Annotated in this window: 110 protein-coding genes (2 of these 110 cut by a window edge); 44 read left to right on the forward strand and 66 right to left on the reverse strand. The window is 66.8% G+C overall.

What is annotated here, in order from left to right; translation table 11 throughout:
• On the reverse strand, positions 1–795 hold the 5' portion of the coding sequence (locus M2299_RS04165; RefSeq protein WP_180831483.1) for an MFS transporter. It extends 567 nt beyond the left edge of the window; the window shows 795 of its 1362 coding nt (coding positions 1–795); it begins with the start codon at positions 793–795; its stop codon lies off the left edge, out of view.
• 88 nt (positions 796–883) lie between these two features.
• On the opposite strand from M2299_RS04165, the gene soxR reads away from it, so the two are divergent.
• The gene (soxR, locus tag M2299_RS04170; protein WP_032951587.1) at positions 884–1318 is read left to right on the forward strand and encodes a redox-sensitive transcriptional activator SoxR; all 435 of its coding nucleotides are present in this window, start codon (positions 884–886) and stop codon (positions 1316–1318) included.
• Positions 1319–1355: 37 nt separating this feature from the next.
• On the opposite strand, the gene M2299_RS04175 is transcribed toward soxR, so the two are convergent.
• Positions 1356–1958: a short chain dehydrogenase gene (locus tag M2299_RS04175; RefSeq protein WP_280883932.1), complete on the reverse strand. Its 603-nt coding sequence runs from the start codon at positions 1956–1958 to the stop codon at positions 1356–1358.
• A 98-nt stretch (positions 1959–2056) separates the two neighbouring features.
• Here M2299_RS04175 and M2299_RS04180 point away from each other — a divergent pair, with 98 nt between their 5' ends.
• On the forward strand, positions 2057–2932 hold the full coding sequence (locus tag M2299_RS04180; RefSeq protein WP_345782455.1) for a LysR family transcriptional regulator: 876 nt from the start codon (positions 2057–2059) through the stop codon (positions 2930–2932).
• A 54-nt stretch (positions 2933–2986) separates the two neighbouring features.
• Here M2299_RS04180 and proC read toward each other — a convergent pair whose 3' ends face one another.
• Both proC and M2299_RS04190 read right to left on the reverse strand, forming a co-directional pair.
• A complete protein-coding gene (gene proC / locus M2299_RS04185) occupies positions 2987–3808 on the reverse strand; it encodes a pyrroline-5-carboxylate reductase (RefSeq protein ID WP_280883934.1) in 822 nt (273 codons plus the stop codon).
• Positions 3809–3824: 16 nt separating this feature from the next.
• On the reverse strand, positions 3825–4502 hold the full coding sequence (locus M2299_RS04190; protein WP_280883935.1) for a YggS family pyridoxal phosphate-dependent enzyme: 678 nt from the start codon (positions 4500–4502) through the stop codon (positions 3825–3827).
• Positions 4503–4589: 87 nt separating this feature from the next.
• On the opposite strand from M2299_RS04190, the gene M2299_RS04195 reads away from it, so the two are divergent.
• From M2299_RS04195 to M2299_RS04205, 3 genes are all read left to right on the forward strand, one after another.
• A complete protein-coding gene (locus M2299_RS04195; protein ID WP_004147099.1) occupies positions 4590–5627 on the forward strand; it encodes a type IV pilus twitching motility protein PilT in 1038 nt (345 codons plus the stop codon).
• A 79-nt stretch (positions 5628–5706) separates the two neighbouring features.
• Complete coding sequence (locus M2299_RS04200; protein WP_049467229.1) at positions 5707–6870, forward strand: PilT/PilU family type 4a pilus ATPase; 1164 nt, start codon at positions 5707–5709, stop codon at positions 6868–6870.
• A 141-nt stretch (positions 6871–7011) separates the two neighbouring features.
• Entirely contained in the window at positions 7012–7995 is a 984-nt protein-coding gene (locus tag M2299_RS04205) for an aldo/keto reductase (RefSeq protein ID WP_280883936.1), read from the forward strand.
• Between the two features lie 129 nt (positions 7996–8124).
• Here M2299_RS04205 and M2299_RS04210 read toward each other — a convergent pair whose 3' ends face one another.
• Positions 8125–9024 carry a LysR family transcriptional regulator gene (locus M2299_RS04210; RefSeq protein ID WP_025874037.1) on the reverse strand — a complete coding sequence of 300 codons (900 nt, stop codon included), beginning with the start codon at positions 9022–9024 and terminating at the stop codon, positions 8125–8127.
• A gap of 277 nt (positions 9025–9301) precedes the next feature.
• Here M2299_RS04210 and M2299_RS04215 point away from each other — a divergent pair, with 277 nt between their 5' ends.
• Positions 9302–9514: a DUF4287 domain-containing protein gene (locus tag M2299_RS04215; RefSeq protein WP_025874036.1), complete on the forward strand. Its 213-nt coding sequence runs from the start codon at positions 9302–9304 to the stop codon at positions 9512–9514.
• Between the two features lie 404 nt (positions 9515–9918).
• Positions 9919–10626, forward strand: a complete 708-nt coding sequence (locus M2299_RS04220; protein ID WP_099783084.1) for a YitT family protein — start codon at positions 9919–9921, stop codon at positions 10624–10626.
• 74 nt (positions 10627–10700) lie between these two features.
• On the opposite strand, the gene M2299_RS04225 is transcribed toward M2299_RS04220, so the two are convergent.
• Both M2299_RS04225 and M2299_RS04230 read right to left on the reverse strand, forming a co-directional pair.
• A complete protein-coding gene (locus tag M2299_RS04225; RefSeq protein ID WP_025874034.1) occupies positions 10701–11246 on the reverse strand; it encodes a DNA-3-methyladenine glycosylase I in 546 nt (181 codons plus the stop codon).
• A complete protein-coding gene (locus tag M2299_RS04230) occupies positions 11243–13054 on the reverse strand; it encodes a DUF4153 domain-containing protein (RefSeq protein ID WP_280883937.1) in 1812 nt (603 codons plus the stop codon). The genes M2299_RS04225 and M2299_RS04230 overlap by 4 nt, the downstream gene beginning before the upstream one ends.
• 81 nt (positions 13055–13135) lie before the next feature.
• Between M2299_RS04230 and M2299_RS04235 the strand changes: the two genes are divergently transcribed.
• Genes M2299_RS04235 through M2299_RS04245 form a run of 3 tightly spaced genes read left to right on the forward strand, consistent with a single transcriptional unit; the run spans position 13136 to position 15129 of the window.
• Positions 13136–13702: a YqgE/AlgH family protein gene (locus M2299_RS04235; protein WP_059063289.1), complete on the forward strand. Its 567-nt coding sequence runs from the start codon at positions 13136–13138 to the stop codon at positions 13700–13702.
• Positions 13695–14162 carry a Holliday junction resolvase RuvX gene (gene ruvX / locus M2299_RS04240; RefSeq protein WP_280883938.1) on the forward strand — a complete coding sequence of 156 codons (468 nt, stop codon included), beginning with the start codon at positions 13695–13697 and terminating at the stop codon, positions 14160–14162. Before M2299_RS04235 ends, ruvX begins: the two co-directional genes overlap by 8 nt.
• Before the next feature lie 16 nt (positions 14163–14178).
• Positions 14179–15129, forward strand: a complete 951-nt coding sequence (locus tag M2299_RS04245; protein ID WP_099783090.1) for an aspartate carbamoyltransferase catalytic subunit — start codon at positions 14179–14181, stop codon at positions 15127–15129.
• A gap of 81 nt (positions 15130–15210) precedes the next feature.
• Here M2299_RS04245 and M2299_RS04250 read toward each other — a convergent pair whose 3' ends face one another.
• The 17 genes from M2299_RS04250 to M2299_RS04330 all read right to left on the reverse strand — a co-directional run bounded on the left by M2299_RS04250 (position 15211) and on the right by M2299_RS04330 (position 29144).
• Positions 15211–15702 (reverse strand): transposase, encoded by a 492-nt coding sequence (locus tag M2299_RS04250; RefSeq protein ID WP_223486285.1) that lies wholly within the window; start codon positions 15700–15702, stop codon positions 15211–15213.
• A gap of 132 nt (positions 15703–15834) precedes the next feature.
• Positions 15835–16632 carry a prolyl oligopeptidase family serine peptidase gene (locus tag M2299_RS04255; RefSeq protein ID WP_280883939.1) on the reverse strand — a complete coding sequence of 266 codons (798 nt, stop codon included), beginning with the start codon at positions 16630–16632 and terminating at the stop codon, positions 15835–15837.
• A 70-nt stretch (positions 16633–16702) separates the two neighbouring features.
• Positions 16703–16969: a hypothetical protein gene (locus M2299_RS04260; RefSeq protein ID WP_025874027.1), complete on the reverse strand. Its 267-nt coding sequence runs from the start codon at positions 16967–16969 to the stop codon at positions 16703–16705.
• Positions 16970–16980: 11 nt separating this feature from the next.
• Entirely contained in the window at positions 16981–18342 is a 1362-nt protein-coding gene (mgtE, locus tag M2299_RS04265) for a magnesium transporter (RefSeq protein WP_025874026.1), read from the reverse strand.
• Positions 18343–18560: 218 nt separating this feature from the next.
• Complete coding sequence (ptsP, locus tag M2299_RS04270; RefSeq protein WP_280883940.1) at positions 18561–20330, reverse strand: phosphoenolpyruvate--protein phosphotransferase; 1770 nt, start codon at positions 20328–20330, stop codon at positions 18561–18563.
• 2 nt (positions 20331–20332) lie between these two features.
• Positions 20333–20602, reverse strand: coding sequence for an HPr family phosphocarrier protein (locus M2299_RS04275; RefSeq protein ID WP_025874024.1), 270 nt, complete (start codon positions 20600–20602; stop codon positions 20333–20335).
• Positions 20595–20987 (reverse strand): PTS fructose IIA component family protein, encoded by a 393-nt coding sequence (locus tag M2299_RS04280; RefSeq protein WP_025874023.1) that lies wholly within the window; start codon positions 20985–20987, stop codon positions 20595–20597. Before M2299_RS04280 ends, M2299_RS04275 begins: the two co-directional genes overlap by 8 nt.
• Before the next feature lie 429 nt (positions 20988–21416).
• On the reverse strand, positions 21417–22301 hold the full coding sequence (rapZ, locus tag M2299_RS04285) for an RNase adapter RapZ (protein ID WP_032951584.1): 885 nt from the start codon (positions 22299–22301) through the stop codon (positions 21417–21419).
• A gap of 27 nt (positions 22302–22328) precedes the next feature.
• Positions 22329–23279, reverse strand: coding sequence for an HPr(Ser) kinase/phosphatase (hprK, locus tag M2299_RS04290; RefSeq protein ID WP_004147299.1), 951 nt, complete (start codon positions 23277–23279; stop codon positions 22329–22331).
• Positions 23276–23728: a PTS sugar transporter subunit IIA gene (locus M2299_RS04295; protein ID WP_032977285.1), complete on the reverse strand. Its 453-nt coding sequence runs from the start codon at positions 23726–23728 to the stop codon at positions 23276–23278. Before M2299_RS04295 ends, hprK begins: the two co-directional genes overlap by 4 nt.
• Before the next feature lie 21 nt (positions 23729–23749).
• Entirely contained in the window at positions 23750–24067 is a 318-nt protein-coding gene (gene raiA, locus M2299_RS04300; RefSeq protein WP_004147311.1) for a ribosome-associated translation inhibitor RaiA, read from the reverse strand.
• A 58-nt stretch (positions 24068–24125) separates the two neighbouring features.
• On the reverse strand, positions 24126–25565 hold the full coding sequence (locus tag M2299_RS04305) for an RNA polymerase factor sigma-54 (RefSeq protein ID WP_100435910.1): 1440 nt from the start codon (positions 25563–25565) through the stop codon (positions 24126–24128).
• A gap of 40 nt (positions 25566–25605) precedes the next feature.
• The gene (lptB, locus tag M2299_RS04310) at positions 25606–26325 is read right to left on the reverse strand and encodes an LPS export ABC transporter ATP-binding protein (protein ID WP_025874019.1); all 720 of its coding nucleotides are present in this window, start codon (positions 26323–26325) and stop codon (positions 25606–25608) included.
• On the reverse strand, positions 26325–26849 hold the full coding sequence (gene lptA, locus M2299_RS04315) for a lipopolysaccharide transport periplasmic protein LptA (protein WP_025874018.1): 525 nt from the start codon (positions 26847–26849) through the stop codon (positions 26325–26327). Before lptA ends, lptB begins: the two co-directional genes overlap by 1 nt.
• Before the next feature lie 106 nt (positions 26850–26955).
• Positions 26956–27531, reverse strand: a complete 576-nt coding sequence (gene lptC / locus M2299_RS04320) for an LPS export ABC transporter periplasmic protein LptC (RefSeq protein ID WP_025874017.1) — start codon at positions 27529–27531, stop codon at positions 26956–26958.
• Positions 27528–28076, reverse strand: a complete 549-nt coding sequence (locus M2299_RS04325) for an HAD hydrolase family protein (protein WP_033830524.1) — start codon at positions 28074–28076, stop codon at positions 27528–27530. Before M2299_RS04325 ends, lptC begins: the two co-directional genes overlap by 4 nt.
• 66 nt (positions 28077–28142) lie before the next feature.
• Entirely contained in the window at positions 28143–29144 is a 1002-nt protein-coding gene (locus M2299_RS04330; protein ID WP_025874015.1) for a KpsF/GutQ family sugar-phosphate isomerase, read from the reverse strand.
• Between the two features lie 54 nt (positions 29145–29198).
• Between M2299_RS04330 and M2299_RS04335 the strand changes: the two genes are divergently transcribed.
• The 3 genes from M2299_RS04335 to M2299_RS04345 are packed head-to-tail and all read left to right on the forward strand — an operon-like array spanning position 29199 to position 31036.
• Positions 29199–29429: a BolA family protein gene (locus M2299_RS04335; RefSeq protein WP_025874014.1), complete on the forward strand. Its 231-nt coding sequence runs from the start codon at positions 29199–29201 to the stop codon at positions 29427–29429.
• A 21-nt stretch (positions 29430–29450) separates the two neighbouring features.
• Positions 29451–30725: a UDP-N-acetylglucosamine 1-carboxyvinyltransferase gene (gene murA, locus M2299_RS04340; RefSeq protein WP_025874013.1), complete on the forward strand. Its 1275-nt coding sequence runs from the start codon at positions 29451–29453 to the stop codon at positions 30723–30725.
• Positions 30722–31036, forward strand: coding sequence for a hypothetical protein (locus M2299_RS04345; RefSeq protein WP_080149497.1), 315 nt, complete (start codon positions 30722–30724; stop codon positions 31034–31036). Before murA ends, M2299_RS04345 begins: the two co-directional genes overlap by 4 nt.
• 115 nt (positions 31037–31151) lie before the next feature.
• On the opposite strand, the gene M2299_RS04350 is transcribed toward M2299_RS04345, so the two are convergent.
• The 7 genes from M2299_RS04350 to purM form a co-directional block, all read right to left on the reverse strand.
• The gene (locus tag M2299_RS04350; RefSeq protein WP_032977526.1) at positions 31152–31835 is read right to left on the reverse strand and encodes a DUF3108 domain-containing protein; all 684 of its coding nucleotides are present in this window, start codon (positions 31833–31835) and stop codon (positions 31152–31154) included.
• 2 nt (positions 31836–31837) lie between these two features.
• The gene (locus M2299_RS04355; protein WP_025874010.1) at positions 31838–32635 is read right to left on the reverse strand and encodes a DUF3108 domain-containing protein; all 798 of its coding nucleotides are present in this window, start codon (positions 32633–32635) and stop codon (positions 31838–31840) included.
• A 68-nt stretch (positions 32636–32703) separates the two neighbouring features.
• Positions 32704–33360 carry a phosphoribosylglycinamide formyltransferase gene (gene purN, locus M2299_RS04360; protein ID WP_280883941.1) on the reverse strand — a complete coding sequence of 219 codons (657 nt, stop codon included), beginning with the start codon at positions 33358–33360 and terminating at the stop codon, positions 32704–32706.
• Positions 33357–33968: a DUF2238 domain-containing protein gene (locus tag M2299_RS04365; protein ID WP_170919604.1), complete on the reverse strand. Its 612-nt coding sequence runs from the start codon at positions 33966–33968 to the stop codon at positions 33357–33359. Before M2299_RS04365 ends, purN begins: the two co-directional genes overlap by 4 nt.
• A gap of 94 nt (positions 33969–34062) precedes the next feature.
• On the reverse strand, positions 34063–34485 hold the full coding sequence (locus M2299_RS04370; RefSeq protein ID WP_025874007.1) for a hypothetical protein: 423 nt from the start codon (positions 34483–34485) through the stop codon (positions 34063–34065).
• Positions 34482–34979, reverse strand: a complete 498-nt coding sequence (locus tag M2299_RS04375) for a hypothetical protein (protein WP_140224784.1) — start codon at positions 34977–34979, stop codon at positions 34482–34484. The genes M2299_RS04370 and M2299_RS04375 overlap by 4 nt, the downstream gene beginning before the upstream one ends.
• A gap of 22 nt (positions 34980–35001) precedes the next feature.
• Positions 35002–36060, reverse strand: coding sequence for a phosphoribosylformylglycinamidine cyclo-ligase (gene purM / locus M2299_RS04380; protein ID WP_032951578.1), 1059 nt, complete (start codon positions 36058–36060; stop codon positions 35002–35004).
• A gap of 112 nt (positions 36061–36172) precedes the next feature.
• Between purM and M2299_RS04385 the strand changes: the two genes are divergently transcribed.
• From M2299_RS04385 to hda, 3 genes are read left to right on the forward strand one after another with little or no spacing between them, the layout of a single operon-like run.
• A complete protein-coding gene (locus M2299_RS04385) occupies positions 36173–37300 on the forward strand; it encodes a DUF2066 domain-containing protein (RefSeq protein ID WP_223482051.1) in 1128 nt (375 codons plus the stop codon).
• A complete protein-coding gene (locus M2299_RS04390) occupies positions 37297–38469 on the forward strand; it encodes an AI-2E family transporter (protein ID WP_280883942.1) in 1173 nt (390 codons plus the stop codon). The genes M2299_RS04385 and M2299_RS04390 overlap by 4 nt, the downstream gene beginning before the upstream one ends.
• A complete protein-coding gene (gene hda, locus M2299_RS04395; RefSeq protein ID WP_032977533.1) occupies positions 38469–39176 on the forward strand; it encodes a DnaA regulatory inactivator Hda in 708 nt (235 codons plus the stop codon). The genes M2299_RS04390 and hda overlap by 1 nt, the downstream gene beginning before the upstream one ends.
• A gap of 730 nt (positions 39177–39906) precedes the next feature.
• Here the strand turns inward: hda and murU are convergent.
• The 4 genes from murU to M2299_RS04415 all read right to left on the reverse strand — a co-directional run bounded on the left by murU (position 39907) and on the right by M2299_RS04415 (position 43551).
• Positions 39907–40617, reverse strand: a complete 711-nt coding sequence (murU, locus tag M2299_RS04400) for an N-acetylmuramate alpha-1-phosphate uridylyltransferase MurU (protein ID WP_280883943.1) — start codon at positions 40615–40617, stop codon at positions 39907–39909.
• A gap of 11 nt (positions 40618–40628) precedes the next feature.
• Positions 40629–41654, reverse strand: coding sequence for a phosphotransferase (locus M2299_RS04405; RefSeq protein ID WP_032975827.1), 1026 nt, complete (start codon positions 41652–41654; stop codon positions 40629–40631).
• A 64-nt stretch (positions 41655–41718) separates the two neighbouring features.
• Entirely contained in the window at positions 41719–41988 is a 270-nt protein-coding gene (locus tag M2299_RS04410) for a GlsB/YeaQ/YmgE family stress response membrane protein (protein WP_025874000.1), read from the reverse strand.
• 69 nt (positions 41989–42057) lie between these two features.
• Entirely contained in the window at positions 42058–43551 is a 1494-nt protein-coding gene (locus M2299_RS04415) for a M20 family metallopeptidase (protein ID WP_080149492.1), read from the reverse strand.
• Positions 43552–43749: 198 nt separating this feature from the next.
• Here M2299_RS04415 and M2299_RS04420 point away from each other — a divergent pair, with 198 nt between their 5' ends.
• From M2299_RS04420 to M2299_RS04435, 4 genes are all read left to right on the forward strand, one after another.
• Positions 43750–44076, forward strand: coding sequence for a helix-hairpin-helix domain-containing protein (locus M2299_RS04420; RefSeq protein ID WP_223484817.1), 327 nt, complete (start codon positions 43750–43752; stop codon positions 44074–44076).
• Between the two features lie 337 nt (positions 44077–44413).
• Positions 44414–45481 (forward strand): L,D-transpeptidase, encoded by a 1068-nt coding sequence (locus tag M2299_RS04425; RefSeq protein ID WP_099785944.1) that lies wholly within the window; start codon positions 44414–44416, stop codon positions 45479–45481.
• 17 nt (positions 45482–45498) lie between these two features.
• A complete protein-coding gene (locus M2299_RS04430; protein WP_280883944.1) occupies positions 45499–46224 on the forward strand; it encodes a murein L,D-transpeptidase catalytic domain family protein in 726 nt (241 codons plus the stop codon).
• A gap of 34 nt (positions 46225–46258) precedes the next feature.
• A complete protein-coding gene (locus M2299_RS04435) occupies positions 46259–46867 on the forward strand; it encodes a HutD family protein (RefSeq protein ID WP_099842051.1) in 609 nt (202 codons plus the stop codon).
• A 402-nt stretch (positions 46868–47269) separates the two neighbouring features.
• Here the strand turns inward: M2299_RS04435 and M2299_RS04440 are convergent, their stop codons facing one another.
• The 13 genes from M2299_RS04440 to M2299_RS04500 form a co-directional block, all read right to left on the reverse strand.
• Complete coding sequence (locus M2299_RS04440; protein ID WP_280883945.1) at positions 47270–48874, reverse strand: sulfite reductase subunit alpha; 1605 nt, start codon at positions 48872–48874, stop codon at positions 47270–47272.
• The gene (locus tag M2299_RS04445) at positions 48871–49842 is read right to left on the reverse strand and encodes an FAD:protein FMN transferase (RefSeq protein ID WP_099844223.1); all 972 of its coding nucleotides are present in this window, start codon (positions 49840–49842) and stop codon (positions 48871–48873) included. Before M2299_RS04445 ends, M2299_RS04440 begins: the two co-directional genes overlap by 4 nt.
• Before the next feature lie 55 nt (positions 49843–49897).
• Positions 49898–50701, reverse strand: coding sequence for a DUF4198 domain-containing protein (locus M2299_RS04450; protein ID WP_025873992.1), 804 nt, complete (start codon positions 50699–50701; stop codon positions 49898–49900).
• Between the two features lie 125 nt (positions 50702–50826).
• Positions 50827–51345, reverse strand: coding sequence for a DUF2271 domain-containing protein (locus M2299_RS04455; protein WP_032975835.1), 519 nt, complete (start codon positions 51343–51345; stop codon positions 50827–50829).
• Positions 51346–51385: 40 nt separating this feature from the next.
• Positions 51386–52024, reverse strand: coding sequence for a PepSY-associated TM helix domain-containing protein (locus M2299_RS04460; RefSeq protein ID WP_032975837.1), 639 nt, complete (start codon positions 52022–52024; stop codon positions 51386–51388).
• A 160-nt stretch (positions 52025–52184) separates the two neighbouring features.
• On the reverse strand, positions 52185–54605 hold the full coding sequence (locus tag M2299_RS04465; protein ID WP_280883946.1) for a TonB-dependent receptor: 2421 nt from the start codon (positions 54603–54605) through the stop codon (positions 52185–52187).
• Positions 54606–54752: 147 nt separating this feature from the next.
• Positions 54753–55148, reverse strand: coding sequence for a hypothetical protein (locus tag M2299_RS04470; RefSeq protein WP_080149535.1), 396 nt, complete (start codon positions 55146–55148; stop codon positions 54753–54755).
• 172 nt (positions 55149–55320) lie between these two features.
• Positions 55321–55998 carry a Fe2+-dependent dioxygenase gene (locus tag M2299_RS04475; RefSeq protein WP_280883947.1) on the reverse strand — a complete coding sequence of 226 codons (678 nt, stop codon included), beginning with the start codon at positions 55996–55998 and terminating at the stop codon, positions 55321–55323.
• A 10-nt stretch (positions 55999–56008) separates the two neighbouring features.
• Positions 56009–56728, reverse strand: a complete 720-nt coding sequence (locus tag M2299_RS04480; protein WP_280883948.1) for a tetratricopeptide repeat protein — start codon at positions 56726–56728, stop codon at positions 56009–56011.
• Between the two features lie 70 nt (positions 56729–56798).
• Positions 56799–59081: a TonB-dependent siderophore receptor gene (locus tag M2299_RS04485; RefSeq protein WP_032975842.1), complete on the reverse strand. Its 2283-nt coding sequence runs from the start codon at positions 59079–59081 to the stop codon at positions 56799–56801.
• Positions 59082–59234: 153 nt separating this feature from the next.
• The gene (locus M2299_RS04490) at positions 59235–59639 is read right to left on the reverse strand and encodes a hypothetical protein (RefSeq protein ID WP_099783125.1); all 405 of its coding nucleotides are present in this window, start codon (positions 59637–59639) and stop codon (positions 59235–59237) included.
• Between the two features lie 161 nt (positions 59640–59800).
• Positions 59801–60133: a non-heme iron oxygenase ferredoxin subunit gene (locus tag M2299_RS04495; RefSeq protein ID WP_025873985.1), complete on the reverse strand. Its 333-nt coding sequence runs from the start codon at positions 60131–60133 to the stop codon at positions 59801–59803.
• A complete protein-coding gene (locus M2299_RS04500; protein WP_100435921.1) occupies positions 60130–60669 on the reverse strand; it encodes a GNAT family N-acetyltransferase in 540 nt (179 codons plus the stop codon). Before M2299_RS04500 ends, M2299_RS04495 begins: the two co-directional genes overlap by 4 nt.
• 166 nt (positions 60670–60835) lie before the next feature.
• Between M2299_RS04500 and M2299_RS04505 the strand changes: the two genes are divergently transcribed.
• Positions 60836–61147, forward strand: coding sequence for a hypothetical protein (locus tag M2299_RS04505; RefSeq protein ID WP_280883949.1), 312 nt, complete (start codon positions 60836–60838; stop codon positions 61145–61147).
• 166 nt (positions 61148–61313) lie between these two features.
• Complete coding sequence (locus M2299_RS04510; RefSeq protein WP_099842059.1) at positions 61314–61694, forward strand: hypothetical protein; 381 nt, start codon at positions 61314–61316, stop codon at positions 61692–61694.
• A 79-nt stretch (positions 61695–61773) separates the two neighbouring features.
• On the opposite strand, the gene M2299_RS04515 is transcribed toward M2299_RS04510, so the two are convergent.
• The 5 genes from M2299_RS04515 to M2299_RS04535 all read right to left on the reverse strand — a co-directional run bounded on the left by M2299_RS04515 (position 61774) and on the right by M2299_RS04535 (position 67077).
• Entirely contained in the window at positions 61774–63030 is a 1257-nt protein-coding gene (locus M2299_RS04515) for a cysteine desulfurase (protein WP_280883950.1), read from the reverse strand.
• Positions 63027–64289 (reverse strand): Fe-S cluster assembly protein SufD, encoded by a 1263-nt coding sequence (gene sufD, locus M2299_RS04520; RefSeq protein WP_025873981.1) that lies wholly within the window; start codon positions 64287–64289, stop codon positions 63027–63029. Before sufD ends, M2299_RS04515 begins: the two co-directional genes overlap by 4 nt.
• Positions 64289–65053 (reverse strand): Fe-S cluster assembly ATPase SufC, encoded by a 765-nt coding sequence (sufC, locus tag M2299_RS04525; protein ID WP_089239372.1) that lies wholly within the window; start codon positions 65051–65053, stop codon positions 64289–64291. The genes sufD and sufC overlap by 1 nt, the downstream gene beginning before the upstream one ends.
• Before the next feature lie 75 nt (positions 65054–65128).
• Positions 65129–66604, reverse strand: a complete 1476-nt coding sequence (gene sufB / locus M2299_RS04530) for a Fe-S cluster assembly protein SufB (protein WP_093817569.1) — start codon at positions 66602–66604, stop codon at positions 65129–65131.
• Positions 66605–66621: 17 nt separating this feature from the next.
• Positions 66622–67077 (reverse strand): SUF system Fe-S cluster assembly regulator, encoded by a 456-nt coding sequence (locus tag M2299_RS04535; protein WP_025873978.1) that lies wholly within the window; start codon positions 67075–67077, stop codon positions 66622–66624.
• Positions 67078–67287: 210 nt separating this feature from the next.
• Here M2299_RS04535 and M2299_RS04540 point away from each other — a divergent pair, with 210 nt between their 5' ends.
• Together M2299_RS04540 and M2299_RS04545 are read left to right on the forward strand one after the other, a co-directional pair.
• Complete coding sequence (locus M2299_RS04540) at positions 67288–67755, forward strand: SET domain-containing protein-lysine N-methyltransferase (protein WP_010483549.1); 468 nt, start codon at positions 67288–67290, stop codon at positions 67753–67755.
• Positions 67756–67927: 172 nt separating this feature from the next.
• Positions 67928–68470, forward strand: a complete 543-nt coding sequence (locus tag M2299_RS04545) for a type 1 glutamine amidotransferase domain-containing protein (protein WP_025873977.1) — start codon at positions 67928–67930, stop codon at positions 68468–68470.
• Between the two features lie 101 nt (positions 68471–68571).
• On the opposite strand, the gene M2299_RS04550 is transcribed toward M2299_RS04545, so the two are convergent.
• From M2299_RS04550 to M2299_RS04565, 4 genes are all read right to left on the reverse strand, one after another.
• Complete coding sequence (locus tag M2299_RS04550; protein ID WP_025873976.1) at positions 68572–69168, reverse strand: DUF1439 domain-containing protein; 597 nt, start codon at positions 69166–69168, stop codon at positions 68572–68574.
• A gap of 81 nt (positions 69169–69249) precedes the next feature.
• On the reverse strand, positions 69250–69678 hold the full coding sequence (locus tag M2299_RS04555) for a hypothetical protein (protein ID WP_345782456.1): 429 nt from the start codon (positions 69676–69678) through the stop codon (positions 69250–69252).
• A 184-nt stretch (positions 69679–69862) separates the two neighbouring features.
• Positions 69863–70171 (reverse strand): DUF3861 family protein, encoded by a 309-nt coding sequence (locus M2299_RS04560; protein WP_025873974.1) that lies wholly within the window; start codon positions 70169–70171, stop codon positions 69863–69865.
• 304 nt (positions 70172–70475) lie between these two features.
• Positions 70476–70874, reverse strand: a complete 399-nt coding sequence (locus M2299_RS04565; protein WP_025873973.1) for an HU family DNA-binding protein — start codon at positions 70872–70874, stop codon at positions 70476–70478.
• Between the two features lie 370 nt (positions 70875–71244).
• Between M2299_RS04565 and M2299_RS04570 the strand changes: the two genes are divergently transcribed.
• Entirely contained in the window at positions 71245–71676 is a 432-nt protein-coding gene (locus M2299_RS04570) for an OsmC family protein (RefSeq protein WP_025873972.1), read from the forward strand.
• 87 nt (positions 71677–71763) lie between these two features.
• Here the strand turns inward: M2299_RS04570 and M2299_RS04575 are convergent, their stop codons facing one another.
• Positions 71764–72642 carry a PhzF family phenazine biosynthesis protein gene (locus M2299_RS04575; protein WP_280883952.1) on the reverse strand — a complete coding sequence of 293 codons (879 nt, stop codon included), beginning with the start codon at positions 72640–72642 and terminating at the stop codon, positions 71764–71766.
• 94 nt (positions 72643–72736) lie between these two features.
• Complete coding sequence (locus tag M2299_RS04580) at positions 72737–73609, reverse strand: PhzF family phenazine biosynthesis protein (RefSeq protein WP_280883953.1); 873 nt, start codon at positions 73607–73609, stop codon at positions 72737–72739.
• 75 nt (positions 73610–73684) lie between these two features.
• Here M2299_RS04580 and M2299_RS04585 point away from each other — a divergent pair, with 75 nt between their 5' ends.
• The 4 genes from M2299_RS04585 (at position 73685) to M2299_RS04600 (ending at position 79741) form a co-directional block, all read left to right on the forward strand.
• Positions 73685–76279 carry a bifunctional aspartate kinase/diaminopimelate decarboxylase gene (locus M2299_RS04585; RefSeq protein WP_099783138.1) on the forward strand — a complete coding sequence of 865 codons (2595 nt, stop codon included), beginning with the start codon at positions 73685–73687 and terminating at the stop codon, positions 76277–76279.
• Positions 76280–76369: 90 nt separating this feature from the next.
• The gene (gene murL / locus M2299_RS04590; protein WP_140227597.1) at positions 76370–77722 is read left to right on the forward strand and encodes a UDP-N-acetyl-alpha-D-muramoyl-L-alanyl-L-glutamate epimerase; all 1353 of its coding nucleotides are present in this window, start codon (positions 76370–76372) and stop codon (positions 77720–77722) included.
• Complete coding sequence (murD, locus tag M2299_RS04595; RefSeq protein WP_223484832.1) at positions 77703–79112, forward strand: UDP-N-acetylmuramoyl-L-alanine--D-glutamate ligase; 1410 nt, start codon at positions 77703–77705, stop codon at positions 79110–79112. Before murL ends, murD begins: the two co-directional genes overlap by 20 nt.
• Before the next feature lie 65 nt (positions 79113–79177).
• On the forward strand, positions 79178–79741 hold the full coding sequence (locus M2299_RS04600) for a hypothetical protein (protein WP_280883954.1): 564 nt from the start codon (positions 79178–79180) through the stop codon (positions 79739–79741).
• A 66-nt stretch (positions 79742–79807) separates the two neighbouring features.
• Here M2299_RS04600 and M2299_RS04605 read toward each other — a convergent pair whose 3' ends face one another.
• A complete protein-coding gene (locus tag M2299_RS04605; protein ID WP_099842067.1) occupies positions 79808–80389 on the reverse strand; it encodes an SMI1/KNR4 family protein in 582 nt (193 codons plus the stop codon).
• Between the two features lie 129 nt (positions 80390–80518).
• Between M2299_RS04605 and M2299_RS04610 the strand changes: the two genes are divergently transcribed.
• Positions 80519–81310 carry a dienelactone hydrolase family protein gene (locus M2299_RS04610; protein ID WP_280883955.1) on the forward strand — a complete coding sequence of 264 codons (792 nt, stop codon included), beginning with the start codon at positions 80519–80521 and terminating at the stop codon, positions 81308–81310.
• A gap of 117 nt (positions 81311–81427) precedes the next feature.
• Here the strand turns inward: M2299_RS04610 and M2299_RS04615 are convergent, their stop codons facing one another.
• Complete coding sequence (locus M2299_RS04615) at positions 81428–82426, reverse strand: polyprenyl synthetase family protein (RefSeq protein ID WP_099842069.1); 999 nt, start codon at positions 82424–82426, stop codon at positions 81428–81430.
• Positions 82427–82641: 215 nt separating this feature from the next.
• Here M2299_RS04615 and M2299_RS04620 point away from each other — a divergent pair, with 215 nt between their 5' ends.
• Complete coding sequence (locus tag M2299_RS04620; protein WP_154879587.1) at positions 82642–84255, forward strand: alpha-glucosidase family protein; 1614 nt, start codon at positions 82642–82644, stop codon at positions 84253–84255.
• Between the two features lie 305 nt (positions 84256–84560).
• Here the strand turns inward: M2299_RS04620 and M2299_RS04625 are convergent, their stop codons facing one another.
• Together M2299_RS04625 and M2299_RS04630 are read right to left on the reverse strand one after the other, a co-directional pair.
• The gene (locus M2299_RS04625) at positions 84561–87320 is read right to left on the reverse strand and encodes a TonB-dependent receptor (RefSeq protein WP_099844225.1); all 2760 of its coding nucleotides are present in this window, start codon (positions 87318–87320) and stop codon (positions 84561–84563) included.
• Between the two features lie 254 nt (positions 87321–87574).
• A complete protein-coding gene (locus M2299_RS04630; protein ID WP_280883956.1) occupies positions 87575–89626 on the reverse strand; it encodes a glycoside hydrolase family 97 protein in 2052 nt (683 codons plus the stop codon).
• Between the two features lie 236 nt (positions 89627–89862).
• Here M2299_RS04630 and M2299_RS04635 point away from each other — a divergent pair, with 236 nt between their 5' ends.
• The 6 genes from M2299_RS04635 to M2299_RS04660 all read left to right on the forward strand — a co-directional run bounded on the left by M2299_RS04635 (position 89863) and on the right by M2299_RS04660 (position 96675).
• Positions 89863–92052: a Six-hairpin glycosidase-like protein gene (locus M2299_RS04635; RefSeq protein ID WP_280883957.1), complete on the forward strand. Its 2190-nt coding sequence runs from the start codon at positions 89863–89865 to the stop codon at positions 92050–92052.
• Positions 92049–93536, forward strand: coding sequence for an MFS transporter (locus M2299_RS04640; RefSeq protein WP_280883958.1), 1488 nt, complete (start codon positions 92049–92051; stop codon positions 93534–93536). The genes M2299_RS04635 and M2299_RS04640 overlap by 4 nt, the downstream gene beginning before the upstream one ends.
• Positions 93536–95251 carry an alpha-amylase family glycosyl hydrolase gene (locus M2299_RS04645; protein WP_099783156.1) on the forward strand — a complete coding sequence of 572 codons (1716 nt, stop codon included), beginning with the start codon at positions 93536–93538 and terminating at the stop codon, positions 95249–95251. The genes M2299_RS04640 and M2299_RS04645 overlap by 1 nt, the downstream gene beginning before the upstream one ends.
• Before the next feature lie 153 nt (positions 95252–95404).
• Positions 95405–95791, forward strand: coding sequence for an SseB family protein (locus M2299_RS04650; protein ID WP_025873957.1), 387 nt, complete (start codon positions 95405–95407; stop codon positions 95789–95791).
• 117 nt (positions 95792–95908) lie between these two features.
• Positions 95909–96373 carry a GNAT family N-acetyltransferase gene (locus M2299_RS04655; protein ID WP_280883959.1) on the forward strand — a complete coding sequence of 155 codons (465 nt, stop codon included), beginning with the start codon at positions 95909–95911 and terminating at the stop codon, positions 96371–96373.
• Positions 96370–96675 carry a hypothetical protein gene (locus M2299_RS04660; protein ID WP_033830565.1) on the forward strand — a complete coding sequence of 102 codons (306 nt, stop codon included), beginning with the start codon at positions 96370–96372 and terminating at the stop codon, positions 96673–96675. The genes M2299_RS04655 and M2299_RS04660 overlap by 4 nt, the downstream gene beginning before the upstream one ends.
• A gap of 124 nt (positions 96676–96799) precedes the next feature.
• On the opposite strand, the gene M2299_RS04665 is transcribed toward M2299_RS04660, so the two are convergent.
• Positions 96800–100378: a M1 family aminopeptidase gene (locus M2299_RS04665; RefSeq protein WP_280883960.1), complete on the reverse strand. Its 3579-nt coding sequence runs from the start codon at positions 100376–100378 to the stop codon at positions 96800–96802.
• Between the two features lie 12 nt (positions 100379–100390).
• The gene (locus tag M2299_RS04670) at positions 100391–101290 is read right to left on the reverse strand and encodes an ABC transporter ATP-binding protein (protein WP_059063355.1); all 900 of its coding nucleotides are present in this window, start codon (positions 101288–101290) and stop codon (positions 100391–100393) included.
• Between the two features lie 155 nt (positions 101291–101445).
• Between M2299_RS04670 and M2299_RS04675 the strand changes: the two genes are divergently transcribed.
• The 3 genes from M2299_RS04675 to M2299_RS04685 all read left to right on the forward strand — a co-directional run bounded on the left by M2299_RS04675 (position 101446) and on the right by M2299_RS04685 (position 105780).
• Positions 101446–102147: a hypothetical protein gene (locus M2299_RS04675; RefSeq protein ID WP_280883961.1), complete on the forward strand. Its 702-nt coding sequence runs from the start codon at positions 101446–101448 to the stop codon at positions 102145–102147.
• A gap of 92 nt (positions 102148–102239) precedes the next feature.
• Entirely contained in the window at positions 102240–103736 is a 1497-nt protein-coding gene (locus tag M2299_RS04680) for an ATPase domain-containing protein (protein WP_099842076.1), read from the forward strand.
• Positions 103726–105780, forward strand: coding sequence for a PAS domain-containing sensor histidine kinase (locus tag M2299_RS04685; protein WP_099842077.1), 2055 nt, complete (start codon positions 103726–103728; stop codon positions 105778–105780). The genes M2299_RS04680 and M2299_RS04685 overlap by 11 nt, the downstream gene beginning before the upstream one ends.
• A 94-nt stretch (positions 105781–105874) precedes the next feature.
• On the opposite strand, the gene M2299_RS04690 is transcribed toward M2299_RS04685, so the two are convergent.
• Positions 105875–106906 (reverse strand): LacI family DNA-binding transcriptional regulator, encoded by a 1032-nt coding sequence (locus tag M2299_RS04690; protein WP_032975883.1) that lies wholly within the window; start codon positions 106904–106906, stop codon positions 105875–105877.
• Between the two features lie 284 nt (positions 106907–107190).
• Between M2299_RS04690 and ssb the strand changes: the two genes are divergently transcribed.
• The 4 genes from ssb to M2299_RS04710 form a co-directional block, all read left to right on the forward strand.
• Positions 107191–107763, forward strand: coding sequence for a single-stranded DNA-binding protein (ssb, locus tag M2299_RS04695; protein ID WP_280883962.1), 573 nt, complete (start codon positions 107191–107193; stop codon positions 107761–107763).
• 202 nt (positions 107764–107965) lie between these two features.
• Positions 107966–108856, forward strand: coding sequence for a TIM barrel protein (locus M2299_RS04700; protein ID WP_170919601.1), 891 nt, complete (start codon positions 107966–107968; stop codon positions 108854–108856).
• 26 nt (positions 108857–108882) lie between these two features.
• Positions 108883–110568: a GMC family oxidoreductase gene (locus M2299_RS04705; protein WP_280883963.1), complete on the forward strand. Its 1686-nt coding sequence runs from the start codon at positions 108883–108885 to the stop codon at positions 110566–110568.
• Positions 110568–110985, forward strand: partial view of a gluconate 2-dehydrogenase subunit 3 family protein gene (locus tag M2299_RS04710; protein WP_033830572.1) — the 5' portion only. It continues 158 nt past the right edge of the window; only the first 418 of its 576 coding nucleotides appear in the window; its start codon is at positions 110568–110570; its stop codon lies off the right edge, out of view. The genes M2299_RS04705 and M2299_RS04710 overlap by 1 nt, the downstream gene beginning before the upstream one ends.

Consider the following 110985-nt stretch of genomic DNA (forward strand, 5'->3'; position numbering starts at 1 on the left):
CAGGCGCAGGGTGCCGGCGGGCAACAGGCGATGCACGCAGAACAGCAGCGCCAGCATCGCCACGCCGATGCACAGCAGTGCCGGTACGCCCTGTTGTTGCCCGCCCAGATACAGCAGCAGGGCAGCCAGGGAGGCGCCGCTGGCCCAGCGCACGATGTTGCCGCGGCCATCATCGGCAACATCCGTGGCTGCAGCCTGCATGCGCGCCAGTGCCGGTCGCAGCAGCAGGCCGGCCGGTATCGCCAGCAGCGGCACCGCCAGGAACACCCAGCGCCAGCCAAGATGCTGCACGATCACACCGCTCAGCGCCGGGCCGATCATCGACGGCACCACCCAACCGGCAGAGAACGCGGCGAAGACCTTCGGCCGCAGATGCTCGGGATAGGTCCGGCCGACCATCACATACAGCGACACCGAAATGGCGCCTGCGCCCAGGCCCTGCAGCAGGCGTCCGGCCACCAGCATGCCCATGCGCAGGGCGAAGCCCGCCAGCAGCAGGCCCAGCACGAAGCAGGCCAGGCCCCACCATAGCGGGCGTGCGGGGCCGTGGCGGTCGGCCCAGCGGCCGGCCAGGGTCATGCCGATCACGCTGGTGGCCAAGGTGCCGCCGAAGGCCAACGCATACAGGCGCAGGCCGTCCAGGGCCTCGGCCACGGTCGGCATTGCTGCGGCCACCGCCAGTGCCTCGAAGGCATGCAGGGAGACCAGGGCGACCATGCCCAGGGTGGTGGCGCGGTAGCGCGCGGACAGGATGGAGGAATCGACCGGATCGGCCGTGGCAGCGGGGGAGGGCATCGGGTTCCTGCGGGGGCGGACGGGCCGCGCTTGTCATCTGGCGGCGATGGTAGCAGCATGCCACCTCAACCAAAGTTGAGGTCAATCGATGCTGGCACAGGACATGAGCGTCGGCGATGTCGCCCGTCGCAGCGGCGTGGCCGTCTCTGCGCTGCATTTCTACGAGCGCAAGGGGTTGATCAGCAGCCTGCGCACGTCGGGTAACCAGCGCCGCTACGCCCGCGACGTACTGCGCCGGTTGGCGGTGATCCGTGTGGCCCAACGCGTGGGCATGCCGCTGGAAGCAGTGGCACGTGCGTTCGAGAGCCTGCCGCAGGGGAGGGCGCCGACCAAGGCCGACTGGGCCAAGCTGTCGGCACGCTGGCAGGTGGAGCTGGAGGAACGCATCCACATGCTGCAGCTGCTGCGCGACGAGCTGACCGGCTGCATCGGCTGCGGTTGCCTGTCACTGAAGCGTTGCCGCCTGGCCAACCCGGATGACGTGCTCGGCGAGCGCGGCGACGGCCCGATGCGCTGGGGCTGACCGTGCTGGTGGGTGCCGACCTTGGTCGGCACGCTCGTTACCAGACGGTGATGGTTTCGCCGCTCTGGATGCCTTCCACCGCGCGCTGGAAGGCCAGCGCCGCGCGCTGTGCGGTCACCGCTTCGAAGCCGGGGAAGTAGGGGCCGTACGCTTCCATCGATTCCACCAGCACGTTCGCGCTGACCACGTTGATGCGCAGCCCGCGCGGCAGCAGTTCCAGCGCCGCCGCCCGCACGAAACCTTCGAGCGCATGGTTGACGGCGGTGGCGTTGGCGCCATCGCGGATCGGCTGCGCGCTGACGATGCCGCTGGTCAGGGTGATCGAGCCGCCAGCGTTGAGATGGTGCTGCGCGGCCAGTGCAAGACGCACCTGGCCGAGCAGCTTGTCCTGCAGGCCGACGTTGAACTGTTCGGGTGTCATCTGCTGCAACGGGCCGAAATGCAGCTTGCCGGTGGTGGAGATCACCGCATCGACCGGGCCGGTCTGCGCGAACAGCTCGCGCACGCTGGCGTCGTCGGTGAGGTCCACGCGCAGGCTGCCGCTGTGGCGGCCGGCAGCGAGGATGTCGTGCTGCTGGCCCAGGTGGCGGGCCACCGCCTGGCCGAGGGTGCCGCTGGCACCGACGAGAAGAATCTTCATGACAGCTCCTTGCGAGAGGGGATGGACGCAGTCTGCGCCGTCACCGGTTGGTTTGGTAAGTGGCGTATGATTCGCATATTCCTAACCATGGGTTTGCAATGGATACATTGCGCTGCATGCAGGCCTTCGTCGCCGTGGCCGAGCACGGTAGTTTTTCCGCCGCCGCCAGCCACCTGCAGGTGTCGGCGGTGATGGTCGGCAAGTACATCCAGCAGCTGGAAGCGCACCTGGGCGCCGCGCTGCTGCAGCGGAACACCCGTCGCCAACGCCTGACCGAAGCCGGCACTGCCTACCTGGCCGGTTGCCGGCAGGTGCTGGAACAGGTGCAGCAGGCCGAGGCGGACGTGGCCGGGCTGCAGGTGCAGCCACGTGGGCTGTTGCGGGTCAGTGCGCCGACCACCTGGGGCAGCTGCGTGCTGTCTCCCGTGTTGAGCGATCTGCTGCGGGCACAGCCGCTGCTGAACATCGAGCTGGACCTGAGCAATCGCCGCATCGACCTGATCGAGGATGGCTTCGATGCAGCCATCCGCGTCGGTCCGCTGCCGTCGCAGGAACTGGTGGCGCGGCCGCTGCCGCCGTATGCGATGAGTCTGTGTGCATCACCGTCGTACCTGCGCCGCCGTGGTACGCCGCGCACGCCCGCCGATCTTGAAGGACATGATTGCCTGAGCCACCTGGCCTGGCGCGGCGGTCACGGTTGGCAGCTGGCCAATGGCGAACAGGTCGATTGGGAAGCGCGGTTGACCAGCAATGACGGTTACGCGCTCCGCGAAGCAGCCGTGGCGGGCGCAGGCCTGGTGCTGCAGCCGACCGCGCTGCTTGCCGGTGAAATCGCAGCGGGACGATTGAAGCCACTGCTGCGCGACTATCTGCCCGAGCCACGGCCGATGCACCTGATCTACCTGCCCGACCGTCGCCCCCGACCGCGGCTGCAGTGTTTCGTTGATTTCGTCATGGCCAGGCTGGGCACGTAGATCCACGCATGCGTGGATGGCGGTGGGTGCCGACCGTTGGTCGGCACACTTGTTTCAATCATTGGCGGCAGACAGTTCCTGCCCACGCACCTGCGCGGCACGCAGTGCCTTTTCCACCAACGCTTCAAACCCACCTGCCTGGAAGCTTTCGATCGCCGCCTGGGTGGTGCCGTTGGGTGAGGTCACCCGGCGCCGCAGTTCGGCTGGGCTTTCACCGGCTTCGTCCAGCATGCGCGAGGCGCCCAGCAGTGTCTGCACCACCAGCGTGCGCGCCGCTTCTGCAGGCAGGCCTTGTGCGATGCCGGCCGCTTCCATTGCTTCGGCCAGCAGGAACACATAGGCCGGGCCACTGCCGGATACGGCGGTGACCGAATCCATCTGCGCTTCGTCGTCGATCCACACCGTGCGTCCCGCGCTGGCCAGCACGCGTTCGGCCTGCGCATGCTGCTGCGCATCCACCGCTGGCGTGGCATACAGGCCGGTGACCCCGGCGCCGAGCAGGGCCGGGGTGTTGGGCATCGCGCGCACCACCGGCAGCGTGCCACCCAACCAGCGCTGCAGCTGCGGGCTGGTGATGCCGGCGGCGATCGAGATCACCAACGGCTCCTGTGCCTGCGCCAACACCTGCAGTGACTGGCAGACCTCGCGCAGCACCTGCGGTTTCACCGCCAGCAGCCACGTGTTGCCCTGCGCCGCCGCAGCGGCCGCGTTGTCGTGGGTCTGCACGCCAAAATCGGCAGCCAGTTTTTCGCGCAGTTCGGCCACCGGTTCGGCCACGTGGATGTGCCCGGCCGGCACGCCCTGCCGGATCAGGCCGGCAATCAGGCTGCGGGCCATGTTGCCGCCGCCGATGAAGGTGATGGAATCAGCTGCCATGGGAATCTCCTTGGAATCAGGCCGGGCGCGGACGTGCGCCGAACAGGGCGGTACCGATGCGCACCAGGGTGGCACCTTCGGCGATCGCTTCAGCGTAGTCGCTGCTCATGCCCATCGACAGGGTGTCCACCTGGGGATGACCGGCAGCCAGCGCCTCGAAAAGTGTGCGCATGCGCACGAACGCGTCGCGCCGGCGCTCGACGTCGGGCCACGGCGCAGGAATCGCCATCAGGCCGCGCAGGCGCAGGTTCGGCTCGGCGGCGATGGTTGCCGCCAGCGCGTCCACGTCGTCCGGCGCGCAGCCGTGCTTGCTCGACTCGTCATCGATGTTGACCTGGATGAGTACGTTCAGCGGGCCGCGTTCAGCGGGGCGGTAGCGGGCCAGCGCGGCGACCAGCTTGGGCCGGTCCACGCTCTGCACCCAGTCGAAGTGCGTGGCCACCGGTTCGGCCTTGTTCGACTGCAGGTGGCCGATCAGGTGCCATTCCAGGCCCAGCGGCTGCAGTTCCTGCATCTTGGCCAGCGCTTCCTGCACGTAGTTTTCGCCGAACGCGGTCTGGCCCTGCGCGGCAAGCGCAGCCACGGCCTCGGCCGGCTGGGTCTTGGACACCGCCAGCAGGCGCGGCGGTGGCCGCCCGGCGGCAGCGGCGGCGTTGTGCAGGTTGCTCAGGATCTGGGGCAGGGGAGTGGCCACGTAACGCGTTCCGTTCAATCAGGAGGCTATACTGCCGCCCGGGGAAAGATCCTTCCAGTCGAAGCCGTTATTGGGGAGTAGCCGCTCATGGATATCGCCGAGCTGTTGGCGTTTTCCGTAAAGAACAAAGCGTCCGACCTGCATCTGTCCGCAGGCCTGCCGCCGATGATCCGCGTGGACGGTGATGTTCGCCGGATCAACATTCCAGCCCTGGACCACAAGCAGGTCCACGCGCTGGTGTACGACATCATGTCCGACAAGCAGCGCCGCGATTACGAGGAATTCCTCGAAGTCGATTTCTCCTTCGAGATCCCGTCGCTGGCGCGCTTCCGTGTCAATGCGTTCAACCAGAACCGTGGCGCCGGTGCGGTGTTCCGTACCATTCCGTCCGAAGTGCTGACCCTGGAAGACCTGGCCTGCCCGCCGCTGTTCCGCGAGGTGATCCAGCAGCCGCAGGGCCTGATCCTGGTGACCGGCCCGACCGGTTCGGGCAAGTCGACCACGCTGGCGGCGATGATCGACTACATCAACAAGAACGAATACGGCCATATCCTCACCGTCGAGGATCCGATCGAATTCGTGCACACCTCGCAGAAGTGCCTGATCAACCAGCGCGAAGTGCACCGCGATACGCACGGCTTCAACGAAGCGCTGCGTTCGGCACTGCGTGAGGACCCGGACATCATCCTGGTCGGCGAACTGCGTGACCTGGAAACCATCCGCCTGGCGCTGACCGCCGCGGAAACCGGCCACCTGGTGTTCGGCACCCTGCACACCAGTTCGGCGGCCAAGACCATCGACCGCATCATCGACGTGTTCCCGGCCGGCGAGAAGCCGATGGTGCGCTCGATGCTGTCCGAATCGCTGCGCGCGGTCATTTCGCAGGCGCTGCTGAAGAAGGTCGGTGGCGGTCGTACCGCTGCGTGGGAAATCATGGTGGGCACCCCGGCCATCCGCAACCTGATCCGCGAGGACAAGGTGGCGCAGATGTATTCGGCCATCCAGACCGGCCAGCAGTACGGCATGATGACCCTGGACCAGCACCTGCAGGACCTGGTCAAACGCAGCCTGATCACCCGCAACCAGGCCCGCGAATACGCCAAGGACAAGCGTCTGTTCGAGTAAGGCGAGGCAATGGCGGGGCAGGGCGCGCGAATACGTCGCCGGCCCCGCGCTGTTTCCTCCACCGACCGATTCCTGGTACATGCCCCATTGGGAGCCCGCCGTGAACACCACCGCGACCACCATCGATTTCACCTCGTTCCTCAAACTGATGGCGCACCAGCGCGCCTCGGACCTGTTCATCACTGCCGGCATGCCGCCGGCGATCAAGGTCAACGGCAAGATTTCGCCGATCACCCAGACGCCACTGACGCCGCAGCAGAGCCGCGACCTGGTGCTGAACGTGATGACGCCGGCGCAGCGCGAGGAATTCGAAAAGACCCACGAATGCAACTTCGCCATCGGCCTGTCCGGCGTCGGCCGCTTCCGCGTGAGCTGCTTCTACCAGCGCAACCAGGTCGGCATGGTGCTGCGTCGCATCGAGACGCGCATTCCCACCGTGGAAGAGCTGAGCCTGCCGCCGATCATCAAGACGCTGGCGATGACCAAGCGCGGCATCATCCTGTTCGTCGGCGCTACCGGTACCGGTAAATCAACCTCGCTGGCAGCGATGATCGGTTACCGCAACCAGAATTCGACCGGGCACATCATCACCATCGAAGATCCGATCGAATTCGTGCACAAGCACGAGGGCTGCATCATCACCCAGCGCGAAGTCGGCATCGATACCGACAGCTGGGAAGCCGCGCTGAAGAACACCCTGCGCCAGGCGCCGGATGTGATCATGATCGGCGAGGTGCGTACCCGCGAGGGCATGGACCACGCCATCGCCTTCGCTGAAACCGGTCACCTGGTGCTGTGCACGCTGCACGCCAACAACGCCAACCAGGCGATGGACCGCATCGTCAACTTCTTCCCGGAAGATCGCCGCAACCAGCTGTTGATGGATCTGTCGCTGAACCTCAAGGGCGTGGTCGCGCAGCAGTTGATTCCTTCGCCGGATGGCCGTTCGCGCAAGGTGGCGATGGAGATCCTGCTGGGCACGCCGCTGGTGCAGGACTACATCCGCGACGGCGAGATCCACAAGCTGAAGGAGCTGATGAAGGAATCGGTCCAGCTGGGCATGAAGACCTTCGACCAGAGCCTGTTCGAGCTGTACCAGGCCGGTGAGATCAGCTACGAGGACGCACTGCGCTACGCCGATTCGCAGAACGAAGTGCGCCTGCGCATCAAGCTCAGCCAGGGCGGCGATGCCCGCACCCTGTCGCAGGGGCTGGATGGCGTGGAGATTTCAGAGGTCCGGTAACGAAGGTGCCGCTGCCGGCGGCAGTGCGATGGATGGCAGGACGGCATTCATGAGATCCAGTCATGACCGACTGCCATCCAGGCCGTTCAATCCGCTGCCCCTGCAGGCGTATCGTCATCGCTCCCCTACTGGAGCACGACGATGCAGACACGTGAACTCGGCCGCAGCGGCCTGAAAGTCTCCGCCCTGGGCCTGGGCTGCATGGGCCTGAGCCACGGCTACGGTCCTGCCGTCGAGCAGAGCCAGGGCATCGCCCTGCTGCACGCCGCGGTCGAGCGCGGCGTGACCTTCTTCGACACCGCCGAAGTCTACGGACCGTATACCAACGAAGACCTGATCGGCAGGGCGCTGGCACCGCACCGCGACAAGCTGGTGATCGCCACCAAGTTCGGCTTCAAGGACGCACAGGTCGACACCGGCCTGGACAGTCGTCCGGAGAACATCCGGGCCGTGGCCGAAGCCAGCCTCAAGCGCCTGCGCACCGACTACATCGACCTGTTCTACCAGCACCGCGTGGATCCGAACGTGCCGATCGAGGATGTGGCCGGCACCGTGCGTGACCTGATCGCCGAGGGCAAGGTGCGCCACTTCGGTTTGTCCGAAGCCAGTGCCGCCACGGTGCGTCGCGCGCATGCCGTGCAACCGGTGGCCGCAGTGCAGAGCGAGTACTCGCTGTGGTGGCGCGAACCGGAACGCGAACTGCTACCGGCGCTGCAGGAACTCGGCATCGGCTTCGTGCCGTTCAGCCCGCTCGGTCGCGGCTTCCTGACTGGCGCGATCAACGCCGACACCACCTTCGCCGACAACGATTTCCGCAACACCGTGCCACGCTTCGAAGTGGAAGCGCGTCGCGCCAATCAAGCGCTGGTTGACCGCATCACCACGATCGCGGCGGCGCGGGGCGCCACCCCGGCACAGGTCGCGCTGGCCTGGCTGCTGGCGCAGGCACCGTGGATCGTGCCGATTCCGGGGACGACCAGGATCCATCGCCTGGAAGAGAACCTCGCCGCCGCCGACCTGCAGCTGTCTCCCGCCGAGCTGGAGCGCATCGCGCAGACGCTGCAGGAGATCGCCATCGTCGGCGAGCGCTACAACGCGCAGCGCGCAGCGCAGGCCAAGGGCTGATCGCAGTGTGTGCGGACTCTCGTCCTGTGCTGGGTGTGGTCTTTCGATCTTTGGTGGGCGCGGTCTTTCGATCTGTGGTGGGTGCGGACTCTGGTCCTGTGCTGGGTGCGGACCGTTGGTCCGCACGCCTCACCCCACCATCGGCCCGCGCAGCGCATCAAGCACCGTACGCATCGCCACGGTGACATGCCGGCGTGACGGGTAATACGCGTAGTAGCCATCGAAGTGCGGGCACCAGTCATCCAGTGTTGATTGCAGGCGGCCTTCCAGCAGGGCCGCCTGCACCTGGTCTTCGGGCAGCCAGGCCAGTCCGCTGCCGGCCAGCGCCGCAGCCCGCGTCATGCCCATGGTGTTGAAGGTCCATTGGCCGGAGACGCGGATGCTCAGTTCGTGGCCGTCCTGACCGAAATCCCACGGCATCAGGCCGCCATGGGTGGGCAGGCGCAGGGTGATGCAGTTGTGCGCGGCCAGATCATGCGGATGCACCGGCGCCACGTGCTGGCGGAAGTACGACGGTGCCCCCACCACGCGCATGCGCAGCGGCGGACTGATCGGCAGCGCCACCATGTCGCGTGCCAGGCGCTCACCGAGACGGATGCCGATGTCGTAGCGCTCGGCGACGATGTCGGCCAGGCCGTAATCGGTGGTCAGCTCGACCTTCAGGTCCGGGTACTGCTGCAGCAGCGGTGCCAGCCTGGGCCAGGCCAGGTATTCGGCGGCGTGGCCGGTGGCGTTGATGCGGATGGTGCCTGCTGGGCGCTCGCGGTACTCGGCCAGCGCGGCCAGTTCGTCTTCGATCTCTGCCAGGCGCGGGGCCAGGGTTTCCAGCAGGCGGGCACCGGCCTCGGTGGTGGCGACGCTGCGGGTGGTGCGGGTCAGCAGGCGCACGCCCAGTCGCTCTTCCAGCCCGCGCATGGCGTGACTGAGGGCGGACTGGGAGACGCCAAGCTGGGCAGCGGCCTTGGTGAAGCTGCCTTCGCGGGCGACATGGACGAAGGCTTGCAGGTCGTTGAGGTTTTCACGCGGCATGAGGGGATGATACGGCCGGGCTGCGCCCGGCGCCCGCGGTAGTGCCGGCCGCGGGCCGGCAACCGCAACAGCAACAGCCGGAGCAACAGCAACAGCGGGCTTCCTGTGGAGCGGCATGGCCTGCTCTTGGTGGGTGTCGACCTTGGTCGACACGTAGATCCGCGCCATGCGTGGATGCGTGCCCGGTGCTGCCGGGGTTGTTCGGTTAATGCGCCACGTCGATTTGTGGTTCCGTGGTTCGTCGAATGGGTACTTTCCAAACAACAGGGAGCAGCACATGAGCACCGACAGCAAACCCAAGGGCCCGGCGTCCTATTTTCCTTCCATCGAAAAGACCTACGGGCAGCCGGTGACGCATTGGCTGGGCCTGCTGGCCAAACGGCCGGGGCTGAAGCACATGGAACTGGTCAGCTTCCTGAAATCCGAGCACGGGCTGGGCCATGGCCACGCAAACGCCCTGGTCGCCCACCACCTGGCCACCCAGCGCTGAGACAACCGCTCCACCGAGCGCAGCGACCCGCTTCTGCTCTTCTTTTCTCTCTACGTGGCTGGACGCGCACGGAAATTGTCCAAGGCCGGGGGAGATGGGGGCGCGGGGGTGTCCGCGGCATGGGCCCGAGGCATGCCTCGGGCGGGTTGGGCAGGACGCCCAACCCCGGTCTTGCCGTGTGCGCAGGACAGCGCACACGAGCAAGACGCGGCCAAGCCTCCAGGGACGGATTAACGGCGTCCCCCGCGACCCCATCTCCCCCGGCCAAGCGCGGCTTTTGCTGTTGGTACACCAGCCACGAGGGGCTGCGCCGTTCGCCGCAACTCCCAACTGAACGATTTCATCTGCAACTGTCATGCAGATCGTGTCTAATACCGCTCCCCACCCGTAGTGCCCCCACCTGTATGTCCCTCCAATCCCATGGCCCGGCGCCGTGCGACGACGCTGACGGCCACCTGGTCACCGCTGGCCCGCTGACCCCGCCGCCCGATGTTGCCGGCACCCCCGCCGATGAGAAGGCGCTGCGCCACTCGGTCGCCGAGGACGTGCAGGGCATGGTGCTGGCCATGCTCGTGGCTTCACTGGGCCTGGCCATCTTCGCCAAGGGCGGGCTGATGATCGGCGGCATGGCCGGCATGGCCTTCCTGCTGCACTATTCGATGGGCTGGAACTTCGGTCTGGTGTTCGTGCTGGTCAACCTGCCGTTCTACTGGGTGGCCGTGCGCCGCATGGGCTGGGAATTCACCCTGAAGACGTTCGCAGCGGTCACTGCCTGCGGCCTGCTCACCGACATGCTGCCGCGCTGGGCGGACTTTTCGCATATCGCGCCGCTGTACTCGGCGCTGGTCGGTGGCGCGCTGTCCGGCCTGGGCATCCTGTTCTTCATCCGCCATCGCGCCAGCCTCGGCGGCATCGGCATCCTGGCGGTGTACCTGCAGCGCACCCGCGGCTGGAGCGCCGGCAAGGTGCAGATGTCCTTCGATGCGTGCCTGATGGTGGCCGCGTTCTTCGTGCTGTCGCCGTCCAAAGTGATGTACTCGGCCATCGGTGCGGTGGTACTCAGCCTGGTGCTGATGTTCAACCACCGCCCGGGCCGCTACATGGGCGTCTGATTCCGCATTCGGCGGATCGCCTGCCCAGGCGCCACGCGCCCCGGTAGCGCCGGGCCATGCCCGGCGGATGCGCATCAGCCGCGCGCTGCCTGTACCCACGGCGGTGCCAGCTTCAGCAGCGTTGCATGCACCGGGCAGTCCTCGGCATGCGCGCCCGGCAGGTAGCCCAGGCTCATCAGGAACTCGCCGGTGATCTCGCCACCGGTGAAGCGGAACGTCTTCTTGAACAGCTTCACCCAGTCGGCCTTGCTGCGCGGATGGTGTGCGTCCAGCCAGGCGGCGAAGCTGCCGTGGCTCTGGCGCAGCTGCTGGATCACCTGCGCGTTGTGGATCGCCGCCAGCACCTTCAAGCGGTTGCGGATGATGCCCGGGTCCGACAGCAGGCGCTCGATGTCCTGCTCGGCGTAGGCCGCCACGCGATCAACGTCGAACGCGTCATAGGCCGCGCGGAATCCCTCGCGCTTCTTCAGGATGGTCTCCCAGCTCAGGCCGGCCTGGTTGATCTCCAGCAGCAGGCGCTCGAACAGTTCACGCTCATCGCGCTGCGGGAAGCCATATTCATTGGCGTGGTAGTACTCGTGCACCGGATGGCCCGGGGCGATGCGGCAGTATCCGCTCATGGTGTGGCCGCCTCCGCGCGGTCGTCGCTGCGATCAATCTCCAGCTGGCCCGCCGCGCCGTCAAGCAGCAGCGTCGGCCAGCGCGGCGGCTGCATGGTCAGGCGGCCGTCGCGCAGGGCCTGCGGGGCCCCGTCCGAGGTGCGCTGGTCAACGTCCTGGAAGGAAACCTCACCCTCCTTTCTCCAGCCAGCCGGTTCACGCACGTGCAGCTGGCAGCGCGGACCGCTGTACAGACTGGTCATGCACAGCAGCACGTCGTCTTGGCCATCGCCGTCCAGATCACGGCGCAGGGTGACGCAGCGGTTGTCGCCGGTCTTGTCGTCGTCCAGGCAATCGCCCGCATCCAAGCGACGGTCCAGTACCGCCTGCCACCAGTCATCGGCTGGCGAGGCGGTGCCCTTGGCCTGCACGATCCGGGACTTCAGGCTGGCCAGGTCGCGCACGCCATCGTCGATGTCGTTATCCCAGCGTGACTCACGCTTCTGCCGGGCCAGGGCCTGCACGATGATGCTGGAGGCGCGGGTGTCGGCCGCCAATGACGGTGCTTTCTGCAGCGTGCGCAGCGCCTGCACACCTCGACGGCCCAGCTCGAAACGCAGCTGATTTGCGGCGTCCGCGGTCATCAACGCCGGATCGGCGCGCAGGCGCTTCATCTGGCTGGCCAGGGTGATGCGCACCGGGTCGATCACCGGCGAGATGGCCAGCAGTGCGGTTGCCAGCACGGCCCAGCACATCCAGCGGTTGACCGGCTCAAGCCGATGCAGCCAACGCCCGTGCCGGCGCAGTGCGGCGAAGGCGTAGCCGATGGCATAGCCGGCAATCAGCACTGCCACCGCCACGCCCCAGAAGCGCGAGAGGGTCCAGCCGTACTGGCTGACCCGCAGGGACATCGCATACAGCGCCAGGCCGGCGTAGATCGGCAGTGCCAGCAGGCTGGCCTCGACCAGCCGGCGCAGCCATGCCGGGTAGGGCGGGGTGCCGTCGTCGTGCTGGTAGACCGCGTTGGCCAGGCTGATCAGCAGCACCGCCAGCACCAGCAGCAGGCTGGCGGCCGAACGCGTGGCCCACAGCGGCGCCAGCCCGGTGAACGGCAGCGACAGCACGAACAGCACCGCGATGAACGACAGCAATGGCAGCAGGCCGCGGCAGATCGCGAAGAGCACCTGGCGGGTGATCTGCATCGCGCGATGCTGGGTGCGCCCGATCAGCACGCCGAAGCCTGCCAGCATGCCGGTGGCCAAGGCGATGAAGGCATCGCTGCCGAACAGGACGTGGAAAAAGTCGACCTTGACCATCCGGAACAGCGCCGCCCACAGCCACAGCAGCAGCCAGGTCAAGCCGGTGAACACCGCCGCCAGCACCAGGGTCAGCCCGTTCTGCCAGGCGCGTTCGAACAACGCGCCATAGTCGGCCCGCCAATGTCCGGCATGCAGGCGGAACTGCCACCACGGCAGGGCAATGAACGTGGCAACGGCCAGGCAGATCGAGAGCGGAACCTGCAGCACGGCCGCATACAGCGCGGTTTCTCCGCTCAGGTTCCAGGCGGTCCAGGCGGCCAGCGCGAGGACCAGCAACGAGGCCAACCCGGCGTGCAGCCACAGGCGCCAGGCCTTCAGATCGACCAGCGTCAATGCCACTGCGGTGGGCACGGTCAATACCCAGGCATACCAGCAGTAGCGCCAGCCGATGTCCCGGAACGGCCATTGATCCGCCAGTTCCTGGGCCGCGAAAAGCATCAGCCCCTGCAGCAGCGCGATCAACACGATCATGCTGCGGGTGGGCCATGACAGCGTTGCATCCTGCTGCATCGGGTCGTCCTCCTTGCAAGAGCGCCATCCTAGCCCATCCCTTCGCGCCCGCATCCGGTCGCAGCGGTTAGAATGGCGCCCATGCCAGTAACGCCGACTTCCCTCGCCAATCACCTGCTCGTGGCGCTGCCGTCGCTGATCGACGCCACCTTCGCCCGCACCGTCGCGCTGATCTGCCAGCACGACGAGAACGGGGCAATGGGGGTGCTGGTCAACCAGCCGTCCGAGTACACTCTGGGCGAAGTGCTTGCGCAGATGGATATCGCTACCGGCGATGGCGTCCTGCAGGCGCGTCCGGTGCTCAATGGCGGACCGGTGCATCCCGAGCGTGGCTTCGTCATCCATGACGACGCGCGCGCGTGGGATTCCAGCCTCGTCGTCGGTGAGGGCCTGTACCTGACCACCTCGCGTGACATCCTCGAGGCGATGGCGCGTGGCGAAGGTCCGGCCAATGCCGTGGTCACCCTGGGCTGCGCTGGCTGGAGTGCCGGCCAGCTGGAAAGCGAACTGTCCGAAAACAGCTGGCTGACCGTGCCGGCCGATGCCGAACTGGTGTTCCAGCTGCCGCTGGAACAGCGCTGGCAGGGCGCCGCGTCGCGCATTGGCGTCGATCTGTTCCGGCTGACCGATTACAGCGGCCATGTCTGAGCCGGCCCTCATCCGTCGCGATGGCACCGTACTCGGTTTCGATGTCGGCTCGCGCCGGATCGGCGTGGCGATCGGCAGTGCCTTCGCCGCGCATGCACGCGCGGTGGCCGTGGTCGATGTGCACGGCAATGGCCCCGACTGGGCGGCGATCGAACGCCTGCTCAAGGAATGGAAGCCCGATGGCCTGGTGGTCGGCGATCCGCTGACCCTGGACGGCCAGGACCAGCCCAACCGCAAGCGCGCGCAGGGCTTTGCCCACCAGCTGCGGGAACGTTTCAAGCTGCCGGTGGTGATGATCGACGAGCGTTCCAGCTCGGTCGAGGCCGCCCGCCGCTTCGCCGTCGAGCGCGCCGAAGGGCGCAAGCGTCGCCGCGACGCGGCTGCGCTCGATGCCGTGGCTGCGGCGGTGATCATCGACCGCTGGTTGTCGTCGCCGGACGACGCCATTCCCATTCCCTGACGATACGAACCCCGCCATGACCGCCCAGCAACTCGATGACTCCGGCCGCCTGCGCCACCTGTTGACGCTTGAAGGTCTTCCCCGCGACACCCTGGTGCAACTGCTCGACCGCGCTGGCCAGATCCGCGATGCCGCGGTCGGCCGTGTCGGCAACAAGCGCCACGTGCTGGGCGGATCGGCGGTGTGCACGTTGTTCTTCGAACCCTCCACCCGTACCCGCAGCTCGTTCCATCTGGCGGCGCAGCGGCTGGGTGCGGACGTGCTGAACTTCGACGCCTCCACCTCGTCCACGCGCAAGGGCGAAACCGCCTGCGACACGCTGAAGAACCTGGAAGCGATGGGCGTGCGTGGTTTCATCGTTCGCCACCCCGATGACGGCGCCGTGGCGGCGCTGGCTGCGGTGGCGGGCGAGGGCACCGCGCTGGTCAATGCCGGCGACGGCCGCAGCTCGCACCCGACCCAGGGCCTGCTGGACATGCTGACCCTGCGCCAGGCCAAGGGCCCGGACTTCTCGAAGATGAAGGTGGTGATCGTCGGTGACGTCAAGCACTCGCGCGTGGCCCGCACTGACCTGCATGCCCTGCGCACGCTGGGCGTGGGCGAGATCCGCGTATGCGGCCCGCAGTCGCTGCTGCCTGACGACGACACCCTCAAGGGCTGCGTGGTCGGTGATGATTTCGACGCGATGCTGGAAGGCGTCGACGCGCTGATGATGTTGCGCCTGCAGCGCGAGCGCATGGAAGAAGGCCTGGTGCCGTCGCTGGAGCAGTACCACGCACAGTACGGCCTGAACACCACACGCCTGGCCCGCGCCGGCAAGGACGCAGCCGTGCTGCACCCGGGGCCGATCAACCGCGGCGTGGAAGTGACCGACGAAGTGGCCGACGGCCCGCAGTCGTGGGTGCTGCGCCAGGTCGCCAACGGCGTCGCCGTACGCATGGCCGTGCTGGAAACCCTGCTGGGTTGATTGCCTCCGATTGCTGCGTTGGTGCGTGCCAACCTGGGTTGGCACGTGCACTGCTTTGGTAGATGCCAACCTTGGTTGGCACTATCCGTCCGTGCTGAATGCCTCCGGTCGATCACCCAAGGCCTCGAGCTCCCACTCGCACCATGCGTGCCGATACTGCCCCAACTGCGTCGTCAGACCCGCCCTGATCGGATTGCCCATCAGGTACATCGCATGCCGGTACAACGATTCGTCCGAGCGGATCGCATGATCGTGGTAGCAGGCCTGCCAGAAGCGCCCGCCCTTTCCCAACAACCGGTTTGCCTGCTGCGCCGTGCGCGATTTGAAGCGCTTCATGACGGTTTCCAGTGTTCCCGCACGTAGTTCGAGTAGCCAGTGGATGTGATCGGGCATGACCACGTAGGCGATCGAGCGGGTGAAGCCTTCCTGATCCAGCCTCTGGAATTCCTGGATTGCCAGGGCTGCGGCAGCGTCTTTGGCGAACAGGGGCGCGCGGCGATCCACGACGGTAGTCAGGATGTAGCTGAGGCCGATGCTGGAGCGACGGCCGAGCAGGAGGCGGACGTTTTGCATGGCGCAAGCTCGGGCGGACACGCTTGCGACGGACATCGGGGAATGGCTTGATCTTGGGTAGGCTGGTGCCAACCAAGGTTGGCATCTACCAGAATGGGGCCAACCAAGGTTGGCCTCTACCGGAGCAAGCGCTCAGCGCTTCTGGGCGAACAGCCACTCCCACATCGCCGCGTCGGCGTAGGTGGCATCCCAGGCATTGTGGTTGCCTTCCGCGTACTCGGTATAGCGCACGTCGCGCGCGCCGGCGGTCTGGAACGCGGCATGCAGCCGGCGATCATCATCCGGTGGCACCACATCATCCAGCGCGCCGTGGAAGATCCAGATCGGGGTGCGCTGCAACCGTTGCGCGATCACCGCATAGGGATCCGCTTCGTTCGCCACCTGCTCGACGAACAGGGTAGGGCGTACCGCGCGTGGTGCCAGCACCGCACCGCAGACCGGTACGATCGCGGCAAAGCGTTTCGGATCGTCCAGCGCGATGTTCCAGCTGCCATAGCCGCCCATCGACATTCCGGTCAGGTACTGCCTTGCCGGGTCAGCGCCGAACTCGGCGATCGTGGCGTCCAGTGCCGCAATCGCCACGCGATTGTTGCGGCCGCTCCATTCCTCGTCGCCGGGAACCTGCGGAAACACCGCCAGCGCGGGGAAGTCGGCCGCGTGCCGACGCAGGTACGGGCCCAGGCCTGCGTGGGTCTGCTTCACGCCATCGCCGCCGCGCTCGCCGGAGCCGTGCAGGAACAGCACCACCGGCAGCGGACCAGCCGCGCGCGCGGCAGCGGCTGGGATGAACACCTGGTAGTAGGCGGTGTCGCCGTCCACCTTCACCGCGCGTGCCTCGAAGTGGCCGCGGGCACCGGGCGGCGTACTGGCACACCCGGTCAACATCAGCAGGGCCAGCAGCGGCAGCCAGCGCAGAAGCGATCGAAGCATGGCGGTTCCCATGAGGGCGATGTCGCCTCGATGGTAGTGCGCTGCGGCCGGCCCGGCATCGTGCGCCGCATCACTGCGGGCGCGGGAAGCTGGCGATGATCTCCAACTGCTCCTGCGCTTCGGCATTGCCGCCTGCGGCCGCGGCCTGCACCTGCGCCATGTCCGGGTGCAGCACCACCAGCAACGGGTTCTCGCACACCGGGCACACATACTCGGTGGCGTCCTCGTCCAGTTCCATCACCATTGCCCGCGAACTGCCTTTCCACTCGCAGGCGGCACAGGTGTGAAGCTGGTCGCGCCAACCCGGCGCAAAGTAGTTTTCGATCGTCGTTGCCATGGCAGTTCCAGTCAGTGCAGCAGGACCATGGTGGCCAGGCCGAGGAAAGTAAAGAAGCCCATCGAGTCGGTCACCGCTGTCAGGAAGATGCCGCTGGCCAGCGCCGGATCGAAGCCGAAGCGCTTCAGGCCCAGGGGCACCAGCACGCCGGCAAGCGCCGCGAACAACAGGTTGCAGGTCAGCGCGATGGCGATCACGGCCGAGAGCCCGGGCGAGTGGAACCAGGCGAGCACGATCAGGCCCAGCACCGAGCCGAGCACCACGCCATTGAGCAGGGCCACCCGCACTTCCTTCCACAGCAGCGTGCGTGCGTTGGAGCTGCCGACCTGGCCCAGTGCCAGGCCGCGCACCATCAGCGCCAGCACCTGGGTGCCGGCGTTGCCGCCGAGGCCAGCGACGATCGGCATCAACACCGCCAGGGCGACCAGCTTGTCGATGGTGCCCTCGAAGTGGCCGACCACGCTGGAGGCCAGGAAGGCTGTGCACAGATTCACCGACAGCCACATCAAGCGGCGGCGCATCGCGCGCCAGACCGGGCTGAACAGGTCCTCGTCCTCGTCCAGGCCGGCGGCGCCCAGCGCCTGGTGCTCGGCCTGGCCACGGATGATGTCGACCACGTCATCGATGGTGATGCGGCCGATCAGGATGTTGTTGTCATCCACCACCGGCGCCGAGATCCAGTCATGGTCGGAGAACTGCCGCGCCACTTCCTGGTCGCTTTCGCCGACATCGATGGCAGGCTGCTCATCGTCGATCAGGCGGTTGATCGGGGTGGTGTCTTCGTGGGTCACCAGCGAGGCCAGCGACACCCGGCCCAGGTACTGGTGGCGGCGGCTGACCACGAACAGGTGATCGGTGTGGTCCGGCAGTTCGCCGCGCAGGCGCAGGTAGCGCAGCACCACATCGACGTTGACGTCGGCGCGTACCGTCACCACGTCCGGGTTCATCAGGCGGCCGGCGCTGTCCTCGGGGTAGGACAGCACCTGCTCCAGGCGCTCGCGGTTCTCGCGGTCCATCGACTTGAGGACTTCGTCGATGACCGTGTCCGGCAGGTCTTCAACCAGGTCGGCCAGATCGTCGATGTCGAGGTCTTCGACCGCGGCGATGATTTCGTCCGGGTCCATGTCCGCCAGCAGGCTTTCGCGCACGTCGTCGCCGACGTGGACCAGCACCTCGCCATCGTCTTCCGGATCGACCAAGCCCCAGACGATCTCGCGCTTGCCCGGCGGCAGCGATTCGAGCAGGTTGCCGATCTCGGCCGGCGCCAGGGTATTGACCAGACGGCGTACCGGGCCCAGCCGACCGCTGTCCAGTGCATCGGACAGCATCCGCAACTGGCGCGCAGTCTTGTCGTGGCGTACGGCCTCAGCCATCGCAGCTCCCGCGGGATATGAAAAGCCGCGATCCTGGCAAGGATGCGGCAACAGGGGTGTTCAGCGCGTCATTATCGCAAGGGGATGTTTCAGCGCATAGCCGCCGGGCATGGCGGCTATGCCGGGCGTTGGTAGTGCCGGCCGCTGGCCGGCAACTGCAACATGCCTACCGAAGGTCCATGAGGTTGCCGGCCAGCGGCCGGCACTACCGTCGGGAATCAGGACGCGTCCGCCACAAGCGCCAGCCAGCGCTCGATGCCGCGGCGGTCACGCATGCCCAGCAGCTTCGGTGCGCGGGCACGCAGGGCCCCCAGATCGGCATCACGGACGGCTCGGCGCACTTCCAGCAGGGTGCCCGGGTGCAGGCTGAACTCGGTCAGGCCCAGTGCCAGCAGCAGCGGGGTCATCCGTGCGTCGCCGGCGATTTCGCCGCATACCGCTACCGGAATGCGATGGCGTGCGCCGGTCTCGATCACCATCTGCAGCAGGCGCAGCACGGCCGGATGCAGCGGCGAATACAGTTCGCCCAGTGCTTCGTTGTTGCGGTCGGCGGCCAGCAGGTACTGCACCAGATCGTTGGTGCCGATCGACAGGAAGTCGACCAGGTCGATGAAACTCTCCAGCGCCAGCGCGGCGGCGGGTACTTCGATCATCGCGCCCAGTGGCACGTGCTCGGCCACCATGTGGCCCTCGGCGCGCAGTTGCTCGCCCAGTTTCAGCATGCGCCGGCGCACCGCCAGCAGTTCGTCGCGGGTGCTGACCATGGGCACCAGCACGCGCAGCTTGCCGTAGGCCGAGGCACGCAGGATCGCGCGCATCTGGGTGTCGGCCACCTTGGGCCGCGCCAGCGACAGGCGCACGCCGCGCAGGCCCAGCGCCGGGTTTTCCTCGTTGCTCAGGGTCAGGCCGGTGCGGTCGGCCTTGTCTGCACCCAGGTCGAGGGTGCGGATGGTCACCGGCCGGCCACTCATGCCCAGCGCCGCATCGCGGTAGGTCTGGAACTGTTCTTCTTCGTCCGGCAGCTCGTTGCGCTGCAGGAACAGGAATTCGGTGCGGTACAGGCCCAGGCCATGGGCGCCCAGCGCATGCGCCTGGGTCACATCTTCCAGCGATTCGGCGTTGGCCAGCAGTGCGATGTCGACCTGGTCGCGGGTACGGCTGGGCTTGCTGCGCAGGCGGCCAAGCTCGCGCTGCTCGCGTGCGTGCTCCTTCAGGCGCGCCCGGTAATCACGCAGGTTATCGGCCTGCGGGTTGACGGTGATGCTGCCGTCGGCGCCATCGATGATCAGCACGTCGCCGTCGATCACCTTGTTCAGCAGCTGCGGCACGCTGACGATCAACGGCAGGTGCAGGCTGCGGGCAAGGATCGCACTGTGCGAAAGCGCGCTGCCAGCGCTGGTGACGATGCCGACCACGCCATGCGATTGCAGCTGGGCCAGCTCGGAAGGGGCGATGTTGTCGCAGACCAGGATTTCGCCGGCCAGGCCCTTCACCACTGCGGGCCGTTCCGGCTGCAGGAACGCGTGGATGCGCCCGATCACATGGTCGAGATCGTCCATGCGGCTCTTCAGGTAGGCATCGTCCATGCCGTCGAAGACTTTGGCCAGGCGGTCGCGCTGCAGGCGCAGTGCGTAGCCGGCACTGTAGGGGCCGCTGCGGATCAGTTCGTCCAGGCCGAACAGCAGTTCGGGATCGTCCAGCAGCAGTGCATGCAGGTCGAGGAACTCGCCCACTTCCTGGTTCAGCGCGCCATGCAGGCGCTGGCGCAGCTCGTGCATCTCCGTGCGCGCCGCGTCCACGGCGCGATGCAGGCGTGCCAGCTCGGATTCAACCTGGGAGGGGGCGACGCGCTGTTCGGCCACTTCCAGTGCATGCGGCAGGCGCACGCGAGCGCGGCCCATTGCCGTGCCGCGGGCGGCGCCGTGGCCGGCCAGCAGCTGTACCGGCCGTTGGCCGGTAGGGGTTTGGCCGGCGCGCGCGCGCGGCACGCTCAGTTGTCCTCGTCGAAGCGACGCTCGAACAGGTCGACCACCGCATCCATCGCGGCGACTTCGTCTTCGCCGTTGATGCGGATGGTGACCGGCGTGCCTTGCCCGGCCGCCAGCAGCATCACGCCCATGATGCTCTTGGCGTTGATCTCACGGCCCTTGGCGGCCATGGTCACGTTGCAGCGGAACGGCGCCAGGGTCTGCACCAGCTTGGCGGTGGCCCGGGCATGCAGGCCCAGGCGGTTGCTCACAGTGAGTTCTCGTTCAAGCATCGTCGACTATCGCTCCATTACGGGTGCCCGCCGCCGCAGTGGCGGGCAGTTGATCCAGTCCCTGTTCCGGATAATTCATCACCCGCAGCAACATCGGCAGACTCAGCGCCGACACCCGGCGAACCGGGGTCCCCAACCGGGCCAGCTGCCCGGCAAGGTTGGCAGGGCTGGCGCCGTACAGGTCGGTCAGGATCAGCACGCCATCGCCCCCATCGACCCGCCGCAGAGCGGCCGAGGCGAGCGGGAGCAGAGCATCCAGGTCTGCGTCGAACGGTACTTCGAAAGCTTCGGTCTTCAGCGGCAACTGCCGCAGAAGCCGGGTCGCCACGTCGAGCAGGGCGATCCCGACCCCAGGATGTGTTACGAGGAGAATGCCACAGGTCATTACTGCACGTTAACAGGTCAAGGTGAATTGGCGATAGCAGCAGGAGAGGGGCACTGTGTCCCGTATTCAGCGTTGTTCGGGTCAGGGCCCTTTTCCATTGAAAAAGGGATCCGACTCCATCCGTTTTTTCGATGCCTGACAGAGATTCATCCACGCATGGCGTGGATCTACCGTGTCGACCAAGGTCGACACCTACCCACAGTGCAACTCCGACCCGCCGCGATCTGTCAGAGGCGGGGCGGTGTGGGGGTGCAGGACCGTTGGCGCCATGGATGGCGCCATCGAGCCCCCAAGGATGGGTTTACGGCGTGTCCTGCGCGCCCACACCGCCTCGCCATCCAAGGGAATCCGATGTTGCTGTTGCTTCGGCTGTTGCTGTTGACGTTGCCGTGGTTTCTGCGGGTGCCGGGCGCAGCCCGGCCGACCCCCTCAATCCTGTTCGCGGTGGTACGTCGCCACGTCTTCCCAGCCCATCTCACGCGCATGGCGGGCCAGACGTTCGGCCAGGAACACCGAGCGGTGCTTGCCGCCGGTGCAACCGAAGGCCACCGTCACATAGCTGCGGGTGCCATCGCCCAGCTTGGGCAGCCAGGTATCCAGGAAATCCATCAGCTGCGCCAGGTAGCGCTGCACATCCGGCTGCGCCTCCAGGTAGTCGCGCACGCCCGGCTCGCGGCCGCTCAACGCACGCAGTTCCGGATCCCAATGCGGGTTGGGCAGCACGCGCGCGTCGAACACGAAGTCGGCCTCGGCCGGCACGCCACGCTTGTAGGCGAACGATTCAAACAGCAGCGACAGGCGGCTGGCATGGCCCATCGCAAATTCAGTGATGATCCGGCGCCGCAGCTGGTGCACGTTCAACGCACTGGTATCGATCACCGCATCGGCTTCGCGGCGCAGCGGCGCGATCAGCTCGCGCTCACGGGCAATCGCTTCGGGCAGCGACAGGCCCAGCTGGCTCAGCGGGTGCCGGCGGCGGGTGTCGGCGTAGCGCTTGAGCACCGTTTCATCGCTGGCCTCGAAAAACAGCACCTTGGCGTCGACGCCGGCATCGGTGGCCAGCTGCCGCCAGCTGGACAACTGGGTCAGGTCGCTCTGCCCACGCACGTCGATGCCCACTGCCAACCGGCGCGATGCCGCGCCGTCATGGTGGCTCAGCACATTGCGCACGAAATCCGGCAGCAGCTGGATCGGCAGGTTGTCCGAACAGTAGTAGTCCTGGTCCTCGAAGGTCTTCAGGGCGACGGATTTACCCGAGCCGGACAGGCCACTGACGATGATCAGGGTCGGGGCGGTGGGAATGACGGTGCTCATGGACGGGCTCTTCGAAGGACAGGGGGGTCAGGGCGTTCGCCGTTCCAGCAGGTTGCTGTGGCGGGCGATGAACATCGCCGCCGGGTCGATACCCTTGGTACGCAGAATGTGCAGGCGGGTGGCCGCCTCGGTCAGGACGGCCAGGTTGCGGCCGGGCATCACCGGCAGGGTGATCAGCGGCACGTCCAGGTCCAGCACGTGGCGTGTGCCCGAGTCGCCGGTCAGGCGCTCGTAACCATGGGGGGTGGGCTCGGTCATCGGCTTGGTCAGGTGGACGATCAGCCGAAGGTACTTGTTCTTCTTTACAGCGGTGTCGCCAAACATCTCGCGCACGTTCAGCACGCCCAGGCCGCGCACTTCCAGCAGGTCCTGCAGCAGTTCCGGGCAGGTGCCATCGAGCACGTCGGGGGCGATCTGGGTGAACTCGGGGGCGTCGTCGGCCACCAGGCGGTGACCGCGGCTCAGCAGTTCCAGGGCCAGCTCGCTCTTGCCTGATCCCGCTTCACCGGTGATCAGCACGCCGATGGAGTAGATCTCCATGAACACGCCATGCAGGATCACCCGCGGCGCCAGCGTCCGGGCCAGGTGGTAGGACAGATGGTTGAGCAGTTCGTGGCCGCGTTTGGGTGACAACCACAGCGGCGTGCCGGATTCATCGGCGGCCGCGCGCAGGTCTTCCGGGCACGGCTGGTTGCGGGTCAGCACCAGCGCCAGCGGATGCGACTGCATGATCTTTTCGATGGTTTCCCAGCGCTGGCGTGGTTCCAGCGCGTCAAGCCAGGACAGTTCCTCGGTACCGAGGATCTGCACCTTGTTGGGATAGATCGCATTGAGATAGCCGGCCAGCGAAGGGCGTCGCGAGACCGTATTGCCGGCCTCCAGCTCGCGCTTCTCGCCGGATTTGCCCGCTGCCCAACGCAGGCCGAGCCGCTCTCGCTGCTGTTCGAACAGTTCGCGGGCAGTGATGCTGGTATTCATGCGGCGCTCGCCGGTGGGGTCAGGTCCAGGGCCTGGCGCAGCTCCCGTGCATCACCGGCCTCGCGCAGCGCCTGGCGGATGCAGGGCGCGGAAAACAGCTCGGCCAGCTCGGACAGCAGCATCAGGTGTTGATGGGTGTAGTGGGCGGGAACGGCCATGGCGAATACCAGGTCCACCGGCTCGTCACCACCGAAATCGACCGGGGTCTGCAGGCGCAGCAGCGCGCCACGGGGGCGATCCAGGGTCGGCGCACGACCATGCGGGATGGCGATGCCGTAGCCGATCGCGGTACTGCCCAACGCCTCGCGCTGGCACAGGTTGAGATAGATCTGTTCGGCGTTGGCCTGGCGGCAGGCCAGCAATCCGGCCGCGGCCTGCAGGACGCTGTCGCGGTCGGTGGCCGTGCAGAGCTGGGTCTGCACGGCCGCCAGGAGGTCAGTCAGGGGCATGTCTGCGGGGAGCGGTGGCGATCAGCCACCATTGTCGCCCACCGGCAGCGGTGCGTGCTGCTGTTTTTTCTCCTTGTGCTTGATCACCAGGCGGTCAAGCTTGTCCGCCAGCAGGTCGATCGCCGCATACATGGTCTGCGCATTGGCTTCAGCGTGCAGGGTCTGACCCGGAATATTGAGGCTGGCATCGACGTGGTGTTCAGTCTTCTGCAGCTTGAGCGTCACCCGCGCTTCGCAGTGCTGGTCGAAGTGTTTGCCGATCCGGGCCAGCTTCTCCTCTACATAGGACTGCAGGGCCGGGGTGACTTCGACATCTTTGCCAAACGTTTCGATGCGCATCGGGTTTCTCCTTTGATCGGAAGTGCCAATGAACCTCTCCGCCGGGCGCGGCGGCGCGTCAAACGATTCTGACTCTTTCGTGCGAGGCGGAGATGTTCATGGCCTCACGATACTTCGCCACGGTGCGCCGCGCTACTGGGATTCCCGACGATTTGAGCAGGTCAGCCAGCTTGGCGTCAGAAAGCGGCTTGCGTGGGTTCTCGTCATCGATCAGGCGCCGGATCATGGCCTGGATGGCAGTGCTGGACGCTTCGCCACCGCCGTCGGTGTCGATGCCCGAGGCGAAGAAGGCGCGCAGCGGCAGGGTGCCGCGTGGCGTACGCACATGTTTGCGGGCGATCGCGCGCGACACGGTGGATTCGTGCAGGCCCAGTTCGGCTGCGATTTCGCGCAGGGTCAGCGGGCGCAATGCCTGTTCGCCAAATTCAAGGAAGCCGGCCTGCTGCTGGATCAGGCTTCGCACTACCCGGAGCAGCGTTTCGCCTCGCGCCTGCAGGCCCTTCAGCAGCCAGCGTGCCTCCTGCAGCTGGCCGCGCAGATAACCGGCATCGGCGTCACCGCAGCGGCGGATCATCTGCTCGTAACCGCGGTGGATCACCAGCTTGGGGCCGGCATGGGCGGCCAGCGCGGCGCGCCAGATGCCGTTCTGCCGCCATACGACGACGTCGGGCACCACGTAGGTGTCCTGGGCGAGCGGGGCGATCTGGGTGCCGGGGCGCGGGTCCAGCGAGCGCAGCAGGGCCACGGCGGTCTCGACCTCGGCCAGCGGCTGTTTCAGCTGCTGGGCCAGGCCGGTCACGCCGGAGCGCGGCAGTTGTTCCAGTGGGCCGGCGGCAACCTGCCGGGCCAGGGCCAGGCACGGGGTATCAGCAGGAAGCACGTCCAGCTGCAGTTGCAGGCATTCGCCAAGGCTGCGTGCGGCCACGCCTACGGGGTCGAAGCGCTGGATCTGGTGCAGCACGGTCAGGATTTCGTCTTCACCGGCGTGGATCGCCGGCAACAGCGCTTCGGCGATGGCCGAGAGCGGCTCGCGCAGATAGCCGTCGTCTTCCAATGAATCGATCAGCGCGGCGCCGATGCTGCGGTCGCGCTTGGACAGGTGGGTCAGGTGCAGCTGCCACAGCAGGTGGTCGGCCAGGGTTTCGGTTTCGGCAACGCGTTCGGCGGCACTGCCGTTGTCGTCGTCGTCATCGAAACTGCCGCCGCTGCCGCCACTGCTCCAGTCCAGCTCGGCAGGCGCCCAGTCGTCGCCGCTGCTTTCAGCGTTGTCGGGCGGGGCGTCATTGTCGCCGCCCGCGTCCTCGCTGCTGCCGTCCTTGTCGACACCGGCGCCTTCGTCGCTGCTGTCCGACCAGTCCAGCAGCGGATTGCTCTCCACCGCCTGGGCGATTTCCAGCTCCAGCTCGGTCGTGGACATCTGCAGCAGCTTGATCGCCTGCTGCAGCTGGGGCGTAAGCACCAGCTGCTGTCCCAACGATGTCTGCAGCCGAGTCTTCATGCCTGTGCCGAACGGAAGGGAGAGGGCCCGGCGGCCGCGGTTACAGCTTGAAGGAATCCCCAAGGTAGACGCGGCGCACGTCGGCATTGTCCAGGATCGCCTCGGGCGAGCCCTGGGCCAGTACGGTGCCCTCTGCGAGGATATACGCGCGGTCGCAGATTCCCAAGGTCTCGCGCACGTTGTGGTCGGTGATCAGCACACCGATGCCGCGTTGCTTGAGATGGGTGACGATGCGCTGGATTTCACCGACGGAGATCGGGTCGACACCGGCGAAGGGTTCGTCAAGCAGGATCAGGCGCGGTTTGGCGGCCAGTGCACGGGCGATCTCGCAGCGACGGCGCTCACCACCGGACAGGCTGGCGCCGAGCTGTTCGGAAACATGCCCAAGCTGCAGTTCGTCGAGCAGGCTGTTCAGTTCGCGCTCGCGGCCCGCCGAATCCAGGTCCTCGCGCAGTTCCAGCACCAGGCGCAGGTTGTCGGCCACGGTCAGCTTGCGGAACACCGACGGTTCCTGCGGCAGGTAGCCCACGCCCTGCTTGGCGCGGGTGTACATCGGGTCGCCGGTGATGTCCTTGCCGTCCAGCACGATGCTGCCGGCATCGGCACCGACCAGGCCGACGATCATGTAGAAGCAGGTGGTCTTGCCGGCACCGTTGGGACCGAGCAGGCCAACCACTTCACCGGCGTCCAGGGTCAGCCCGAAGTCCTTGACGACTTCGCGCTGCTTGTAGCGTTTGCGCAGGCCAGTTGCGACGAGCATTACTTCTTGCCTCCAGCCGGAGCCGGAGCGGCCGCAGGCGTCTTGTTCTTCGGCGGAATCACGGTGCGCACGCGGCTGCCATCACCGCCGGAGTTCATTTCACCGCTGCGGGTGTTGTAGACCATGCGCTGGCCCGCATTGGTGCCGCGCGCGCTGGTGACCTTGTAGTTGCCGGTCAGGGTGATGATCTCGGTGGTGATGTCGTAGTCGATCCGGTCGGCCACCGCATCCATCCAGGTGCCATCGTCGAGCTGCTGCTTCATCTTGGCCTGCTTGCCGGTGAACACCGCACGCACGGCTTCGCCGCCCTTGAGGTAGATCTCCGCTTCGGACGAGCGCAGGTCCAGGGTGCCCTGGGTGATGATCACGCCACCGGACAGCACGGTCTTGCCATCACCGGTGAGGGTGCCGGACTGCGCACCGGAATCAATGTTCATCGCTTCGTTGCGGTCCGTCGACTTGGCAAAGGCGACAGCGGGGACAAGAAGACTGAGTGCGAGCACGGCTGCAAAGGGAATCTTCATCGGGGTCCGTTCTACCGGTGGTGGCCCTCCGGCGGGACCGGGGGGCGGCGGGTGGGGGCTGCCGGCTTCGCGCCTGTCGGGAAGACGTCGCGGGCGGGCGGCGGAATCAGCGTTTGGGCGTGTAACGGCCCTTGGACTGGCTGAGGAAATGATACGTGTTGTTCTTCGAATCCACCTCGAACCCGACGCCGGACTGCTCCATGCCGGGCCGGGTCATGGTCACCAGGGCATCGGTGCGGGCGCGGTTGTCCTTCGGGAATACATCCAGGTGGTCGGTGCGGAAGGTGGTCGGGACCACGCCCGGGCCGGCCGGGCTGTCGCCGGCGACGTTGCCCCGCAGCTTCATCTCGTCGCCCTTGGCACTGAGCCAGCCGGTCTGGGCGCGCAGCGTCCAGTGCTTGCCATCCTTGTCGGGCATTTCGAACAGCGGCGTGGTGATGTTGAGCGTCTGGTCACCACGCTGGCGTTCCAGCAGGGGCGCGCGCAGGGTGGTCGATTCCTTGCCATGTTCGTCCAGGGCGACGATCTGGAAATCGTGCAGGATGTAGTCCACGCCGGCGTCCTGGCCTTCGACGGCAGGTGCCTTTTCGCGGTTGCGCAGCGCCGCCCAGCTGCTCAGCAGGGCGGCCAGCAGCAGGCCGACGCCGAGGATCATCCGCCAGTTCAGGGTGGGGGCATTCATGCGCCGAACCTCGCCAGCACGGCGTCCACGCGGCCCTGCGCGGCCAGCAGCACGTCGCACAGCTCGCGCGCGGCACCACGGCCACCGTCAGCACGGGTAATCCAGTGCACGCGCTCGGCGATCCACGGATGGGCATTGGCCGGAGCCACCGCCAGGCCGACCGCGCCCAGCGGCGCCAGGTCGGGCAGGTCGTCACCCATGAAGGCCACCTGCTCCAGGCCGATGCCGTGCTGGGCGCACAGCGCCTGCACGCTGGCCAGCTTGTCGCCGACGGCGATCTGGGTGTCGATGCCCAGGTCGGCGCCGCGCTTGAGCGCGGACTGGCTGTTGCGCGCGGTGATCAGCACGGGGTGGATGCCGTGCTGCTGCAGCAGTTTCAGGCCCAGACCATCCTGCACGAAGTACGCCTTGCTCTCGTTGCCATCCTTGTCGTAGTACAGCCGACCGTCGGTGAGGGTGCCGTCCACGTCGAAGCAGGCCAGGCGGATACCGGCCGCAACGGCATGCAGGTGGGTGGGGAAGGCGGGCAGGGGGGACCAGGGCATCAGGGCATCGGACTCGGTGGTTGCGGGCTCGTTGGTACAGACTGAATGGGGTCTACGGACTGTCGGTTAAACCACCCGCGCCCGCAACAGGTCATGAATGTTCAGGGCGCCGACCGCGCGGCCCTGGCTGTCGACCACGATCAGGCCGGTGATCTTGTGGGTTTCCATCAGCCGCGCAGCCTCCACCGCCAGCTTGTCGGCGCTGATGGTGCGCGGTTGCCGGGTCATCACATCGGCGATCCTGGCGGTGCGCACGTCCAGGTCGGTGTCCAGGGCGCGGCGCAGGTCGCCGTCGGTGAACAGCCCGATCAGCACGCCCTGGTCGTCGACCACGGCGGTCATGCCCAGGCGCTTGCGGCTCATCTCCATCAGCGCTTCGCTGAGGCTGGCGCCGACATCGACCTTGGGCAGGTCCTCACCGGTGTGCATGACGTCGGTGATGTGCAGCAGCAGGCGGCGGCCGAGGCTGCCGGCCGGGTGCGAACGGGCGAAATCGTCGGCGGTGAAGCCGCGTGCATCCAGCAGGGCCACCGCCAGCGCGTCACCCATCGCCAGCGAGGCGGTGGTGCTGGAGGTGGGCGCCAGCGCCAGCGGGCAGGCTTCGGCCGGCACGCTCACATCCAGGTGGAAATCGGCGGCGCTGGCCAGGCTCGACTGCGGGCGGCCGGTCATGGCGATCAGCACATTGCCTTGGCGCTTGAGCACCGGCAGCAGCATCAGCAGCTCATCCGATTCCCCCGAATAGGACAAGGCCAGCACCACGTCGTCCTCGGTGATCATGCCCAGGTCACCATGGCCGGCCTCGCCCGGGTGCACGTAGAACGCCGGGGTGCCGGTGGAGGCCAGGGTGGCGGCGATCTTGCGTGCCACATGGCCGGACTTGCCCATGCCGGTGGCGACCACCCGGCCACGGCTGCCCAGGATCGCCCGGCAGGCCTGCTGGAAGGCGTCGCCGAGGCGGTCGGCCACGGCGTCCAGCGCCTGCCGTTCGATCTCGAACACGCGCCGGCCACTGGCGACCAGGGCGGCAGGGTCGGCGGAACGGGGGGGCAACAGGGATTCGGCCATGCGGACGCCACGCAGCGGAAGTAGAATGGACGCACATTTTATTAGGAAAGCCCGTTGGACGCCGACACCATCCGCAATCTGATCGAAACCGGCCTGCCCGGCGCCCGCGCCGACGTGCAGGGTGACGATGGCGTGCATTTCGAAGCGACCGTGGTCAGCGAGGCCTTTGCCGGCAAGCTGCCGCTGGCCCGCCACCGGATGGTGTATGCCACTCTGGGTGACCTGATGGGCGGCGCGATCCACGCGCTCGCACTGAAAACCGTGACCCCGGCCGAAGCCGGCTGAACCGCAGAAGATCCCCAATACATGGCCAAGATCGTTGTGACCGGCGGCGCTGCGCTGCACGGTGAAGTAAGCATCTCCGGCGCCAAGAACGCCGTCCTCCCCATCCTGTGCGCGACCCTGCTGGCCGATGCGCCGGTGGAGATCACCAACGTGCCGCATCTGCACGATGTGGTCACCACGGTGAAGCTGCTGGGCGAACTGGGCGCGAACGTGACCATCGACCAAGGCACGCTGTCGCGTGGCAGCGCGATCGTGGTCGACCCGCGTCCGGTCAACCAGCATGTGGCTCCGTATGAGCTGGTCAGGACCATGCGCGCCTCGATCCTGGTGCTGGGCCCGCTGCTGGCCCGTTTCGGTGCCGCCGAAGTATCGCTGCCCGGCGGCTGCGCGATCGGTTCGCGCCCGGTCGACCAGCACATCAAGGGCCTGCAGGCACTCGGTGCCGACATCGTGGTCGAGAACGGCTTCATCAAGGCCACCGCCAAGCGCCTGAAGGGTGGCCACTTCACCTTCGACATGGTCAGCGTGACCGGTACCGAGAACGTGCTGATGGCCGCAGTGCTGGCCGAAGGCACCACCATCCTCGACAACGCGGCGATGGAACCGGAAGTCACCGACCTGGCGCATTGTCTGATCGCGCTGGGCGCGAAGATCGAAGGCCTGGGCACCGCCCGCCTGGTCATCGAAGGCGTCGAACGCCTGTCCGGTGGTCGCCATGAAGTGCTGCCCGACCGCATCGAAACCGGCACCTTCCTGGTGGCTGCAGCGATGACCGGTGGCAAGGTCACCGTCAATCGCGCGCGCCCGAACACCATGGACGCGGTGCTGGCCAAGCTGGTGGAAGCCGGCGCGACCATCGAGACCACCGAAGACAGCATCACCCTGGACATGCACGGCAAGCGGCCGAAGGCAGTCAACCTGACCACCGCGCCGTATCCGGCGTTCCCGACCGACATGCAGGCGCAGTTCATGGCGCTCAACTGCGTGGCCGACGGCGTGGGCGTGATCAATGAAACGATCTTCGAGAACCGTTTCATGCACGTCAACGAGCTGCTGCGCCTTGGCGCGGATGTGCAGGTGGAAGGCCACACGGCCATCGTGCGTGGTCACGAGCGCCTGAGCGGTGCACCGGTGATGGCAACCGACCTGCGCGCGTCAGCGTCGCTGATCCTGGCCGGCTTGATGGCCGATGGCGATACCACCATCGATCGCATCTACCACCTTGATCGCGGCTACGAAAACATCGAAGAAAAGCTGTCTTCGCTCGGCGCCACCATCCGGCGCGTGGCCGCATGATCCTGCGCGGCAGGTTCAGCCGTCGCCGCAAGGCGCTTCTGGTGCTGGTGCTGATCGTGCTGGCGTGGCTGGGCTATGCCTGGTACGCCAACATCGCCATCACCAAGGGCATCGAGCAGAAGGACATGGACTGGAATGGCGACGGCACGGTAACCCGTGACGAGATCATCCAGTCGTTCTACGCGGTTGCGGTGAACGACAGCCAGGAGGGCAACCGCCATTGCCGCACGTTCGTGCGCCGATCCACGGGCGAGCAGATCCGGGTCGACTGCCGCACCGAGTTCAAGCCGGCGGAAGAAACGAAGAAATGAAAAAACGCCCGCGAAAGCGGGCGTTTTTGTGTGCGGGGCGTGAATCCACGCTTGGCGTGGATCGACGTTGGGCGGTAGCGCCGGGCCATGCCCGGCGAGCGCGCAGCGCGTTCGGTCAGTTCATCGCCTTGATGGTCAGGTCCAGCGCATCGCGGCCGCTCTCACGCTGCAGCATGCGCGCCGGCACCGGGAACTCCGGCACGATCCAGGCGATCAGCTCCTTGTTGCCGTCGGTGCGCGAGACCTTGGTGGCCTCGTAGCTCTTGCCGCCGACGGTGACCGATTCCTTGCCCACCACGCGGTAGGTCATGTTCTTGATACGGCCTTCGTCGACCATGCGATAGGTCAGCGGCTTGCCTGCGGCCAGGTCGCGGGCGATGGCCAGGTTGATCAGCAGCGCGTCCATGTCGCCGGCCTTCAGGGCGATCGGTCCGGCGCGGTCCGGCTTGATGTCGCCGGTCCAGGTGGCCTGGTTGCTGGTCCAGTTGTAGTTGGCCTGCACATTGCGCTTCTTCACCAGCAGCGCAGAGCGGTCCTGGCTGCTGAGCGGGCGCAACTGCCCGCGCACTTCCTCGAACACCGTGGTCTGGCTCAGGTCCGCCAGCTGGTTCTTGACCTGCAGGCTGTAACGCCACTTGTTGGTGCCTTCGCTGGCCAGGGTCATGCTGCCATTGGCCTGCATGCCCATGTAGCTGGCGAGGTAGTCGGCCTTGAACGGCTGCAGGGCCATGGCCGGCAGGCTGGCCACCGACAGTGCGGCAGCGGCGATCCAGGTCAGGGGGCGGGTCAGGGTGTTCATGCTCAGACTCCTTGGTATTCAATCAGGCGCAGATCGACGCGATCTTCGCCGTCTTCACGTTGCAGGATGCGCACCGGGGTGGGGACACCGTTGGCGATCCAGAGAATGGTTTCATTGTTGCCGCCGTTGGTGCGATACACCCGCAGCGCGTTGTAGGACAGGTCGCCGACCTCGACGTTCTCGGTCTGCGGCGCAGCCTGGTAATCGTGCTGGCGCACCTTGCCCATGTCGACGTAGCGATAGTGCATGGCCGCGCCGGGACGGGCGTCGCGCATGATCGCCAGGTTGATCAGCAACGCGCTCTGGTCGCCGGCCTGCAGTGGAATCGGCTGGGCGCGCTTCTTTTCCACGTCGCCGCTCCACTGCGCGGTACCGGCCTGCCAGTTGTAGGTGCCGACCGCCTTCTTGCCGAGGAACAGGCCCTTGCGCACCGTGCTCTGGCTGAGCGGCGCATACACACCGCTGCGCTCCTCGAACACCGTGCTCTGCTCGATGTTCAGGCCGAGCACGCTGGCAAAGCCGCGGCGGCCGACCACCTGCATGTCCACCCGCCACTGGCTGCCGCCGGTGTGGGTGACCTGCATGGTCGCATCGCCTGCTTCCTTGCCCTTGAAGAACGCCTGGTAGGTCGCGCTGAACGGCTGCAGCGGCGGCGGCTCCCAGGCCAGTGCAGGCAACACCGGCGGCGCCACCTCCGCAGGTGCCGGCGCAGCGGGCGCTGTTGCCTGGCCCCAGCCCGCACAGGCGAGGACGGCAAGCGGCAGCAGCAGAGTTGTACGCAGCAGGGACGTGGTCTTCATGGCCGACAGGAACCGCAGGAGGGGAGCAGGATGCCAGCCCCGCAGTCAGCGGGGCGTGTGCACGGGCGTTACCGGTTCAGGTTTCCGGCGGAATCTAGAGCCAAGGGGCTAAACAGGGGGTGACCGTCGAACGTCGGCTGGCCTTCCCGTTCAGCCAGGCGGCCAGCACAGAGCAGTTCCAGGGTGGCGATCAGCAGCGGATGCTCCACCGCAAGCACGCGTTCGGCCAGGGTCTGCGCATCGTCGCCGGCAAGCACCGGAACCCGGGCCTGCGCCAGCACCGCGCCGGCATCCAGTTCCGGCACCACCAGGTGCACGCTGGCGCCGTGCTCGCTATCGCCGGCCTCAAGCGCCCGTGCATGGGTGTGCAGGCCCTTGTGCAACGGCAGCAGCGAGGGGTGGATGTTGACCAGGCGGCCAGTGAACCGCTGTACGAAATCGGCGCCCAGAATGCGCATGTAGCCGGCGCAGACGATCCAGTCCGGCGTGGATGCTGCCAGCGCATCACCCAGCGCCTGCTCGTAGGCCGCGCGGTTGCTGAATTCCTTCGGCGCATGCCCCCAGCGTCGATCCGTTGCCACCCGCTCCAGGGCGGTCGCATCGGGACGATCGGAGAACACGCCGACAATCTCGGCCGGCAGTCGCCCTGCCGCGACGGCGTCGACAATGGCCTGCAGGTTGCTGCCGCGCCCGGATGCCAGCACGGCGATTCGGCGGATGCTCATCGCACCACGCTCCGGCGCACCAGCGGCCACAGCAACAGGCTGCCCAGGGTCGCCAGCAGCATGTCCGCATGCGCGTCCCACATGTCGCCCTGCTGGCCGTTGTAGGCCTCGGCCGCTTCCGGCGACAGGGCAAGGGCGATGCCCCATTCCAGCCACTCATACACCAGGCTGGAACACATCACCGCCATCACCGCCAGGGTGAATGCCTGGCCGATGCGCAGCGCAGGCCAGGAATGTCGCGCCAGCTGCAGCAATGCGGGGGTGAAGCAGACGCCATAGAGGAAGTGGATCAGGCGATCGAAGTGGTTGCGCTGCCAGCCAAAGGCTGCGTCCGGCGACCACCCGAGCAGCGACTGCAGCCATGCGTCATACGGCACGTTGGAGTACAGCCAGCGCGCGGCCACGCAGTGGATGGCGATGAAGCCGCAGATGGCGATGAACGCGCCGTTGCCCAGCTGCCAGCGCCGGTCCACCCACCACAGGGCCAGCAGGCCGATCACCGTCAGCGAACTGTGCAGGGTCTGCTCGAGCGGCCACAGCGGATGGATCCAGGTGGCGGCGAAGATGCCCAGCACCGCGACCAGTGCGGCCTTCTTCGGTGCCGACAGGGAGTGGGTGGCGCGGTTGCGGGCGAGCGTGGAGGCAGCGGGCGTGGACATGTCGGGGCGATCAGCAGAAGAGACGGAACATGCGCTTGCCAGCTCAGACGCTGACGTGGTCGCCGCGGTCGAACAGGGCGGCGATCTCCGGCTTGCGCAGGAAATACACCGCGTAGGCGGTCAGGGCCATGCCCAGTGGGCCGGCCATCACCGCTGCCCAGGCCGCGCCGCGACACCAGGCCAGGTGGCTGCGCTGGCCAAGCAGCCGCGCGGTGCGCAGCTGCAGGAAACCCAAGCCGATGGCCAGCAGCGACACCGCGCCGTACACCGTCGCCAGCACCGCGCCGTCGTCCATTCCGCGTTCGAAGGCGACGATGCCGACAAAGCCGAGGAAGACCAGCGCTGCCAGCCAATGGAAGCCGGCCAGCGCGTAGAACAGGATCTTCAGGTTGTGCAGGTGGCTTGCGGTCTGCAGGTCCGCCAGGGTCTGCCGTGGCAGCGGCGGTGGGTTCATGCCATCGCTCATGCCACACCCGCCTGGCCAGCGAAGGTGGCCTTCACCTGCGGGCGCAGCAGCACGACCAGGGTGAACACGCCGAGGATGGTGCCGATGGGGGTGAACAGGCACGCCAGCCCCGCCACGATCATGCACAGCAGGTAGCGGCGCTGCTGTGACAGGCAGCGGCCGGCATAGGCCACGAAGCCTGCCAGGGTCAGCCCGCCGAGCACGATGCAGACGCCCATCACGGTGAACAGCCAGCCGACGAACTGCTGCTCTTCCGGCGATGACGGTTCACCGCCGGATTTCATCGGCAGCGAGCCGGACAGCATGGCGATGCCCAGCACGATGTGCAGGACGAAGACCAGCGAGAACACCGCCATCAGGCCAGCGACCACATAGTGGCCGATCGCCAGCTGGCGCAGCTGGGTGGCGTCCTGCGGGCCGAACACCGGCACGGCCGGGTTCGGCGGCAGCACGGGCGGAGCCGGCGGCGTCGACAAGGGAGGAGGTGCGTCCATGCGGGTTCCTTTGTCCAGTGGATCAGGCGATGTGGACGCGTTCGCCGCCCTGGGCGGTGACCACCTGGCCGATCGTCCAGTGCTCCAGGCCTTCCGCCTTCACCGCAGCGGATACGGCCTCGAGCTGGTCCGCAGCGACGATCAGCACGAAGCCGATGCCGCAGTTGAAGGTGCGCCACATCTCGCTGTCTGCCACCGCGCCTTCCTTCTGCAGCCACTGGAACACCGGCGGCAGGGTCCACGACGAGGCCTGGATGTCCAGGCCGAGGCCCTCGGGCACCACGCGGATGATGTTCTCGGTCAGGCCGCCACCGGTGATGTGGGCCATGCCGTGGATGGCATCGCCGTGCGACTTCAGCAGCGACAGGATCGGCTTGACGTACAGGCGGGTGGGAGCCATCAGCGCATCGACCAGCTTGACCCCGCCTTCCAGTTCCAGCTCGGCCGGGCGGCCGGCGCGGTCATAGATGCGACGGACCAGCGAATAGCCGTTGGAGTGCGGGCCGGACGAGGCGATGCCGATCAGCACGTCGCCGGCGGCGACATTGGCGCCGTCCTTCAGTTCGCTCTTTTCGACGGCCGCGACGGTGAAGCCGGCCAGGTCGTACTCGCCCGGCGCGTACATGTCGGGCATCTCGGCGGTTTCGCCGCCGATCAGGGCGCAGCCGGCCTCGGTGCAGCCATTGGCGATGCCGCCCACGACCGCGGCGGCGGTGTCGATGTCCAGCTTGCCGGTGGCGAAGTAGTCCAGGAAGAACAAGGGCTCGGCGCCCTGCACCAGCACGTCGTTCACGCACATGGCGACCAGGTCGATGCCGATCGTATCGTGGCGGTTCAGCTGGTGGGCCAGCTTCAGCTTGGTGCCGACGCCGTCGGTGCCCGACACCAGCACCGGCTCGCGGTACTTGTTGGACAGGTCGAACAGGGCGCCGAAGCCACCCAGGCCGCCCATCACCTCCGGACGGAAGCTGCGCTTGACCAGGGGCTTGATCCGCTCGACCAGTTCGTTGCCGGCGTCGATGTCGACACCCGCGTCACGGTAGGTGAGGGGAGAAGGGGCGGAAGACGGGCTGTTGGTCACGGGCGTCGGCGCTGGCAGGGGTTGAATCGCCGATTTTAACAGGCCGCATTGGCGCAAAGGCCGTATTCGGGCAACAATTCCCCCCGGATACGTCGAGCCAATGGATGTCCTGATGCGCCGCAGCCTGTTTTTGACCCTGCTCCTTGCGCTGTGCCTGCCGGTGGCCACGATGGCCCAGAGCGGCATGCGAACCGAGGGGGATGTTGCCACTGCCAGTGGTGCGTACGAGGCCGAAGTGCCCGTCAACAGCCAAGCCGAGGCTGACCGCAACGGTGCACTTGCCCGCGCGTTGAGCGTTGTACTTGGCAAATTGTCCGGCGATCGCAGCGTCATGTCGCGCCCCGGCGTGGCGCAGGCGTTGCGCAATGCCAAGGACTATGTGGCCAGCTACGACTACAAGCAGGACCAGAGCGTGGGCGCCAGCGGTGCGCCGAGCTTCCGTACCCTGCTGGTCGCGCGCTTCCGCGAGGACGACGTGGACGGGCTGGTGTCGGCCCTGGGGCTTCCGCTGTGGCCTCAGCCCCGGCCGAAGCCGGTGCTGTGGCTGGCCGTCGACGACGGCAGTGGTCCGCGTCTGGTCAGCGTGCAGCAGGCCAATGCTGCGCGGCCGCTGCTGAGCCGGGCCATCGAGCGCGGCTACAAGCTTGGCCTGCCCAGTGGTGGCGCCGCCGAGCAGGCCCTGGCCGGTGCCATCTGGCGCCAGGACAGCGCCGCAGTCGCGCGGGCCTCGTCGCGCTATTCGCCGCCGATGCAGCTGATCGGCAAGCTTTACCGCGCCAATGGCGGTTGGCAGGCGGACTGGGTGTTCGTCGACAACGGCCGTGAACTGAACAAGTGGACCAGCAAGGACGCCAACGCCATGCGCGCGATGGCCGCCGGTGCCGATGGCGCTGCCGACGCGCTGGTCAAGCGTTATGCCAAGGCCGGTGCGGCCACCGGCCAGGCGGGCACCTACCGCGTGGTGGTGACCGGCATCAACAGCGCTGACGAATACCTGCGCCTGGCCGCCGGCCTGCGTGAAGTGGCCGTGGTGCGCAACGTCACCCCGCTGCGTGCGACCGCCGACCATCTGGAACTGAATCTGGAAATGACCACCGGCCTGGCCGGCTTCAACCGCATGCTCGGCGACAACGGCGTGCTGGTGCCGTCGGCGACACTGCCGGCCCTGCCGACGCCGATCGACGATACGACCGGTGCACCGGCACCGGCGCCGGTCAGCAATGAGTACCGCCTGCGATGATCCTGTCCCCGGAAGCGGAAATCGCGCAGTTCCTGCGGCGGCTGAAGTTCATCCTGCTGGCCGGCCTGATCGGCTGGGTCGTGTGGCTGCTGGCGCCGATCCTGACGCCGTTCGTGCTGGCGCTGGCGCTGGCCTGGCTGGGCGATCCGCTGGTGGACCGCATCGAAGCCACCGGCCGTTCGCGCATGACCGGCGTGGTGCTGGTGTTCGTGGCGATGGTGCTGGTGATCGTCGCGCTGCTGCTGGTGCTGGTGCCGATGATCGAGCGCCAGATCAGCACACTGATCGCCGCGGCTCCGCAGGCGCAGGCTTGGCTGATGGAGAAGGGCATTCCCTGGTTCGAGCAGAAGACCGGGCTGGAAGTGATGCAGTGGATGGATCCGGACCGTGTGATCGAATGGGGGCGCAGCCATTGGCAGCAGGCCGGCGGATTCGCCACGACCTTCATGGGCTACGTATCGCGTTCGGGCTTCACGGTGGTGACCTGGGTGGTCAACCTGTTGCTGCTGCCGATCCTGGCGTTCTACTTCCTGCGTGACTGGGACAAGCTGGTCGAACGCGTGGCATCGGTGATCCCGCGCAACCAGATCGGCACGATCACCACGCTGGCACGTGAATCCAACGAGGTGCTCGGCGCCTTCATCCGCGGGCAGTTTCTGGTGATGCTGGCGCTGGGCGTGATCTACGCCGGTGGCCTGTCGCTGGTGGGGCTCAAGCTGGGCCTGCTGATCGGCCTGATCGCCGGCCTGATCAGCTTCATTCCCTACCTGGGCGCGACCACCGGCATCCTGATGGCGATCGTGGCTGCGCTGGTACAGGCGCAGGGGTTCGACCTGAAACTGCTGATCCTGGTGGGCGTGGTGTTCACCGTTGGCCAGCTGCTGGAGAGCTACGTGCTGACCCCGCGCATCGTCGGCGACAAGATCGGCCTGCACCCGGTGGCGGTGATCTTCGCGGTGATGGCCGGTGGCCAGCTGTTCGGCTTCCTGGGCATGCTGCTGGCGCTGCCGGTGGCGGCGGTCAGCAATGTGCTGTTGCGCTATGCGCACCAGCGTTACCGCCAGAGTGAGCTGTACGCCGGCGAGAAGCCCGCGATCGTGCTTGATGGTGTGATCGACCAGCCCCATATCATCGTGCCTGGCAATGACAAGGGTCCGGAACTGAAGTGATTGGTGTGCCGCAACTTCCGCTGGCCCTGCATTACCCGCGGGACCAGCGGCTGGAAAGCTTCATCGGCGCGCCGGACGGCGCGCTGGCGCAGCTGCATGCCATCGCGGTAGGAGCCAGCCACGACTGGGTGTACCTGGAAGGCGCGGCCGGCACCGGCAAGACCCACCAGGCACTGGCGATGTGTTCCAGCGCCGAGCAGGCCGGGCGCCTGCCGACCTACGTACCGCTGGCCAGTGTGGTCGGCCGGGTGCGGGTGGCGCTGGAAGGGCTTGAGCAGCGCGAGCTGGTGGCGCTGGATGGCCTGGATGCGGTGGCAGGCAATCGTGAGGACGAAATCGCGCTGTTCGATTTCCACAACCGCGCGCGCGCTGCCGACGTGACGGTGCTGTACACCGCACAGAAGTCGCCGGGCGAACTGGGCCTGGTGCTGCCGGACCTGCGTTCGCGCCTGGGCCAATGCGTGCGCGTGCTGTTGCAGCCGCTGGACGAGGAAGGCCGCGCGGCGGTGCTGCGCGAGCGCGCGCTGCGCAGGGGGCTGGCGATCGACGAGGCCGCCATCGAGTGGCTGCTGTCGCACACCGGGCGCGAGCTGGGTGGGCTGATCACGCTGCTGGACTGGCTGGATCGCGAGTCGCTGGCGGCGAAGCGGCGGATCACCGTGCCGTTCCTGCGCCAGGTGCTGGAAGAAGGCCGTCCTCGTTACTGAGGGTGGGGTTTGTTTGCAGGGCTGCCGCCCTGCACCCGCAGAAGCAACGTCAACGTCAGAAGCTGGCTATCCGTGGGATGGCGGGGCGGCTCAGGTTGCGGGGGACGGCGCAAGTACGTCCCTGTAGCCTCGGTCGCGCCATCCATGGCGCTCACGCCCCCGCAACCTGAGCCACCCCGCCTTCGACAGGTTCCCGCGATCTGTCGGGTCGGCGTTCTGCACTGCTGTTGGTGGGTGTCGACCTTGGTCGACACGTGTCTTGCTTGTGGTGGGTGACGACCGTTGGTCGTCACAAGAGCAAGCGCAGCGATGCGACCCGCTTCTGCTTTTCTTTTTTCTTTTTCGTGGCTGGACGCGCACGGAATTTGTCAGAGGCCGGGCGGGTGGGCCATGCAGGGGCGTTGGCACCATGATGGCGACAAGTAGATCCACGCCATGCGTGGATGAGACTTTCCGGGGAAGGACTGCCTTGGATCCGACGTTCTCTGCTTGAGGTGGGTGACGACCGTTGGTCGTCACCAGAGCGAAGCGACCCGCTTCTGCTTTTCCTTCTTTTCCGTGGCTGGACGCACACGCAGACTGTCAGAGGTCGGGCGGGTGGGCCATGCAGGGGCGTTGGCGCCATTGATGGCGCCATCGAGCTTACAGGGACGTACTTGCAGCGTCCCCTGCATGGCCCACCCGCCCGGCCAAGCACGGCTTTTGATTCAAGCGACCAACCACGACGGGCTCAGCCGTTCGCGGCCAACTCCGCATCCAGCGCATGCAGGCGATCAACGGTCCCGACATCGGTCCAGCGCCCGCGATGGTGCTGCCCCGTCATCAACCCCTGTGCCATGAAATGCTTCTGCAACGGCACCACCGAAAACTTCGGTGGCACACGCTCGCTGCCCGGTGCCTCACCGATCACCGCACGCCAATCGGCCACGATCGACGGACGATAGACGCCGATGCCCGCATAGGTCAGGCACGGGCCTTCGCGGTCATGGTGCAGCACACCGTGCGCGTCCAGCCGGTAGTCGCCATTGGTGTGCTGCGCCGGGTTGTCGACCAGTACCAGATGCGCTTGGCCGGCCGGTTCACGCGGCAGCGTGGCGAAATCGAAATCGGTCCAGATATCGCCGTTCACTACCAGGAACGGATCGTCCCCCAGCGCCGGCAATGCATTGAGGATGCCGCCACCGGTTTCCAGCGGGGTATCGCCTTCGTGCATGAAATGCAGGCGCAGGCCCCACTGGCTGCCATCGCCCAATGCGGCCGGGAACTGCTCGGCGAGCCACGCGGTATTGATCACCACGTCGTGAATGCCGAGCGCAGCCAACCGCTCCAGATGCCACGCGATCAGGGGTTTGCCGGCCACTGCCAGCAGCGGCTTGGGCGTGTGCAGGGTGAGGGGGCGCATGCGCTCACCCAGGCCGGCGGCGAAAATCAGTGCCTTCATCGATGCGGCCTTCAGCGCTGCACGCGCATCGGCGCGGCCAACTCGGCCAGTGCCGGTTTGATCCGCGTTTCCAGCAACTGCTGCAGGGGCGCCAGTTCGCGATAGCGCGGCAGCACTTCATCGAGGTAGGCGATGAAGCGCGGCGCATCGTCTAGGTAGTGGCCCTTGTTGTCGCGATAGCGCAGGCGGCAGAACAGGCCGAGGATCTTCACGTGGCGCTGGATGCCCATCCAGTCGGCATCGCGCAGGAAAGTGGCACGGTCGGGTACCGGCAGGCCGGCATCGCGTGCGCGCTGGTGATACTGCGCCAGCCATTCGTCCACGCGCTGCAGCGGCCAGCTCAGGAAGGCATCCTTGAACAGACTTACCGCGTCGTACGCGATCGGGCCACGCACCAGGTCCTGGAAATCCAGCACCGCCGGGCCGCCATCCACCGGCATCAGGTTGCGCGGCATGTAGTCGCGGTGGGTCATCAGCTGGGCCTGGCCCAGCGCGTTGTCCATCAGCCGACGGTGCACCAGCTGCAGGCCTTCGATCTCGCCGCAGTCCAGTTCAAGGCCAAGATGGCGTTGCAGGAACCACTCGTCGAACAGGCCGGCATCACGCTGCAGCAGCGCTTCGCCGAACTGGCCGAAATCGGCCGGCACCGGAATGGCCTGCAGGCGCAGCAGCTGATCGATGGATCGGCTGAACCACGCGTCGGCATTGCGTTCGTCGAGGATCTTCGCCAGCGTCGGGCCGCCCAGGTCTTCCAGCAGCAGGAAGCCGGCGTCGAGGTCCTGGGCAAGCAGGGCGGGCACGCGCAGGCCGTGATCGTGCAGCAGGCCGCGCATGCGCAGCCACGGCGTGGGGTCTTCCAGCCCCGGCGGGGCGTCCATCACGATGTGGCTGCCGCGCTGGCTGGTGGTGCGCCAGTAGCTGCGCATGCCGGCGTCGACCGAGGCGCGTTCGACCACGGTGTTGCCGTCGTCAAGCTGGGTACGGGCCCATTGCAGGCGCTGTGCGCTGCGCTGGGGATCAGAGGCGGGTTCGGTCATGCAGGCATATCCGGGCGCGCCGGGCGCGCCAACGTCGGGGCAGAATGGAAAAGGAGATGGCGGCTCAGCGGCGGCCGCTGAACAGGCGCAGGATCGCCAGCACGACGACCGCACCCAGCACCGCGCCGAGGAAGCCGGCCGGTTCACCGGGCGCGTACCAGCCCATGTACTGGCCGAACCAGCCGGCCAGCAGCGCGCCGATGATGCCCAGCACGATGGTCAGCAGGCAGCCCATGCGGTTGTTGCCGGGCATGAAGAAGCGTCCCAGCAGGCCGACGAAGAAGCCGACCAGGATGATGTAGAGCCAGCTGGTGCTGCCAAACAGACCGTTCATGCGATCAGTGCTCTGGAAGGTTGGACGCAGCCTAGCAAGGCCGGGCTGCGTCCGTCACTGCGTGCTGGATCAGCAGCAGCCGTGGTCGCCGTGGCGGGTGCCGCTGTCGGCGGCCACCGGCGAACCGCTGGTCTCGCCACGCAGGCTGGCCGCGTAGTGCTCGCTGATCACCTTGGACACGCACGAGGTGACCTTCTTGCCCATCGGGATGTGCAGGAACTCGTTCGGGCCGTGGGCATTGGAGTGCGGGCCGAGCACGCCGGTGATCATGAACTGGGCGCCCGGGAACTTCTCGCCCAGCATGCCCATGAACGGGATCGAGCCGCCTTCGCCCATGTACATCGCCGGCTTGCCGAAGAAGGTCTGGCTGGCATCGTCGATGGCCTTGGTCAGCCACGGTGCCATCGCCGGCGCGTTCCAGCCGGTGGAGGCCTTTTCCAGGTCCAGGGTGACCTGCGCGCCGTTCGGCGGATCGCGAAGCAGCGCTTCCTTCAGCAGTTCGCCGCAGGTCTTGCCATCTGCAGTGGGCGGCAGGCGCAGCGACAGCTTCACTGCGGTATGCGGGCGCAGCACGTTGCCGGCCGATTCCAGCGGCGGCATGCCGCCGATGCCGGTCACCGAGAGGGCAGGGCGCCAGGTGCGGTTGAGCACCAGCTCGGTCAGGTCGTCGTTCATCGGCTTGAGGCCATCGACCAGCGGGAATTTCTCGAAGATCGCGGTGTCGACCACGTCGGCGGCACGCTTGGCCTGTTCCAGGCGCTCGGCCGGGATCTCCACGTTCATGCCGTCGATCAGGATGCGGCCGGTGTCCTGGTCCTCGATGCGCGACAGCAGCTGGCGCAGCAGGCGGAAGCTGGACGGCACCACGCCGGAGGCATCACCGGAGTGCACGCCTTCGTTGAGCACCTTCACCGAGAAGTTGCCGCCGGTCAGGCCGCGCAGCGAGGTGGTGCACCACAGCTGGTCGTAGTTGGCACAGCCCGAATCCAGGCAGACCACCAGCGACGGCTTGCCGATGCGGTCAGCCAGATGGTCCACGTAGGCCGGCAGGTCGTAGCTGCCCGACTCTTCACAGGCTTCGATCAGCACCACGCAGCGGGCATGCGGCAAGCCCTGGGCCTGCAGTGCCAGTACGGCGGCCAGCGAGCCGAAGATGGCGTAGCCGTCATCGGCACCGCCACGGCCATACAGCTTGTCGCCGCGCAGGACCGGGGTCCACGGGCCCAGGTCGTCGTCCCAGCCGGTCATCTCCGGCTGCTTGTCCAGGTGCCCGTAGAGCAGGATGGTGTCGTCGCCGGTTTCGGCGCCGGTAGCCGGAATTTCCAGCAGAATCAGCGGGGTACGGCCTTCCAGGCGCACCACTTCGACCTTCAGGCCGGGCAGGTCCTGGGCCTTGGCCCAGGTTTCCATCAGGGTGACCGCCTGCTCCATGTAGCCGTTCTGCACCCAGTTGGCGTCGAACATCGGCGACTTGTTGGGAATGCGGATGTAGTCGACCAACTGCGGGACGATTTCGCTGTCCCACTTGTCATTGACGAATTGGCCGAGCTTGGCGCTGTCCATCTGAAACTCCGGTTGCATGGCTGATCCGCCCATTCTACGCCTCGGCCAAGGGTAGGGTTTTCCCTACATCACGTCGGGTATTTGGCTGGCTTTTAGAAATCCGTGAACCCTATACGCTGTGTGCATGTGGTGACGGACACTGTTTCGACCGACGGGATTGCCAGTCGGGACGGTCAGAACCACAAGGAGATACACGTCGTGCCTTGGTTTGTCGTGTTAAGGGTGCTGGTGCTGGGAGTGTGGATCGCGGGAGCGCAAGCTGCCGAGCCGATCGACATCAACCGGGCCGATGCCCAGGCGCTGCAGCAGGGATTGACGATGGTCGGGGCCACCAAGGCTGCGGCGATCGTCGAGCACCGGCGCAGACACGGCCCGTTTCACCGCGTCGAGGACCTGACGCAGGTGAAGGGGATAGGGACATCGATCGTCGAACGGAATCGACGACGGATCACCGTTGGCAACACGATGTTGCCTGCGGATCCGGTACCCGGATCGGTACCGGTGCGAACCGTACCCAGGCGCTGACAACAGGAATCGTCGGAATCTGCAGGATGCAGGTTCAATGGCTGCGGACAGGATGGCTGCAGCCGCCGACCGTCGCAGGGATGCGGCACCAATCACCAGGATGGTGGCATCACAGACCTGTGGAAGGGGCTGAGATACAAACAGGACAGACGCGGCCGCGTGCAGGATGCAACGCCGCCCCCGCTTCGCAGGATGCGAGGGGGTGGCAGCAGGCCGACAGGGACGTGACGATTGCCCGGTACGACACATGGCTGTGTCGCCGGGCAATTTCTTTTGGCGCGGCTGCGACGTGCCCATGGTGTACGGTGGGGCCTTCGCATGGAATGGAACCTGCTGGATGCACCTGCACCGTTTGACCTTGATGCTCGCCGTGGCCTTGGCACTGCCGTGCGCCGCACAGGCGGCCGCACCCTCCAAGCCTGTCGTGGCCACGACCTCCGAAGTACGCGGGCCGACCGACCTCAAGCCGGGCGAGTACCTGTGGCATCCGGAAGTCTCGCCGGCCGGTCCGATCGTGCTGGTGGTGAGCCTGGATGAGCAACGGGCTTACGTGTACCGCAATGGCATTGCCATCGGCCTGACCACGATCAGCTCGGGCAAGACCGGCCATGAGACGCCGACCGGTGTGTTCACCATCCTGCAGAAGGATAAGGACCACCGCTCCAACCTCTACAACAGCGCACCCATGCCGTACATGCAGCGGCTGACCTGGGACGGCATCGCCCTTCACGGCGGCAGCCTGCCCGGGCATCCGGCCTCGCATGGCTGCGTGCGCCTGCCGCAGGCCTTCGCCCAGAAGCTGTTCAGCGAAACCAAGCGCGGCGATACGGTGGTCGTGGCCGATGCCAAGAGCGCGCCGATGACGCTGGCCTATCCGGCGGTGCTGGCGCCGGTGAATGCACGCGGCCAAGCCCTGCCGGAAAGCGAGGGCGGTGCTCCCGACAAGGCCTGGTGGGATGATGCGGCCGCACCCAGTGGCCAGGTCGGCATCCTGGTCAGCCTGCACGACCAGCGCCTGTACGTGCTGCGCGATGGCGTGATGATCGGTGAGTCGCCGCTGAAGGCCGACGCGCTGCCAGCGTTCCAAGGCACCACCCTGTTCGTGATGGGCCAGGGCTACAGCGATACGCCCAGCCCGCTTGATGCACAGCAGCGCCTGCACCAGTGGACGGCCTATCCGCTGCTCGGCCAGGACCGCGCCCAGGCCACGCCGGACCTGCTGGCCACGCCGTCGTTGCCGATGGCCCTGCCGGCCGATTTCGCCCGCCAGCTGTACCAGGTGCTGGTGCCGGGCACGACCCTGCTGGTGACGTCGCTGCCGGCGGTGCGCCCAAGCGCGGCTGAATCGGGAATGCAGCCGGTCTTGGAATCAGAGCCGCCAGCGTCCACCCTCAAGGGATCCTGAGACCTCCCTACGTGCCCATGTCTGCTTCCCCCCTGTGCCGGCTGGCCGCCCTTGGCCTGCTGGCAACCACTGCCAGTGCCCCGGCCGGGGCACAGACGCCCATTGCCGCCATCAGCGCCGACGACCTCGCCGCGCAGCTGGCACGCACCGCGCCCAAGGCGGACCGTCGGGTTCTGCAGTTGGCTGCCCACGCCATGCGCTGCGCACTGCAGCGGCCGGAGCTGGGAGTCAGCAGTGAACGCCTGAGCGTGATCGATTACTCGCGGCCGTCCACCGAGCCGCGGATGTGGGTCTTCGATCTCGCCCGCCAGCGGCTGTTGTTCGAGGAGTGGGTGGCGCACGGCCGCAACAGCGGCGAGAACCGCACCGAACATTTCTCCAACCGCGATGGCAGCTTCATGTCCAGCATCGGTGCGTTCACCGCGCAGGAAACCTACATGGGCGGTAACGGCTATTCGCTGCGCCTGGCAGGGTTGGAGCCGGGGTTCAATGATCGTGCACGCGAGCGCGCCATCGTCATCCACGGTGCGCCGTATGTGAATCCGTCCACTGCGCAGTTGCAGGGGCGGTTGGGGCGCAGTCTGGGCTGCCCGGCGGTGCGGTTGTCGGTGGCCAAGCCGCTGATCGACGCGCTGCGAGGCGGCACGATGGTGTTTGCTTACTACCCCGACAAGGACTGGCTCAAGCACTCACAGCTGCTGGGCGGCGATTGCGGTACGGCTGCGGGTCTTGCAACGCGTTGATGCGTTGCGGCGCGCGGCATGATGCAATGCGCGCATGAACATCGACTCCCTGCTGCAGACCCCGAGCCAGGTGATTTCCAGCCTGGACTACCGCCGCGAACGCTGGCGCAACGGCCTCGGCTGGACCCGCGAGATCCTGCGGTTGCCAGCGCAGGGCGATGATTGGGCGTTGCGCCTGTCGGTGGCCGAGATCGAGCAGGACGCCGCGTTTTCCGCATTCCCGGGCGTCGAGCGCGAACTGGTGCTGCTGCAGGGCAATGGCGTGCGCCTGCGTTTCGAGGACGGCCGCGTAGCCGAGGTGCTGCCACCGCATGGGCGCGTGCGTTTTGCCGGCGAATCAGCGCTGCACGGCGAGCTGGTGGACGGCACCACCCACGATTTCAACCTGATGTGGAAGCGCGGACTGCTGCAGGCCGAGCTGCTGCACCGTCCACTGGTCGGGCCGATGTTCTTCTTCTGCGAGCCGGGCGTGGCCTGGGCCCTGCACCTGTTGGGCGGGCAGGCCACGTTCGGCGCGGACAGCGGATTGCCTGCGATGCAGGCCGGCGATACCGCGTGGTTGGCCGCCGGTGAGCGTCAGCGGCATGCATTGCAGGGCGGCGGCGAGTTGTTGGCAATACGGGTGAGCGCGGCGGGCGGCTGAGCCAGCGTCGGCGCCCGGAGGCAATCATCCACGCATGGCGTGGATCTACTGCAGCATGGTTGTCACCTTGGATCCGCGTAGATCCACGCCATGCGTGGATGCGGCGGCCGATATCGCAGGTGCGGACAAGGGATTGCCGCCAGCCGTTCAGTAGATCCACGCCATGCGTGGATGCAGCAGCCGATATCGCAGCAGAGTGCCAACAAGGGATCGCCGCCAGCCGTTCAGTAGATCCACGCCATGCGTGGATGCAGCAGCCGATGCCGCAGAAGGGTGCGAACAAGGGATCGCCGCCAGCCGTTCAGTGGATCCACGCCATGCGTGGATACAGCAGCCGATGCCGCAGCATGGTGCCAACCAAGGTTCGCACCCACCAGGAGGCAATTCGCCCCAAACGTTCGCTCAATACACGTCGCGCCGGTAACGACCGGCCAGCAGCAGCGCTTCCTTGCCGTCGGCACCGAGCACCTGCTCGATCACCGCATCCACTGCCGGGGCCATGCCCTGCAGGCTGCCGCAGACCAGGATCGTCGCGCCGTCATCGACCCACTGCCGCAGCGTGGATGCTTCGGCCAGCAGGCGATCCTGCACGTAGCGATGTGCGCCGCCATCACGGCTGAATACCGTATCCAGGCGGGTCAGCGTGCCGTTGCCGAGCATCGCCTGCAGTTCATCGCCGAAGTGGAAATCATGCGCGGCCGAGCGTTCGCCGAACAACAGCCAGGTGCGGGCACCGCCAATGCGTGCGCGTTCGTGCAGGTGCGCGCGCAGGCCGGCGATACCGGTGCCGTTGCCGATCAGCAGCAGTGGAACATCAGCGGCGACGCCATGGAAATTCTCGTTGCGGCGCAGTCGCACCTGCAGCGTTGCGCCGATGACGGCGTGGTCGCACAGCCAGCCACTGCCGATGCCCGGCGTGCCATCGGCACGCAGCTGCCGGCGCAGCAGCAGTTCCACCGCGCCGTCGTCCATTACCGAGGCGATGGAGTATTCGCGATGTGGCAGGGGCTGCAGTGCCGCCAACAGCCCAGGCAGATCGCCTGCTGCAACCAATGACGGCAGGTGCGAGCGCGCAACGCGGGCGAGCAGCGTCGTGCCGTCGTCCAACACGGTGTCCGCATCGAAGCCCTGCGTCTGCAGCCAGTTGCGCGTGCTCTGTTCGGCATGCTGCGGACCGACCTCGGCGATGTCACCGGCCTGCCACTGCGCGTCGCTGCCGGTCGGGGGCTGCAGGCGCAGCCAATAGACCGGCCCACCGGCGCTGCCGGGGTTGAGGTGGGTACGCTGCAGCAGCGTCCACGGCTGGTACTCGGCCGGTGTCCAATCGGGAAGTTCGCTCGCGCCGCCGCCGAGCTGGCCAAGCAGTTGCTGCCAGTGGCGCAGGGCAGCTGGATCGGCGTTGTCGACTTCAATGGCATCGAACAGCGGATGTGCTCCGTGCTGGCGCAGCCAGTCGTGCAGCTGGTGGCCGAACGCGCAGAAATGCCCGTAGCTGCGATCGCCCAGTGCGAGTACCCCGTACTGCATGTGGTGCAGGGGCGGCGGCGTGCTCATCACCTTGCGCAGGAAGGGCAGGGCGTGGTCGGGTGCATCGCCTTCGCCGGTGGTGCTGACGATGAACAGTACACGCGCGCTGCCCGCCAGCAGCGTGGCATCGACCTCATGCAGACCGCGCAGGCGCACCGGCATGCCGGCCGATCGCAGAGCCTGCGCACTGCGCTCGGCCAGTTCGCGGGCGAAGCCGGTCTGGCTGGACCAGACCAGCAGCATCGGTGGGTTGCCGCCTTCGGGCGTGTCGTCACGCGGACGGCTGCGCCACCACAGCACGCTACACGCCAGCAGATACAGCGCAGTGGCGGCCAGCGCGATGCCCCATTGCCGGGCCGGCGGTGCACCCTGCCACCACGCTTCGCCCAGGTGCAGACACAGCAGTGCCCCGCCGATCACGGCCAGCAGGGCCAGCAGCATGACGTTGCCAACGGTCGCGCGCGGGAAACGCATGCTCATCCAGCCTGCTCATCCAGCAGCTGCTGGAAGGCGCTGCTGAGGGTTTCGCGTGGGCCGGTGGTGGTGCGTTCCAGGTAGCGTGCGGCCAGCCCCTCGCGCTCTGCCAGCGCGATGCCTGCATCGCGGCCGAGTACGGTCAGTGCGGTGGCCCAGGCGTCAGCGTGCATCGCGTCGCTGGCGACCACGGTGACGGCGGCTGCGACCTGCCGTACCGGCGTGCCGCTGCGCGGGTCGAGGCTGTGGCTGTAGGCCACGTCATCGTCGTGATAGTGGTGCCAGCGATCGCCGGAGGTGGCCACCGCCTTTCCGTCCAGCGCCAGTACACGCGGTGGCGTATCGGTGTGGGCATCTTCTTCCGGCGCCGACTCCACCAGCACGCGCCACGGCTGGCCGTCGGGCTTGCGGCCGTAACCGGCCAGTTCCCCACCGACTTCAATCAGTGCGGCATCGACATCCTGGCCGCGCAGCCAAGCGGCGACGTGGTCGACGCCGAAGCCCTTGGCGATTGCCGAAAGATCCAGCTCCAGGCCACCGGGCTGCAGCAGCGCATCCTCCTGCCAGTGCAGGCGCTGCCAGCCGCAGCGTGCACGGGTTGCCTGCAACGTGGCGGCATCGGGTGCGCGCCGTGCGCCGGCATGGGCGCCGAAGCCCCACAGCGCCACCAGCGGGCCGACGGTGGGGTCGAACGCACCGCCGCTGGCTGCAGCGATGGCCTGCGCGCAGGCCAACACATGGCGTGTTTCGATGGGAAGCACGAGGTACTGACCTGCGTCGGCACGGTTGTAGCGGCTCAGGTCGGAACCCGCTTCCCAGGTGCTCATCTGCGCGACCACTTCATCCAGACGTGCCTGGATGCCAGCATGCAGTGGATGCAGGTCGCGCTGGCGCGGTACGACCAGTGACACGCTCCAGGTGGTGCCCATGGTGGTGCCGCCCAGCCGGGCGATGTCGAGTGCGGTAGAGGTCATGGGCATGCGTGGCAGGCTGCAATACCAGGGCGCGCCGGGTATCGCAGCGCTGTCTTTACTGCGGCAGCACTTCCAGCGTGGCGACGTAGCTGAGGCGGCGCTTGGCGGCCTGCTTGACCGAGGTCTTCTTGTCCTCGGTGCCGGTTTCCAGCCAGTACATGCCGGCTTCCGGCCAGGTCACCTTGATCTCGCCCTTGGCGTCGCTGGTCAGCTTCTGCTCGTCCTGCGCGTTGCGGTAGCGGGTGCCGCCGCGCACGATCTCGAACTCCAGGCCTGCGGTCGGCTTGCCGTCGACCAGTACGCGGAAGGTGGCTTCCTCGCCGGCGAACAGGTCGTTCGGGTGACCGACGGCCACCAGTTCGATGCCGCGGTTGGTCGGCTTCAGCGCGGTGTCGTTCGGCGCCCCGTTGGTGACGAAGGTCTCCACGCGGCCGACCGACTGGCTCACTTCCAGCTTCTTCGCATCCTTGGGCAGTTCGCCGAAGGTGGCGGCGGTACCGCGCCAGCGCTTGCGCTCGCCGTTCAGCTCATAGGTGGCCGACAGGCCGTCGTTGACCGAGGCGATGCGGTAGGTGCCCTGCTGCTTCAGCTCGACGTCGAACACGCTGCGGTACTTGCCGGTGGCCGCGTTCTGCGCCTGCACGGTGCTGCCATCCGGGGCGGTGATCACCACCGATTCCAGGCGCAGCGGCACGTGATTGAAGTAGAACAGGTCGTTGGAGACCGCACCGTCGACGGTGATCCACGGCGCGTTGCCGGCGATCACGGTCTGCGAGGGCAGCAGCCAGGCCTTGTGGGCCAGGGCAGAGAAGGGAAGGGCAGCGGCCAGAGCGGCGGCGAGGACGAGCGTGCGCTTCATGCGGAAGACTCCAGGGTGATTGATGGGGTCAGAGCCCTTCCTGCGGAAGTGATCCGACCCCTGGGGTGCTGCGATGGGTTCGGATCCCTTTCCAGCGGAAAGGGCTCTGACCCCGGCTCAGGCAATTACGGTTTGACGGCGAGGGTCACCTGGCCCAGTTCGGTGGCGCCCTGCGCGCGGCCGTTCTGTGCGGCGGTGGCCGGCCAGGTGAAGGGAATCTTCAGCAGTTCACGGCCGCCGACTTCGCGCACCGCTTCCACCACCAGGGTGTAGTTGCCCGGGGCCAGCTGCTTCAGTGCGGGCTGCTTGTCGTTGAACGACAGCGCGTGCTTGCCGGCCGGGCGGGTCGGGCCGGTCACGCCGTCCACCGGCACCTGCAGGGTGCGGCCGCTCTTGCGCCACCACTGGCGCAGGTCGGGCAGCCACTTGGTGCCATGGCCTTCGCTGTTGCTGGTCTGCTGGTACCAGACCGACAGGTTGGCGGCGACCTTCTGGTCGGCGCCTTCCAGCCACACCGCCACATACGGGCGGTGGTACTCGGCCACGTTGAGCTTGGGCACTTCGACGTTGATGTCGAGGGTGGTGGCGTAGGCCGGCGAGGTGGCCAGCAGGCCGCTGAGGGCGATGGTCAGGGTGACGCGCATGGGGCGGCTCCGGAAGAACGGATGGAAGTCACGGTGGAAGTCAGTGGATCAGCAGCAGGGCGATCAGCAGCGGGATCATCAGGCCCAGGCCGACCAGTGGCCAGGTCATGCGTCGCTGCCGCGCATGCAGGTGCAGCAGGAACAGGCCGGTGATGCAGAACACCAGGCAGGCCACGGCGAACACGTCCAGGAACCAGCCCCATGCGGGGCCGGCATTGCGGCCCTTGTGCAGGTCGTTGAGATAGGACACCGCGCCGCGCGAGGTGGATTCGTACTCCACCGCGCCGGTTTCGCGGTCGATGCTCAACCAGGCGTCGCCGCCGGGGCGTGGCAGTGACAGATAGATTTCCTCGGCCGACCATTCGGCGGGTCGACCGCCAATGGAGATGCCCAGCTGATCGTCGAGCCATTGCCGGGCCGGGCGCGGCAGTGGTGCATTGCCGTCCTCGCGGGAGCCCAGGCCGCCGAGCAGTTCGGCCGGCAGTTCCAGGTGCTGGTTCTGCACCTGTGGCTTGGCCTCGATCTTTGCTGCATGGTTCAGCGTCAGGCCGGTCACCGCGAACAGGAGCATGCCGATCAGGCAGACCGCAGAGCTGATCCAGTGCCACTGGTGCAGGGTACGCAGCCAGAAGCCGCGGCTCTGCTGCTGCTGCACGGTGGAAGATGCGGGACGGCTCACGGCACGGTTCGGGACGGATGAATACTGGTCATTACATCATTGATGAGAATTGCTCGCAATTAGATGTCGTTGTGTATCTCTGAAAGGGTAGTGCCGGTAGATCCACGCCATGCGTGGATGAAGCGGTGCCGACCAAGGTCGGCACCCACCAGAGCGGCGATCAGAACTTCGCGTTGAGCGAGATCCAGTAGCTGCGGCGCTGGTCCTTGGTGGCGTAGTCGTCCACGCAGTTGTATTCGCTGGGGCTGGTCAGCAGGCACGACTGCGAGACGAAGTTCTTGTCGAACAGGTTGTTGACCCGCGCGTTGACCGTCAGCCACTGCGTGGCCTTCCAGCTGCCACCGAGGTGGAAGAGGGTGTAGTCCTCGTAGTAGCGGGTATGACTGGCACCGGCGGCATCAAGGATCGTGTCGCGGTAGCGGTCGTAGCGGCCTTCGCCGATCAACGACAGGCTGATGGCATCGTTGAGTTGCCAGTTCAGGCTGGCGTTGGCCATGTGCTTGGCCGGCATGGTGCCGGTGATCGGCAGGCCCTTGCCGGAACCGGCGGTCTGCTCGCTCTTGGTCCAGGTGTAGTTGCCGCGCAGCTGCAGGGTGTCCAGCAGGTCGACGTGGCCGGCCAGTTCTGCGCCACGTGTCTCGGCCTTGTCGATGTTCACGCTCTGGGTGAAGGTGCTGTAGCCCAGCGACGCCCAGCCCGGGCCGATGTCCACGCAGTAGCCACTGCCGGCCGGCGCGACTTCACAGTTGGGGAATGTGCCGCCGCTGGCGATCTTGTCTTCGAACTTGTTGATGAAACCGGTGACGTTGAAGCCCCAGCGCTGGCCCTCGTAATAGGCGGCCAGCTCGTAGTTGGTGCTGGTTTCCGGCTTCAGGTTCGGCGAGCCCACCAGCGGCAGCACGCCCTGGCCACCAAAGCCGGTGATGCCGGGGAACAGCTGGTCCGGACGCGGGGTCTTGTAGCCGGTGCTGACGCCACCCTTGAAGGTCCAGGCATCGGTGGCATTCCAGACCAGGTAGCCGCGCGGGCTGAGGTGGCTGCCGAAGATGTTGTGGTCGTCGTAGCGCAGGCCGAAGGTGGCGGTCAGGGTGTCGGTCAGCGACCAGTTGTCCTCGGCGAACAGCGCCCACATGCGGTGCTTCTGTTTGGTGTTGCTGCGGTAGCCGGCACCGTCCATGCCGAACACGCCGTCCACCATGTCGGTGTCGTTGTACTGGCCGCCCACAGTCAGCTTGTGCGCACCGAAGTCGAGGTCGAGCATCGTGTCCAGCACGTAGCCTTCCAGTTCCATGGTGCGCAGCGGCCGCGGCAGGAACGCCTGCAGGCGTGCCTGTTCGCTGGCGTTGAGTGCGGCCAGCCCGTTGTTGCGGCCGGCGGCACAGTTGTTCGCGGCACCGGTGCGGCGGCAGACGTCGTTCCACAGGGTCTGCAGGCCGGCGCGCTCGTCCAGCGTCAGTGGCAGCGAGCGGCCGAGGTTGTTGCTCTTGCTGTGGGTCAGGGAGGTCTGCCAGGTGCCGAAGCTGTAGCGGCCTTGATGGGTCAGCGAGAGCTGGTCGCGCTCATAGCGCTGGTAGGCGGTGTAGCCCACGCGCGGCTGCACCACGCGGCGGGTGACGGTGCCGCTGCCATTCGGGATCGGCACCACCGCGTTGCCCACGCGCCACAGGCTGGCCAGGCTGTCGAGGGTGCCGGTCTGGCCTTCGCTGTTGTCGTACTTCTGGCGTGAGACGTCGTAGTCCAGCCACAGTTCGTGGTCGTCGTTGACATGGAAGTTCAGGCGCACGCCGGTGTTCCAGTTGGTGTTGGCCACCGACTTGCCGCCGCCACCGAAACCGATGCTGCGTTCCCACAGCGTGCCGTCGGGCAGGGTCAGTGCATCCCATTCGGGATTGGATGCCTTGGCGTCGTAGTAGCTGCCGCGCACGGCCAGGCCCAGGCGATCCTTGACCAGCGGGCCGCTCAGGTACAGATCGGTGCTGCGCGCGTCGCCGAACTGGTCGTCCTGCTGCACGGTGAAGCCTTGGGTGACCGCACCGTGCCAGCTGTCCTGGTTGCGGCGGGTGATGATGTTGATGACGCCGCCCATTGCATCCGAGCCGTACAACGTGGACATCGGGCCACGCACCACTTCGATGCGCTCGATCGCATCCAGCGGCGGCAGGTAGGCAAACTGGCCACCACCGAAGTTGTTCGGATACAGCTGGCCGGCGTTGCTCTGGCGGCGACCGTCGATCAGCACCAGGGTGTACTCGGACGGCAGGCCGCGCATGGAGATGGTGGCGCGGCCGTTCTTGTCGGTGGCTTCCAGGCCGACGTCGATGCCTTCGACGTCGCGCAGGGCGTCGACCAGGCTCGTATAGGGGCGCTTGCTCAGCTCTTCGCGGCTGACCACGCTGATGCTGGCCGGTGCATCGACTACCTTCTGCTCGAAACCGGAGGCGGTCACCACCACCTTGTCCAGCGTCTGCTGCGCGCCGCTGGCGGCACCATTGGCGTAGGCGGGAGCCGCGACCGCAGCCAGCACGGCGCTGGTCAACAGATGGCGGGACAGGGACGAACGGACACGATGGCGCTGGGCCATGGCAGATACCTCGAAGGATGTAAGCAGCGCGATGCCGGGTGCGGAGCGCACACGGCAGGGCAGGGATGGCCCGGTCAGGGGCGGCAGGGGCGAAGCAGGCAGGGGCGAGCCGGTGCAACCGCGCAGGCGGTCACGGCGTGCCGTGGATCAGGCGAGCGGCGGCGCCTGGCCGCGCTGCTGGCGGCGCCCGGGCGCATCGGCCCAGGGCATGTCCGGTACGGCCAGCGGCCAGTGCGGACGCGCGCCGGAGGGAACCGACGCAGAGGGAACCAGATCAAGTTCGGTGCGCAGCCAGTGGCTGGCCAGCAACAGCGGCGGGATCGGCTTGTCCGTGGACTTGGCCGGTGCCGAGGCGCAGCGCCGCAGTTTGGCCGGCGCTTCTTCCTGCAAAGGGCCTTCGCCGCCGCGCTCTTCCAGCGGCTGCTGCAGCGCCTGGGGCGCGGCAGCGTGGGCGACCGGCAGCAGCGGCAGGGTGCCCAGCAACAGCGTCAGCATCGCCACCCACGCCAGCAGGCTGGCCAGCGCAGGCCGACGGCCGCGCATGGCGGTGCCGAGCTGTACAAGCCGAAGCGGGCGAGGGCGGAACGGGCGACGCAAGCGGAGATCCCTGGCTGGCCGGAACATCCGGCGTCAACGGGGCGTGATTGTAATGAGACCCGTTAGCCGTTGCAAATGAGAATGATTGCCAAATTGCCACGGGGGTGGCCTGATCGGTTCAGACCTCGCTCCAGCGCCGCAGCAGGTTGTGGTACACCCCGGTCAGCTGCAGCACCGCGTCGGCATCGCCATCGGTCTGCCGCAGGCGCTCGATGGAGGTATCCATCTCCCACAGCAGACGACGCTGCACATCGTCGCGGATCATGCTCTGCACCCAGAAGAACGATGCCACGCGCGCACCGCGGGTGACCGGATTGACCTTGTGCAGGCTGCTGGAGGGATACACGATCAGATCGCCGGCCGGCAGTTTCACCTCGTGCTCGCCGTAGGTATCACTGATGATCAGCTCGCCGCCGTCGTACTCGTCCGGGTCGGACAGGAACAGCGTGCAGGAGATGTCCGAGCGTAGCTGCTCGCCGTTGGCCAGGTTCATCACCGCGCCATCGACGTGGAAGCCGTAGGTGCCGCCGCCGCTGTAGCGGTTGAAGCGCGGTGGCAGGTACTTCAAGGGCAGCGCGGCGCTGAAGAACAGCGGATGCCGTGCCAGGGCCACCAGAATGGTTTCGCCCAGTTCGCGGCGCAGCGGCGAAGCTTCAGGCAGCTGCTGGTTGTGCTTGGCCTGCGCGCCGAGGTGGCCGACGGTCTCGCGGCCATCGGTCCAGTCGGCTGCGTCGAGCCTGCGGCGGGTGTCAGCCACCTGTCCGGCGCTGAGGATGTCGGGGATGTGCAGCAGCATGCGGAAGTCCTCAGCAAGCAGACGGTGCGACCAGCGCGCGCACCTGCGGGTAGGGTGAGGCGGCCAGCTCGGGCACGATATGTGCCATGAACGCGGGACTACCGTGCTGCAGCGCCAACTGCAGCCAGTGCACGGCCTGTTCGATCTCACCGGCCTGCAGAAGGATGGAGGCGTAGTTGGCCTGGCCGCGGAAATCGCCGGCCTCGGCCGCGCGCCGATACCAGCCCAGTGCAGCCTGCGGATCGCGACCGGTGTCCAATCCATCTTCCAGATGCCGGGCCAGCAGGTTCATCGATTTGGCGTGGCCCAGATGGGCCGCGCGGGTGTACAGCGCCAGTGCCTGTGCACGTTCCTGTGGTACGCCGCGGCCGGTGGCCAGCAGGTTGGCCAGGTTGTACAGGCCCCAGTCCAGGCCGGTGTCGGCGGCGCGCCGGTACCAGACCGCTGCGAGCGAAGGATTGGCGGTGGTGCCCTGGCCCAGCTCATGGCAGCGGCCAAGCATGTTCATCGCCATCGGCGCGCCGTTGTTGGCTGCAGTCTCGTACCAGAGCAGGGCCGCAGCAGCGTCCTGGGGCGTGCCTTTGCCTTCCATGTGCATCTGCGCCAGCAGCAGCTGCGCCTCCACCTGCCCGGCCTGTGCTGCATCGCGCACGCGCGCGAAGGCAGCCTGCGGGTCGTGCAGCAGCAGGTCGGTCAGGGCGTCGGAATCAAAGGGGATGTTGGAAGCCATGCGCGGAGTATCGCCGGAAACAAAAACGGCGGCAGGAGATCCTGCCGCCGCGTGGGTGATGCGGGTTACATCAGAACTTCACGTTCAGTGCCAGGGTGGCCGAACGACCCGGGGCGATGCTCGCGTAGTGCGACGCGTAGGCCTTGGTGAAGTAGGTCTTGTCGGTCAGGTTCTGCACGTTCAACTGCAGGCTGATGTTGTCCTGAATCGCGTAGCTGGCCATCGCATCGAAGCGGGTATAGCTGGGGATCCACTTGGTGTTGGCCACATCACCGTACTGCTTGTCGGAGTAGTTGGCGCCGGCGCCGACGGTCAGGCCGAACGGGAAGCGGTAGGTGGTCCACAGGGTGGCGCTGTGCTTGGCGGTGTTCGGGAACACGTTGCCGTTGTACGGCGAGGGCACGTAGATGTTGGACGGGCAGGTGCGGCCGGACACGGCGCAGACGAAGCCGTTGTCCTTCAGTTCCGAATCCAGGTAGGTGTAGCCGCCGTACAGGCTCCAGGCGTCGGTCAGCTGGCCGGTGAAGCCCAGTTCCACGCCGTTGATTTCCTTCTTGCCGGCGTTCTGGCTGGTGCCGTTGTCGACGGTCACGCGCGCGTTGTCCATCACGGTGTGGAAGATCGCCGCGGTCAGGTTCAGGCGGTTGTCGAACAGGTCCCACTTGGTACCCAGTTCGAGGTTCTTGGTGTCCTGCGGCTTGAGGTCGGCCACGGCCGCGCTGAGGCCATCGGAACCATCGCCACCGTCCATGCCCGGCGGGGTGGAGGAGGTGCCGTAGGACAGGTAGATGCTGCCGTTGGCGGTCGGCTTGAAGACAATGCCGGCCTGGTAGTTCAGGAAGTCATTGTCATTGCGCACGCGGGTCGGCGCCTTGCCGGCCACCGGGGTGGTCAGGGTGGTGGAGAAGTCGTCGTAACGCAGGCCGACGTTGATCATCCACTGCGCGTTCAGTTCGATGGTGTCGAACAGGTAAGCGGACTTGGTCTTGGTGCGCTGCTCGACGTCCAGCGCCTTGTCGCTGCGGTACACCGCATGGGTGGCCGCCCACGGATCGTTCGGGTTCGGGTTGTCGAAGCTGGTGCAGTTGTAGCCGGTGGCCGCGCCGGTGGTGGGGCACTTGCTGCTGTTGGTCAGCGGATTGTTGGTGCCCGGGGTCATCAGGTAGCTGCCACGGGTCATCTTCTCGTCGCTGTATTCCGCGCCGGCGCTGTAGCTGTGCTTCAGTGCACCGGTCTGGAAGCTGCCGGTCAGGCTCAGCTGGTCGGCGAAGCTCTTGACGTCGACGGCGCGGCTGTTGGTACGGCGCCACAAGGTGCCGTAGTTGTTCGGGTTGCCCTGGCTGTCGTCCGGCTGGGTCCACAGGTAATCGTTGCTGGTGTTGCCCAGGCGCGCGATGTTGCGCAGCTTGTGGCTGCCGAAGTCGTAGCTGCCGTCCAGCGTGCTGATGTCGGCGCGGGTGCGCTGGAAATCGCGGTCCACCAGGCCGTAGTAGTTGTTGCGGTCGGGCACCATCGGGCGGCCGTCGACCCACTTCGACACCGGCGCGCCGTTCGGGTTGCCATACGGGAAGCCGCCTGCGTCGGGCAGGTCGTCGCTCTGCATGTGGTAGTGGCTGGCGATCAGCTGCGCCGGGCCGTTCAGGCCGAACGCGATCGACGGCGCGATGCCCCAGCGGCTGACGTTGGCCGCGTCACGACCGGCAATGTCCGACTCGTGCTTCATCAGGTTCAGGCGTGCGGCGATGCCATCGCCCAGCACGTAGTTGGCATCCACGGTGCCGCGTGCGTAGCTGTCGGTGCCGATGCCCATGCTGGCAGTGGTCTCGTTCTTCAGCTTCGGGGTCTTGCTGACCAGGTTGAGGCTGCCACCACCGGAGTCACGGCCGCCGTAGGCCGAGCTCGGGCCCTTGACCACTTCCACCTGCTCCAGGTCGAACACTTCGCGGGTCTGCGAACCGACGTCGCGCAGGCCATCGACGAACATGTTGCTCTGCGAGTCGAAGCCGCGGATGAAGGGGCGGTCACCGGTCGGGTTGCCGCCTTCGCCGGCGCCGAAGGTGATGCCCGGGACCATGCGCAGCGCATCCTGCAGGTTGGTCGCACCGGTTTCGGCGATCAGCTTCTCCGAGACGATTGAGACCGACTTCGGAGTGTCCAGCAGCGCGGCGGTGAACTTCGGCGAGGACGGGTTGAACCAGCTGCCGCGCACCTGGACCTTGTCCAGCTCGGTGGCCTTGCTGGCGCCGGCGTCGTCGGCGGCCTGCGCGGCCAGCGGCGCGAAGCCGGCGGCGAGGGTGGCGGTGGCCAGTACGGAAACGCGAGGTGCGTACTTGCGGGTCTTGATGTGGGTCATGGGTAGGTTGGCGGTGGCTTGGATGGGGAGTAAGCGAGAGCTGGCCAGCACGACTCAATGGCGCGATGGCGGCGGCGAGGTTCGGGCAGTGCCAGGCCATGCCTGGCGGCAGTTCAGACGAGGCGAGGCGCACGGCAATGGCCGCAGGGCGCCTCAGATGGCGTGCGGAGCCGGAGGTGCGTGGCCGGGATTCAGGCGCAGCGAGGGGTCGTGCCGCTGCCAGCGCAGGGCATCGGAGTGCCACAGCGGGATGTGGGCCACCAGCGCAGCGCGCGGCGGCGCAGCGCCGGTACAGGGCGTGCCGCTCTCACCGTCCAGCGGAGGTTCCGGGGCCGGCACAGCGTGGTGGGGGCATTCGTCGCTGGAAGGAGCCGGCAGCGGAGCGGCCTGGTCCATGTTGTCCAGATGCGCCTGCCAGCCGGCGTTGGCGGTGTGGCCGCCACGCCCTTCGTGCAACGCCGACCAGCCCAGCAGCAGCGTCAGCAGCGCGGCCACAAGCAGCGGCCACCCCTGACGGGCGAGCTGGCACAGCGTGGCAGTGGGCGCGGACGAAGCCATGGCGCAGGCGGAGGCGTTACGAAGATGTTACGTAGGATAACATCAACGATAATGATTCGCATGTACGGGCATGGCAGGCCACCTGGAACGGACCCGAAAGGCCCTGGCAGGGCGCTCAGGCTGTTGCAGTAGATCCACCCCATGGGTGGATGCCTTGAACTTCAATCGCGGTCGTCGCGGGTCCAGATGGCGTCGTGTTCGCGCTTCACCGGAAACTTCGGCACCGCGGTATAGGCCGGCGCACACAGGGCGCGGCCATCACGCACGTCGAAGCGCGCGCCATGCAGAACGCATTCAACGCTGCCTTCGGCGGTGTTGAACTCACCCGAGGACAGCTCGAACTCCTCGTGCGTGCACTGGTCTTCCAGCGCGTACAGTTCGCCGTCGAGGTTGAACACCACGATCGGCGTACCGGTGACTTCGTCGAACACGCTCTTCATTTCGCCCGGCAGCAGTTCGGCGCCGGCGCAGACAAAGGTCCAGGCCTCGCTCACGCGGTGGCCCCGGCCAGCGGCTTTTCCAGGATCTCGAAGCGCAGGTCGTCGCGCTTGGGGATGCCGAAACGTTCGTCGCCATACGGGAACGGCTTCTTGATGCCGGTGCGCTGGTAACCGCGGCGCTCATAGAAGGCGATCAGTTCGTCGCGGATGTCGATCACGGTCATCTGCATCACCGGCACGTTCCATTCGCGTGCGGCGAGGGCTTCGGCCGCGTCCATCAACTGCTTGCCGACGCCGCCGCCCTGCTGGGCCGGGTCGACCGAGAACATGCCGAAGTAGCCCTTGCCGTCGACGTCGGCGACGTGGGCACAGGCCACGAGCTGGCCGTCGCGTTCGGCCAGCAGGATGGTCGAGCGCGGGCGGTCCAGGTCGCCCTGGATGCCTTCGGCATCGACGCGGGCGCCGTCCAGCAGGTCGGCTTCGGTGGTCCAGCCGACGCGGCTGGCGTCGCCGCGGTAGGCCGAGGTGACCAGGGTGATCAGGGCGGGGATGTCGGCCGACGTGGCGGCGCGGAAGGTCAGAGTGCTCATGGGGGCATTCTAGGTGGGGCGGGGGCGGGCGCAAAATGGGTCGAGGCAATGGGCCAGGGTCAGATCCCTTTCGCGCCGCGAAAGGGCTCTGACCCCATCCCTGAATCCCACCCTGCGAAAACGACGGCACTATGGGAACAAGGATCCAGGGAGGATCCAGAGGGCCGTGACCATGCGATTCGACGCTGTTGTCTCCGTTCGCTTCCTGCAGAGCGCCGAAGGTGGGAGGCGCACTGACATCGTGGGACAGGTATACGCCTGCCCGTTGTTCGTGGCGGGCCGAGTATTTGCCTGCCGCGTGCTATTGCAGGAAGGACGGGCCGTCCTTGGGGAGAGCTACGAACTTCCCGTTGCGTTCCTGTTCCCGGAGGACGCGCTCGCCGTGGCCAACGTGGGAGAGGGCGTCTCGCTGTGGGAGGGAAGGACGATTGCGCGCGGCCGGATTCTGCGTGTCGCCTGGAGGCGATTGCAGGAGTGAGCCGGTGATGGGGCCACATGCCTTCTGCAATCTTCCGCGCGCGAGGCAGCGTGGGGAAACGAGCGAGGCTACGGCTGAATCGCGAACGCCGTAGAGGTTGAGGTTGCGCATGGACTATGCTCCCGCGGTGCACAGATCCGCACGGAAGCGATGAGGCGTTACCCGCATGATGCGTACCAGGGATGGCAAAGCGACCACCTACCCGATGCTGCGCCTGCGCGTGCTTGCGCTAGCCGTTCTTGCGGTGTCGGCGTGCTCAGGGTTGACCGACACTGTCGTGGTCGTCAGGAACGTGGGCTCCCAGCGCATCGACGCGGTGCAGATCGACGCTGGCGGTCGAGTGACTGAGCTCGGGGCGATCGATGCAAATGCACAGGTTTCGATGACGCCGGTGGTCCAGCAGGACTCGTCCGTATCCGTGCGCTATCGGGAAGCAGGCCTCGAGGTCGCGTGCCTGGGTGATGTGTACCTGACGCAGAATCTGCGGGCACGCATCGAGGTGCAGGTGGGCGATGGCACGTGCAAGGTCGTGGATGCCACCCGCTAGCTGGGTGGCCGGGGTCAGAGCCCTTTTCGCGGTGCGAATGGGATCTGACCCCGGATTGCCGCTCTGCCGGTGTGCGGGCTCACCCCAACAGCTTCCGCACCTTCGTCAACGCACTCATGAACCGCTCGATCTCTTCATGCGTGTTGTAGAACGCCAGCGACGCACGGCAGGTCGCCGCCACGCCGTAGTACTGCAGCAGCGGATGCGCGCAGTGCTGGCCCGAGCGCACGGCCACACCTTCCAGATCCAGCAGGGTAGCCAGATCGTGCGCATGGGCGCCGTCGATCAGGAATGACACCACCGCCGCCTTTTCCGGTGCCTCGCCGATGATGCGCAGGCCGTCAACCCGGCGCAGCTCTTCGGTGAAGTGCGCCAGCAGCTCGGTTTCGCGCGCTTCCACGTGGTCCAGGCCGACGTTCTGCAGATAGTCCGCCGCCACGCCCAGGCCGATGAAGCCGGCGATGTTGGGGGTGCCGGCTTCGAACTTGTGCGGGGCGTCGTTGAACACGGTGCCGTCGAAGCTGACTTCCTTGATCATCTCGCCGCCGCCCAGGAACGGCGGCATCGCGTCCAGATGCTCGCGACGCGCCCACAGCGCACCGGTGCCGGTCGGGCCGCACATCTTGTGGCCGGTGATGGCGTAGAAGTCGCAGCCGATCGCGGTGACATCGACCTTGCGGTGCGGTGCGGCCTGCGAGCCGTCGACCACGGTGACGATGCCGCGCTTGCGCGCTTCGCGGCAGATCTCGCGCACCGGGTTGATGGTGCCGAGCACGTTGGAAACATGGGCCACGGCCAGCAGCTTGACCTCGGCGGTCATCGCCGCGCGCAGCGCGTCCAGGTCCAGCGCGCCGTCGGGGGTGATCTCGGCCACGCGGATGGTCGCGCCGGTGCGCTGGGCGACCAGCTGCCACGGCACGATGTTGGCGTGGTGTTCCATGCGCGACACCAGGATCACGTCGCCGGCCTTCAGCCGGGGCAGGGCCCAGGAGTAGGCAACCAGATTGATCGCGAAGGTGGTGCCGCTGCACAGCACCAGGTCGTTGCTGCGCACGTTGAGGAAACGGGCCAGCTTGTTGCGTGCGCCTTCGTAGGCGTCGGTGGCCTCGGTACCCAGCGCATGCACGGCACGGCTGACGTTGGCGTTGTAGCGGCGGTAGAACTCGTCCACCGCGCCGATCACCTGCACCGGCTTCTGGCCGGTGTTGGCGTTGTCGAAATAGACCAGCGGCTTGCCGTGCACTTCGCGCATCAGCAGCGGGAAGTCCAGGCGCACGCGCGCCCAGTCGGGGGCGTCGGCGGGTGCTTCGATCGGTCGCGGGGTGGACAGGTTCATGCCACGCCCGCCTCAGCCAGCGCCTTGTCCAGCCGGCGTGCCAGCTGTTCGCGCAGCGCTTCGGGCAGCACCCTCAGCGGCTCGTGGCAGAACGCGGCGCTCAGCAGCGCCTGCGCCTGGGCCTGCGGCAGGCCGCGCGAGCGCAGGTAGAACAGCGCGTTGGCGTCGAGCTGGCCGACGGTGGCACCGTGTGCGGCCTTCACTTCGTCGGCGTCGATCACCAGCGTCGGCTGGGTATCGATCTCGGCGTCGGCCGACAGCAGCAGGTTCTTGTTGGACAGGTTGGCGTCGGTGCCATCGGCACCGGCACGGATCTGGATGCCGCCATGGAACACCACGCGGCTGCGGTTGGCCGCCACGCCACGCCACTGCAGCTCGGCGCTGGTGTCGCGGGCGATGTGGTCGATGCCCAGGCGGGTATCGACGTGGCGGCGGCCGTTGCCGAGCAGCACGCCATTGGCAGTCAGCTGGGCGTTGTCGCCTTCCAGACGCACGTTGAGCTCATGGCGGCTGAGCGCGGCGCCCAGCTCCAGGTCCACGCGGTGGTACTGCGCGTCCTTGGCCAGCACCGCGTCGGTGCGCAGGAAGCTGGTCTGGCGCGCGCTGCCGGCCTGCACGCGGGCGTGCTTGAGCACCGCATCGCGGGCGACGTGGGCGTGCAGTACCGTGTTGTCCAGATGCGCCGAATCACCGACGCTGAAGCGGTGCTCGACCACGCCCAGGCTGGCGCCGGCACGCAGTTCGATCAGGTGCCGGTGGTGCCAGGCCAGGTCGGTGTCGCCGGCCACGCTGGCGAATACCAGCTGCAGCGGCACCTCGACCTGCACGCCGTCGTCCACGCGCAGCACCACGCCTTCATCGGCGAGGGCGGCGTTGAGGCGGGCGAACACATCGTCGCTGCGATCGTAGCGGCGGCCGAGGAAGCGCACGGCGTCCTCGCCAGCGGCCAGTGCAGAAGACAACGTTTCCAGCTGCACGCCGGCCGGCAGGCCCTGCACGTCGCTCAGCGCGTCGTTGAGGCGGCCATTGACGAACACCAGGCGCGGTGCCGGGATGTCCTCCAGCGCGGCGGCATCCAGCAGCGCCGGGGCCAACGGTGCGGCCGCAAAGCTGCGACGCTCCAGCTGGCGCAGCGAGGTGTACTTCCAGGTTTCGCTGCGTGCGCCGGGCAGGCCGTCGCGCAGCACGCTGTCGAGCACTTCGCGGCGCGCATCGCTGCCGCAGAAGGCCTGGGCCATGGAGTCGAGCAGGGCGCTCATCAGACTGCCGCCTCGGGCACGACCCGGTCCTTCAGGAAATCATAGCCGTGCGCTTCCAGTTCCAGCGCCAGCTCCGGGCCACCGCTCTTGACGATGCGGCCATCGGCCAGCACGTGCACCACGTCCGGCTTGATGTAGTCCAGCAGGCGCTGGTAGTGGGTGATGACCAGGAACGAGCGGTCGGCGCTGCGCAGCGCGTTGACGCCGTCGGCCACGCTCTTCAGTGCATCGATGTCCAGGCCCGAATCGGTTTCGTCCAGGATCGCCAGCTTCGGCTCGAGCACGGCCAGCTGGAAGATCTCGTTGCGCTTCTTCTCGCCACCGGAGAAGCCTTCGTTGACGCCACGGTGCAGCAGTTCGTCCTTCAGGTGCAGCACGGCCAGCTTCTGCCGCACCAGCTTGAGGAACTGCATGGAATCGAGCTCTTCCTCGCCGCGCGCCTTGCGCTGTGCATTCAGCGCGGCGCGCAGGAAGTAGGTGTTGTTCACGCCGGGGATTTCCACCGGGTACTGGAATGCCAGGAACAGGCCGGCAGCGGCGCGCGCTTCCGGGTCCTGGTCGAGCAGGTCGACGCCTTCAAACTGCACGCTGCCTTCGGTGACCTCATAGCCGTCGCGGCCAGCCAGGACATTGCCCAGCGTGGACTTGCCGGCGCCGTTGGGGCCCATGATGGCGTGCACCTGGCCCGGCTTCACTTCCAGGGACAGGCCCTTGAGGATTTCCTTGTCGCCGATGCGGGCGTGGAGGTTTTCGATCTTCAGCATGGTGGGGGTTTCCGTGGTGCGGGCCGGGGCCCGCCGGTAAAGAGAATGCGTTGTGCGAGGGCGCAGGGCGGGCGATCAGCCCACCGAACCTTCCAGCGAGACTTCCAGCAGCTTCTTGGCTTCCACCGCGAATTCCATCGGCAGTTCGCGGAACACCTGCTTGCAGAAGCCGTCGACGATCATCGACACCGCGTCTTCCTGGCTGATGCCACGGGCGCGGCAGTAGAACAGCTGGTCGTCGGAGATCTTCGAGGTGGTGGCCTCGTGCTCGACGGTGGCGCCCGGGTTCTTCACCTCGATGTAGGGGAAGGTGTGGGCGCCACACTGCTTGCCGATCAGCAGCGAATCGCACTGGGTGTAGTTGCGCGCGCCGTCTGCGTTGCGGTCCACCTTCACCAGGCCGCGGTAGGTGTTCTGGCCGCGGCCGGCGCTGATGCCCTTGCTGATGATCTTGCTCTTGGTGCGCTTGCCGACGTGGATCATCTTGGTGCCGGTGTCGGCCTGCTGGCGATGGTGGGTCAGTGCCACCGAGTGGAACTCACCGACCGAGTCGTCGCCCAGCAGCACGCAGGACGGGTACTTCCAGGTGATCGCCGAGCCGGTCTCGACCTGGGTCCAGGTGACCTTGCTGCGCGCGCCACGGCATTCGGCACGCTTGGTGACGAAGTTGTAGATGCCGCCGACGCCGTTCTCATCGCCCGGGTACCAGTTCTGCACGGTGGAGTACTTGATCTCGGCATCGTCCAGCGTCACCAGCTCGACCACCGCCGCATGCAGCTGGTTCTCATCGCGCATCGGCGCGGTGCAGCCCTCCAGGTAGGACACGTACGCCTTCTCTTCGCAGATGATCAGCGTGCGCTCGAACTGGCCGGTGTGGCCGGCGTTGATGCGGAAGTAGGTGCTCAGTTCCATCGGGCAGCGCACGCCCTTGGGAATGAACACGAAGCTGCCATCGGAGAACACCGCCGAATTGAGTGCGGCGAAGTAGTTGTCGCCCACCGGCACCACGGTGCCCAGATACTGTCTGACCAGTTCCGGGTGCTCCTTGATGGCTTCGGACATCGAGCAGAACACGATGCCCTTTTCAGCCAGTTCCTTGCGGAAGGTGGTACCGACGGACACCGAGTCGAACACCGCGTCCACCGCTACGCCGGCCAGCTTGGCGCGCTCGTGCAGCGGCACGCCCAGCTTGTCGTAGGTGTCCAGCAGTTCCTTGGGCACGTCATCCAGCGAGGCGTACTTCGGGCCCTTCGGCGCGGAGTAGTAGCTGAGCGCCTGCAGGTCGATCGGGGCGATCTGCAGCTTGGCCCAGTTCGGCATCGGCATGGTCAGGAAGTGGCGGTAGGCGTCCAGGCGCCACTGCGTCATCCATTCCGGCTCTTCCTTCTTGGCCGACAGGGCGCGGATGGTGTCCTCGTCCAGGCCGGCGGGAAGGGAGTCCGACTCGATGTCCGTGATGAAGCCGGCCGAATACTTGCGGCCGAGCTGCTCATGGATCTCGCGGTTGGGGGTGTCGTCGCTGGCGACGGTTTCGATGGTTTCGGTGGCCATGGGGGGCTGCCTACGGATCAGGAGACGACGTCGACAGCGATGGTGCGGCGCTGTTCTTCGTCGACAAGGGGAAGAGGGGGCAGGATCTGCGCCAGGCTGACATCGCGCAGGGCCTCGGAGACCACGTCGTTGATCAGCCGCCAGCTGCTGCGCGCACCGCACTTGGGCGCCATGCCGCACTGGTGGTGGTCGTGGCTGCACTCGGTCAGGGCCAACGGCCCTTCCATGGCTTCAACCACTTCAAACAGCGAGATCTCGATCGATGGGCGGGTCAGCCGGTAACCGCCACGGACGCCGCGCAGGCCTTCGACCAGGCCGGCCTGGGCCAGTGGTTTGAGCACCTTGCTGACGGTGGGCGGCTCCAGACCGGTGAATTCGGCCAGCTCGGTGGCACTGAGCACTTCGCCCGGACGGGCGGCGAGTACGGTCAGTACGACGGTGGCGTAATCGGTGAGCTTGGTGACGCGCAACATGGGATGCGAGTGGTTCTTAAAGCGGACTGAAATTGTACGCTTTTATTCGCCGGCATCCAACCCGGCCATTCAGCGGGCGCTTGGGCCCGGCCGGAGGGCAGTCGCCAAGGGCCGCCATCGGGGCGACATGCTGCGGCATGGGGGTGATTTTCGCAATCACCCGGAATGGGCGAGAATCAACGTTCCTTCCGCTGCAAACGTCTCTTGCCGATGCCCAAGAAGATCCAAGCCCGCAAGTCCGCCATCCACGGCAACGGTGTGTTTTCCGTGGCCCCGATCAAGCAGGGCGAGCGCGTGATCCAGTACAAGGGCCTGCTGCGCAGCCACGGCGATGTCGATGCCGATGACAGTGGCGACGTGGAAAGCGGCCATACCTTCCTGTTCACCCTCAACGACGACTGGGTGATCGATGCCAACTACAAGGGCAACGACGCGCGCTGGATCAACCACAGCTGCGACCCGAACTGCGAGGCGGTGATCGAGGAAGACGAAGACGGTGACAGCCGCGGCGACAAGGTCTTCATCGAGGCGCTGCGCGATATCAAGGCGGGCGAAGAGTTGACCTACAACTACGGCATCACCCTGGCCGAGCGCCACACGGCCAAGCTGAAGAAGATCTGGGAGTGCCGCTGTGGCTCGCCCAAGTGCACCGGCACGATGCTGCAGCCCAAGCGCTGATCCGGTAGCGCCGGGCCATGCCCGGCGAGCGCGAAGCGCGGGCGGAACCAGAAGCCGCCGGGCACGGCCCGGCGCTATCCGAGCGATTCTCCACCTGCCGTGCACGTGAGGGTCACCGCCGTTCAAGGGCCACTCGGCCACCCTGTGCGCTCCCCCCTATCTGGAGCACGACATGGCACAGCGTCTACGCGGCAAACAGATCGCCATCCTCGCCACGCATGGTTTCGAGCAGTCCGAACTGATCGAGCCCAAGCACCTGCTGGAAGCGGAGGGCGCGCGCGTGAGCGTGGTGTCGCCGGCCAAGGAGGCGAGCATCAAGGGCTGGAAGGACAAGGACTGGGGTGATTCGGTCGCCGTGGATCAACCACTGGATGGCGCCGACGCCGGCCGTTTCGATGCGCTGGTGCTGCCCGGTGGCGTGATCAATCCGGACACCCTGCGCACCAATGAAGCAGTACTGGATTTCATCCGCAGCATGGCCGGTGCCGGCAAGCCGGTGGCGGCGATCTGCCACGGCCCCTGGCTGCTGATCAACAGCGGGCTGGCGGAGGGACACGAGGTCACCTCGTGGCCGTCGCTGCAGCAGGACCTGGCCAATGCCGGCGCGCGCTGGCGCGACGCGGAAGTGGTGGTGGACGGCAACCTGATCACCAGCCGCAAGCCCGATGACATTCCAGCCTTCAGCGAGGCGGTGGTGAAAGCGCTGGCGGCGTGATGTTGTGATGCGGTAGCGCCGGGCCGTGCCCGGCGAGCGCGAAGCGCGGAAAGGGCAGAAGCCGCCGGGCATGGCCCGGCGCTACCGTATTTGGCGGGGGCTTACTTGCCGAGGATGCCCGCCGGCACCAGGTCGCCCAGGTTCTGGTTGAAGGTCACCACCAGCTTGCCGTTCTTCACCTGTGCCGACTGCACCTGCAGGGCGCCGAGCAGTCCGGCCACGGCCGGGTCCAGCTTGTAGATCGGTTCGCGCTGGGCGTAGTCGCTCAGCCATGCGTTCAGCAGGCCACGGGTCCGTGAATCGAGACGGCCACCCTGGCTGGCCGGGGTGAAGTCATCCACGCTTGGCTGCTGCAGGTGGAAGCCCTGGGTCTGCGCGTCATAGCGCAGGCCACTGCTGAGCTTCACCGTGCCCAGCTTGGCCGGGTTGCCGCCGGCGGTGGCCAACGCCACGTCCATGCCCAGGTTCAAGCGCTCGCCTGCGGGCAGGCTCAGCTGCGGGTGGCTCATGGTCAGCGCGATCAGGCCGCCCAGCGCGTCCTGCGTGCGCGGGAAGCTGCCGTCCAGATACTGCTGCACGTCGCTGGCGCCAACCGCCAGTTCGCGACCGGAGATCGAAGGGGCGGCCTGCGCACCGATCGCGGCAGCAATCAGCACGGTCGAGGCGGCAAGGCGGGTCATCAGGGAACGCAGGCGCATGGCGGTGACCGGAAGAAGGATCCAAGAGGCCTACAGAGTAGCTTTGCCCGCTGAATCGCGGGTACACACGGTTGCAACGGTTCAGTCCAGCGTTGGTTGCAGGCTGGCCGACTGGATCTGCCAGCTGCGGCCATTGGCGCTGGGCTGCACGCGGTACCAGCCGTGGTAGCGGAAGGTGCCGTTGGCGGTCACCGCGCGGATCTTCACTGGCACCTCCAGCAGGCGTGGCGGCTGCCCATCGTCGCGGGGCAACGCCACGTCACTGTCCAGGCGCAGGTTGCGCACGTCGGGCAGCAGGCGCAGCACGGCATCGTCGGCACGGCGCGGGTCGGCGGGGGCATAGGCCCAGGCCGCATCGCTGCGCGATGTGTTGCGGTTGAGCAGATCCAGCATGTAGCGGTTGAGCATCGCTGCGGGCGTTTCGCTGCCGTTGGCAACGGCGCCATACAGCGGATCGATGGCGATCGCGTCAACGGTAGCCGCCTGCGGTGCCGCTTTCGTCGTTGGCACCGATGGGGCCGTTGTGGAGGCGCTCGCGTCGCGCCCTGTGTCATCGGCCGGGGGCGCCGGATTGGAACACCCCGCCACAAGCAGCGGGATCAGCAAGGCAATAAAGCCGCGCATGTCTGCCTCCTCCCCGAGGCGACCTGGAAGGCGCCAGTGTAGCGGCCGGGGGCCGCTCAGCGCGAAGTGGTCAGCGCGAAGAGGGAAGCTGTTCCAGCGCGTCCAGCGCCGGCAGGACCTGCGCGGCGACCGCTGCCAGTGCATGGCCGTCGGTGTCGGCATGGCGCTGCACGATGTCACGCAGCAGCTGGGTGGCCACCACCAGGGTGGCACGTTCGTCGCCGCTCAGGCCTGCCGTGCGCGGGGCCGATTCCAGCAGGCGCATCAGGTCGCGGCTGGCGCGGTGCTCCAGTTCGATGGTGCAGCGCCCGGTGCACTGGTGCCCGTCCTTTTCGATCGGGGTCACCGAGATCCGGTAGCGGGTGGAAGGGCTGGCCATGGGGGTGCTCGCGCTGGTGGGGAGGAATGGGACCACCATAGGCAAGGCGTCGGCCGGCGGCGATGGCCGGCGCTGCACGCAGTGTTCCACCCGGTTCGTTCCTGCGCTGGAAAAACAGCGGCGCGGCCATGGGCGGCGGGCCTGTGCGGGAAATTGCGTGGGCGCGGGAAACGCTGTGTTGCGGGGGCGCAGTGGACGGCATCCACGCATGGCGTGGATCTACTGCAGAGCGAGCGCGGATGCGCGGCAAAAAAAACGGGACGGCCAAGGCCGTCCCGTCAGGTACCCGCTGCAGGGCGCGCGCTTAGAGCGCAGCGTCCTTGAGCTTCTTCAGCGGGCGAACCTTGAGCTTGGTGGTGGCCGGCTTGGCGGCGAACCACTGCTCTTCCTTGGTGAACGGGTTGATGCCCTTGCGCTTCGGCTTGGCCGGCACATTGACGGTGGTGATCTTCAGCAGGCCCGGCAGGGTGAACGAGCCGGCGCCCTTCTTGTGCACCGAGGAAGCGACAGCGCCTTCCAGCGAGGCCAGCACAGCGCGGACGTCCTTGGCGACAACGCCGGAGACTTCAGCGATGTGTGCAACCAGGCCCGACTTGGTCAGCACTTCCTTGATCGGCTTCGGAGCGGCCGGCTTGGCGGCTGCCTTCGTCGCGACTTTCTTCACTGCCTTCTTCGGGGCAGCCTTCTTAGCGGTCTTTGCCATGGTTTCCTGTTCCGTGAACGGTTGGTTGTTTGGTCGGCGCCGAACCCCGTCGGCAAGCGCAATGTAGGGCAACTCTTGGGCGCCGCCAATAGCCCGGAGTGCTGAAAGTGCATGTTTTTTCATATCCAGGCCGATTCAGTACATGGCCGGCAGTAGGGGGAGCGGGTGCGGTGGTGCGCTGCACCGCAGTGTCGGTGATTTCGACTGGATGGGCGAAATGACTGAAAACAAGGGGGAAATCGCCAGAGTGCTGGCGAAGAAGTGTCCAGTCGTTGGCTCGGGACAGGCGCGCCGCATGCGGCGGGGCGACGCAGGGCTAACGCGGCGCGTGCCAGGGTATTGGTTCATCACAGCCACAACGGAGCAGGACATGGGAATCTCGCGACACGCTACCGCGCATTGGGAAGGCGACCTGAAGTCGGGCAAGGGCCAGTTGAGCACGCCGCAGAGTGGTCTTCTGGACAAGACCCGCTACGGCTTCAACAGCCGTTTCGGTGATGAAAAGGGCACCAATCCCGAAGAACTGATCGCTGCCGCGCACGCCGGTTGTTTCACCATGGCGCTGTCGGCCAAGCTCGGCGAGGCAGGCTTTACCCCGACCTCGCTGGATACCGAAGCCAAGGTCGATCTGTCGATGGAAGGCGGCCCGCAGCTGTCGCAGATCCGGCTGAAAGTGAAGGCGGTGGTGCCGGGAATCGAGGCGACGCAGTTCCGCGCGATCGCTGATGACGCCAAGCAGAACTGCCCGGTTTCCAAGGCGCTGAGCGCGGTACCGATCAGCCTGGAAGCCGAACTGGGCTGAGAAGGTAGTGCCGGCCGCTGGCCGGCAACCACATGAAACCGGGTATAAGGTGGCAGCCGGCCAGCGGCCGGCTCTACCGCCTTGCGTTCACCAATCGATGGTGCCGGAAATCACCGTCTGCACCTGGCCGCCGGACCAGACCTCGCCCTCTTCATCGACCAGCAGCGTCAGCCGCGCATCGTGGCCGACTTCGCGTCCCTGGCTGACGTCGAAGGGCTGGCGGCCGCGCGGAAGGGCGTCGCGCAGGTCCAGCCAGGCCGCCAGTACAGCGTTGGCCGCGCCAGAAGCAGCATCCTCGAAGCGGCGCCCATTGCCGACGAAAGCGCGCACGGCCAGGTCGTAACCTTCGCTGCCATCGGCAAAGGCATAGGCGAACACGCCCATGCTGTCGGTCGATTCAGCCAGCGTGGCGATCGCATCCCAGTCCGGGTGCAGGGCGCGCAACGCTGCCTCATCCTCGACCTCTACGACCCACCAGCTGCGGCCACCCTGCATGCGGGCCGGCGGCAGCGAACCCAGCGGCCAGGTGCGCAATGCGGCCTGCAGGCGTGGGTCATCGGTGGCGGCGATCTCGGCCAGCTGCGCACGGGGCGTGCGGATGGCGATGCGCTGCTGCGCGCCTTCGCCGGTCACGCGCAGTGGCAGCGCACCGGCGATGCCGTCCTGAACCAGTACCCCGTCGACCGGCATGGCCAGGCCCGCCTGCAGCACCGCGTGGGCGGTGCCGACGCTCGGATGGCCGGCGAACGGCACTTCCTTCTGCGGGCTGAACATGCGCAGCCGATAGCTGGTGCCGGCCGTCTGTGCCGGGAACACAAACGTCGTTTCGGGCAGGCGGGTCCAGCGGGCGATGGCCTGCATCGTCGCATCGTCCAGGCCTTCGGCATCGAGCACGACGGCCAGCGGATTGCCGGCGCCCGGGCGCGGGGAAAACACATCCAGCTGCAGGAAGCGGCGGGTGGTCATCGGGCAGGAACTCCAGGAAACAGGCGGCATAGGGTAACGCGGGGCCATGCCCCGCGAGCGCGCAGCGCGGCAGGCCGCCGGGCGTGGCCCGGCGCTACCAGGTGATGTTGCCGTCGATCACCAGCTGCACCTGGCCGCCGATCCACACCGTGTCCTGCGCATCCACAGTGACCTGGACGCGGCCGTCGCGGCCAACCTCGCGGCCCTGGCTGGCCACATAGGTCCGGTTCTCGCCGGGCAGGGCATTGCGCTGCCGAAGCCAGGCGCCGATCAGCGCGTTGGCGCTGCCGGTCACCGGGTCTTCCGGCACGTTGGGCGCATCGGCGGGGCAGAACGCGCGCACCACCAGGTCGTGCCCGGTATCGGCTTCGAGCGCGAACACGGCGATGCCGAGCGCGTCGGTGGCAATGCTCCAGTCGCGCAGGGCCGCCATGTCCGGTGCCAGCGTGCGTACGGCCTCGGCGTCACGCAGCGGCAGCAGCCACCAGCGCGGGCCGTTGTCCCACAGCTCGGCGCGCTGGCCCTCGGCGGCAGCAGCGCGCAGGGCGTCAGGAATGTAGCCTGGCAGAGCCGGCAGCGGCCGTGCCGCTGGGCTCGCCAGGCGGATGGTGGGCGCGTTGGCCGGCCCGGTGACCTGCACCGGCAGCAGGCCGGCCGCGCACTGCTGCACCAGGGCCGCGTCGCGTGGCTGCACCAGGCCGCAGGTGACCGCAGCCCAGGCGGCGCCCACGCTGGGGTGCCCGGCGAAGGGCAGCTCGCTGGCAGGGGTGAAGATGCGCACGTGGTAGTCGGCACCGGCAGCGGTGGGGCGAAGGAAGAACACGGTCTCGGACAGGTTCAGCCAGGCGGCCAGGGCCTGCATGCGGTCGGTGGACAGTCCATCCGCGTCGAACACGACACCGAGCGGGTTGCCGGTACCGGGCTGGTGGGCGAAGACATCGAGCTGCAGGTAGCGGTAGGCGGTCATTGACGGGTGTATTGGGCTTAGAATCGAAGGTTCCGCCCCCTCGGGCGGCTTCCCCACATTACACATAGCCTATCCATGTCAGCTTCCCCCCTTGTCGATCGTTGGATCGTACTGAAGTTCGGCGGCACCTCGGTGTCGCGTCGCCACCGCTGGGACACGATCGGGAAGCTGGCGAAAAAACGGGCCGAAGAGACCGGTTCGCGCGTTCTGGTGGTGGTTTCGGCGCTGTCCGGGGTCACCAATGAACTGACCGCGATTGCCGATGGCGCGCCGGACAGCCGCGATCGCGTGGCGGCGCTGGTGGAACGCCACCAGGCCTTCCTGGACGAGCTGGGGCTGGGCGCGGAGGTGCTGGCCGAGCGGCTGGCCGCGCTGCAGGGCCTGCTGGACGACCCGCGTGCGCCCAGCCGTCCTCTGGACTGGCAGGCCGAAGTGCTCGGCCAGGGTGAACTGCTGTCTTCCAGCCTGGGCGCGGCCTACCTGCGTGCCAGCGGCCTGGATTTCGGCTGGATGGATGCGCGCCAGTGGCTGGACGCGCTGCCGCCGCAGCCGAACCAGAGCGACTGGTCGCAGCGCCTGTCGGTGAACTGCCAGTGGCGTGCCGATGCGGAATGGGCGCAGCGCTTCCGCGCGCAGCCCACGCGCCTGCTGATCACCCAGGGGTTCATCTCGCGTCACGCCGACGGTGGCACTGCCATCCTCGGCCGCGGCGGCTCGGATACCTCGGCGGCGTACTTCGGTGCGCTGCTCGGCGCCAGCCGCGTGGAGATCTGGACCGATGTGCCAGGCATGTTCAGCGCCAATCCCAGGGACGTGCCGGACGCGCGCCTGTTGACCCGCCTGGACTATTACGAAGCGCAGGAAATCGCCACCACCGGTGCCAAGGTGCTGCACCCGCGCTCGATCAAGCCGTGCCGCGATGCGGGCGTGCCGATGGCGATCCTCGATACCGAGCGCCCGGAGCTGCCGGGTACCAGCATCGACGGCAATGCCGCGCCGGTGCCCGGGGTGAAGGCAATCAGCCGCCGCAACGGCATCGTGCTGGTGTCGATGGAAGGCATCGGCATGTGGCAGCAGGTCGGCTTCCTCGCCGATGTATTCGGCCTGTTCAAGAAGCACGGCCTGTCGGTGGACCTGATCGGTTCGGCCGAGACCAACGTCACCGTATCGCTGGATCCGTCCGAGAACCTGGTCAACACCGATGTGCTGGCCGCGCTGTCGGCCGACCTGTCGCAGATCTGCAAGGTCAAGGTGATCGTGCCGTGTGCGGCGATCACCCTGGTCGGCCTGGGCATGCGCTCGCTGCTGCACAAGCTGTCGGACGTGTGGGCGACCTTCGGTCGTGAGCGCGTGCACATGATTTCGCAGTCGTCCAACGACCTGAACCTGACCTTCGTCATCGACGAAGCCGATGCCGATGGCCTGCTGCCGATCCTGCACGCCGAACTGATCGACAGCGGCGCGATGCCGGTGGAAGAGACCGAAGTGTTCGGCCCGCGCTGGCGCGAAATCGCCGGCACCGTGCGTCCGCGTGGTACGCCGTGGTGGCGCGGCCAGCGTGCGCACCTGCTGCAGCTGGCCGATGCCGGCACCCCGCGCTACGTCTACCACCTGCCGACGGTGCGGGCGCGTGCCCGCGCGCTGGCGGCGATCAAGCCGATCGACCAGCGTTACTACGCGATCAAGGCCAACAGCCATCCGGCCATCCTGCAGTTGCTGGAGGCCGAAGGTTTCGGCCTGGAGTGCGTGTCGCACGGTGAGCTGAAGCATGTGTTCCAGGCCATTCCGGAACTGTCGCCCAAGCGCGTGCTGTTCACCCCCAGCTTCTGCCCGCGCAGCGAGTACGAAGCGGCCTTCGCGCTGGGCGTGACCGTCACTGTCGACAACGTCGAAGCCCTGCAACGCTGGCCGGACCTGTTCCGCAACCGCGAACTGTGGCTGCGCGTGGACCTGGGCCGTGGCGAAGGCCACCACGCCAAGGTCCGCACCGGTGGCAAGGAATCCAAGTTCGGCCTGCCGATCGCGCGCGTGGACGAGTTCGTGCGCGCGGCCACCGAGCTGGGCACCCGCGTGGTCGGCCTGCATGCGCACCTTGGCAGCGGCGTGGAAACCGCCCAGCACTGGCGCCTGATGTGCGATGAGCTGGCAGGCTTCGCGCGCCGCATCGGCAGCGTGCACACCATCGACATCGGTGGTGGCCTGCCGATCCCGTACAGCGAGGAAGATGAACCGTTCGACCTGGATGCCTGGGCCGAGGGCCTGGCCGAGGTCAAGGCGCTGCATCCGGCGTTCCGCCTGGCGATCGAGCCGGGCCGCTTCCTGGTGGCCGAGTCGGGCGTGCTGCTGACCCACGCCACCCAGGTGGTGGAGAAGGACGGCGTGCGCCGCGTCGGCCTGGATGCCGGCATGAACACGCTGATGCGCCCGGCCCTGTACGACGCCTGGCACGACATCGAGAACCTCAGCCGCCAGGGCGGTTACGCCGAAGCGGCGTTCGATGTGGTCGGCCCGATCTGCGAATCCAGCGATGTGTTCGGCAAGCGCCGCAAGCTGCCGGTGTCGACCGCGCCGGACGATGTGATGCTGATCGCCGACGCCGGTGCCTACGGCTATGTGATGTCCAACACCTACAACCAGCGGGCGATGCCGCGCGAAGACGTGATCGAATGATCGCCGCCTTCCGCGCCCTGCACCCGCCCACCGACACGTCCCGCGCCTGCGCGCGGGCACGTGCCTGACCGCGCTTGAACTGGATTCACCATGACTGCTTTCGATAAACACCAGGTTTCCCGCTTCCGTTTCGTCCGCTGCGAATTCGCTGCGGACACCGGCGTGGCCAAGCTGGTCTACGCCTTCGATAACGGCCCGGAAATGGTGGAAACCGTTACCGTGCCCGGCGCCCCGTTCGTGCTGGAACCGGCCCGTGCCGATGCCGTGCAGCGCGCGCTGCGGCTGCTGCACTTGATTGCCGGCGTGAGCTACTACAAGGCCGGCGTGCCCGATACGGTCAGCATCGACAGCTACAGCATCGATGCCGATACCGCAGCGCTGGTGGAGACCATCTACCTCAACGGCCTGGGCGAATTCGCCTACCGCAACGGCCTGAACCTGCGTGGGCGCTTCCGCCTGCCGGTGCAGGGCGAGGCGGTGCAGGCGCCGGTGCTGGGCCTGCAATCGCACGCGCTGGTCGCCATCGGCGGCGGCAAGGATTCGCTGGTCAGCATCGAAGCGCTGCGCCGCGCCGGCGTGGACGAGACGGTGACCTGGATCGGGGGTTCGCAGTTGATCCGTGCCTGTGCCGAGCGCACCGGGCTGCCGACGTTGAACCTGGGCCGCGCGCTGGCGCCGGAACTGTTCGAACTCAACCGCCAGGGCGCATGGAACGGGCACATCCCGGTGACCGTGGTGAACTCGGCGATCATGGTGCTGGCTGCGCTGCTGCACGGTGTGGACCAGGTGGTGTTCTCCAACGAGCGCTCGGCCAGCTACGGCAGCCAGATTCCGGGCACCGGTGAAGTGAACCACCAGTGGTCCAAGGGCTGGGCCTGCGAGCAGGCCTTCGGCAACCACGTGCGCAAGTACGTGGCCGCCGACCTGCAGTACTACTCGCTGCTGCGGCCGATGTCGGAGCTGGCGGTGGCCCGCCAGTTCGCCAAGAGCGATTTCTACGACGCGCATTTCTCCAGCTGCAACCGCAACTTCCACATCCTTGGCGAGCGCCCGGTGAACCGTTGGTGCGGCGTCTGCCCGAAGTGCCACTTCGTGTTCCTGGCGCTGGCCCCGTTCATGCCCAAGACCCGCCTGGTGCGCATCTTCGGCCGCAACCTGCTGGATGACATCGAGCAGGCTGGTGGCTTCGACGCGCTGCTGGAATTCCAGGACCACAAGCCGTTCGAATGCGTGGGCGAAGGCCGCGAATCGCGTGCGGCGATGGCCACCCTGGCGCAGCGCCCGGAGTGGAAGGAAGACGTGCTGGTGAAGCGCTTCTGCAATGAAATCCAGCCGCAGCTGGATGCGGCCGAGCTGGAGCTTGCACCGCTGATGCAGCTGCAGGGCGAACATCGTATTCCGGCGGCGCTGTGGGAACGGGTGCGTGAAGATTTCGCAGCTTGAAGGCAAGCGCGTAGCGCTGTGGGGCTGGGGACGTGAGGGGCGTGCTGCGTATGCGGTGCTGCGCGCGCGCCTGCCATCGCTTGGCCTGAGCCTGTTCTGCCCGGCCAGCGAGGTCGCGGCCGCGCGTGCGGAAACGCAGGGCGTGCTGGACGTGCGTGGTGAACCGTCGGCCGAGGCCTTGGCGGCATTCGAGGTGGTGATCAAGTCGCCGGGAATCAGCCCGTACCTGCCGATCGCGTTGGCGGCGGCGGAGCAGGGCACCCGCTTCATCGGCGGCACGGCGTTGTGGTTTGCCGAACATGCCGATGCCGATGGCACCGTGCGCGACACGATCTGCGTGACCGGCACCAAGGGCAAAAGCACCACCACCGCGCTGGTCGCGCACCTGCTGCGCGCGGCGGGGCATCGCACCGGCCTGGTCGGCAACATCGGCCTGCCACTGCTGGAAGTGCTGGACCCGCAACCGGCGCCTGCGTACTGGGCGGTGGAGCTGTCCAGCTACCAGACCGGCGAGGTCGCGCGCAGTGGTGCGCACCCGCAGGTGGCGGTGGTGCTGAACCTGTTCCCGGAACACCTGGACTGGCACGGCAGCGAACAGCGCTACATCGAAGACAAGCTGCAGCTGGTGACCGGGGCCGCGCCGCGCGTTGCCGTGCTCAATGCCGCAGACCCACATCTGGCGGCGCTGTCGCTGCCCGGCAGCGAGGTGGTCTGGTTCAACCAGCCGCAGGGCTGGCACATGCGCGGTGACATCGTGCATCGCGGCGGGCAGGCGGTATTCGATACCCGCAATACGCCACTGCCGGGCCGCCACAACCGCGGCAACCTGTGCGCGGTGCTGGCCGCGCTGGAGGCACTGGGCCTGGATGCCGTGGCGCTGGCGCCGGCGGTGCAGGATTTCCGGCCGCTGCCGAACCGCCTGCAACGCATCGGCCAGGCCGATGGCCTGACCTACGTCAACGATTCGATCAGCACCACGCCGCATGCCAGCCTGGCGGCACTGGAGTGCTTTGCCGGCCAGCGCATCGCGTTGCTGGTCGGCGGGCATGATCGTGGCCTGGACTGGACTGATTTCATGCAGCACATGGCGCACGATGTGCCGCCGGTGGAGATCGTGACCATGGGCAGCAACGGCCCGCGCATCCACGCGATGCTGCAGCCGCTGGCCGACGCCGGCCGTTTCGGCCTGCATGCCGCTGCCGATCTGCCTGATGCGATGTCGCTGGCGCGTCGCGCACTGGGCGAACAGGGTGGGGTGGTGCTGCTGTCGCCGGGCGCGCCGAGCTATGGCGCCTACCGCGATTACGTTGCGCGCGGGCGGCATTTCGCCGAGCTGGCCGGGTTCGACCCGGATACGATCAGCGCGATTCCGGGTATCGGGATCGCCTGACGGTCGTGCCGGCCGGTGGCAGGCGACCCGGGAGTTCATCCACGCATGGCGTGGATCTACCCTGTGTGGAAACCCGGACGGATTCGGCGAGCCTTATGTGCACCTTTATCACCCTGTTCCTGCCCACTTCGTTTCCGGACGCCGAAAGCTCCGCAATCATGGAGCGCAGCGGCCGACGGCTGTTCGCGCAGGATTCGCCCAGCCTGCGTGCCGCCGTGGGGCCGGGCTGGCAGCCCTGGTTGAGCGCAGGCCACTGCGACTGTGGCACCGCACTCGCATCGGCATGGAAGATGCGGGAAAGGAAGAACGATGCCGAACGCTGGCGCAGGAAGGGCTGGAGCGAGGCGAAGATCGCCCGTGCGCTGGCCGAGCAGTTGGCGCGGCGCGAGCAGGATCAGCAGGTGCATCGCGATGGAGCCCTGGGAGACGCCGGCCAGTGGCTGCAGCGCATTGATGCCCTGCTGGATGCCGGAGCGGCGCGCATCGGCCTGCTGGTGCGCGACTACGCTGGGGCTGTGGGGGGCCGGCAGCCGAAGCCGCCGGAACGGTGTTGGGCGCGCGCGCGGATGGCGGTGGACGATCTGCTTGCGTTCGAACCGGGGGTGTTGCATTGGATCGAGCGCGGGTGAAGCCCTGATCCACGCATGGCATGAGGTCATCGGCCGGCGAGGAGTTCATCCACGCATGGCGTGGATCTACTCGTCGAGGAAGCTGTAGTCGCGGTCGATCAGCTGCTGCAGGTAGGCATCGAAGCTGGGGGCGATGACCGCGTAGCTGTCCGGGTCGTGCAGGTAGCGCACCACCTGTCCAACGCTGCCGCCGGGTGCGGGATCGAAATCCAGATACAGCATCGAGGTGCCGCCGTTGTTCATGCAGTGCGAGAAGCACAGGCGGCGGCTCATCGGCAGGTCGGCATCGATGCCGGCACCGAGGATCTCCGGTTCTTCTTCCAGCCATTCCTCGTAGATGGAACGGATGCTGTCGTCCCATTGCTGCTGGTCTGCGAAGATCTGCGCGATGGAGCGCAGGTAGTACGGGTAGTCGCCCACGTCCGAGCCCAGCATCAGCACGCAGACCTCGCCCTTCGGATAGTCGCGGAAGTGCGTGCCGTCCACGCGCGAAAGCAGGTCGACCAGGCTGTCGGGCACCTGCGGCCACTGCGCGCGCAGCCGTTGCAGGTCGGCCTCGCTGGCGCCTTCGGTCCACGCCCATTGCGGGGCATCGTCCTCGGGCAGCCGCGGGATCAATCCAGACAGAAAGCGATCAACAAGGTTCATGCAGAAAAGGGAGCGGAGGGGATCAAGTCGTATCCAACCACACCTGCGTCACGCCGCCAATGCAGAATGCGACGCGGGAGGGGCGATTACGGCTTAATCCCCTCCGTCCCCTTTTTCTGGAGCAGGCGCATGAACCGTTGGCGTTGCGGCGTGGCGATGGTACTGGGGCTGGCAGCGATGCCAGCGTGGGCGGCGATGAAGACCCAGCCGGTGGAGTGGAAGCACCAGGGCACGACCTTCAGTGGCGTGCTGGTCTATGACGATGGAGATGCTGACAAGCGTCCCGGCCTGGTGATGGTGCCGAACTGGAAGGGCGTGAACGAATCGGCCATCGAGAAGGCCAAGCAGCTGGCGGGCGATGACTACGTGGTGCTGGTGGCAGATGTGTACGGCAAGGGCGTGCGGCCGAAGACCGATGCCGAGGCCGGACCGGTGGCGACCAAGCTGCGCAATGACCGGCCGCTGCTGCGGGCGCGGGCGCTGGAGGCGGTCAACGTACTGAAGGCGCAGGCGGGCGAGGCACCGCTGGACGCCAGCCGGATCGGCGCAGTGGGCTTCTGCTTTGGCGGCACCACGGTGCTGGAACTGGCCCGCGCCGGCGCGCCGCTGGCGGGCGTGGTCAGCCTGCATGGCGGGCTCGGCTCGCCCTTGCCGGCGCAGGCCGGCGGCAGCCACCCGTCGGTGCTGGTGCTGAACGGCGCCGACGACAAGAGCGTGACCGCCGAGGATATCGGCAGTTTCCAGAAGGAAATGGATGCGGCCAAGGTGGACTGGGAGTTCACCAACTACAGCGGTGCGGTGCACTGCTTTGCCGAGCGCGATGCCAACAGCCCGCCGGGCTGCCAGTACAACGAACGCGCCGCCAAGCGCGCCTGGAAGGCACTGGATGAGTTCTTCGAGGAGCGGTTCGAGAGGCGTTGAAAAGGTGTGCCGACCAACGGTCGGCACCCACCCGCTGTTGCAGGTCCGTGTCCGCCGGGCATGGCCCGGCGCTACCAGATCGCGCGCGGTAGCGCCGGGCCGTGCCCGGCGAATCCATCAATGCGAACGCTGTACCGCGTAGCGGGCCAGGCCGCGCAGGGCGGCGACCGCATCGTTGTCGCCCAGGCCGTCAAGCGCCCGTTCGGCGGCCTCTGCATATTCCTCGGCACGACGGCGGCTGTATTCCAGACCTCCCGTGGCGTGGATCGCCGCCAGCACTTCCGGCATCGCCGAGGCGTCACCGTTCTGCACGATCGCGCGCAGGCGCTGGCGGGTGGCCTCATCGGAATGGGCCATGGCATGGATCAGCGGCAGCGTCGCCTTGCCTTCGGCCAGGTCGTCACCCAGGTTCTTGCCCAGCTCGTCGGCGTTGGCCGAGTAATCCAGCACGTCATCGGCGATCTGGAAGGCGTAGCCCAGGTGCATGCCGTAGTCGTACAGGGCCTGCTGGGTGGCTTCATCGACACCACTGGCCAGTGCACCCAGGCGCGTGCCGGCGGCGAACAGCACCGCGGTCTTGCGCTCGATCACGCGCAGGTAGGCGGCTTCGTCGGTATCCGGGTTGTGCACGTGCAGCAGCTGCAGCACTTCGCCTTCGGCAATGCGGTTGGTGGTGTCGGCCAGGATCTGCATCACCGGCATCCGGTCCAGCTCGACCATCAGCTGGAAGCTGCGCGAGTACAGGAAGTCGCCAACCAGCACGCTGGGCGCGTTGCCCCACAGCGCATTGGCGGTGCTGCGGCCGCGGCGCAGGCTGGATTCGTCCACCACGTCGTCGTGCAGCAGGGTGGAGGTGTGGATGAACTCGATGATCGCTGCCAGCTGGTGGTGCTCGGGGCCGGCGCCGCCGACCGCATGGCCGGCCAGCATCACCAGCATCGGCCGCAGGCGTTTGCCGCCAGCGGAGATGATGTGGTCGGCGATCTGGTTGATCAGCACCACATCCGAGGACAGCCGGCGGCGGATCAGGGCATCGACGGCAGCCATGTCGGCTGCGGCAAGCGACTGGATCTGGGACAGGCCCAGGGCGGGACGGGTGTCTTCAGTGATGGTCATGCGATCAGGCTTTCAGGCTCATCCCTGATTATAGGCGTTGCCTGTGAATTGGGGAGGAAACCGGGGGCCAGGCCACCGCCGCGCGCCACCGGGCGTGGCGTCTGGCGTGAATACGTATGCAGGCAGCGCCATCGTCGTGGGCCGCCGCTAAGCTTGCGGGAGTTGGTTTTCGGCCCGCTTCCAGCGGGTCCCGCATGCCCGGAGGGGGGCTGTCGATGTCGCACTATCCATGGTGGCGCGGAGCCGTCATCTACCAGATCTACCCGCGCAGTTTCCTCGACGCCAACGGCGACGGGGTAGGCGACCTGCCCGGCATCATCCAGCGCCTGGACCATATCGCCGCGCTGGGCGTGGATGCGATCTGGATCTCGCCGTTCTTCCGATCGCCGATGGCCGATTTCGGCTATGACATCGCCGACTACCGCGATGTCGATCCGCTGTTCGGCAGCCTGGACGACTTCGACCGGCTGCTGGCCAAGGCCCACGGCCTGGGCCTGAAGGTGATGATCGACCAGGTGCTCAGCCACACCTCGATCGAGCACGCCTGGTTCCGCGAGAGCCGCCAGGACCGCAGCAACCCGAAGGCGGACTGGTATGTATGGGTGGATCCGCGCGAAGACGGCACGCCCCCCAACAACTGGCTGTCGCTGTTCGGCGGCGGTGCCTGGCAGTGGGAGCCGCGCCGCGAGCAGTACTACCTGCACAACTTCCTGGTGGACCAGCCGGACCTGAATTTCCACCACCCGGAGGTGCAGCAGGCGACCCTGGACAACGTGCGCTTCTGGCTGGACCGGGGTGTGGATGGCTTCCGCCTGGATGCGATCAACTTCTGCTTCCATGACGCGCAGCTGCGCGACAACCCGCCCAAGCCGGCCGACAAGCGCGTCGGCCGCGGCTTCAGCGCGGACAACCCGTACGCCTACCAGTACCACTATTACAACAACACCCAGCCGGAGAACCTGCCGTTCCTGGAGCAGCTGCGCGCCCTGCTGGACGAGTACCCGGGGGCGGTGAGCCTGGGCGAGATCTCCTCGGAGGATTCGCTGGCGACCACCGCCGAATACACCCAGGATGGCCGCCTGCACATGGGCTACAGCTTCGAGCTGCTGGTCAACGATTACAGCGCGGCCTACATCCGCGACACCGTTTCGCGCCTGGAAGCGGCGATGACCGAAGGCTGGCCGTGCTGGGCGGTGTCCAACCACGATGTGGAGCGGGCGGTCAGCCGCTGGGGTGGCCATCCGGCCGACCCTCGCCTGGCGCGGATGCTGGTGGCGCTGCTGTGTTCACTGCGTGGTTCGGTCTGCCTGTACCAGGGCGAGGAACTGGGCCTGGCCGAGGCCGAAGTGCCGTTCGAGGCGCTGCAGGACCCGTATGGGATCACCTTCTGGCCCAACTTCAAGGGGCGCGACGGCTGCCGCACGCCGCTGCCGTGGATCGACGCGCCGCTGGCCGGCTTCACCACCGGCAAGCCGTGGCTGCCGATCCCGGCCGAGCACCAGGCGGCGGCCGTGGCGGTGCAGGCGCAGGATCCGCATTCGGTGCTGTCGGCCTTCCGCAGCTTCCTGGCCTGGCGCCGTACCCAGCCGGCCCTGCTGCACGGTGACATCCGGTTCCTGGACAGTGCCGAGCCAGTGCTGCTGTTCGAGCGTATGCTTGCAGATGAAACTCTCCTGCTGGCCTTCAACCTGTCGGCCGAAGCGGTGAGCCATCCGCTGCCGGCGGGCAACTGGCAGCAGGTGGCTGTGCCGGGCCCGGATGCGGGGACGGTGCAGGGCAATGAACTGCAGCTGCCGCCGCGTGCGGTGTATTGCGCACGACGCAGCTGACCGATTTCTCCGGTGGCGGTACTTGCGGGGACGGGGCCGAAGCGCCCCGTCCCTTTTTTGTGGGCGCGGTTCCGGTGCAGGACATCCACGCAGGGCGTGGATCTAGCAGGGGGGTGCCGAATGGATGCCCGGCACGCATCGATTGCGATGCGGCGGGGGAGAACCACGGCATGCGTGGATGGGGCCGTACCGATCACGCTTCACTGGCCATCGCGTTGTGCGCACAAAGGAAAACCCGCTGCCTGCGCAGCGGGTTTCCGGTCCTGTTCCCTGTGTCCTGTCGCCGGGCATGGCCCGGCGCTACCTCAGAACTTGTAGTTCACGCCCAGCATGTAGGTGCGGCCCCACTCGATGTACTCCAGCGGGCGATCCTTGGTGCCGGCGTAGGTGCGGTACGGCTCGTTGGTCAGGTTGCTTCCCTGCAGCAGCAGGGTCAGCCCACGCAGGCTGCTGCTGTCGCTGAAGGTGTAGCTGACCTGCGCATCGGTCACGTTCTCGCCCACGACATAGCGCAGGGTGCGGTTGCCGTTGAAGTTGCCGATCTCGCCGATGAAGTCCGAACGGCGGCGCTGGCTCACGCGTGCTTCAAAGCCACTACGCTCGTAGTAGGCAGTGAAGTTGTACACGCGCTTGGACAGGCCGGGCAGGCTGATCGGGTCGGTGCCCACGCTGGACGCGCTTTCCGGATCCAGGATCTGGATGTCGCTCTTGTTGAAGGTCGCGCTGGCCTGCACGCCGAAGCCACGCAGGCTGTCGGTCAGCATTTCCAGCGGGAACGACGCGGTCAGCTCCAGGCCCTTCAGGGTGCCGCCCTTGCCATTCACCGGAGTCGAGAACGTGCCGGTGGGCAGCACCGGCACCACCATGCCCGGCGGCGGCACATAGTCGCCCAGCAGGCCGGTGAAGTCGTAGTTGTCCACCGACTGGGTGTAGACGTAGCTCTTCAGGTCCTTGTAGAAGATCGCGGCGGCCACGTAGGCCTTCTCGCCGAAGTACTTCTCATAGGACAGGTCCAGTGCGGTGGCGCGCCACGGGTCCAGCAACGGGTTGCCGCCACTGCCGCCGGGGCGACCGGTACCGGTATCCACGCCGAACTCCAGGCCCGCGCGCATCTGGTCCACGCGCGGGCGCGCGACCTGCTTGGCTGCGGCAAAACGCAGGGTCTGCTCATGCGGGAACATGAAGGCCAGGTTCAAGCTGGGCAGCCAGTCGTTGTACTTGCGGCCGTCCGAGTAGGGCTGGATGTTGTTGCCGGCCGCCTGCGAGCTGTCCCAGTAGCGCGAGTCCGAGCTCTGGTCGGTGTGCTGCATCTGCACGCCGATATTGCCGCGTACGCCCACCACGCCGATGTCGGTGTTGATGTTCAGGCGCGCCCAGGCGGTGGTGATCTTTTCCTGCACCGTCCACGACTTGGGAATCAGGTAGTCCAGGTTGTCGACCGGATTGAAGGTCATGTAGCGACCGACCGCGCCAGGCACGTTCCAGGCCGGGATGGTGCCCAGGCCGGCGAAGCCGAGGTTGACCGGGCGGTACTGCAGATCCGATGCGATGTTGGCATCGCCCTGCGCGCCCAGCAGGATGTTGCCTTCGGACTGGGTCTTCACCTTGCGGCGGTCGGCATAGTTCACGCCGATATCCAGATCCGGTGCCCACGACGCCATTGCTTCGGGCAGGGCGATGGTCGCGGCCAGCTTGCCACCCTTCAGGCGGTCTTCCACCTTCGGCACCTTGCCGTAACCAGAACCGTAGATGGTGTTGGTCAGGAACAGCGCGTCCGGGTTGGAGTAGTCCAGGCCCGGGCTGATCTGCGAGAAGCCATCCTGGCGGAACTGCACACCGACCGTATCCAGCTGCGGCATCGGGGTCAGCTGCAGGTTGTTTTCCAGGTTCAGTTCGTCGCGGGTGGCCTTGGAATAGTTCAGGTCAGCGACCAGCTTGACGCTGCCGAAGGTGAACTCGTTGTTCCAGCCGAACGCATCGATCTTGTCCTTGCGCTTGTTGTACATGCCGCGCACCAGCGGGTACACGCCACTGGCGGTGCCACCGGTGAAGGTGCCATTGGCGTTGACCTGCGGGTTGCTGACCAGCAGGCCCGGGGTGTAGTTGCCGTTGTAGTTGCTGAGGTTGAGCTCGAACTGGTTGGCGGTGTCGATCTGCTCTGCTTCGGTGTGGAACGCGTCGAAGGTGCTGGTCCAGCTGTTGTTCGGCCGGAACTGGATCGTGGCCATCACACCGTCGCGCTTGTTGTTGCCGGTGCGGCGCAGCGCCTTGATGCCGTCGGTGAAGTAGGTGCCAGCGGCAACACCGGGGCGGTTGCCGTTGGTGGTGTGCTCGGTGGTCCACGGCTCGTACAGGCCCACCTGGTTTTCCTGGATCGGCATGTCGCTGTGCGCGTAGCCGATGGCGATGCCGAGGGTCTTGTCCAGGAACTGGTCGATGTAGCTGGCGCTGAAGCGGTTGCCGTACGGGTCGGTGTCGGCGGCGCGGCCCAACGAGCTCTTCTGGTAGCGGCCGCTGACGGCGATGACGCGGTCGGGGAAGCTGAGCGGACGTGCGGTCTGCATGTCGATGGTGCCCGACAGGCCCTGGCCGACCAGCGCTGCATCGGGGGTCTTGTACACGGTCACGCCGTTGACCAGCTCGGACGGATACTGGTCGAACTCGACGCCGCGGTTGTCGCCGGTGCTGACCACTTCACGCCCGTTGAGCAGGGTGGTGGCGAAATCCGGCGACAGGCCGCGCACGCTGATCACCTGCGCACGACCGGCCACACGCTGTGCGGCAAGGCCAGGCAGGCGCGAGATAGATTCGGCGATGCTGACGTCGGGCAGCTTGCCGATGTCCTCGGCGGAGATGGCTTCGACCACCGAGGTGGCGTCCTGCTTGGTGGCGATGGCGCTTTCGATGCCGCGACGGATGCCGGTGACCTGCACGGTGTCCAGGTTGGTGGCGGCGGTGCCGGTTGGCGGGGTTGCCGTGCTCTGCGTGGACTGCGCTGCTGCCAGCGATGGCGTCAGTACGACGGCCAACGCGATGCTCAGCGCACTGCGCTTGTGGTTCAACATTTTCCCCTCCCAGGCAATGTTGTAGTGCGATTCGTGGTCGTCCCGATGGTGTCGAGGACGTGCGACGCGGTGGCCGCTGTCGTCGCCGCTATGGTAGGCAGCGCGTTCTTCGTGGGAATCACCCTGCATACGTATTCAATGGCGTTTGCAGGGTTGTAATCGCTTCCAGATCATCATTCCGGTAGTGCCGGCCACTGGCCGGCAACCATCCACGTCGCAACGATGCCGGCCAGCGGCCGGCACTACCTGCGCATTCACAGCGGGGTGAAGCGGATGGCCTGTCCGCCGCCCGGCGCCAGCACCAGGGTGAGTGAATCGGTGCTGCTGACCACGCGTGTTTCGCGCTTGAAGGCGAAGGGATTGCTGCGGAAATCCGCGCCATCGCCATCGCGGTAGACCTCGGCGCGGTAGCGCACGCCCGGCTCCAGGAAACCCAGCGACACCGGCAGCACGCGGCCGTTCTCGTCGGTGATGCTGCCCAGGAACCAGTCACGGCTGTTGCGGTCGCGGCGTACGATCGTCACGTAGTCGCCGACCTCGCCATCGAGCACGCGGCTCTGCTCCCAGTCCACCGCCACGTCCTCGATGAAGCGGAACGCTTCGCGGTGCTGCAGGTAGTGCTCGGGCAGGTCGGCAGCCATCTGGATCGGGCTGTACAGCACCACATACAGGGCCAGCTGGCGGGCCAGCGTGCTGGGAATGGCCTGGCCGTGGCGGCCCTTCAGGCTGAGGATGCCGGGCGTGTAATCCATCGGCCCGGCCAGCATGCGGGTGAACACCAGGTTGACCTCATGCTCGGGCGGGTTCGGTGGCTGGCCCCAGGCGTTGTATTCCATGCCACGTGCGCCTTCACGGGAAATCCAGTTCGGGTAGGTGCGGCGCAGGCCGGTGTCCTTGATCGGCTCGTGCGGGTTCACCGACAGGTGCCGACGGGCGGCTTCCTGCACCACCTTCAGGTGATGGCGGGCCATGAACTGCCCGTCGTGCCACTCGCGCCACAGCGGGCCGCCGGCCGGATTGCGGCGATCAACCTGGCCGTCGTCGCAGACGTAGCCGGTCTTGAACTGGTCCACGCCCAGCCGCGCATACAGATCCAGCGCAGCACCCAGCTGGTCTTCGTAGTGTTCGATCGCGCAGCCGGTTTCATGGTGGCCGACCAGGTGCACGCCCTTCTTCAGCCCGTACGCCGACAATGATTCGATGCCGAAATCCGGCGTGGCGCGGGTGAAGTCGAAGTCGTAACCGTTGCCGACCCAGTTGCCGTCCCAGCCTGGATTCCAGCCCTCCACCAGCACACCACGGAAGCCGTGCGCGGCGGCGAAATCGATCACCTTCCGCGTCTTTGCGGTGGTGGCCGCATGCTTCGGTCCGGTGGCCCAGCTCTCTTCATCCAGGTGCATCGACCACCACACGCCCAGATACTTGGCCGGTTTCACCCAGCTCACATCGCCCAGCGCATTGGGCTCGTTGAGGTTGAGGATCAGGTCGGACTCGACCAGGCCGCCGGCACGGTCGGCGATCTGCAGGGTGCGCCATGGCGTGGCGAAGGGCAGGGCGCGGCGCACCTTCCAGCCTTCGGCCGCAGGCGAAAGCTGGGCGCGCAGGCGCTGGCCCTCGGTGCGGCGCAGCCACATGCCCGCGTAGTCGACCAGTGCCGCCTCATGGATGGCCACGTGCAGGCCGTCGTGGCTGCGCAGGGTCATCGGCGTGTGCACCAGCGGCACTTCGCGCAGCGGGGTGCGCTGGTACAGGTATTCGTAATGGATCGGCTCGCCCGCAGGTATCCACCATGCGGTGGACTCCGGCGCGATGGCGAACTCGGTCAGCTCGTCATCGATGATCGCTTCGCGCAGGTTCGGTTGCTCGGGGAATACGTAACGGAAGCCCAGGCCGTCGTCGTAGACGCGGAACACCAGGTCCAGCCGGCGCTTGCTGCCGGTGCTTTCGGCCAGGTGCACGGTCAGTTCGTTGAAGTGGTTGCGGGTGAGCCGGCGCTCGCCCCAGGGCTGTTCCCAGCTGTCATCGACACTGCGCCGTTCCTGCGCCAGCAGGCTGAAGTCGCGGTCGAGGCGACCATCGCGCAGTTCAAAACCCAGCTTCGAATCGGCCACCACGGTCTGGCCGAGGCGCTCGACGCGGTAGCGCGCGGTACCGCCGTCCAGCACCAGGCTGACCTTCAGCACCTTGTCCGGTGATTCGACGCTGGCGATCTGCGGTGCCGCCTGTGCCAGCGTGGCCCATCCCAGCAGGGCCAGGCCGAAAGCGTGCGCGAACACTGCGCGTACCGTTGTGGGTGACGTCGGCATTTCCCCTCCCAAGGCGCCGTTGACAGACCCGGACCATAAGCCAGCCCGGCAGGCCTGCCGGTACTGCACGCCATGAATACGTATGCAGCTGGACGCAGTCGACAGCCCCGCGTCTACCATGGGGCCAGGGCACCTTGAGGGAGGTGCCGCGCCCGCACGCCGGCAACGGCAGTGCGGACCCACAACGGTGCAGAGAGGGAGGGAGGTCGACGGGCGCAAGCCGGTCTGCCGCTTCGATGCTGAAGATCATTTGCCTGACCGCTGCCCTGGGGGCAGCGCTGGGGACGACCGCGCACGCGGCCGACCTGACATTCGACGGCCGCCAGGCGCGCGCCGAATCCGCTGCCAAGGGCAGCTTCGTGCTGCATGCACCGAAGGGTGAGGTGCGCATCGCCGCCGCGCCCATGCGCAGCCAGACCGGCAGCGTGATGTTCGATGCGCTGTTCGCGCTGGCCCAGCAGGAAATGGACCAGGACCGGGTGGATGCCATCCGCGATCCGGCCTTCGACGAAGGCCGTCCGGTACCGTGCGAGTGCTTCCAGACCGGCGCGCGCTGGCCGTATGTGTGGACGCGTGACGTCAGCTTTGCAGCCGATCTGGCGCTGGCGAAGCTGGACCCGAAGCGCACCCGTCAGTCGCTGCAGTTCAAGTTGTCGGCTGCGCGCGACGGGCATACGCCCGGCCTGTTCGTGGCGCAGGACACCGGCTCCGGTGGCAGCTGGCCGATCAGCAGCGACCGCGTGGTGTGGTTCCTCGCTGCCCGACACCTGCTGGATGATCCTGCGTTTGCCGAGCAGGTCTGGCAGGCCCTGCAGCGCACATTGGCGCAGGACCGGGCGATGGTCTTCGACCCGCAGATGGGCCTGTATCGCGGCGAGACCTCGTTCCTTGACTGGCGCGAGCAGACCTATCCGGACTGGACGCGCGAGGACGTGCGCTTCATCGGTGATTCCTACGCGCTGTCCACCAACGTGCTGCATTACCAGGCGCTGCGCCTGGCGCAGCAGATGGCCGCGCAGCTGGGCGACGAGCGCAGCGAGCAGTACAGGGCCTGGGCCGATGCACTGGCGGTGCAGATCGACGCGCGCTTCTGGCGCGAAGACATGGGCCAGTACATGAGCTACATCGGCGAGGCGGCGCACCCGGTGCCGTACGCCAAGATCGATCTGCTCGGCCTGTCGCTGGGCATCCTCGCCGACGTGCTGCCCACTGAACGTGCGCGTCGTGCGCTGGCGGGCTATCCGATGGGCGCTGCCGGCAGCCCGGTGGTGTGGCCGCAGGAAGCGCAGCAGCCGATCTACCACAACCGTGCGATCTGGCCGTTCGTCAGCGCGTACTCGCTGCGCGCGGCGCGCAAGGTGGACGATGCGCCGCGCATCGCTGCCGAGATCCGCTCGCTGATGCAAGGGGCGGCGCTGGCAGGTTCCAACATGGAGAACTACGAGCTGGTCAGCCAGGCCGTGCACGTGGACGAAGGTGCGTTGAGCGGGCCGGTGGTCAACTCCGAGCGCCAGCTGTGGTCGGTGGCCGGCTATCTGTCGATGGTCACCGAAGGCGTGTTCGGCGTGCAGGACGACGGTCGCGTGCAGCCCAAGCTGCCGGCCGAGCTGGTGCCGGAGCTGTTCGGAAAGCAGAAGCGGATCAGTCTGGAGGCGGGCGGCAAGCGCTATGTGCTGGAGCGCCCGAAGCAGGTGGGCGCTGGCTTGTTGATCGCGGGAAAAACGCGTACGCGCGGCACCACGACCACCGTGCAGCTGGTCGCTGCGCCGGCAGCCGTGAGCCGTGATGTGCCGCGTGCCGATGCCAATGCACGGGCACCGGCCACGCCGCTGGCACCGCAGGCAAAGCGCAGTGGCAAGGGCTGGTCGGTCGCGGTGGCTGCCGGCCAGGTCCTCTGGCAGGACGGTGTCGCGGCCACGGCCAGCAAGGGCCAGGTGCGCGTCGGCGATGATGGCCTGCAGCACTGCCTGAGCCTGACCCGGCGTGAAGGTGCGCTGGAATCCCTGCACAGCCCGATGGTCTGCGTCGGCCCGCAGCAGGTGCTGCGGGGCAGCCGGCAATGGCAGTTCAATGCAGCCAGGGCGGGCCACGTGCGCCTGCGCCTGCAGTACAGCAACCCGAACGGCCCGATCAACACCGGTGTGACCGCGGCGGTGAAGCAGCTGGCCGTGCAGTGCAAGGGCCCTCCGCAGCGGCACACGGTAACGCTGCCGCACAGCGCGGCGGCGCAGGACTCGACCGCGGCAACCTTGGCGGTACCCAAAGGCCGCTGCACGGTGACGCTGGAAGAGGGTTTCAACATGAGCGCGCTGCAGCACTTCGCGCATTACACCGGCGGCAAGGGTGGTCGTGATGGCGTGCTGAACCAGGCCCAGGTGCAGGCGCTGAAGATTGCGCCGGTGGCGGCAGCAGAGGACGCACGATGAGCCGTCCTGCAAAGCCGCAGTTGTCGTTCTGGCAGATCTGGAACATGTGCTTTGGCTTCCTTGGCATCCAGTTCGGCTTTGCCCTGCAGAACGCCAACGCCAGCCGCATCTTCGAAACGCTGGGTGCGGACATGGACGCGGTGCCCGGACTGTGGATCGCCGCACCGCTGACCGGCCTGCTGGTGCAGCCGGTGATCGGCTACCTGTCCGACCGAACGTGGACACGCTGGGGGCGGCGCCGCCCGTTCTTCATGATCGGCGCGGTGCTGACCACGCTGGCCCTGCTGGTGATGCCGAACTCGCCGACGCTGTGGATCGCGGCCGGCACGCTGTGGGTGCTGGACGCCTCGATCAATGTGTCGATGGAGCCGTTCCGCGCTTTCGTTGGCGACCAGCTGGCACCGCGGCAGCGCCCGGCGGGCTATGCCATGCAGAGCTTCTTCATCGGCGTCGGCGCGATCGTTGCCAGCTTCCTGCCTTTCATCCTGGCCCACTTCGGCGTTGCCAACACGGCAGCGGCGGGCGAGGTACCCGATACCGTGCGCTATGCGTTCTACTTCGGCGCGGTGGTGCTGCTGGCGGCGATCACCTGGACGGTGGTCAGCACCCGTGAGTATTCGCCCGACGAGCTGGCCAGCTTCGATGATGCCGAACCACCGGCGCATCACGCCGGGACCGCGGTCACCGGGCCCGCGCCGTGGACGCAGGTTGCGCTGTGGCTCGGTCTCGGCGCGTTGCTGGCGGTACTGATCGCGTGGCGCCACGGCGACAAGATGCTGTACGTGCTGGCCGGCCTGTGCGCGGGTTACGGCGCGCTGCTGGCGGCGGCGCGGGTACTACCGGGCACACACATGCTGGCCGCCATCGTCGGCGACCTGCGCGCGATGCCGATCACCATGCGCCGGCTGGCCTGGGTGCAGTTCTTTTCCTGGTTCGCCCTGTTCGCGATGTGGATCTTCACCACGCGCGCAGTAGCCGGCATGCATTTCGGCTCCACCGATGTCGAATCGGCGGCCTACAACGAAGGTGCCAACTGGGTGGGCGTGCTGTTCGGTGCCTACAACGGTTTCGCCGCATTGGCCGCGCTGCTGATCCCGCCGATGGTGCGGGCGATCGGCCTGCGCTGGAGCCACCTGGTCAACCTGTGGCTGGGTGGGGCAGGGCTGATCTCGATGATGTTCATTGACGATCCGCAGTGGCTGCTGCTGTCGATGGTCGGCGTCGGCTTTGCCTGGGCCTCGATCCTGTCGCTGCCCTATGCGCTGCTGTCGGACAGCGTCCCGGCAGCGAAGATGGGCGTGTACATGGGCATCTTCAATTTCTTCATCGTGATCCCGCAGCTGGTCGCGGCCAGCGCGCTCGGTTTCGCCCTGCGCGCATGGCTGGGGGGCCAGCCGATGCATGTCCTGGTGCTGGGTGGCTGCAGTCTGTTGATTGCCGGTCTGTGCGTGTTGCGGGTTCCGTCCCGTCCGGAGGTGGTGTGATGCGTGGTGCCCTGTCTGCTGCTGTATCCCTTGTGCTGTTCGCTGGCCATGCTTCGGCTGCGCCACGCCCGGCCTATGTTGGTACCACCGAGCCGTTCGCCAGTGACGCGGTGTACTTCGTGGTCACCGACCGCTTCGTCAACGGCGATCCGTCCAACGACCATCGCGACCAGGGCGGCAAGCACCGTACCTTCGATATTCCTGTGCCATGCCCGGACAAGGTGGACGGCAACATCGGCTATCTCGGTGGCGATTTCCGTGGTGTGCTCGACAATGCCGACTACATCCGCAACCTCGGTTTCGGCGCGGTGTGGATCACCCCCATCGTCGACAACCCGGACGAAGCCTTCACCGGCAGCAAGCCGATCAGCTGTACCAGCACCCTGACCGACCGTGGCAAGACCGGCTATCACGGCTACTGGGGCATCAACTTCTACACGCTGGACGAGCACCTGCCGAGCAGGGACCTGGATTTTGCCGGGTTGACCAAGGGCCTGCACGGCGCCGGCCTGAAGGTGGTGCTGGACATCGTCGGCAACCATGGATCGCCGGCCTGGACCATGCCCAAGCGGCAGCCGCAGTTCGGCCAGATCTTCGACAAGGACGGCAGGCTGATTGCCGACCACCAGAACCTGCCGCCACAGAAGCTGGACCCGAAACACAATCCGCTGCACGCGTTCTACAACAACATCGGTCCGGTCGACAGCAAGGACGGCTCAATCTTCGATGGCAACCTGGCCGAGCTGAGCGACTTCAACCAGGCCAACCCGGCAGTGATGGACTACCTGGTGGGGGCGTACCTGCAGTGGACCGCGCAGGGCGTGGATGCGCTGCGCATCGATACCATCGGCTGGCTGCCGCATCCGTGGTGGCACGAGTTCGTCAACCGCATCCGCGCGCAGCATCCGGGCATGTTCATGTTCGGCGAAGCGTTCGACTACAACGCCGCCAGCATCGCCGAACACACCTGGCCGGCCAACGCCAATGTCAGCGTGCTCGACTTCCCGCTGCGCGGCGCGCTGGAGCAGGCCTTCGGCAGCGCCGGCAAGGGCTTTGAAACGCTGGCTGAGCCGCTGCACCTGACCGGTGGCCCGTACGCCAACCCGTACGAGCTGATGAGTTTCTACGACAACCACGACATGCCGCGCCTGCAGGCCAGCGACAGCGGCTTCATCGACGCGCACAACTGGTTGTTCACCGCGCGCGGCATTCCGGTGGTCTATTACGGATCGGAAACCGGCTTCATGCGCGGCCGTGCGGAGCACGCCGGCAACCGTGCCTACTTCGGCCAGCCGCGGGTGGATGCAGCCCCGCAGAGCCCGATCTTCGCCCCGCTGCAGCGCATCGCCAAGCTGCGCGAGAGTACGCCGGCGTTGCAGCGCGGCCTGCAGGTGAACGAACGTCTGCAGGGCGATGAAGCGGTGTTCTTCCGTGTGCTGCAGCATGGCGACGTGGCGCAGACCGCGCTGGTGCTGCTGAACAAGGGCGATGCCACGAAGACCTTCAGCGTGGACCGCTACCTGCAGCCCGGCCTCTGGCGCGACGCGCTGGACGGTGGCCAGGTGACGGTGAAGGGCAGCCTGAAGGCGGAGGTGCCGGCGCACGGGGTGAAGGTGTTTGTGCTGGATGCGGACGTGCAGCAGCCGGCCCTGCAGGCCGAACTGGACAAGGCCATGGCAGACCAGCTGGCGCGCGACCAGCGACTGAAGCGCTGACCGCGCAGTGACCAGCGGAAACGGTAGTGCCGGCCGCTGGCCGGCAGCCTCTTCGTCGTTGGACCCAGTGCAGTTGCCGGCCAGCGGCCGGCACTACCTGGTGTGGCGGCATCCGGCACAATAGGCACCCCCTGATGCCGCGCTCGTACTGCCATGACCGACCTTGCCCCGCAGACTCCCATCGAAACCCTGCTCAAGGCCGCGATGGACGGAACAGTGCCGATCCGGGCATTCATGGAGGCCTTCGTTGCTTCCCAGGTGGTGCTGCTGACGGGCAGCCTGGTCACGCCCGATGGGAGTGGCTTCGATCCGCTGCTGTTCGACAAGCAGGGCACCCTGCACGTGGCCGTGTTCACCGATCCGGCGCGGGTGGGCATCTACAGCCAGCAGGCCGAGCATCAGGTCCGCTGGCTGATGCTGGACGTGCTGCGCCGCGTGCCGGGCGGCTACGGCGTGGTGATCAACCCGGGCACTACGCTGGGCTTCGAGATCTCGCCCAGCGGCGTCGGTGAGATCCTGAAGGACTTCTCGCAGGGCTGAGGTGCATATCGCCGGGGAGCCGATCCCATGCACGGTTGGATTGATTGCAACGATTTGCAGTGACTGCAGGGGTGAAGCATGCTTTCCTGAAGGACGATCAGGACAGCGAGGTTACCCATGGAGTTCAGGATGCTGGCGCCGGCAGCGCCGGAGTGCGAGCAGCTGGCGCAGTGGTATCACGCGCAGTGGGGACAGGATGCAGGCTTCACTCTGGAAGATGAGCGTCTGCGGCTGCGCAAGCCCAAGGACGCGCAGGGATTCCCGCATCTGCTGGCGGCAATCGACGATGGGCAGGTGGTCGGTGCCGTGCAGCTCAAGCGCGGTGAGATGCCCGGTTTTCCCGAGTATGAGCACTGGCTGGGAAGCGTGTATGTGGCCGACAGCCAACGCGGGCGAGGGTTGGCCAGCACGCTTGTCGAACACGCAGTGAAGCAGGCCCGGTCGATGGGCATATCGCAGCTCTACCTGCAGACCGAGTCGCTGGACGGTGGTCTGTATGCGCGATTGGGGTGGAAGCCCGTTGTCGAGTCCGACACGCGTGGCTTCCCGGTGCTGGTGATGGTCCGCGGGTTGAGCGCATGAGCACCGCCTCGGCCCGGCATTCCCGTCTTGCCCTGGTCTTCCTGATCGGCGCCATCGTCGCAGCCCTCATCGCCGCGCCATTGCTGAGCGCGGTCGGCATCGTGCAGTGGCCGGTGTTCGTCATCGCCTGGCTGATCAATCTTGGCGCTGCCTGGCATTTGGGCGTTTGGGCAGGGCTGCAGGGCCGTTCGGAGTTTGCCTTCATGTTGCTGGCTGCACTCGGCACCGTGGCGTCGATCGTGATCTACGTGCTGCTGGCGGTGCTGGGGCCGAAGGCCGGTTCGCAGGGCCCCGCAGCGTAGCCCAGGGCGTCAACCGGGCATTACGGCATCCACGCCGCGCATGGATGTATTCCAGTAGATCCACGCCCTGCGTGGATGCCGTAGAAGGTCGGTGCCGGCCCGAAGGCCGGCACCGCCACTCACATCACATCGTCACCTTGCGCCGGTTGTCTTCGCTCACCCGGTCGATCAGCTTGTTGTACGGATCGAAACCGGCCTCGTCCGGCTTGGCATCCACCGTCACCGTGATCGTCGGCGCTGCCGTGGTGATGTGATGGCGCTGCAGGTACAGCACCTTCTGGTCGCGTTCCTTGCCCGAGGGACCGTTGGCGAACACGCCGATCTCGACCCAGTCGTCCAGCGCGGCCGGCGTTTCCTTGCCTTGGCCATCGGCATGGACCTTGGCGGCGTGCAGCTTCAGGGTGACGTCGTAGCGGCCATCGGCACGCTTGCGCGCGCTGGCGGTCTCCAGCCGGTTGTCGTACAGCGTGATCTTCTCGAACAGATCGCTCAGCAGCTGCTGGCGGTCGGCCGGGGTCTCCGCACGCAGGTAGTCCAGCAGCTCCCGCGAGGTGGTGTACGGCGGCTGCTGGTAGCCCTTGTCCTGCAGGAAGCGCTGCAGGGCGCGGTTCAGCGCCTGTTCGCCGATTTCCTCACGCAGGCGGTAGAACACCAGCGAACCCTTGCGATAGTGGATGTACTGCTGGTTCTCCACCCGTTCCAGCGGCAGTTCCTCGATGCGCTCGCCGCCACGGCCGGCCAGGTAGCGGTCCAGTTCGGTCTTCAGGAACTGGCGCATGTGCGCGCGGCCGTACTCCTTTTCCATCACCATCAGCGCCGAGTACTGCGACAGCGATTCGGACAGTACCGTGGCGCCCTGCACGTTGGCACCGATCACCTGGTGCGCCCACCACTGGTGTGCGATCTCATGCGCGGTGACGTAGAACACGTAGTCCACCTTGTCCGGGTCACGCAGGTCGGCGATGAAGCCGATCGACTCGGAGTAGGGGATGGTGTTGGCGAAGGACTGGGCAAAGCTCTGGTAGCCCGGGAACTCGATGATGCGCACCTGGCGGTGCTGGTAGGGCGTGAAGTTCGCCTCGTAGTAGGCCAGCGACTTCTGCACCGCCTCGATCATGCGGTCCACGTTGTAGGCATGGGCCGGGTCGAAGTACACCTCGATCGGAATGTCCTTGTACATGCCCTTCTTCACCTGCCAGCGCGCCGACAGATAGGCGTAGAAGTTGAGCATGGGCCGGTCCATCGCATAGCTGAAGCAGCGGCGGCCGTTCACGGTGGTCTCGTGCTGCAGGTAGCCCGGGGCCAGCGCGACCTGGTCCGGTGCGGTGCAGATGGTGGTACGGAAGTCCAGCCAGTCGGCATCGTCGGAGATGTAGGTGTTGGCACGTGCTGCTTCATCCTCCAGCTTCGGCATGCGGGTCGGCTCACCCAGCCCGCGCTTGCGCCGTTCGTTGCGGTCCTCCAGCTCGCCGCGCGGGTCGTAGCCGAATGACGGCAGCAGGGTGCTGTTGAAGAACGTGCCGTTGTCCACGATGTTGCTGGGTGCCTGGCCGGCGGTGATGCCCTTGGGTCGTTGTTCGACGCGGAAATGCACCTGGCGCTGCTCGCCGGGTTGCAATGGCGTGGCCAGGCGGTAGATGCGGTAACCCAGGTCGACATCATGGAAGGCCAGGGTCTGCCCGCCCAGGTCGACCTTGACCAGATTGCGGTCATCGCCCATCGCGATGTGGATGTCACTGATCGGGGCTGCATGGGTGTTGCGCACCGTCCAGTCGGCATCGATGACCATCGACTGGGTTTCCGGATGCAGGTCCACGCGGTTGTCGACGGCGATGATGCGCGGTTGCGGCAGGTTCCTGTACTTGGACAGCTCGCGCTCGTAGCGCACCTGCAGGTCGCGCTGCTGGTCGGGAGACAGGAATTCATTGCGGATGTTGGTGCTCCAGTACAACCATCCGCCGAGTGCGACAAAGCCGAGCAGGGATACGGCAAATCCCGCGCCGGTCGGACCGCGCAGGCGACGTACCGCCAGCTTCAACCGGTCACGCGCACTGGCGCCGACGCCGCGCACCCAGAACGCGGAGGCAAGGAACAGCAGCGCGGCCAGCAGCAGGCCCCAATAGGCCTGGAAGACCAGCTGCCCAGGCAGGAAGTGGCCGTAGCCGTTCATGTCCGAGTACGGGGCGTTGGGCCAGTTGCCGAAGTTGTACAGGTTCTGGGTGTAGTCCAGCAGGCCCAGCGCGACCTGCGCGATCATCACCACGATCAACAGCGCGTAGCCGAAGAACTTGTTGTTGGTCAGGACCTGCAGGACCAGCGCCATGCCGCCCATCAGCACATAGAACACCGAACCGAGGGCCAGCACCTTCAGGTACAGCAGCGGCTCCAGGTGGGTGTAGCCCTGCACCAGCTGCATGGCCATCGACACCACCGCACCGATGGCCTGGAAGCAGGCGACGATCACCACCAGGGTGGTCAGCCGGGCCAGCAGCGGTACCCAGTTGGGTACGGGCATGGCGTCGTTGACTTCGTTCAAGCGGACCGCGCGCTCCTTCCAGACCAGTTCGCCGGAATAGAACAGCACGATGATCACCAGCAGCCAGCTGTAGGCGCCCTGCAGGGCCGCCAGCATTTCGGTGGTGACCGGCCAGATCGGCGTGCCATAGACCGCGCTCTGGTGCAGGGCGGCGGGGATGAAGTTGGCCAGGCCCAGCACCAGCAGCACGATGAACGGCACCCCGCGCAGGACGCCGAGGGTGTCAAAGCGCACCTGGCGCACGAACTGGTGCCAGCCGGTTGCCGCGCTGAAGCGGGGGCGCACGCGCGGCGCGGTGATCGCCGCCGGTCGCGGCGCATCGGCGCTGGCCAGGGCCTGGCGACGGCCCCAACGCCTGCGCCCACTGCCGGTACGCTCGGTGCGGAACAGAGCGAAAGTGGCGGTGAACAAGACGGCGGCCACCCCCAGCCACAGGGCACGGTTGGCCAGCAGGTAGCCCGCCACCTCGGGCAGGCGGGTGTTGCTCTGCTCGGCGGCCCAGTAGCGGACCGTGCGGCCGAGCGCGCGCATGCCCAGTGGCTCGGTCAGCGTGGCGACCCAGACGTTGTCGATATCGCTCAGCAGCGAGGCACTCACGCCATACAGCACGAAGTAGCCGACCAGGCCGATGTAGACCCACAGGATCGAGCGCGTCAGCGCCGCCAGCAGCGACAGCAGGGCGGTGGTGAACAACACGTTGGGCAGGACGATCCAGGTGAAGGTCCAGGCATAGCTGGCCAGCGAAACCGGGCCGACGCGGGCCTTGTCCACCCAGGGCATGAACGGCCCCAGGAAGATGCCCAGCGCGATGATCAGGTAGACCACCAGGCTGGCGCAGATCGCTGCCAGGATGCGTCCGGCCAGGTAGTCGCGGCGCTTGATCGGGCTTGCGAAGATCAGCTCCGAGGTGCCCAGCTCGAAGTCGCGCAGCAGTGCATTGCTGACGAACAGCGTGGACACCAGCATGCCCATCATGGTGAAGATGCCCATGAAGCGCGCGATGACGATCGGCGCATTGCTGTGCACGTTGTTGACGCCGCCGCCGATCTGTACGGCTTCGGAGGAGGCGGCGGCGAAGGCCAGCGCGGCGAACAGGAACGCCAGCAGCCACAGCAGCGGCGAACGCAGCTGCTCGCGCAGCTCGAAGCGGAAGAAGGTGAGGATCATGGTGTGCTCCGCTCAGGCTGCACGGGCACGCGCCTGCAGGCGCAGGCGCTGGAAGTACACATCCTCGAGATCGGGGGCCACTGCAGTGAAGCCATCACCGGGGTCGCTGGCGCTGTGCACGTGGATCACCGGGCGGCCGCCCACCAGGCGCGAGGACAGCACCGTGTAGCGCGCCTCGTGGTCGGCCAGTTCGGAAGGCTCCACCTGCTTGCGCCAGACCTGCTGCTGCAATGCCTCGATCGCATCGGTGGGGCGACCGGTCAGCAGCACCTGGCCCTTGTTCATGATCGCCATGGTGGGGCACAGGTCGGTCACGTCCTCGACGATGTGGGTGGACAGGATCACCGCCACGTTCTCGCCGATGGCCGCCAGCAGGTTGAGGAAGCGGTTGCGCTCTTCCGGATCAAGGCCGGCGGTGGGTTCGTCGACGATCACCAGGCGCGGGTCGCCCAACAGCGCCTGGGCGATGCCGAAGCGCTGGCGCATGCCGCCGGAGTAGGTGCCCAGCTTGCGCTTGCGTGCATCCCACAGGTTCACCTGCTGCAGCAGGCCATCGACCACCTCGCGGCGCTGACCGCGCTGGGTCAAGCCCTTCAGTACGGCAAAGTGTTCCAGCAGGTCCAGCGCGCTGACCTTCGGGTACACGCCGAAATCCTGCGGCAGGTAGCCCAGCCGGCGGCGCACGGCATCCTTGTCGCGCAGCACGTCGATCGGCGACTCACCCGGAATGCTCAGGGTGGCACTGCCGCTGTCGGCCTCCTGCAGGGTGGCCAGCGTGCGCATCAGCGAGGATTTCCCCGCGCCGTTGGGCCCGAGCAGGCCGAACATGCCGCGGGGAATATCCAGGGTGACCCCGTTCAACGCGTGTACGCCGTTGGCGTACGTCTTGGATAGCGAATCGATCTTCAGCATGCGACGTACACCTTTCCGTGTGTTGATCTGCTGTTTATCGCGCTGAACGGGGGCGGCGTCATGCCCCTTTGGTCATGGTGCCCCAGACGATGGCCGTCCCAACGGGTGGGGGCTGGATATACTCGTTCACGCTCCGACGCGGAAAAGGACATCCGGTGCGCATCGCATTCTGGTCAAGCTGGTTGCTGTTGATCTCCCTCAGTATCGGGTCGGCGCTGGCGCTGGCCGATTTCCGTACTGCCACGCATTACGCATCCGCACCGCTGCTGCTGGAACCGGGCACGCAGCTGACGCTGGAAACCGAGCGGCTGTTGCCGGGGCGGCCGCAGCTGTCGTTGACGTTCCAGCGTCCCCCGCCGGACTACGACCAGCCGGACCCCGTGCTTGGCAACTGGCAGAACAGTCAGCACGCCGGTTTCCTGCGCTTCCGCACGCCCGGCGAGCCGATCAGGCTGAAAGTCGAGCATGACGGTCGGCACGCGATCTATCGGGCCATGCCGGTCAGTTCGCATGGCTCGGGTGAGGTGACGCGCGAATTTACGCCGGACGAACCCAGCGCATCGCCCACCGATTTCCAGTGGCCGCCACTGGCCTCGCCGCTTACGCTGGGTGCTGGCAACCTGCACCTGAAGATCACCGTTGTGGAGGTCGGGCCTGGCCTGCGCGGAGAAACCGCGACACTGGGCCTGGAACCGGGCCTTCAGATGAAAGTGACTGACGCGGACTATGGTTGGTTGTGGCTGCTGTTTATCGTCAAACCAGCGCTTCAGCTGCTGCTGGCACTCTATGTGGTGGTGATGCTGGCGTGGAGCTGGCGCAGGGGACGCCGTTGGTGGCGGGGCAGGGCGGAGTCGTGAAATCTTCCTGAATGCGTTAACAGCGGTGCGCTGGATCACACAATGCGTCGACAGGGGCGCCGATAGGCTTTTCCCCTCAAACGTCGACGTCGATGCAGGCACGCATGCGGATCACAACCGGAATTGAAGGACTGGACAGCATCATTGGCGGCGGGCTGCCGCAGGCGCGGCTGTACCTGCTTGAGGGGCCGCCGGGCTCCGGCAAGACCACGCTGTCCCTGCAGTTCCTGCTGGAAGGCCTGCGGCGCGGCGAGCGCTGCCTCTACATCACCCTGTCCGAGACCGCCGAGGAGCTGCGCGAAGTCGCGTTGGCGCACGGCTGGTCGCTGGACGGCCTGCACCTGTTCGAGCTGGGTTCGGCCGAAGGGGCAATGGGCAATGGCCGCCTGCAGTCGGTGCTGCATTCGTGGGAAATGGAGCTGGACGAGACGGTCAACCTGATCATGTCCAAGGTGGACAGCATCGGGCCGACCCGGGTGGTGTTCGATTCGTTGTCGGAACTGCGCCTGCTGGCGCAGGATTCGCTGCGCTATCGTCGGCAGATCCTCGCACTCAAGCAGTTCTTCGCGCCCAAGAGTGCGACGGTTTTCCTGGTGGACGACCTGACGTCCACCGGCGATGAGCGCGACGGCCAGCTGCACAGCCTGTGCCACGGCGTGGTCTCGCTGGAACGCCTGACCCTGGACTTCGGCCCTGCCCGGCGCCGCATGCAGGTGCAGAAGCTGCGGGGCGTCGATTTCGTTGCCGGCTACCACGACATGGTGATCCGTCGCGGTGGCGTGCAGATCTTCCCCCGCCTGATCGCCTCGGAACATCACGGACGGTTCGTCGGAACGCCCATCAGCAGCGGCGTGGCCGAGATCGACCGGCTGCTGGGCGGCGGTCCGCTGCGCGGTACCTCCACCCTGTTGACCGGCCCGGCCGGCAGCGGCAAGACCAACGTGGCGCTGCAGTATGTGTGGGCGGCCTGCGAGCGCGGCGAGCGCAGCTGCATCTTCGAGTTCGACGAGCGCGTGGGCACGCTGCTGGCACGCGCTTCGGCGCTGGATATCGATCTGGAAAAGCACCTGCGCTCCGGTCTGCTGGAGATCCTGCAGATCGACCCGGCCGAAGTGTCGCCCGGGGAGTTCTCCTGGAACCTGCGCAAGTCCGTGGAGGAGCGCAACTGCCGTGTGCTGGTGATCGACAGCCTCAACGGCTACGTGACCGCCATGCCGCAGGAAAAACAGCTGATGCTGCAGCTGCACGAGATGCTGTCCTACCTCAACCAGAAGGGTGTGGCGACCTTCATGATCAACCCGCAGCATGGGCTGGTCGGCACCATGTCCACCGGCAGCCTCAATGTCTCCTACATCGCTGATGCGGTGGTGCTGTTCCGATTCTTCGAAGCCAAGGGACGCATCCGCAAGGCGATCTCGGTGATCAAGAACCGCGGCGGTGCGCATGAAGACACCATCCGCGAACTGAAGATCGACGGGCGCGGCATCACGGTCAGTGCCGCATTGGCCGATTTCCAGGGCATCCTCACCGGCACGCCGGAGTTCGTCGGCGACAGCGCAGCGCTGCTGGGCCAGTCCGATGTCCGATAGCGATGAGGGCGGCACCGTTGTCCGTATCGTCGCTCCCTTCGGCCGTGATGCCGACAGCATCGCGGCGGTGCTGGCCGGCGCAGGGTTGAGGACGGGCATCGCGCCAAGCCTGGAAGTGCTGGCTGAGCAACTCGATGACTGCACCGGGCTGGTGGTGGTCACCCAGGAAGCGGTGGCACGCGGCAGCGAGGTACTGCTGCAGGCGCTGCAGCAGCAGCCGGCCTGGTCGGACATTCCGTTCATCCTGCTGCGCTCGGCGCGTTCCTACCGGCGTTCCACCCGTGAACCGTTGTTGCCCGGCTCGATCAACGTAGTGGAGATGGACCGGCCATTGGGCAGCATGTCGTTGCTCAGCGCTGTGCAGGGCGCGCTGCGCGCGCGCGGCAAGCAGTTCGTGGTGCGCGACCAGGTCACCGCCTTGGCCGATGGCCGTGCGGCGCTGGCGCGCAGCGAGTCCGAGCTGCGATTGATCGCCGATGCAATGCCGGTGCTGATCGCATTCGTGGACCGCTCGCTGTGCTTCCGCTTCGCCAACAAGGCCTATGAAAACTGGTTCGAACTGGCTACCGGCGAAGTGATCGGCACGCATGTGCGCGAGGTCATCGGCGAGACCGTATGGCAGCAGCGTCGCCCGGCGATGGAAGCCGCGTTGGCCGGTCGCGAGGCCATGTTCGAGATCGTCTGGCCACATCGCTTGTATGGGCGCCGGGACTGCGAAGTGCGTTACTCGCCCCGCCGCAATGGCGAGGGGCGCATCGACGGCTTCCACGTGTTCGTCACCGATATCACCGCGGCCAAGCTGGCCCTTGCCAGCAGCCAACAGCACGCGCACGCGCTGGAGGCGATGGTGGCCGAGCGCACCCGTGAACTGGAAGCGCAGATGGCGGCGCGCGAGGCCAGCGACGCTGCATTGCGGCAGTCACAGAAGATGGAGGCGATCGGCCAGTTGACCGGCGGCATCGCCCACGATTTCAACAACATGCTGACCGGCATCCTGTCCGCGTTGGACATCGTCCGGCTGCGCCTGGACATGGGCCGGGTCGACGACCTCGAACGTTTCCTGGACACCGCCACCGCCTCGGCCCAGCGTGCCGCGGCACTCACCCAGCGCCTGCTGGCGTTCTCGCGGCGGCAGTCGCTGGATGCGCGTCCGGTGGAGCTCAACACGCTGCTGGTTTCGGTGCAGCACCTGCTGCACAGCACCCTGGGCGAGGCGGTGCGCATCCACGCCGAACCCTCGCCGCTGCCCTTGCACGCCACGCTGGATGCCAACCAGTTCGAGAGCGCGCTGCTGAACCTGGCCATCAACGCGCGTGATGCGATGCCGGACGGCGGCGATCTGACTCTGCGTGCCTCGTCGGTAAGCGTAAGGGAAGGCCAGTACACGGCCGTGCCTGCCGGTGACTACGCACTGGTGGAGGTGGCCGACACCGGTGCCGGCATGGCGCCGGAAGTGGTCGAGCGCGCCTTCGAGCCCTTCTTCACCACCAAGCCCATCGGCAAGGGAACGGGGCTGGGCATGTCGATGGTGTACGGCTTCATGCAGCAGTCCGGTGGCCACATCGCCATCCAGTCCAATGTCGGCGAAGGGACGACGGTGCTGCTGTTCATTCCGTTGTCGGAGGCCATTGTGGAAGACGCGCCTGCACCTTCGCAGCCGATCCGGCGCGGCGCCGGCCAGTCCATCCTGGTGGTGGAGGATGACGAGCAGGTACGGATGCTGGTGACGGTGGTGCTGGAAGACCTGGGCTACCACGCCCAGGTGGTGGGTGATGCCGATGCGGCGATTCCCATCCTCACGTCGGCGCAGAGCATCGATCTGCTGGTCACCGATGTCGGGCTGCCGGGGCTCAACGGGCGCCAGCTGGCGGAGATCGCGCGGCAATCGCGGCCGGCGCTGCCGATCCTGTTCATGACCGGCTATGCGGAAAAGGCACAGGAGCGCGCGGCCTTCCTCGATGAAGGCATGGCGATGATCGCCAAGCCCTTTCTGCTGGATGAGTTCAGCATGGCGGTACGCACGGCCATGCCGGGCGGCGCGTAGCGATGCAGGTCCTGTAGAGCCGGGCCATGCCCGGCTGTCGTCGGCCTTGCGTCCCACGCATGCATGCCGAGCATGGCTTGGCGCCACCGAAGGGCTACGCGCGCAGCGAGGACTCGCGCACCACCAGCTTCACCGGAATGCTCTGGCCTTCCACCGGCTGCCGGCCGATCAGCGCCAGCAGCTTCTCCACCAGCAACTGGCCGGCCTGCTTGGTGTCCTGCTGTACGGTGGTCAGCGGTGGCGACACCGAGGCTGCCAGCGGGATGTCATCGAAGCCGGTCACCGCCACGTCCTGCGGCACCCGCAGGCCCTGCTCGCGCAGCGCGCGCACCGCGCCGATGGCGATCAGGTCGCTGGCCGCGCAGACCGCATCGATGGAACGGTCCTGGGCCAGCAGTGACAGGCACGCCTCATGCCCGGACGCCTCGGTGGTGATCGCATCATGCTGCAGCGCCGGGTCGGCGGTCAGGCCATGCGCACGCAGCGCCTCGACGTGGCCGCGATAGCGCTCCTGGAATTCCGGGTAATGGCTGGAGGCATGGCCGAGGAAGGCGATGCGGCGGCAGCCCTGTTCCAGCAGGTGGGCGGTGATGTCATGCCCGCCCTGGAAGTTGTCGCTGCCGATCGACACCCCCGGCTGGCCGGGCAGGGCCGCGCCCCAGCGCACGAAGTGGGTGCCTTGTTCCACCAGCCGCTGCAGGCGGTCGCGCGACTGGTGGTAGTCGCCATAGCCCAGCAGGATGATGCCATCGGCCTTGTTGCTGTCTTCGTAATCGGCCTGCCAGTCGGTGGACAGCTGCTGGAAGGACACCAGCAGGTCCTGCCCATGCAGCGCGCAGGCGCGGGTGATCGACCCCAGCATCGAGTGGAAGAACGGGTTGATCAGCGAGTCGTCGTTGGTCGGGTCCTCGAAGAACAGCAGGGCCAGCGTGCCGGCATTGCGCAGGCGCAGGCTGGAGGCATTCTTGTCGACCTTGTAGTTCAGCTCGCGGGCGATGCGCAGGATGCGCTCGCGGGTCTCGGCGTTGACCATCGGGCTGCCGCGCAGGGCCCGCGACACCGTGGGCTGGGAGACCCCGGCCAGGTGGGCGATGTCCAGGGAGGTGGCTTTGCCTTTGATGGTCATGGGGGCCGGCAGGGAAATGATCGGGGAATGATGCCATGGGGCGCCGATGGGCTGGCGCCGCGCGCCGGGGCAGGGCGCGCGCAGTGCCCTGCCCGGGGGGCTGCAGGCCGGATTCCGGCCATGGCCGGGGGCTTTCCCGACCCAGGTGTCGGCCGAGGGGATGGTAAGATGACCCGTTCTCGTATTCCCCCAAATTTCCCGGGGGCGACCCCAGCGCTCTGCACCCCCGCCCGGGGACGTGCTATCACTGGCGGCCTGCCCCTGGACAACGGACGAAGGTACCTATGGCGCGCGGCATCAACAAAGTCATCCTGGTCGGCAACCTCGGCAACGACCCGGACGTGAAGTACACCCAGAGCGGCATGGCGATCACCCGCATCAGCCTGGCTACCACCAGCGTCCGCAAGGACAAGGATGGCAACCAGCAGGAACGTACCGAATGGCACCGCGTGGTGTTCTTCGGCAAGCTCGGCGAGATCGCCGGCGAGTACCTGCGCAAGGGCAGCTCGGTGTACGTCGAAGGCAGCCTGCGTTACGACAAGTACACCGGCCAGGACGGCGTGGAGAAGTACTCCACCGACATCGTCGCTGACGAAATGCAGATGCTGGGCGGCCGCGGTGAAGGCGGCGGCGGTGGCGGCGGCGGCAACTTCGCTGGCGGCGAGCGCCCGCAGCGCCAGCAGGCCCCGCGCCAGGAATACGGCGGCGGCGGCGGTGGCAACCAGCGTGGCGGCCAGGGCGGTGGTTACAACCAGGGCGGCAACCAGGGCGGCGGCTACGGCCAGCAGCGTCCGCAGCAGCCGCAGCAGTCGGCGCCGCCGATGGATGACTTCGCTGACGACGATATTCCGTTCTGATCGAACGCTCGTTCGCAGCAGAAAAGAAAGCCCCGCTCATGCGGGGCTTTCTTTTTCCGCGATTCCTGCGGAGTTGTGCCCCGCAGCATCGGCTTTCGTGCACTGCGACTTGCAAACAGACAATTTCCTCCCCTAAGGTGCAATCGATTGCATTGCAGCGAAATCGTCAGTGTTTGATACCGGTTGGGAGGCCGGCAGGTGGATGTCCATCCATTCGATCAGACCGGCCCCGGGCCTCACGCGGCGCGATGCGCTGCGCATGGCGGCCGCTGCGAGCCTTGGCTTGGGGGCGGCGGGCGTTCTGCCTGCGTTTGCCGCCACTGCGCCGCTCAAGGGCAACCTGAAGCACTCGGTGGCCCGCTGGACCTTCCCGCAGCTGTCGGTCGCCCAGCTCTGCGCGACGGTAAAGGACATCGGTTTTGCCGCCATTGACCTGGTGGGGCCGGAGGATTGGCCCACGCTGAAGGCCCACGGCGTATACAGCTCGATGTGCAACGGCGCGGAGCTGGGCCTTACCAAAGGCTTTGCCGGCCGTGAGTTCCACGATCAGCTGGTGGAGCGCTACACGCGGCATATCGACCTGGTGGCCGATGCCGGTTACCGCAACCTCATCTGCTTTTCCGGCAACCGCAACGGGATGGACCCGCAGGAGGGCATGGCCAATGCCGAGGCCGGCCTCAAGCGCATCCTCGGGCATGCCGAGAAACGTGGCGTGGTGCTGGTGATGGAGCTGCTGAACTCCAGGGTCGATCATCGCGACTACCTGTGCGACCACTCTGCCTGGGGCGTGGAACTGTGCCAGCGGCTCGGCTCGGACAACTTCGGCCTGCTGTACGACATCTATCACATGCAGATCATGGAGGGCGACATCATCGCCACCATCGGCAGGCATCACGCCTGTTTCAAGCATTACCACACCGCGGGCGTGCCGGGCCGGCACGAGATCGGGGACCAGCAGGAACTCAACTACCCCGCCATCTGTCGCGCGATCCGCGACACCGGTTTCGATGGGTATCTGGCGCAGGAATTCATGCCTGCGGCACCGGATCCCGTTGGTTCGCTGCGCGAGGCCATCCGCCTCTGCGACGTCTGAAACGATATCCACCAGGTGAGAGATCCATGGCAGACAATCATTACGACGCCATCGTTGTTGGCTCGGGAATCAGTGGCGGTTGGGCGGCGAAGGAACTGACCGAGAAGGGCCTCAAGGTCCTGATGCTGGAACGCGGACGCAACATCGAGCACGTCAAGGACTACGTCAACGCGATGAAGGAGCCGTGGGATTTCCCGCATCGCAACCGGCCTACACAGGCGATGAAGGCCGCCTTCCCGGTGCTGATGCGCGACTACGCGCTGGCCGAGAACCTGCAGGGCATGTGGGCCGACGAACAGGAATCGCCGTACATCGAGACCAAACGGTTCGACTGGTTCCGCGGCTACCACGTGGGTGGCCGTTCGCTGATGTGGGGGCGACAGAGCTATCGCTTCTCCGACCTGGATTTTGAGGCGAACCTCAAGGACGGCATCGCCACCGACTGGCCGATCCGCTACGCCGACATCGCGCCGTGGTACGACCATGTGGAGAAGTTCGCCGGCATCGCCGGTACGCGCGAAGGGCTGGACGTGCTGCCGGACGGCGAGTTCCTGCCGCCGATCCCGTTGAACATCGTCGAAAAGGACGTGGCCGCGCGGATCAGGAAGGCCTTCGGCGGAACCCGGCACATGATCCACTCGCGCACGGCGAACATCACCAAGCCGATGCCCGAGCAGGGCCGCGTCAACTGCCAGTACCGCAACAAGTGCATCCTCGGCTGTCCCTTCGGTGCCTATTTCTCCACCCAGGCGGCGACACTGCCAGCGGCGATGAAGACCGGCAACCTGACCTTGCGGCCGTTCTCCATCGTCAAGGAAGTGCTCTACGACAAGGACCGCAAGCGGGCGCGGGGCGTGGAGATCATCGACGCAGAGACCGGCCAGACCTACCAGTACATGGCCAAGGTCATCTTCCTCAACGCCTCCTCCTTCAATTCGACCTGGCTGCTGATGAACTCGGCCACCGATGTGTGGGAGGGCGGGCTGGGCTCTTCGTCCGGTGAGCTGGGACACAACGTGATGGACCATCATTTCGGCGCGGGTGCCTCCGGCCGGGTCGAAGGCTTCGAGGACAAGTACTACTTCGGCCGTCGTCCCTGCGGCTTCTACATTCCCCGCTTCCGCAACGTGGCCGCTGACAAGCGCGGCTACCTGCGCGGCTTCGGCTACCAGGGCGGTGCCAGCCGCATGGGGTGGTCGCGCGAGATTGCCGAGCTGAACATCGGCGCCGACCTGAAGGAGGCGCTGACCGTGCCCGGTGACTGGCGCATCGGCATGACCGGCTTCGGCGAAATGCTGCCGCACCACGACAACACGATCCGCCTGGACCGGGACCGCAAGGACAAGTGGGGTCTGCCGGTGCTGGCGATGGATGTATCCATGCGCGCCAACGAACTGGCCATGCGCAAGGACATGGCCGCCGATGCCGCCGAGATGCTCGAGGCCGCCGGCGTCAAGGACGTGGAGATGCACGACAACGACTACGCCCCGGGCAAGGGCATCCATGAGATGGGGACCGCGCGCATGGGCCGTGACCGCAGGACGTCCGTGCTGAACCAGCACAACCAGGTCTGGGATGCGCCCAACGTCTATGTCACCGACGGTGCCTGCATGACCTCCAGCGCGTGCGTGAACCCGTCGCTGACCTACATGGCACTGACCGCGCGGGCTGCTGACCATGCCGTGCGCGAACTGAAAGCGGGGAACCTCTGATGGACCGCCGCGAACTGCTGAAGATGATCGTTGCCGCCACCGGCGCGGCGATGATCGGCCTGCCTGCGCTCGGTCAGGCACAGGCTCCCGCCGCAGGGGCGAAGACGCGCTTCTCCGACGCGGAGGTCGGCACGCTGGACGAGATCGCCGAGACCATCCTGCCGCGGACGAAAACGCCGGGGGCGAAAGACGCAGGCGCCGGTGCATTCATGGCGACGTTCGTCAGCGACTGCTACACCGCCCGGCAGCAGGCGACGTTCCGTGCTGGCCTGGCCGATATCGACAAACGCGCCGGCGGCCGCTTCGTTTCACTTGCGCCGCAGGCCCGCACTGAACTGCTGCGCGCGCTGGATGCAGAGGCCAGGAAGCACGCGGTCGAGGTGACCGAAACCGGCACCGCCGAAGCAGGAGAGCCGA

The organism is Stenotrophomonas sp. 1278 (assembly GCF_029892765.1).
Lineage (GTDB): Bacteria > Pseudomonadota > Gammaproteobacteria > Xanthomonadales > Xanthomonadaceae > Stenotrophomonas > Stenotrophomonas indicatrix.

What these genes read in the sequence shown, in the direction of transcription:
- soxR (WP_032951587.1), top strand. Translation starts at nt 884, where the DNA reads ATGCTGGCACAGGACATGAGCGTCGGCGATGTCGCCCGTCGCAGCGGC.
- M2299_RS04175 (WP_280883932.1), bottom strand. Translation starts at nt 1,958, where the DNA reads ATGAAGATTCTTCTCGTCGGTGCCAGCGGCACCCTCGGCCAGGCGGTG.
- M2299_RS04180 (WP_345782455.1), top strand. Translation starts at nt 2,057, where the DNA reads ATGGATACATTGCGCTGCATGCAGGCCTTCGTCGCCGTGGCCGAGCAC.
- proC (WP_280883934.1), bottom strand. Translation starts at nt 3,808, where the DNA reads ATGGCAGCTGATTCCATCACCTTCATCGGCGGCGGCAACATGGCCCGC.
- M2299_RS04195 (WP_004147099.1), top strand. Translation starts at nt 4,590, where the DNA reads ATGGATATCGCCGAGCTGTTGGCGTTTTCCGTAAAGAACAAAGCGTCC.
- M2299_RS04200 (WP_049467229.1), top strand. Translation starts at nt 5,707, where the DNA reads ATGCCCCATTGGGAGCCCGCCGTGAACACCACCGCGACCACCATCGAT.
- M2299_RS04205 (WP_280883936.1), top strand. Translation starts at nt 7,012, where the DNA reads ATGCAGACACGTGAACTCGGCCGCAGCGGCCTGAAAGTCTCCGCCCTG.
- M2299_RS04210 (WP_025874037.1), bottom strand. Translation starts at nt 9,024, where the DNA reads ATGCCGCGTGAAAACCTCAACGACCTGCAAGCCTTCGTCCATGTCGCC.
- M2299_RS04215 (WP_025874036.1), top strand. Translation starts at nt 9,302, where the DNA reads ATGAGCACCGACAGCAAACCCAAGGGCCCGGCGTCCTATTTTCCTTCC.
- M2299_RS04220 (WP_099783084.1), top strand. Translation starts at nt 9,919, where the DNA reads ATGTCCCTCCAATCCCATGGCCCGGCGCCGTGCGACGACGCTGACGGC.
- M2299_RS04225 (WP_025874034.1), bottom strand. Translation starts at nt 11,246, where the DNA reads ATGAGCGGATACTGCCGCATCGCCCCGGGCCATCCGGTGCACGAGTAC.
- M2299_RS04230 (WP_280883937.1), bottom strand. Translation starts at nt 13,054, where the DNA reads ATGCAGCAGGATGCAACGCTGTCATGGCCCACCCGCAGCATGATCGTG.
- M2299_RS04235 (WP_059063289.1), top strand. Translation starts at nt 13,136, where the DNA reads ATGCCAGTAACGCCGACTTCCCTCGCCAATCACCTGCTCGTGGCGCTG.
- ruvX (WP_280883938.1), top strand. Translation starts at nt 13,695, where the DNA reads ATGTCTGAGCCGGCCCTCATCCGTCGCGATGGCACCGTACTCGGTTTC.
- M2299_RS04245 (WP_099783090.1), top strand. Translation starts at nt 14,179, where the DNA reads ATGACCGCCCAGCAACTCGATGACTCCGGCCGCCTGCGCCACCTGTTG.
- M2299_RS04250 (WP_223486285.1), bottom strand. Translation starts at nt 15,702, where the DNA reads ATGCAAAACGTCCGCCTCCTGCTCGGCCGTCGCTCCAGCATCGGCCTC.
- M2299_RS04255 (WP_280883939.1), bottom strand. Translation starts at nt 16,632, where the DNA reads ATGCTTCGATCGCTTCTGCGCTGGCTGCCGCTGCTGGCCCTGCTGATG.
- M2299_RS04260 (WP_025874027.1), bottom strand. Translation starts at nt 16,969, where the DNA reads ATGGCAACGACGATCGAAAACTACTTTGCGCCGGGTTGGCGCGACCAG.
- mgtE (WP_025874026.1), bottom strand. Translation starts at nt 18,342, where the DNA reads ATGGCTGAGGCCGTACGCCACGACAAGACTGCGCGCCAGTTGCGGATG.
- M2299_RS04275 (WP_025874024.1), bottom strand. Translation starts at nt 20,602, where the DNA reads ATGCTTGAACGAGAACTCACTGTGAGCAACCGCCTGGGCCTGCATGCC.
- M2299_RS04280 (WP_025874023.1), bottom strand. Translation starts at nt 20,987, where the DNA reads ATGACCTGTGGCATTCTCCTCGTAACACATCCTGGGGTCGGGATCGCC.
- rapZ (WP_032951584.1), bottom strand. Translation starts at nt 22,301, where the DNA reads ATGAGCACCGTCATTCCCACCGCCCCGACCCTGATCATCGTCAGTGGC.
- hprK (WP_004147299.1), bottom strand. Translation starts at nt 23,279, where the DNA reads ATGAATACCAGCATCACTGCCCGCGAACTGTTCGAACAGCAGCGAGAG.
- M2299_RS04295 (WP_032977285.1), bottom strand. Translation starts at nt 23,728, where the DNA reads ATGCCCCTGACTGACCTCCTGGCGGCCGTGCAGACCCAGCTCTGCACG.
- raiA (WP_004147311.1), bottom strand. Translation starts at nt 24,067, where the DNA reads ATGCGCATCGAAACGTTTGGCAAAGATGTCGAAGTCACCCCGGCCCTG.
- M2299_RS04305 (WP_100435910.1), bottom strand. Translation starts at nt 25,565, where the DNA reads ATGAAGACTCGGCTGCAGACATCGTTGGGACAGCAGCTGGTGCTTACG.
- lptB (WP_025874019.1), bottom strand. Translation starts at nt 26,325, where the DNA reads ATGCTCGTCGCAACTGGCCTGCGCAAACGCTACAAGCAGCGCGAAGTC.
- lptA (WP_025874018.1), bottom strand. Translation starts at nt 26,849, where the DNA reads ATGAAGATTCCCTTTGCAGCCGTGCTCGCACTCAGTCTTCTTGTCCCC.
- lptC (WP_025874017.1), bottom strand. Translation starts at nt 27,531, where the DNA reads ATGAATGCCCCCACCCTGAACTGGCGGATGATCCTCGGCGTCGGCCTG.
- M2299_RS04325 (WP_033830524.1), bottom strand. Translation starts at nt 28,076, where the DNA reads ATGCCCTGGTCCCCCCTGCCCGCCTTCCCCACCCACCTGCATGCCGTT.
- M2299_RS04330 (WP_025874015.1), bottom strand. Translation starts at nt 29,144, where the DNA reads ATGGCCGAATCCCTGTTGCCCCCCCGTTCCGCCGACCCTGCCGCCCTG.
- murA (WP_025874013.1), top strand. Translation starts at nt 29,451, where the DNA reads ATGGCCAAGATCGTTGTGACCGGCGGCGCTGCGCTGCACGGTGAAGTA.
- M2299_RS04345 (WP_080149497.1), top strand. Translation starts at nt 30,722, where the DNA reads ATGATCCTGCGCGGCAGGTTCAGCCGTCGCCGCAAGGCGCTTCTGGTG.
- M2299_RS04350 (WP_032977526.1), bottom strand. Translation starts at nt 31,835, where the DNA reads ATGAACACCCTGACCCGCCCCCTGACCTGGATCGCCGCTGCCGCACTG.
- M2299_RS04355 (WP_025874010.1), bottom strand. Translation starts at nt 32,635, where the DNA reads ATGAAGACCACGTCCCTGCTGCGTACAACTCTGCTGCTGCCGCTTGCC.
- purN (WP_280883941.1), bottom strand. Translation starts at nt 33,360, where the DNA reads ATGAGCATCCGCCGAATCGCCGTGCTGGCATCCGGGCGCGGCAGCAAC.
- M2299_RS04370 (WP_025874007.1), bottom strand. Translation starts at nt 34,485, where the DNA reads ATGAGCGATGGCATGAACCCACCGCCGCTGCCACGGCAGACCCTGGCG.
- M2299_RS04375 (WP_140224784.1), bottom strand. Translation starts at nt 34,979, where the DNA reads ATGGACGCACCTCCTCCCTTGTCGACGCCGCCGGCTCCGCCCGTGCTG.
- M2299_RS04385 (WP_223482051.1), top strand. Translation starts at nt 36,173, where the DNA reads ATGCGCCGCAGCCTGTTTTTGACCCTGCTCCTTGCGCTGTGCCTGCCG.
- M2299_RS04390 (WP_280883942.1), top strand. Translation starts at nt 37,297, where the DNA reads ATGATCCTGTCCCCGGAAGCGGAAATCGCGCAGTTCCTGCGGCGGCTG.
- murU (WP_280883943.1), bottom strand. Translation starts at nt 40,617, where the DNA reads ATGAAGGCACTGATTTTCGCCGCCGGCCTGGGTGAGCGCATGCGCCCC.
- M2299_RS04405 (WP_032975827.1), bottom strand. Translation starts at nt 41,654, where the DNA reads ATGACCGAACCCGCCTCTGATCCCCAGCGCAGCGCACAGCGCCTGCAA.
- M2299_RS04410 (WP_025874000.1), bottom strand. Translation starts at nt 41,988, where the DNA reads ATGAACGGTCTGTTTGGCAGCACCAGCTGGCTCTACATCATCCTGGTC.
- M2299_RS04415 (WP_080149492.1), bottom strand. Translation starts at nt 43,551, where the DNA reads ATGGACAGCGCCAAGCTCGGCCAATTCGTCAATGACAAGTGGGACAGC.
- M2299_RS04425 (WP_099785944.1), top strand. Translation starts at nt 44,414, where the DNA reads ATGCACCTGCACCGTTTGACCTTGATGCTCGCCGTGGCCTTGGCACTG.
- M2299_RS04430 (WP_280883944.1), top strand. Translation starts at nt 45,499, where the DNA reads ATGTCTGCTTCCCCCCTGTGCCGGCTGGCCGCCCTTGGCCTGCTGGCA.
- M2299_RS04435 (WP_099842051.1), top strand. Translation starts at nt 46,259, where the DNA reads ATGAACATCGACTCCCTGCTGCAGACCCCGAGCCAGGTGATTTCCAGC.
- M2299_RS04440 (WP_280883945.1), bottom strand. Translation starts at nt 48,874, where the DNA reads ATGAGCATGCGTTTCCCGCGCGCGACCGTTGGCAACGTCATGCTGCTG.
- M2299_RS04445 (WP_099844223.1), bottom strand. Translation starts at nt 49,842, where the DNA reads ATGACCTCTACCGCACTCGACATCGCCCGGCTGGGCGGCACCACCATG.
- M2299_RS04450 (WP_025873992.1), bottom strand. Translation starts at nt 50,701, where the DNA reads ATGAAGCGCACGCTCGTCCTCGCCGCCGCTCTGGCCGCTGCCCTTCCC.
- M2299_RS04455 (WP_032975835.1), bottom strand. Translation starts at nt 51,345, where the DNA reads ATGCGCGTCACCCTGACCATCGCCCTCAGCGGCCTGCTGGCCACCTCG.
- M2299_RS04465 (WP_280883946.1), bottom strand. Translation starts at nt 54,605, where the DNA reads ATGGCCCAGCGCCATCGTGTCCGTTCGTCCCTGTCCCGCCATCTGTTG.
- M2299_RS04470 (WP_080149535.1), bottom strand. Translation starts at nt 55,148, where the DNA reads ATGCGCGGCCGTCGGCCTGCGCTGGCCAGCCTGCTGGCGTGGGTGGCG.
- M2299_RS04475 (WP_280883947.1), bottom strand. Translation starts at nt 55,998, where the DNA reads ATGCTGCTGCACATCCCCGACATCCTCAGCGCCGGACAGGTGGCTGAC.
- M2299_RS04480 (WP_280883948.1), bottom strand. Translation starts at nt 56,728, where the DNA reads ATGGCTTCCAACATCCCCTTTGATTCCGACGCCCTGACCGACCTGCTG.
- M2299_RS04485 (WP_032975842.1), bottom strand. Translation starts at nt 59,081, where the DNA reads ATGACCCACATCAAGACCCGCAAGTACGCACCTCGCGTTTCCGTACTG.
- M2299_RS04490 (WP_099783125.1), bottom strand. Translation starts at nt 59,639, where the DNA reads ATGGCTTCGTCCGCGCCCACTGCCACGCTGTGCCAGCTCGCCCGTCAG.
- M2299_RS04500 (WP_100435921.1), bottom strand. Translation starts at nt 60,669, where the DNA reads ATGAGCACTCTGACCTTCCGCGCCGCCACGTCGGCCGACATCCCCGCC.
- M2299_RS04510 (WP_099842059.1), top strand. Translation starts at nt 61,314, where the DNA reads ATGATGCGTACCAGGGATGGCAAAGCGACCACCTACCCGATGCTGCGC.
- M2299_RS04515 (WP_280883950.1), bottom strand. Translation starts at nt 63,030, where the DNA reads ATGAACCTGTCCACCCCGCGACCGATCGAAGCACCCGCCGACGCCCCC.
- sufD (WP_025873981.1), bottom strand. Translation starts at nt 64,289, where the DNA reads ATGAGCGCCCTGCTCGACTCCATGGCCCAGGCCTTCTGCGGCAGCGAT.
- sufC (WP_089239372.1), bottom strand. Translation starts at nt 65,053, where the DNA reads ATGCTGAAGATCGAAAACCTCCACGCCCGCATCGGCGACAAGGAAATC.
- sufB (WP_093817569.1), bottom strand. Translation starts at nt 66,604, where the DNA reads ATGGCCACCGAAACCATCGAAACCGTCGCCAGCGACGACACCCCCAAC.
- M2299_RS04535 (WP_025873978.1), bottom strand. Translation starts at nt 67,077, where the DNA reads ATGTTGCGCGTCACCAAGCTCACCGATTACGCCACCGTCGTACTGACC.
- M2299_RS04540 (WP_010483549.1), top strand. Translation starts at nt 67,288, where the DNA reads ATGCCCAAGAAGATCCAAGCCCGCAAGTCCGCCATCCACGGCAACGGT.
- M2299_RS04545 (WP_025873977.1), top strand. Translation starts at nt 67,928, where the DNA reads ATGGCACAGCGTCTACGCGGCAAACAGATCGCCATCCTCGCCACGCAT.
- M2299_RS04550 (WP_025873976.1), bottom strand. Translation starts at nt 69,168, where the DNA reads ATGCGCCTGCGTTCCCTGATGACCCGCCTTGCCGCCTCGACCGTGCTG.
- M2299_RS04560 (WP_025873974.1), bottom strand. Translation starts at nt 70,171, where the DNA reads ATGGCCAGCCCTTCCACCCGCTACCGGATCTCGGTGACCCCGATCGAA.
- M2299_RS04565 (WP_025873973.1), bottom strand. Translation starts at nt 70,874, where the DNA reads ATGGCAAAGACCGCTAAGAAGGCTGCCCCGAAGAAGGCAGTGAAGAAA.
- M2299_RS04570 (WP_025873972.1), top strand. Translation starts at nt 71,245, where the DNA reads ATGGGAATCTCGCGACACGCTACCGCGCATTGGGAAGGCGACCTGAAG.
- M2299_RS04575 (WP_280883952.1), bottom strand. Translation starts at nt 72,642, where the DNA reads ATGACCACCCGCCGCTTCCTGCAGCTGGATGTGTTTTCCCCGCGCCCG.
- M2299_RS04580 (WP_280883953.1), bottom strand. Translation starts at nt 73,609, where the DNA reads ATGACCGCCTACCGCTACCTGCAGCTCGATGTCTTCGCCCACCAGCCC.
- M2299_RS04585 (WP_099783138.1), top strand. Translation starts at nt 73,685, where the DNA reads ATGTCAGCTTCCCCCCTTGTCGATCGTTGGATCGTACTGAAGTTCGGC.
- murL (WP_140227597.1), top strand. Translation starts at nt 76,370, where the DNA reads ATGACTGCTTTCGATAAACACCAGGTTTCCCGCTTCCGTTTCGTCCGC.
- M2299_RS04605 (WP_099842067.1), bottom strand. Translation starts at nt 80,389, where the DNA reads ATGAACCTTGTTGATCGCTTTCTGTCTGGATTGATCCCGCGGCTGCCC.
- M2299_RS04610 (WP_280883955.1), top strand. Translation starts at nt 80,519, where the DNA reads ATGAACCGTTGGCGTTGCGGCGTGGCGATGGTACTGGGGCTGGCAGCG.
- M2299_RS04615 (WP_099842069.1), bottom strand. Translation starts at nt 82,426, where the DNA reads ATGACCATCACTGAAGACACCCGTCCCGCCCTGGGCCTGTCCCAGATC.
- M2299_RS04620 (WP_154879587.1), top strand. Translation starts at nt 82,642, where the DNA reads ATGTCGCACTATCCATGGTGGCGCGGAGCCGTCATCTACCAGATCTAC.
- M2299_RS04625 (WP_099844225.1), bottom strand. Translation starts at nt 87,320, where the DNA reads ATGTTGAACCACAAGCGCAGTGCGCTGAGCATCGCGTTGGCCGTCGTA.
- M2299_RS04630 (WP_280883956.1), bottom strand. Translation starts at nt 89,626, where the DNA reads ATGCCGACGTCACCCACAACGGTACGCGCAGTGTTCGCGCACGCTTTC.
- M2299_RS04635 (WP_280883957.1), top strand. Translation starts at nt 89,863, where the DNA reads ATGCTGAAGATCATTTGCCTGACCGCTGCCCTGGGGGCAGCGCTGGGG.
- M2299_RS04640 (WP_280883958.1), top strand. Translation starts at nt 92,049, where the DNA reads ATGAGCCGTCCTGCAAAGCCGCAGTTGTCGTTCTGGCAGATCTGGAAC.
- M2299_RS04645 (WP_099783156.1), top strand. Translation starts at nt 93,536, where the DNA reads ATGCGTGGTGCCCTGTCTGCTGCTGTATCCCTTGTGCTGTTCGCTGGC.
- M2299_RS04650 (WP_025873957.1), top strand. Translation starts at nt 95,405, where the DNA reads ATGACCGACCTTGCCCCGCAGACTCCCATCGAAACCCTGCTCAAGGCC.
- M2299_RS04655 (WP_280883959.1), top strand. Translation starts at nt 95,909, where the DNA reads ATGGAGTTCAGGATGCTGGCGCCGGCAGCGCCGGAGTGCGAGCAGCTG.
- M2299_RS04660 (WP_033830565.1), top strand. Translation starts at nt 96,370, where the DNA reads ATGAGCACCGCCTCGGCCCGGCATTCCCGTCTTGCCCTGGTCTTCCTG.
- M2299_RS04665 (WP_280883960.1), bottom strand. Translation starts at nt 100,378, where the DNA reads ATGATCCTCACCTTCTTCCGCTTCGAGCTGCGCGAGCAGCTGCGTTCG.
- M2299_RS04670 (WP_059063355.1), bottom strand. Translation starts at nt 101,290, where the DNA reads ATGCTGAAGATCGATTCGCTATCCAAGACGTACGCCAACGGCGTACAC.
- M2299_RS04680 (WP_099842076.1), top strand. Translation starts at nt 102,240, where the DNA reads ATGCAGGCACGCATGCGGATCACAACCGGAATTGAAGGACTGGACAGC.
- M2299_RS04685 (WP_099842077.1), top strand. Translation starts at nt 103,726, where the DNA reads ATGTCCGATAGCGATGAGGGCGGCACCGTTGTCCGTATCGTCGCTCCC.
- M2299_RS04690 (WP_032975883.1), bottom strand. Translation starts at nt 106,906, where the DNA reads ATGACCATCAAAGGCAAAGCCACCTCCCTGGACATCGCCCACCTGGCC.
- ssb (WP_280883962.1), top strand. Translation starts at nt 107,191, where the DNA reads ATGGCGCGCGGCATCAACAAAGTCATCCTGGTCGGCAACCTCGGCAAC.
- M2299_RS04700 (WP_170919601.1), top strand. Translation starts at nt 107,966, where the DNA reads ATGTCCATCCATTCGATCAGACCGGCCCCGGGCCTCACGCGGCGCGAT.
- M2299_RS04705 (WP_280883963.1), top strand. Translation starts at nt 108,883, where the DNA reads ATGGCAGACAATCATTACGACGCCATCGTTGTTGGCTCGGGAATCAGT.